Origin of the sequence: Roseburia sp. 1XD42-34 (assembly GCF_009917385.1) — a bacterium.
In the GTDB taxonomy this organism is placed as follows: Bacteria; Bacillota; Bacilli; order Bacillales; family Amphibacillaceae; genus Virgibacillus.
This window is the reverse complement of record NZ_QWLJ01000010.1, coordinates 1-115,343: the sequence shown is the minus strand read 5'-3', so window position 1 is coordinate 115,343 and position 115,343 is coordinate 1. Positions and strand designations below refer to the sequence as shown.

95 protein-coding genes, 5 pseudogenes, 2 riboswitches and 1 other annotated feature (1 of these 103 running past the window's edge) are annotated in these 115,343 nt (G+C 37.1%); of the genes and pseudogenes, 17 read left to right on the top strand and 83 right to left on the bottom strand.

Annotated elements, in window-relative coordinates:
- The 3 genes in view from prpB to mmgD are tightly spaced (at most 22 nt apart) and all read right to left on the bottom strand, a layout consistent with a single transcriptional unit that may run on beyond the window.
- Positions 1 to 498, bottom strand: the 5' portion of a protein-coding gene (prpB, locus tag D1839_RS07945; RefSeq protein ID WP_120379370.1) for a methylisocitrate lyase. 405 nt of this gene lie to the left of the window's left edge; 498 of the gene's 903 nt are visible here — the first part of the coding sequence; its start codon is at positions 496 to 498; its stop codon lies off the left edge, out of view.
- An 18-nt stretch (positions 499 to 516) separates the two neighbouring features.
- Complete coding sequence (locus D1839_RS07940) at positions 517 to 1,953, bottom strand: bifunctional 2-methylcitrate dehydratase/aconitate hydratase (RefSeq protein WP_120379369.1); 1,437 nt, start codon at positions 1,951 to 1,953, stop codon at positions 517 to 519.
- A 22-nt stretch (positions 1,954 to 1,975) separates the two neighbouring features.
- On the bottom strand, positions 1,976 to 3,082 hold the full coding sequence (mmgD, locus tag D1839_RS07935; protein WP_120379368.1) for a citrate synthase: 1,107 nt from the start codon (positions 3,080 to 3,082) through the stop codon (positions 1,976 to 1,978).
- Positions 3,083 to 3,230: 148 nt separating this feature from the next.
- Here mmgD and D1839_RS07930 point away from each other — a divergent pair, with 148 nt between their 5' ends.
- Positions 3,231 to 4,100: a LysR family transcriptional regulator gene (locus tag D1839_RS07930; RefSeq protein WP_120379367.1), complete on the top strand. Its 870-nt coding sequence runs from the start codon at positions 3,231 to 3,233 to the stop codon at positions 4,098 to 4,100.
- A 286-nt stretch (positions 4,101 to 4,386) separates the two neighbouring features.
- Here the strand turns inward: D1839_RS07930 and ant(9) are convergent, their stop codons facing one another.
- Positions 4,387 to 5,172, bottom strand: coding sequence for an aminoglycoside nucleotidyltransferase ANT(9) (gene ant(9), locus D1839_RS07925; RefSeq protein ID WP_120379366.1), 786 nt, complete (start codon positions 5,170 to 5,172; stop codon positions 4,387 to 4,389).
- Between the two features lie 491 nt (positions 5,173 to 5,663).
- Here ant(9) and D1839_RS07920 point away from each other — a divergent pair, with 491 nt between their 5' ends.
- The 3 genes from D1839_RS07920 (at position 5,664) to D1839_RS07910 (ending at position 9,769) form a co-directional block, all read left to right on the top strand.
- Positions 5,664 to 6,224, top strand: a complete 561-nt coding sequence (locus D1839_RS07920) for an O-acetyl-ADP-ribose deacetylase (protein WP_120379365.1) — start codon at positions 5,664 to 5,666, stop codon at positions 6,222 to 6,224.
- A gap of 436 nt (positions 6,225 to 6,660) precedes the next feature.
- The gene (locus tag D1839_RS07915; protein WP_120379364.1) at positions 6,661 to 7,884 is read left to right on the top strand and encodes an MFS transporter; all 1,224 of its coding nucleotides are present in this window, start codon (positions 6,661 to 6,663) and stop codon (positions 7,882 to 7,884) included.
- A 1,309-nt stretch (positions 7,885 to 9,193) separates the two neighbouring features.
- Positions 9,194 to 9,769, top strand: a complete 576-nt coding sequence (locus D1839_RS07910) for a CBO0543 family protein (protein ID WP_120379363.1) — start codon at positions 9,194 to 9,196, stop codon at positions 9,767 to 9,769.
- Between the two features lie 486 nt (positions 9,770 to 10,255).
- Here the strand turns inward: D1839_RS07910 and D1839_RS07905 are convergent, their stop codons facing one another.
- Complete coding sequence (locus D1839_RS07905) at positions 10,256 to 12,433, bottom strand: malate synthase G (RefSeq protein ID WP_120379362.1); 2,178 nt, start codon at positions 12,431 to 12,433, stop codon at positions 10,256 to 10,258.
- 149 nt (positions 12,434 to 12,582) lie between these two features.
- Here D1839_RS07905 and D1839_RS07900 point away from each other — a divergent pair, with 149 nt between their 5' ends.
- From D1839_RS07900 to D1839_RS07880, 4 genes are all read left to right on the top strand, one after another.
- On the top strand, positions 12,583 to 13,467 hold the full coding sequence (locus D1839_RS07900) for a LysR family transcriptional regulator (protein ID WP_120379361.1): 885 nt from the start codon (positions 12,583 to 12,585) through the stop codon (positions 13,465 to 13,467).
- A 281-nt stretch (positions 13,468 to 13,748) separates the two neighbouring features.
- Positions 13,749 to 13,967: a YuzF family protein gene (locus D1839_RS07895; protein ID WP_120379360.1), complete on the top strand. Its 219-nt coding sequence runs from the start codon at positions 13,749 to 13,751 to the stop codon at positions 13,965 to 13,967.
- Between the two features lie 14 nt (positions 13,968 to 13,981).
- Complete coding sequence (locus D1839_RS07890; RefSeq protein ID WP_120379359.1) at positions 13,982 to 14,878, top strand: manganese catalase family protein; 897 nt, start codon at positions 13,982 to 13,984, stop codon at positions 14,876 to 14,878.
- A gap of 443 nt (positions 14,879 to 15,321) precedes the next feature.
- Positions 15,322 to 15,498 (top strand): hypothetical protein, encoded by a 177-nt coding sequence (locus D1839_RS07880; protein ID WP_199690024.1) that lies wholly within the window; start codon positions 15,322 to 15,324, stop codon positions 15,496 to 15,498.
- Between the two features lie 366 nt (positions 15,499 to 15,864).
- Here D1839_RS07880 and D1839_RS07875 read toward each other — a convergent pair whose 3' ends face one another.
- The 9 genes from D1839_RS07875 to D1839_RS07840 form a co-directional block, all read right to left on the bottom strand.
- Positions 15,865 to 16,182, bottom strand: coding sequence for a MazG nucleotide pyrophosphohydrolase domain-containing protein (locus D1839_RS07875; RefSeq protein WP_120379358.1), 318 nt, complete (start codon positions 16,180 to 16,182; stop codon positions 15,865 to 15,867).
- 82 nt (positions 16,183 to 16,264) lie between these two features.
- Complete coding sequence (locus D1839_RS07870; protein ID WP_120379357.1) at positions 16,265 to 16,465, bottom strand: DUF4177 domain-containing protein; 201 nt, start codon at positions 16,463 to 16,465, stop codon at positions 16,265 to 16,267.
- 308 nt (positions 16,466 to 16,773) lie between these two features.
- Complete coding sequence (locus D1839_RS07865) at positions 16,774 to 17,133, bottom strand: DUF6176 family protein (RefSeq protein ID WP_286164752.1); 360 nt, start codon at positions 17,131 to 17,133, stop codon at positions 16,774 to 16,776.
- A 442-nt stretch (positions 17,134 to 17,575) separates the two neighbouring features.
- Positions 17,576 to 17,722 (bottom strand): VanZ family protein, encoded by a 147-nt coding sequence (locus D1839_RS21315; protein ID WP_199690023.1) that lies wholly within the window; start codon positions 17,720 to 17,722, stop codon positions 17,576 to 17,578.
- Positions 17,715 to 18,062: a VanZ family protein gene (locus tag D1839_RS07860; RefSeq protein WP_199690022.1), complete on the bottom strand. Its 348-nt coding sequence runs from the start codon at positions 18,060 to 18,062 to the stop codon at positions 17,715 to 17,717. Before D1839_RS07860 ends, D1839_RS21315 begins: the two co-directional genes overlap by 8 nt.
- A 19-nt stretch (positions 18,063 to 18,081) precedes the next feature.
- A complete protein-coding gene (locus D1839_RS07855; RefSeq protein ID WP_158589621.1) occupies positions 18,082 to 18,852 on the bottom strand; it encodes a VanZ family protein in 771 nt (256 codons plus the stop codon).
- A complete protein-coding gene (locus tag D1839_RS07850; RefSeq protein WP_120379355.1) occupies positions 18,813 to 19,175 on the bottom strand; it encodes a PadR family transcriptional regulator in 363 nt (120 codons plus the stop codon). Before D1839_RS07850 ends, D1839_RS07855 begins: the two co-directional genes overlap by 40 nt.
- Before the next feature lie 685 nt (positions 19,176 to 19,860).
- Entirely contained in the window at positions 19,861 to 21,117 is a 1,257-nt protein-coding gene (gene tyrS, locus D1839_RS07845; RefSeq protein WP_120379354.1) for a tyrosine--tRNA ligase, read from the bottom strand.
- A gap of 74 nt (positions 21,118 to 21,191) precedes the next feature.
- Positions 21,192 to 21,418, bottom strand: a binding site (T-box leader).
- A gap of 442 nt (positions 21,419 to 21,860) precedes the next feature.
- Positions 21,861 to 22,511: an SDR family oxidoreductase gene (locus D1839_RS07840; protein WP_199690021.1), complete on the bottom strand. Its 651-nt coding sequence runs from the start codon at positions 22,509 to 22,511 to the stop codon at positions 21,861 to 21,863.
- Positions 22,512 to 22,712: 201 nt separating this feature from the next.
- Between D1839_RS07840 and D1839_RS07835 the strand changes: the two genes are divergently transcribed.
- Complete coding sequence (locus D1839_RS07835) at positions 22,713 to 23,219, top strand: hypothetical protein (protein WP_120379352.1); 507 nt, start codon at positions 22,713 to 22,715, stop codon at positions 23,217 to 23,219.
- A gap of 578 nt (positions 23,220 to 23,797) precedes the next feature.
- Here the strand turns inward: D1839_RS07835 and D1839_RS07830 are convergent.
- The 3 genes from D1839_RS07830 to D1839_RS07820 form a co-directional block, all read right to left on the bottom strand.
- Entirely contained in the window at positions 23,798 to 24,031 is a 234-nt protein-coding gene (locus D1839_RS07830; RefSeq protein ID WP_120379351.1) for a helix-turn-helix domain-containing protein, read from the bottom strand.
- A gap of 9 nt (positions 24,032 to 24,040) precedes the next feature.
- Positions 24,041 to 24,547 carry a DUF2975 domain-containing protein gene (locus D1839_RS07825; RefSeq protein WP_286164751.1) on the bottom strand — a complete coding sequence of 169 codons (507 nt, stop codon included), beginning with the start codon at positions 24,545 to 24,547 and terminating at the stop codon, positions 24,041 to 24,043.
- A 700-nt stretch (positions 24,548 to 25,247) separates the two neighbouring features.
- Positions 25,248 to 26,222 (bottom strand): tRNA dihydrouridine synthase, encoded by a 975-nt coding sequence (locus D1839_RS07820; protein ID WP_120379350.1) that lies wholly within the window; start codon positions 26,220 to 26,222, stop codon positions 25,248 to 25,250.
- 741 nt (positions 26,223 to 26,963) lie between these two features.
- Here D1839_RS07820 and D1839_RS20335 point away from each other — a divergent pair.
- Positions 26,964 to 27,731 carry a DUF2599 domain-containing protein gene (locus D1839_RS20335; RefSeq protein WP_199690020.1) on the top strand — a complete coding sequence of 256 codons (768 nt, stop codon included), beginning with the start codon at positions 26,964 to 26,966 and terminating at the stop codon, positions 27,729 to 27,731.
- A 373-nt stretch (positions 27,732 to 28,104) separates the two neighbouring features.
- Here the strand turns inward: D1839_RS20335 and D1839_RS07810 are convergent.
- The 30 genes and pseudogenes from D1839_RS07810 to D1839_RS07670 all read right to left on the bottom strand — a co-directional run bounded on the left by D1839_RS07810 (position 28,105) and on the right by D1839_RS07670 (position 67,772).
- Positions 28,105 to 29,413: pseudogene (locus D1839_RS07810) on the bottom strand (FtsK/SpoIIIE domain-containing protein).
- Positions 29,414 to 29,495: 82 nt separating this feature from the next.
- Complete coding sequence (locus tag D1839_RS07805; protein WP_286164749.1) at positions 29,496 to 29,663, bottom strand: hypothetical protein; 168 nt, start codon at positions 29,661 to 29,663, stop codon at positions 29,496 to 29,498.
- Between the two features lie 230 nt (positions 29,664 to 29,893).
- Positions 29,894 to 31,276, bottom strand: coding sequence for a 23S rRNA (uracil(1939)-C(5))-methyltransferase RlmD (rlmD, locus tag D1839_RS07800; protein ID WP_120379349.1), 1,383 nt, complete (start codon positions 31,274 to 31,276; stop codon positions 29,894 to 29,896).
- Between the two features lie 660 nt (positions 31,277 to 31,936).
- Positions 31,937 to 32,839 carry a diacylglycerol kinase gene (locus D1839_RS07795; protein ID WP_120379348.1) on the bottom strand — a complete coding sequence of 301 codons (903 nt, stop codon included), beginning with the start codon at positions 32,837 to 32,839 and terminating at the stop codon, positions 31,937 to 31,939.
- A gap of 1,068 nt (positions 32,840 to 33,907) precedes the next feature.
- Positions 33,908 to 35,338, bottom strand: a complete 1,431-nt coding sequence (gatB, locus tag D1839_RS07790) for an Asp-tRNA(Asn)/Glu-tRNA(Gln) amidotransferase subunit GatB (RefSeq protein WP_120379347.1) — start codon at positions 35,336 to 35,338, stop codon at positions 33,908 to 33,910.
- Positions 35,338 to 36,804, bottom strand: coding sequence for an Asp-tRNA(Asn)/Glu-tRNA(Gln) amidotransferase subunit GatA (gene gatA, locus D1839_RS07785; protein WP_120379346.1), 1,467 nt, complete (start codon positions 36,802 to 36,804; stop codon positions 35,338 to 35,340). Before gatA ends, gatB begins: the two co-directional genes overlap by 1 nt.
- Positions 36,805 to 36,816: 12 nt before the next feature.
- Positions 36,817 to 37,107, bottom strand: coding sequence for an Asp-tRNA(Asn)/Glu-tRNA(Gln) amidotransferase subunit GatC (gene gatC, locus D1839_RS07780; RefSeq protein WP_120379345.1), 291 nt, complete (start codon positions 37,105 to 37,107; stop codon positions 36,817 to 36,819).
- Between the two features lie 819 nt (positions 37,108 to 37,926).
- On the bottom strand, positions 37,927 to 39,447 hold the full coding sequence (gene putP / locus D1839_RS07775) for a sodium/proline symporter PutP (RefSeq protein WP_120379344.1): 1,521 nt from the start codon (positions 39,445 to 39,447) through the stop codon (positions 37,927 to 37,929).
- A 772-nt stretch (positions 39,448 to 40,219) separates the two neighbouring features.
- Positions 40,220 to 40,351: a hypothetical protein gene (locus D1839_RS20785; protein ID WP_286164748.1), complete on the bottom strand. Its 132-nt coding sequence runs from the start codon at positions 40,349 to 40,351 to the stop codon at positions 40,220 to 40,222.
- A gap of 21 nt (positions 40,352 to 40,372) precedes the next feature.
- Positions 40,373 to 41,653, bottom strand: a complete 1,281-nt coding sequence (locus tag D1839_RS07770) for a helix-turn-helix domain-containing protein (protein ID WP_158589620.1) — start codon at positions 41,651 to 41,653, stop codon at positions 40,373 to 40,375.
- A gap of 895 nt (positions 41,654 to 42,548) precedes the next feature.
- Positions 42,549 to 43,658: a CamS family sex pheromone protein gene (locus tag D1839_RS07765; RefSeq protein WP_120379342.1), complete on the bottom strand. Its 1,110-nt coding sequence runs from the start codon at positions 43,656 to 43,658 to the stop codon at positions 42,549 to 42,551.
- Positions 43,655 to 45,673: an NAD-dependent DNA ligase LigA gene (gene ligA, locus D1839_RS07760; RefSeq protein WP_120379341.1), complete on the bottom strand. Its 2,019-nt coding sequence runs from the start codon at positions 45,671 to 45,673 to the stop codon at positions 43,655 to 43,657. Before ligA ends, D1839_RS07765 begins: the two co-directional genes overlap by 4 nt.
- A gap of 12 nt (positions 45,674 to 45,685) precedes the next feature.
- Complete coding sequence (pcrA, locus tag D1839_RS07755) at positions 45,686 to 47,905, bottom strand: DNA helicase PcrA (protein ID WP_120379340.1); 2,220 nt, start codon at positions 47,903 to 47,905, stop codon at positions 45,686 to 45,688.
- A 20-nt stretch (positions 47,906 to 47,925) separates the two neighbouring features.
- On the bottom strand, positions 47,926 to 48,612 hold the full coding sequence (locus D1839_RS07750; protein ID WP_120379339.1) for a heptaprenylglyceryl phosphate synthase: 687 nt from the start codon (positions 48,610 to 48,612) through the stop codon (positions 47,926 to 47,928).
- Positions 48,613 to 49,117: 505 nt separating this feature from the next.
- The gene (locus tag D1839_RS07745) at positions 49,118 to 49,411 is read right to left on the bottom strand and encodes a YerC/YecD family TrpR-related protein (protein ID WP_442970607.1); all 294 of its coding nucleotides are present in this window, start codon (positions 49,409 to 49,411) and stop codon (positions 49,118 to 49,120) included.
- Positions 49,412 to 49,435: 24 nt separating this feature from the next.
- Positions 49,436 to 50,473, bottom strand: a complete 1,038-nt coding sequence (locus D1839_RS07740) for a DUF3048 domain-containing protein (protein WP_120379337.1) — start codon at positions 50,471 to 50,473, stop codon at positions 49,436 to 49,438.
- A gap of 619 nt (positions 50,474 to 51,092) precedes the next feature.
- On the bottom strand, positions 51,093 to 52,841 hold the full coding sequence (locus tag D1839_RS07735) for an adenine deaminase C-terminal domain-containing protein (protein WP_120379336.1): 1,749 nt from the start codon (positions 52,839 to 52,841) through the stop codon (positions 51,093 to 51,095).
- 1,120 nt (positions 52,842 to 53,961) lie between these two features.
- Positions 53,962 to 55,203, bottom strand: a complete 1,242-nt coding sequence (gene purD / locus D1839_RS07730) for a phosphoribosylamine--glycine ligase (protein ID WP_120379335.1) — start codon at positions 55,201 to 55,203, stop codon at positions 53,962 to 53,964.
- A gap of 18 nt (positions 55,204 to 55,221) precedes the next feature.
- Complete coding sequence (gene purH, locus D1839_RS07725) at positions 55,222 to 56,754, bottom strand: bifunctional phosphoribosylaminoimidazolecarboxamide formyltransferase/IMP cyclohydrolase (protein WP_120379334.1); 1,533 nt, start codon at positions 56,752 to 56,754, stop codon at positions 55,222 to 55,224.
- Entirely contained in the window at positions 56,751 to 57,326 is a 576-nt protein-coding gene (gene purN / locus D1839_RS07720) for a phosphoribosylglycinamide formyltransferase (protein ID WP_120379333.1), read from the bottom strand. Before purN ends, purH begins: the two co-directional genes overlap by 4 nt.
- Positions 57,323 to 58,342, bottom strand: coding sequence for a phosphoribosylformylglycinamidine cyclo-ligase (gene purM / locus D1839_RS07715; protein WP_120379332.1), 1,020 nt, complete (start codon positions 58,340 to 58,342; stop codon positions 57,323 to 57,325). Before purM ends, purN begins: the two co-directional genes overlap by 4 nt.
- Before the next feature lie 161 nt (positions 58,343 to 58,503).
- Positions 58,504 to 59,928: an amidophosphoribosyltransferase gene (purF, locus tag D1839_RS07710; RefSeq protein WP_120379405.1), complete on the bottom strand. Its 1,425-nt coding sequence runs from the start codon at positions 59,926 to 59,928 to the stop codon at positions 58,504 to 58,506.
- Positions 59,904 to 62,132 (bottom strand): phosphoribosylformylglycinamidine synthase subunit PurL, encoded by a 2,229-nt coding sequence (gene purL, locus D1839_RS07705; protein WP_120379331.1) that lies wholly within the window; start codon positions 62,130 to 62,132, stop codon positions 59,904 to 59,906. The genes purF and purL overlap by 25 nt, the downstream gene beginning before the upstream one ends.
- Positions 62,116 to 62,799: a phosphoribosylformylglycinamidine synthase subunit PurQ gene (purQ, locus tag D1839_RS07700; protein ID WP_120379330.1), complete on the bottom strand. Its 684-nt coding sequence runs from the start codon at positions 62,797 to 62,799 to the stop codon at positions 62,116 to 62,118. The genes purL and purQ overlap by 17 nt, the downstream gene beginning before the upstream one ends.
- Positions 62,796 to 63,047 carry a phosphoribosylformylglycinamidine synthase subunit PurS gene (gene purS, locus D1839_RS07695; RefSeq protein WP_120379329.1) on the bottom strand — a complete coding sequence of 84 codons (252 nt, stop codon included), beginning with the start codon at positions 63,045 to 63,047 and terminating at the stop codon, positions 62,796 to 62,798. Before purS ends, purQ begins: the two co-directional genes overlap by 4 nt.
- Positions 63,044 to 63,757 (bottom strand): phosphoribosylaminoimidazolesuccinocarboxamide synthase, encoded by a 714-nt coding sequence (purC, locus tag D1839_RS07690; RefSeq protein WP_120379328.1) that lies wholly within the window; start codon positions 63,755 to 63,757, stop codon positions 63,044 to 63,046. Before purC ends, purS begins: the two co-directional genes overlap by 4 nt.
- A 10-nt stretch (positions 63,758 to 63,767) precedes the next feature.
- Positions 63,768 to 65,063 (bottom strand): adenylosuccinate lyase, encoded by a 1,296-nt coding sequence (purB, locus tag D1839_RS07685; protein ID WP_120379327.1) that lies wholly within the window; start codon positions 65,061 to 65,063, stop codon positions 63,768 to 63,770.
- Positions 65,063 to 66,190, bottom strand: coding sequence for a 5-(carboxyamino)imidazole ribonucleotide synthase (gene purK / locus D1839_RS07680; protein ID WP_120379326.1), 1,128 nt, complete (start codon positions 66,188 to 66,190; stop codon positions 65,063 to 65,065). The genes purB and purK overlap by 1 nt, the downstream gene beginning before the upstream one ends.
- The gene (purE, locus tag D1839_RS07675) at positions 66,177 to 66,662 is read right to left on the bottom strand and encodes a 5-(carboxyamino)imidazole ribonucleotide mutase (RefSeq protein ID WP_120379325.1); all 486 of its coding nucleotides are present in this window, start codon (positions 66,660 to 66,662) and stop codon (positions 66,177 to 66,179) included. Before purE ends, purK begins: the two co-directional genes overlap by 14 nt.
- Before the next feature lie 267 nt (positions 66,663 to 66,929).
- Positions 66,930 to 67,030, bottom strand: a riboswitch (purine riboswitch).
- Between the two features lie 133 nt (positions 67,031 to 67,163).
- Entirely contained in the window at positions 67,164 to 67,772 is a 609-nt protein-coding gene (locus D1839_RS07670) for a DUF2179 domain-containing protein (protein ID WP_120379324.1), read from the bottom strand.
- A gap of 679 nt (positions 67,773 to 68,451) precedes the next feature.
- On the opposite strand from D1839_RS07670, the gene D1839_RS07665 reads away from it, so the two are divergent.
- On the top strand, positions 68,452 to 68,886 hold the full coding sequence (locus tag D1839_RS07665) for an Hsp20/alpha crystallin family protein (RefSeq protein ID WP_120379323.1): 435 nt from the start codon (positions 68,452 to 68,454) through the stop codon (positions 68,884 to 68,886).
- Positions 68,887 to 69,320: 434 nt separating this feature from the next.
- Here the strand turns inward: D1839_RS07665 and D1839_RS07660 are convergent, their stop codons facing one another.
- Complete coding sequence (locus D1839_RS07660) at positions 69,321 to 69,992, bottom strand: MOSC domain-containing protein (RefSeq protein ID WP_120379322.1); 672 nt, start codon at positions 69,990 to 69,992, stop codon at positions 69,321 to 69,323.
- A gap of 277 nt (positions 69,993 to 70,269) precedes the next feature.
- Between D1839_RS07660 and msrA the strand changes: the two genes are divergently transcribed.
- Positions 70,270 to 70,794, top strand: a complete 525-nt coding sequence (msrA, locus tag D1839_RS07655) for a peptide-methionine (S)-S-oxide reductase MsrA (protein WP_120379321.1) — start codon at positions 70,270 to 70,272, stop codon at positions 70,792 to 70,794.
- 570 nt (positions 70,795 to 71,364) lie between these two features.
- Positions 71,365 to 72,540 (top strand): MFS transporter, encoded by a 1,176-nt coding sequence (locus D1839_RS07650; RefSeq protein WP_120379320.1) that lies wholly within the window; start codon positions 71,365 to 71,367, stop codon positions 72,538 to 72,540.
- 1,066 nt (positions 72,541 to 73,606) lie between these two features.
- Here D1839_RS07650 and D1839_RS07645 read toward each other — a convergent pair.
- The 4 genes from D1839_RS07645 to D1839_RS07630 form a co-directional block, all read right to left on the bottom strand.
- Positions 73,607 to 74,941, bottom strand: coding sequence for an NCS2 family permease (locus D1839_RS07645; protein WP_120379319.1), 1,335 nt, complete (start codon positions 74,939 to 74,941; stop codon positions 73,607 to 73,609).
- Positions 74,942 to 75,193: 252 nt separating this feature from the next.
- Positions 75,194 to 75,293, bottom strand: a riboswitch (purine riboswitch).
- A gap of 192 nt (positions 75,294 to 75,485) precedes the next feature.
- Positions 75,486 to 76,241: a class I SAM-dependent methyltransferase gene (locus tag D1839_RS07640; protein ID WP_120379318.1), complete on the bottom strand. Its 756-nt coding sequence runs from the start codon at positions 76,239 to 76,241 to the stop codon at positions 75,486 to 75,488.
- Between the two features lie 420 nt (positions 76,242 to 76,661).
- On the bottom strand, positions 76,662 to 77,822 hold the full coding sequence (locus tag D1839_RS07635) for a flagellin N-terminal helical domain-containing protein (RefSeq protein ID WP_120379317.1): 1,161 nt from the start codon (positions 77,820 to 77,822) through the stop codon (positions 76,662 to 76,664).
- A gap of 417 nt (positions 77,823 to 78,239) precedes the next feature.
- The gene (locus tag D1839_RS07630; RefSeq protein ID WP_120379316.1) at positions 78,240 to 78,479 is read right to left on the bottom strand and encodes a hypothetical protein; all 240 of its coding nucleotides are present in this window, start codon (positions 78,477 to 78,479) and stop codon (positions 78,240 to 78,242) included.
- A gap of 233 nt (positions 78,480 to 78,712) precedes the next feature.
- Here D1839_RS07630 and D1839_RS07625 point away from each other — a divergent pair, with 233 nt between their 5' ends.
- Complete coding sequence (locus D1839_RS07625; protein ID WP_120379315.1) at positions 78,713 to 79,606, top strand: DNA-3-methyladenine glycosylase family protein; 894 nt, start codon at positions 78,713 to 78,715, stop codon at positions 79,604 to 79,606.
- Positions 79,607 to 79,695: 89 nt separating this feature from the next.
- Here the strand turns inward: D1839_RS07625 and D1839_RS07620 are convergent, their stop codons facing one another.
- From D1839_RS07620 to D1839_RS07580, 9 genes are read right to left on the bottom strand one after another with little or no spacing between them, the layout of a single operon-like run.
- Positions 79,696 to 80,679, bottom strand: a complete 984-nt coding sequence (locus D1839_RS07620; RefSeq protein WP_120379314.1) for an amino acid kinase family protein — start codon at positions 80,677 to 80,679, stop codon at positions 79,696 to 79,698.
- Positions 80,676 to 82,280 (bottom strand): class I tRNA ligase family protein, encoded by a 1,605-nt coding sequence (locus D1839_RS07615; protein WP_120379313.1) that lies wholly within the window; start codon positions 82,278 to 82,280, stop codon positions 80,676 to 80,678. The genes D1839_RS07620 and D1839_RS07615 overlap by 4 nt, the downstream gene beginning before the upstream one ends.
- A gap of 12 nt (positions 82,281 to 82,292) precedes the next feature.
- Positions 82,293 to 83,108 (bottom strand): cupin domain-containing protein, encoded by an 816-nt coding sequence (locus tag D1839_RS07610; protein ID WP_120379312.1) that lies wholly within the window; start codon positions 83,106 to 83,108, stop codon positions 82,293 to 82,295.
- Entirely contained in the window at positions 83,108 to 84,190 is a 1,083-nt protein-coding gene (locus D1839_RS07605) for an ABC transporter substrate-binding protein (RefSeq protein WP_120379311.1), read from the bottom strand. Before D1839_RS07605 ends, D1839_RS07610 begins: the two co-directional genes overlap by 1 nt.
- A complete protein-coding gene (locus D1839_RS07600; protein ID WP_158589619.1) occupies positions 84,183 to 85,271 on the bottom strand; it encodes an SIS domain-containing protein in 1,089 nt (362 codons plus the stop codon). Before D1839_RS07600 ends, D1839_RS07605 begins: the two co-directional genes overlap by 8 nt.
- 22 nt (positions 85,272 to 85,293) lie before the next feature.
- Positions 85,294 to 86,454 (bottom strand): NAD(P)/FAD-dependent oxidoreductase, encoded by a 1,161-nt coding sequence (locus tag D1839_RS07595; RefSeq protein WP_120379309.1) that lies wholly within the window; start codon positions 86,452 to 86,454, stop codon positions 85,294 to 85,296.
- The gene (locus tag D1839_RS07590) at positions 86,444 to 87,730 is read right to left on the bottom strand and encodes an aminotransferase class III-fold pyridoxal phosphate-dependent enzyme (protein WP_120379308.1); all 1,287 of its coding nucleotides are present in this window, start codon (positions 87,728 to 87,730) and stop codon (positions 86,444 to 86,446) included. The genes D1839_RS07595 and D1839_RS07590 overlap by 11 nt, the downstream gene beginning before the upstream one ends.
- Positions 87,727 to 89,031, bottom strand: coding sequence for a SidA/IucD/PvdA family monooxygenase (locus D1839_RS07585; RefSeq protein ID WP_120379307.1), 1,305 nt, complete (start codon positions 89,029 to 89,031; stop codon positions 87,727 to 87,729). The genes D1839_RS07590 and D1839_RS07585 overlap by 4 nt, the downstream gene beginning before the upstream one ends.
- Complete coding sequence (locus D1839_RS07580; RefSeq protein ID WP_120379306.1) at positions 89,024 to 89,686, bottom strand: helix-turn-helix transcriptional regulator; 663 nt, start codon at positions 89,684 to 89,686, stop codon at positions 89,024 to 89,026. The genes D1839_RS07585 and D1839_RS07580 overlap by 8 nt, the downstream gene beginning before the upstream one ends.
- 417 nt (positions 89,687 to 90,103) lie before the next feature.
- On the opposite strand from D1839_RS07580, the pseudogene D1839_RS21310 reads away from it, so the two are divergent.
- Positions 90,104 to 90,304: pseudogene (locus D1839_RS21310) on the top strand (hypothetical protein); the annotation flags it as partial.
- A gap of 26 nt (positions 90,305 to 90,330) precedes the next feature.
- Here the strand turns inward: D1839_RS21310 and D1839_RS07570 are convergent.
- From D1839_RS07570 to D1839_RS07540, 7 genes are all read right to left on the bottom strand, one after another.
- Positions 90,331 to 91,488: an MFS transporter gene (locus D1839_RS07570; protein ID WP_120379305.1), complete on the bottom strand. Its 1,158-nt coding sequence runs from the start codon at positions 91,486 to 91,488 to the stop codon at positions 90,331 to 90,333.
- Positions 91,481 to 92,749, bottom strand: a complete 1,269-nt coding sequence (locus tag D1839_RS07565) for an ATP-grasp domain-containing protein (protein WP_120379304.1) — start codon at positions 92,747 to 92,749, stop codon at positions 91,481 to 91,483. Before D1839_RS07565 ends, D1839_RS07570 begins: the two co-directional genes overlap by 8 nt.
- A 27-nt stretch (positions 92,750 to 92,776) precedes the next feature.
- Positions 92,777 to 93,343 (bottom strand): bifunctional transcriptional activator/DNA repair enzyme AdaA, encoded by a 567-nt coding sequence (locus D1839_RS07560; RefSeq protein ID WP_120379303.1) that lies wholly within the window; start codon positions 93,341 to 93,343, stop codon positions 92,777 to 92,779.
- 868 nt (positions 93,344 to 94,211) lie between these two features.
- The gene (locus D1839_RS07555) at positions 94,212 to 94,904 is read right to left on the bottom strand and encodes an ABC transporter permease (protein WP_120379301.1); all 693 of its coding nucleotides are present in this window, start codon (positions 94,902 to 94,904) and stop codon (positions 94,212 to 94,214) included.
- A gap of 19 nt (positions 94,905 to 94,923) precedes the next feature.
- The gene (locus tag D1839_RS07550; protein ID WP_330585456.1) at positions 94,924 to 95,850 is read right to left on the bottom strand and encodes an ABC transporter ATP-binding protein; all 927 of its coding nucleotides are present in this window, start codon (positions 95,848 to 95,850) and stop codon (positions 94,924 to 94,926) included.
- A gap of 87 nt (positions 95,851 to 95,937) precedes the next feature.
- Positions 95,938 to 96,873: a sensor histidine kinase gene (locus D1839_RS07545; RefSeq protein ID WP_120379299.1), complete on the bottom strand. Its 936-nt coding sequence runs from the start codon at positions 96,871 to 96,873 to the stop codon at positions 95,938 to 95,940.
- Positions 96,874 to 97,572 (bottom strand): response regulator transcription factor, encoded by a 699-nt coding sequence (locus D1839_RS07540; RefSeq protein WP_120379298.1) that lies wholly within the window; start codon positions 97,570 to 97,572, stop codon positions 96,874 to 96,876.
- 883 nt (positions 97,573 to 98,455) lie between these two features.
- Between D1839_RS07540 and D1839_RS07535 the strand changes: the two genes are divergently transcribed.
- Positions 98,456 to 98,932: a GNAT family N-acetyltransferase gene (locus D1839_RS07535; RefSeq protein WP_120379296.1), complete on the top strand. Its 477-nt coding sequence runs from the start codon at positions 98,456 to 98,458 to the stop codon at positions 98,930 to 98,932.
- Positions 98,933 to 99,021: 89 nt separating this feature from the next.
- Here D1839_RS07535 and arsC read toward each other — a convergent pair whose 3' ends face one another.
- The 5 genes and pseudogenes from arsC to D1839_RS07510 form a co-directional block, all read right to left on the bottom strand.
- Complete coding sequence (gene arsC / locus D1839_RS07530; RefSeq protein WP_120379295.1) at positions 99,022 to 99,423, bottom strand: arsenate reductase (thioredoxin); 402 nt, start codon at positions 99,421 to 99,423, stop codon at positions 99,022 to 99,024.
- Between the two features lie 19 nt (positions 99,424 to 99,442).
- Positions 99,443 to 100,732 (bottom strand): arsenite efflux transporter membrane subunit ArsB, encoded by a 1,290-nt coding sequence (gene arsB, locus D1839_RS07525; RefSeq protein ID WP_120379294.1) that lies wholly within the window; start codon positions 100,730 to 100,732, stop codon positions 99,443 to 99,445.
- Positions 100,729 to 101,049, bottom strand: coding sequence for an ArsR/SmtB family transcription factor (locus D1839_RS07520; RefSeq protein WP_120379293.1), 321 nt, complete (start codon positions 101,047 to 101,049; stop codon positions 100,729 to 100,731). Before D1839_RS07520 ends, arsB begins: the two co-directional genes overlap by 4 nt.
- A gap of 754 nt (positions 101,050 to 101,803) precedes the next feature.
- Complete coding sequence (gene catA / locus D1839_RS07515) at positions 101,804 to 102,451, bottom strand: type A chloramphenicol O-acetyltransferase (protein WP_120379292.1); 648 nt, start codon at positions 102,449 to 102,451, stop codon at positions 101,804 to 101,806.
- Between the two features lie 360 nt (positions 102,452 to 102,811).
- A pseudogene (locus tag D1839_RS07510) lies at positions 102,812 to 103,078 on the bottom strand (putative glycolipid-binding domain-containing protein); the annotation flags it as partial.
- Positions 103,079 to 103,507: 429 nt separating this feature from the next.
- Between D1839_RS07510 and D1839_RS07505 the strand changes: the two are divergent.
- On the top strand, positions 103,508 to 103,666 hold the full coding sequence (locus D1839_RS07505) for a hypothetical protein (protein ID WP_199690018.1): 159 nt from the start codon (positions 103,508 to 103,510) through the stop codon (positions 103,664 to 103,666).
- 427 nt (positions 103,667 to 104,093) lie between these two features.
- On the opposite strand, the pseudogene D1839_RS20780 reads toward D1839_RS07505, so the two are convergent.
- The 10 genes and pseudogenes from D1839_RS20780 to D1839_RS07455 form a co-directional block, all read right to left on the bottom strand.
- A pseudogene (locus tag D1839_RS20780) lies at positions 104,094 to 104,726 on the bottom strand (CatA-like O-acetyltransferase).
- Between the two features lie 147 nt (positions 104,727 to 104,873).
- On the bottom strand, positions 104,874 to 105,014 hold the full coding sequence (locus D1839_RS20775; RefSeq protein ID WP_286168691.1) for an HAD family hydrolase: 141 nt from the start codon (positions 105,012 to 105,014) through the stop codon (positions 104,874 to 104,876).
- A gap of 56 nt (positions 105,015 to 105,070) precedes the next feature.
- A pseudogene (locus D1839_RS07495) lies at positions 105,071 to 105,690 on the bottom strand (HAD hydrolase family protein).
- Positions 105,691 to 105,828: 138 nt separating this feature from the next.
- Complete coding sequence (locus D1839_RS07490; RefSeq protein ID WP_120379290.1) at positions 105,829 to 107,268, bottom strand: glycoside hydrolase family 1 protein; 1,440 nt, start codon at positions 107,266 to 107,268, stop codon at positions 105,829 to 105,831.
- Positions 107,269 to 108,109: 841 nt separating this feature from the next.
- Positions 108,110 to 110,032: a beta-glucoside-specific PTS transporter subunit IIABC gene (locus D1839_RS07485; protein ID WP_120379289.1), complete on the bottom strand. Its 1,923-nt coding sequence runs from the start codon at positions 110,030 to 110,032 to the stop codon at positions 108,110 to 108,112.
- 425 nt (positions 110,033 to 110,457) lie between these two features.
- Positions 110,458 to 111,297, bottom strand: a complete 840-nt coding sequence (licT, locus tag D1839_RS07480; RefSeq protein ID WP_120379288.1) for a BglG family transcription antiterminator LicT — start codon at positions 111,295 to 111,297, stop codon at positions 110,458 to 110,460.
- A gap of 127 nt (positions 111,298 to 111,424) precedes the next feature.
- A complete protein-coding gene (locus tag D1839_RS07475; protein WP_120379287.1) occupies positions 111,425 to 112,747 on the bottom strand; it encodes a 6-phospho-beta-glucosidase in 1,323 nt (440 codons plus the stop codon).
- Between the two features lie 255 nt (positions 112,748 to 113,002).
- Entirely contained in the window at positions 113,003 to 113,173 is a 171-nt protein-coding gene (locus tag D1839_RS07470) for a hypothetical protein (protein WP_158589618.1), read from the bottom strand.
- Positions 113,174 to 113,891: 718 nt separating this feature from the next.
- Positions 113,892 to 114,488 carry an MFS transporter gene (locus D1839_RS07460; protein WP_147358274.1) on the bottom strand — a complete coding sequence of 199 codons (597 nt, stop codon included), beginning with the start codon at positions 114,486 to 114,488 and terminating at the stop codon, positions 113,892 to 113,894.
- 215 nt (positions 114,489 to 114,703) lie between these two features.
- Complete coding sequence (locus D1839_RS07455; protein WP_120379285.1) at positions 114,704 to 115,057, bottom strand: MFS transporter; 354 nt, start codon at positions 115,055 to 115,057, stop codon at positions 114,704 to 114,706.
- Between the last annotated feature and the right edge of the window lie 286 nt (positions 115,058 to 115,343).

The window sequence follows — 115,343 nt, the reverse complement described above, 5'->3', positions numbered from 1 at the left end:
CCGTGCATCTGTTCTTGCAACAATCACTAATGAAGGGGCTACTTTTTTAATTGCTTGCAGCTTTTGTTCCATTTCTTCTTTAGTGACGAGCTGCTTTCCATTTAAATGACCGCATTTTTTCGGTAATTGTTGATCTTCTATTTGGACGGCGGCTACGTTTGCTTCTAACATCTCTCGCGCAGTACGCGCCACGTTTAAGACGCCACCGAAGCCTGTATCTATATCTACTAAAACAGGTAGATTTGTAGCTCTGACAAGATCTCTTGCTCGTTCTGCTACTTCGGTTGATGTGACAATCCCTAAATCTGGTAAGCCCTTACTTGCTGTATATGCACCACCTGACAGATACAATGCAGAGAATCCCGTTTGTCGGGCTACGAGTGCTGCCATAGCATCATGAGCTCCTGGAATTTGCAAAATCTCGTCCGCTTGCATAAGCTCCTTAAAGCTTTTTGCCAATTCCTTTTGTGTTTTTGGTTCATCCACAATCCATGCCATCTTTTGGAGACCTCCTCGTTACTTTACAAATAGTTCCATCCATTCATGAACATCCATTTCTACTAGTTTATCATAATCATAGCTCACCGCTTCAATTTCCCGTAATTGCTTACTGGCGAACTGAGTAGCTAAATTCGTACCATATTTTTCTAATATCTTTGGAATCGCTTCTTTTCTACGGAAACGGTGTCCTAACGGATATTCACGTTCAATAGCTGCTGTTTTTGTGCCATCTTTGAAATGAACTTGTACGGCATTGGCAATCGAGCGTTTCTCCGGATCTAAATAATCTACTGTGTATGCTTTGTTCTCCGTTACAACCATTTTATCCCGTAGCATATCGACACGTGGATCTGCGGCTACATCATCCTCATAATCTTCTGCGACAATATTCCCTTTTAATAGACCAATTGCTGTTATATATTGCAAACAATGGTCACGGTCGGCAGGATTATACAATGGTCCTTGTTTGTCAATAATTCGAATAGCCGATTCATGTGTGGAAATCGTAATATAATCAATTTCATCTAAGCGATCCTTTACCTCAGGATGTAGTTCAATCGCCGCTTCTGCTGCTGTTTGGGCATGAAATTCAGCAGGATAAGATACTTTAAAGAGCACGTTTTCCATCACATAACTATTTAACGGCTGCTTTAACACAAGCTCTTGCTTGTTGAATAACACGTCTTGAAAGCCCCATCCTGGAGCACTTAAAGCCGTAGCATAACCCATTTCACCTTGAACTGCCATGAACGCTAATCGAACAGCTCGACTCGTTGCATCGCCAGCAGCCCATGATTTACGTGAGCCAGTATTTGGTGCGTGACGATACGTACGCAGACTTGAATTATCAATCCAAGCGTTGGATAATGCGTTGATAATCTCTTCCCTGTTACCACCAAGCATTTTCGTTACCACGGCGGTAGTAGCAATTTTAACATAAAGCACATGATCGAGCCCTACTCGATTCAGACTGTTCTCTAACGCTAGAACTCCTTGAATTTCATGAGCTTTGATAGCCATTTCCAACACATCTTTGACTTTTAGTGGGTCTTTCCCATTTGCCACGTTCTGGCGACTAATAAAATCAGCAACCGCTAAAATACCGCCAAGGTTATCAGAAGGATGCCCCCATTCCGCCGCAAGCCACGTATCATTATAATCGAGCCAACGTATTATCGTGCCGATACTAAAAGCCCCTTGCACAGGATCTAGCACGTGAGATGTACCAGGCACACGAACCCCATTTGGTACAATTGTTCCAGGGGCAATTGGTCCAAGATGCTTCGTACACTCTGGGTAATTAAGGGCAAGAATTCCACAGCCAATTGAATCGATTAATACATAATGGGCGGTCGAAAAAGCCTCTTCACTAGTGATCTCTTTATTCAATACATAATCAGCTATCTCTTCTAATAATACATCTGTTTTTCTTTCATCTTTAACTTGTACCATTACATTCGCTCCTTCTAGTTCCTTAATAGCTTTCTCCGATATAATGCACACGTGGACGGAAGATCCGATTATTGTTATGCTGTTCAATGACATGTGCAGCTAATCCAGCAGTACGTGCACTGAAGAAAATGGGTGTATACAGACCAATTGGGATTCCTAGCATCCAATAAACTGGGGCTGCATAGTAATCGAGATTTGGATATAACCCTTTTTCCTCGCGCATGACTTTTTCTCCTGCTTCGCACATTTCTAATAGTGTAAAATCGCCTTTTTTCTCACATAATTGCCGTAAAGCATCTTTCAAAACTAAAGCTCGCGGATCCATCTTTTTCATATAAACACGGTGTCCAAAACCCATAATCTTTTCTTTATTAGCAAGTTTTCTTTGGATAAGCTCTTCAAAAGCAGCAGCGGTTTTCACTTCATTTAACATATACATGACCGCCTCATTCGCTCCACCATGCAAATTTCCTTTTAAAGAGGCAACTCCACCCGTTAATGCGCCATAAAGATCGGAATTCGTCGAAGCGATTACTCTGGCAGTAAATGTTGAGTTTGGCATCTCATGCTCACTATAAAGAAGTAATGTGCGGTCAAAAATTTCCGCTTCAAAGTCGGTTGGCTTTTCTCCTGTTATCATATATAAAAAATTAGCACTGTAAGAAAGCGATTGATCCGGTTTCACAGCCTCCTTCCCATTAATGAGACGATAACTATTCACCGTAATAGCAGGCAACGTTCCTAGTAATGCATACGCTCTACTTTTATTCGCCTCCAATGAACGGTTATCCATGTCTTTATCGTATCCAGAAAGCGCTGACATTCCTGTGCGTAATCCATCCATTGGGTGTGTTCCTTTTGGTAGTAGAGATAAAATTTGCATGACTTGATCTGGGATGTTGTAATTGGAGGTTAGTTGTTTTTCAAGAGCCGTCTTTTCTGAGGCATTTGGTAATTTTCCATCTAATAAAAGGTGGACAACATCAATGTAATCGTTGCTTTTCGACAAATCGATTAATTCATGACCTCGAATAATGATTTTTTCTTGCTCTGTATCAAGAAAAGAGATTGCTGTCTCTGCTGCAATAACACCGTCCAAACCAGGGACAAACTGCTGCTTCGTACTCATAAACATCCTCCTTTGTTTATTCGATAATTTTCTTTATTTTCTCTATTCCCATTATAAAATTGAAATGAAGATTAGGAAAATATATAATTTTAATTAATAGGCATAAAATTTTTCAATATCTAAATAATCGAAAGAGTGGTGTTAATTTATGAGAACGGAAGATTGGGAAATGTTAGCAGAACTTTATCGTACGGAAAATATCACTCAAGCTGCACAACACCTATTCTTATCTCAGCCAACATTAACGTCAAGATTAAAAAAACTGGAAAGCCATTACGGAGTTCAGCTCATTATTCGCAAACGGCGCGGCATTACGTTTACTCCTGAAGGGGAACAGTTGGCACTTCATGCACAAAAAATGTTGTATGAACAAAGAAAAATTGAAGAACAACTGCATAATATGAAGGATCAAGTCTCTGGCACCATTCGGGTTGGCGTATCGAATTTTTTTGCTTTAAATAAAATGCCAAAACTGCTACGTTTATTTAAGCAAAGCTACCCCGATGTCGAATTTCAAGTCGTTACGGGGTGGAGTAGTGAAATGCACCGGCTCATTTTAAATCATGATGTACATATAGCCTTCATTAAAGGAGATTACATTTGGAACGAAGCCAAACATTTACTCTATGAAGAAGAAATTTGTGTTGCATCGCCATGGGATTTCACATGGGAGGAACTTCCTCGCTTACCTCGGATTGATTATCATACAGACGAAAAAATGAAAAGCATTGTGGATCATTGGTGGTACAGCAACTATAAACAAAATCCAAATATTAATATCCAAGTTAACCAAGTAGAGACATGCAAGGAAATGATCATTAACGGTCTCGGTTATGCGATTATTGCTAATCTAGTTGTTCGCCCATACACGGATTTAATTATCAAACCCCTTCCCCTGCCGTCCGGTGCTTTTGTTACCCGTAAAACATGGATGTATTACCACGAAGACACGTTGCAGCTAAATATTATAAAAGCTTTTGTTCAGTTTATCGAGACGTTAGATGTGAAAGCGTTATAATTGATGTTTTTACATTTTTATCCTGCAAAGGAATATTTTGTTCATTATAAATATTGGCATCCTGTGTCTCAACTTAATTAGATGGGATACATGAAGAAAAAGATAGATGAGCAAGCCGAGGTCCAGCTTCCATCTATCTATTTTGTATGCATTTAGATCATTCACGTTAATATCTAAATTCAGAAAGAGTTCCTGTCTGTTTAAATATGTTACTTTGCAACTTTTCTTTTTAATTCAAGTAAACAGGTTGTTTCATTGAATTGTTACCGTTTTTCTAAGCTTGTGATTAAATACTTACATAAGACGCTATAGAGTTCTTCATATAAATAATGAGTGCACGCACCTCTGATTCCAGCCCTTCCCAATTATCAGCATATTCCCCTAGATAGCCTTTTCTAGCTAAATCAAGTAAATACGCATATTCTTGAGGCAACCGAGGAATAGCCCAATCTGCAGCAACATCTTTTGGCGAAATTTCTCCATCAGCTACTGTCTGCCACATGCGAGCCATCGTTAAAATTACATTACGTTCGTCACCTTTCATCCCTTCTATTAAGTCTGGTAAGGAATCTTTAATTGCCTTTCTAATATCTGCTTTTGGAGCGGGATCAAGTATAGCTGAAGCATCAGGGCCATATAAAGAAACACTATTCTTTCTTGCTTTGGCTAAGACAATAGCTAAATCAGGGTTACAAGTTGGTTCTGGGATCTGACCTGCCTCAAACTCACTTCGAAGCCACTCTCCATACAAAAATTCATTTCTTGGCGGATATCTCCACGGTACCACATCACTATGGTTGATTACCGTGACTTCAAGCGGTCGGATACACTTTGTATTCCCTATCTTTCCAGAGATACGCATGAGTCTCTCTGTCAGTTTTCTTCGCATCTCTTTTGATAAACGGTGATTTACGACAACTAGGATATCTACATCACTATTCATACGTAAACCACCAATTACAGCAGAACCAAACAAATATACACCAATTACCGTTTGTTCCAGCACCTCCAGCGTAACTTTTAATGCTTGAACCGCTTCCTTTGGTATCTCTTCATTATTTTGCTTGCCCACTTGTTACACTCCCCCTTTTATTAGTATGAATGCCTTCATAAACCTTAATCGTTGCAAATCATACCGTTTTCAATCATTACTTTATGGGTATATACTAGTTGCTAAAATCTCGTCCCATAAATGGAATAGCTATGGCAAATTATACATAACGTTCTCCTGTATTTAAAGAACAAGATGATTTTCATTTGCTGAAATAGCTGCTATGACCGTATAAGTAACGGGTAGTCAGAAATTTAACAACTAATTGTAGAACGTTTTTATCCATAGCTACTTCCTTGAACAACCACTTGCTAAAACAGGTGGAGTTAGACATAAATGCCGTCGTCTAAAGTCGTTTTTTAGGCTAAAGTCCTAAGCAAAGATCCATAAGCTGAAGCAACCTCCAATTATTAATAAAGCTTTTCATTCATCGCCTTGGACACTAAAAATTAGACAATGGTAGTTGTTTTATTCAAAATATAAGGAGGCGCAAATAAAAGGAGGTAATTGATTTGCAAATTACAATAGGTGCAAATACATTAGAGCTGTTAATTGGAGATATTACTAAACAGGCGACAGATGCCATTGTTAATGCAGCTAATGGATCATTGATGGGCGGTGGAGGCGTAGATGGAGCCATTCATAAAGCAGCAGGACAAGAATTGTTACAAGCTTGCAAAAGACTTCGGAAAGAGCAGTTAAATGGGGAGCCTTTAGGAACTGGAGAAACTGTTATTACTCCTGGATTTCAATTACCTGCTAGTTATGTGATCCATACAGTAGGCCCTATTTGGAATGCACATAATCCAAACCAGGACGATCAGTTAGCAGATTGCTATCAAAATTCCTTCAAGCTTGCTAAAGAATATAAGCTAACTAGCATTTCATTCCCTTCTATTTCTACTGGTGTATATCGTTTTCCCATTGAGCAGGCAGCGAAGATAGCAATGAGAATAATCACCAATTACTTACAGACAGTAGATTTCGGTCAGGTGAAGATAGTGCTTTTTTCAAAAACTGATTTTTCCGTATATAAATCCGCCTTAAGAAATATCATTTGTTCTTCTGGTTAATTAAACCAACACCTGCTAAAGCAGGTGAAGTTAGACATACATGACGACTAAAGTTATTTTCAAGTCTAAGCAAAGATCCATAGGCTAAAGCCACCTCAAAGCTAGACTAAACTCACTCCTCTAGCTTGAATATTTGGACAGGTTACTTGACTAGACAAAAAAATAAGGCTAAAAGCGGACACCGTATAAAGCAGGTGGATTAGACCGCACATTTGTAAGTTAAAAACAAGGTAAACCAACATTCTCCAGCATCGTACACTCGAATGAATGCTACTTACTGCTTGCTTGTTACTATTTTTGCTTTCAACAAATTCATAATGGCGGGCTTTACTACTAGTTCCAACCCGCCATTTATTCTTATGCATAAGAAAAGTTACGATTGGCATGATAATAGGAATAAGCGGAAAGAAAGCAGAAAGAAATGGAGCGTTTAGTTATGACCAAGCAATCTGTTAAAACATGGAGTATTATTAGTCTTGCTTCAATACCACTTGTAATGACATTAGGAAATTCCATGCTGATTCCTGTACTACCTGTTTTTGAAAAACAAGTAGGAATCACTACCTTTCAATCGAGTATGATCATTACGAGCTATTCCCTTGCCGCCATTTTCCTCATTCCAGTGGCAGGTTATTTATCCGATCGCTACAGTAGAAAAATTGTCATTTTAACCAGCTTAGTATTAGCATTTATTGGTGGATTAATTGCAGGGTTCGCCTCATGGAAGCTGTCAGATCCATTTACTTGGATTATTATCGGTCGGGTACTACAAGGTATAGGCGCAGCAGGAGCTTTCCCCATTATTTTACCTTTAGTTGGAGATCTATTTAAAGGGGATGATGAAAAAGCGAGTGCTTGCCTTGGGATTGTTGAGACCTCCAACACCTTTGGAAAAGTGTTAAGTCCTATTTTAGGAGCGCTGTTTGCGTCTTTTTTATGGTATATCCCCTTTTTTTCCATATCTTTGTTTAGTCTTATTTCGATTGTGCTTATTTATCTATTTATTAAAGTTCCAAAACAAAAAGAAGAGGTGCAACCATTTCAGGAATTTCTTCAGAAAACGAAAAGCACTTTCAAAACAGAGGGTAAGTGGTTATATACCGTGTTTTTCATTGGAATTCATTTAATGCTAATTTTATTTGGGGTACTATTCTTTCTATCGGATATTTTTGAAAAACAACATCAGTTATATGGCGTGACCAAGGGTCTTGTATTAGCTATCCCATTATTTGGTCTGTGTCTTGCTTCTTTCATTACTGGCCGTAAAATAAAAGGTGATTTAGCAACGATGAAACGGGTGTTATTATTTAGTTTGCCTGTTACTGCAGCAAGTGTTGTATTTGTTGGCTTTTCAAGTGGCAATTTATACATTTTACTTATCATAACATCTATTTTGGGGATTGCAATTGGTTCTGCGTTACCTACACTTGATGCAATGATTACACAAGGAATTGATAAAGAAGAACGTGGAACTATTACTGCATTTTATAGCTCCTCGCGTTTTATTGGTGTTGCTCTAGGGCCGCCTGCTATATCAATGGCTATGCGCCAATATCTACATGTCAGTTATATTACGATGGGAATCATCGGATTGTTATTGTTTTTTTTAGTGTGGCATTTTATTCATGCAGATGAACATATAGCAGCAGAAAGCGGATAATGTATTACCATAAGGGGTAGGAAAAAGCTGTTTACTTTCTGGAATTCACACCTATATTATCATTCAAAGTTAAGCATTCCTATCATCTCTTGTATGTTTACCTTATGGACGGCAGGGGATCTAATACTTTTCATCTCTGACACTGCTAGAGCTTTATTCAAAGCTTGCTTTTTTACCTCTTCCGCTTCCCCCAAACCTGAAGGGAGCAAAACATGCCAAATAGAGGTTTGTCCATTAAAGGGAATAGTAGTTTTGCCTTCCAGATTACTTGCACGTCGTTAATCTTTTCATTTGTCATCACAATAGGCATAGAAAGCAAAATCAGGATATTACGCCATTGTCCAAGCAAACTCGCTTTCTGTTATACGGATGGTAAATCCATTTGCCCACTTATATGATGTTGTTTGATAGCAACCATTAAAGTATGTTTTACTTCAGCTTCCTTAAAGAAGCTTACCGTTATTAAATCTTATATAATACATCAGCATTTTCTGGAAGGATATTATTTTTCCCTCTAACTTGATTTATCTCAACCACGTGATCGTTCAATCGACCTATTTCTTCACGTAATTGCTTGTTTTCTTCTGAACAAAGGCGCAGGACGCCCGTTTAGCAACGCGCGAATGGAATGAATCATCTGAGATAAATAACCATGCTCCTGCAACAGGAGTATGTCCACATATGAACGGCAAGTCAGTTTTTAAACAACTTAACCACAAACCAATGATGACTATCGTAGGGCAATGGAGTGAAGTCGCCTAGTTGCTGGGTGCTTAAGCCGGACGTGGTTATTCCGTTAATTCCGTATCCCCAAAGTAACCATTTTTACGCTTTCTTATCTTTCCAAGAAAATCCACTTATTGATCTTGCGTTGTAAACCCGACAAATATAGAAGTAGGGTGAGTAGGATGGTTCATATCAAAAACCACAGCATTTCACAACTCCGTATGATAAAAATAATAACGTAATAAAATGAAAAAAGCTTCGCAAAAGGTATGAAACCATTGTAAAAAAACCATGACATGGGAATGCCATAGATATAACCTCAAATGATGCAGATGTGCTTATACTTTTTTAATTTATTCAATTCATCTTTTTCTTATACTGGATCAAGCTTTGAAATATGGTCTGTTACCAAATAAACCGATGATTTTCCACTTTCGACATATTTTCCTCCGCTAAATTAACATTTCCTCAATTTAGCATAATTACTGCAATGACTAATTCAATAAAATTTTATACATAATAAACCCCATTAAGAGCATAATAACTTCCATAAATAAATACGCTTTAAAAGGAGTATTCTGGAATGACAGTAAGAGAAGGTTTAGAGCAAACCGAAAGAGCCTCATTAATATTAATAGAAGTCAATCAAATGATTACAGATGCCTTGTTACATGCTTTTTTATTCACATGGCAGTGGTGGTTAGGAGTTATTTTATTCATCCTTCCTTGGACACTATGGATTCTATTTAGAAATAAAAATAGTACTGGACGTTTATTAGGTTGTGCCTTCCTAACCATTGCACTATCTTTACTGATCGACCTTATATCCTTATCTTACGGTTTATGGTCCTATCCGATGAAATTTTCACCCGTATCTCCTATTCTTTTTCTTCCTTATCACTTGGCACTAGCCCCTGTTGCTATTATGTTTGTCCTCCAAATTAAGCCTAAAGCAAATCCACTGTTAAAAGGAAGCATTTTTGCAGCGATTGCTGCGTTCGGCGGGATGAATGGTTTCAATGCCCTTGATTTTTATAATCCAAAAAATTGGTCAATCTTTTATGATTTTTTTATTTTCTTGTTCTTGTTTTTTAGTTCCTATTGGTTATTTCATATGCAAGGATACGAAAAAATTGTTACGGAGGAAAAAGTTCATTAATCTATAAAAGATATGTCACACTGTTGTGTGATAATATAATTCGAAAACCCTTCGTTTCTAGTCAGCGTTTCTCTTAGTGATGAACCGATGAGGTCTTATCGGAGGGTTTCTAAAGTCGCATCGTTGCTGGGCTCATGAGTCGGATGCGACTATTCGGTTATTTCGTTATCCACAAACACCTCATTTTATACTTTCCCATCTTTTAACAAAGGCTAAAAATTGTAACTTACATGAAAAAGTAAATCGCTTTTTCAGTTTACAATGGCTTTTTAAAACAGCTTTCCTTGTCTTGTTGCAACCCCTTTGTGATCAACATCTTGTCGCCCCGAGCCAATTGGGTATTTAGATACGCTGGTTAGATTTTCATTGTACACGCAGAGAAAGGAAAGGCTCCGCAAAAACCTTTCCTTTTTGCATGTAACATAAATAATAAGCTAGAGAGCCAACAAATGCAAAACAGCATTTACATAGTATGATGACTCATTTTCACCAAATTTTCTGACCTTCTTCCTTTGCTTCGAGACGACGTCGATGAAGAATGGGTTCTGTATAACCATTAGGTTGCTCTTTTCCTTTAAACACTAGGTTGCAAGCAGCTTGAAAAGCAATGGAAGCCTCAAAGTCTACAGCCATTGGTTGATAATTTACATCTCCTTCATTTTGCTTATCGACCATTCGCGCCATTCTTTTTAATGCATCCATCATTTGTTCTTCACTGCAAATACCATGGTAGAGCCAATTAGCTAACATTTGGCTAGAAATTCGTAATGTTGCCCTATCTTCCATTAAGCCAATATGATTTATGTCTGGAACTTTAGAACAACCTATTCCTTGATCCACCCAACGTACGACATAGCCGAGCAATGTTTGACAGCTATTATCCAATTCATTTTGGATTTCCTCTTTTGTCCAATTTGTTTCCTTAGCAAGAGGTACTTGTAGCATAGCTGCTTTATAGCTTTGTTTATCTTTTATGAGTTGTTGCTGCACTTCTTCCACATTTACTTCATGATAGTGTAAAGCGTGTAGTGTAGCTGCAGTTGGCGATGGAACCCAAGCTGTATTCCCTCCTGCTTGCAGATGACCGATTTTTTGCTTGAGCATATCCGCCATTAAATCAGGCATCGCCCACATCCCTTTACCTATTTGTGCTTTTCCTTGTAATCCTACTGTCAGACCTACTTGAACATTATTTTTTTCGTATGCTTCTAGCCAAGCGGACGTTTTCATGTCCCCTTTACGAATCATTGGCCCTGCTTCCATAGACGTATGAATTTCATCACCTGTTCGGTCAAGGAATCCGGTGTTTATAAATACAATTCGTTCTTTAACTTGATAAATACAGTTTTTTAAATTTAGCGAAGTTCTTCGTTCTTCATCCATAACCCCAATTTTAAGTGTATTTCGTTCTAAATCAAGCATATCTTCAATTTGGTTAAACAACTCATTTGCAAAGGCAACTTCTTTTGAACCATGCATTTTTGGCTTCACAATATAAATAGAACCTGTTTGGGAATTTCGATAGCGCCCATTTCCTAATAAATCGTGTCTAGCCATTAACGAAGTAAAGACTCCATCCATAATCCCCTCGGGAATTTCTTCACCTTGTTTAGTAAGGATCACATTGGTTGTCATTAAATGACCAACATTTCGTACAAACATAAGTACTCTACCAGGAAGCGTGAACGTTTCCTTTTGCGGACTTGTATAAGTGCGATCCGCATGCAAGGTTCGCTTTATTTCTTTCCCGTCTTTTTTAAAAGAAGTAGACAAATTCCCTTTGTTCAACCCTAGCCAATTACGATACACAAGGGTTTTATCATCTGCATCTACCGCAGCAACCGAATCTTCACAATCCATAATGGTTGTTGTGGCAGCTTCCAGTACAATATCTTTTATTCCAGCAGCATCTGTTTTTCCAATCGGATGAGAATGGTCGACTTGAATTTCTACATGTAAGCCGTTATGGACAAGTAAAATAGCACTTGGAGCTTCGGGATCTCCTTGGTAGCCTGCAAATTGAACCGCTTCCAGCAATTCTGTTGTTTCCCTATTCTTTAATTCTATACTCAATTTATCATCGGTCACAAAATAACGAACTGCGTCTTCATGGGAGCCCATTTGCAATGGAAAATGCTGATTAAGAAAGTTTTTCCCATAAGCAATTACTTGTAGACCGCGTATTGGATTATAACTCGTACCCTTTTCAGCCCCATCCTCTTCACTTATCACATCTGAACCGTAAAGCGCGTCATAAAGAGAGCCCCATCTAGCATTGGCAGCGTTCAGCGCGTAGCGAGCATTATCAATAGGAACAACAAGCTGTGGCCCTGCTTGCCTGGTTATTGTGTCATCTACATCTTTTGTAGAAATTGTAAAATCCTCTACTTCTGACTCTAAATAGCCAATCTCCTGTAAAAATGATGTATATGCTGAAGTATCATGCAAATCATGCGTTTTATACCACTCATTTATTTTTTGTTGCAACTTTTCCCGTTCCAACAATAGGGCTTTGTTTTTAGGCACTAAATCAGCAACAAGCTGATCTAAATCTCGCCAGAACTTTTCCTGATCCAACCCTGTATCCGGCAAAGCTTCTTTGTTTACAAAATCATACAGCTGCTCCGCAATCTGTAAGTTTCCTTTGGTTACATAACTTGTCAACGCCGTTCCCCTCTTTCTCTTGTTTATTTCATTGTAATTGCAAAAAACAAAAAATTGAAATATCTGTTTTGCATACATACTATTCCTTTTAGCTATCGTATTTAGTATAATAATGAAAAATGGGAATCTATTTAATGGGAGGATGGATAGTGGACGTTCGTCAGGTTGAATATTTTGTTGCTGTTGCTAATAAGCAAAACTTTACAAAAGCAGCCTCCATGCTGCATATATCACAGCCCTCTTTAAGTAAAGCGATTAAAAACTTAGAAACACAGCTTGGAGTAACTTTGTTTTATCGTGGGGGAAAACAAATTGAGTTGACTGATGCTGGGGAAGCATTTCTAAGTAATGCCAAACCATTTATGGAGGCATATGATAATTTAACTACTGAACTTTATGATGTTGTGCAATTAAAAAAAGGACAAATAAAAATTGGCATTCCCCCGATTATTGGTGCCACCTTTTTTTCTAAATTAATTAGCAAGTACAAAGCTGCACACTCTTCTTTTCATATTGAATTAAATGAAGTCGGGAGTAATTTAATTCAATATGGGGTTAAAGAAGGCGAACTCGATGTAGGATTAATTTGCAATCTTCCTGTTGAAAAACATCATTTTTCCACGATTCAGCTTTTAAAAGATCCTTTAATGGTTGTTGTTCAAGCTGGACATCCACTAGGCGCTAAAAAATTTGTTGAACTATCTGAGTTAAAGAATGAAAATTTCGTTTTATATCAGCAAGATTTTTCCTTGCATGATCGAATTGTCGAAGCTTGCAGACATTGCGGATTTGAACCAAACGCAGTATGTAAAAGTTCACAACGGGACTTTATGATTGAAATGGTCGAAGCAAAATTAGGTATTGCGTTATTACCAAGTAAAATCTGCCAACAACTCCTTCATCATGACGTTGCTACCGTTCCATTTAAAGACCCTACCATGCATCTTGAGTTGGCTCTCATATGGAAAAAAAATAAATATTTACCATATGCCGTGCGGGAATTTATAGCTATGGCGAAAGAATTTACTAGTTAAAAACCCAAAACAAGAGGCGGGAGAAAACTGTTTCTTGTTTTGGGTCTATTGTCATTATTAATGGAAATAGCGAAAAATGATTGGTTCAGAATCACTGACATATTATTCCTACTATTTACTCTCTTTACAATAAGATCATCCTAATCGTGAAATGATTCCCCTTTATTCTCGAGCTTGGTTAAAAACGAACGACCTAGCTGATTTTCTGCTTGTCCCAAGAATAACCTACCTTATAATGTCATAGCTTAGTTGTAGTGATGCTTTTTAAGGAGGAGAAAAAAATGAATGCACAGACGCCAGCATTTACGAGTGCTTTTGATCCCTATGTTTACCAAACATTACAATCGATCGTCGGATCAATGCTTAGTGTACAAACCACCCAAGGAACTGTTACAGGAAGTCTAAAAACCGTTATGCCAGATCATATTGTAATGGAATCAGGTGGTTCTTCGTTCTACATTCGTACGCAACAAATTGTTTGGGTCATTCCTAAAAGCTAAAAAGGAGGCTTACCATGTTTAAGCGTGAAAACCGCATGTTAATTGAATTACCTATACCCGAACACGGAGATCCCAATGCAGCAGCGGCAGTTCAAGAGTTATTAGGTGGGAAATTCGGGGAAATGTCGACATTGAATAACTATATGTTTCAATCCTTTAATTTCCGACAAAAGGATAAGCTCAAACCATTTTACGACCTCGTTGCCAGTATAACAGCTGAAGAATTCGGGCACGTGGAACTTGTTTCAAACACCATAAATCTACTCTCAAGAGGAAACACCTTTTATACAGGAGACCCAGATGTGACTCCATTACGAACAGGGAAAGATAGTCGAAATACTTATCAATTCATCGCTACGGCACAAACAGCACTTGCAGGTGATTCCATGGGTCGCGCTTGGACAGGAGATAATGTCTTCAGCAGTGGCAACCTCGTGCTTGATTTATTGCATAATTTCTTTCTTGAAATTGGGGCTCGTACACATAAAATGCGTGTATATGAAATGACGGAGCATGAAACAGCAAGAGAAATGATTGGATATTTACTAGTCCGCGGTGGTACTCATATTTTGGCCTATGCCAAAGCTCTAGAAATCGCTACAGGTGTTGAAGTGAAAAAACTGATTCCAGTCCCTGATCTCTCTAATACCAAATTTGATCATGCACGAAAATTTGAGGAGCAAGGCTTAGCAAATGTATTATACACATGGAACGACGTCGGAGATTATGTAGACATTCGGCAAATTTGGAAAGGAGAAAATCCAGAAAATGGGGGAAAACTGATCGTGAAGGAAGGAGCACCAAAGGGAGCACCAATTCCAAATCTAGATGATCTTCCAGAAGAATTTGCACCGGGAATTGATCGGAATGATTATCAAAAAATCGCTAAACGACTGTTGGAAAATATGTAGACTTAAAAAGGCAATTATATAACAACCCTACTAATCCGCGAGCGTGAAATTTTTCTCACCGATTAACATGATTCCAATTAGCTACATGTTAGCAAATAAAGCCTTTCATCCAGCTGCTATATGTGGCACAACATGAAAAATGATGATTTCATGTATACTAAGTAAATGAATACTTCGTACCAGTTTGGGATAATTGGCAATCAGAATTTGGGTATTTAATTTGCTCTGTAATTAGGAACTTCTATATCGCTTTTTCATTTCCTTATCTCATTCTTGGAAGCTGGCGATAAAGGCTACGCTTGTAGTTCAGGTATGGCAGCCATCCAATTGGAGCTGTCCCTTTTCCAGGCTGGTGATGAATTGATCGTTTCTGAAGAATATATACGGAGGGACGTATCGTTTGCTGCAACACTATGCAAATGCGTATCAGTTCCATATAATCTATGATTCTTTTACCAATTATAGCAGAGTATTACGTACTTAGTGAAGATAGCTACCAAATAGAGTTACTTGCCAATTTAGATAAGCTACCAGCAACAGGTGCAGTCATTTGTAATATTGCTCCAAAAGCAAAAAACGCTTCCGGATTTTCGGTTCGTTCGTTTGCTATTTTACCTTAATTTGTAAAGATGAAAGTGTTCATAATGGATGATTTTTGTGTATGCAAACCACGCTTACAAACATGGTCAAAGATCGCAGCCATATTTAAGAGATTATGAGCTTTGGTTATTTTTAAAAAGTTTAATACAACAGCAGCCCCTCATCTTCTTACCTGAGGTTAGAGGGTGAGGGGCTTTCATACATTTTGGACAATACTTTTCTAAACTCGTGATTCTAAAAAGAAAAGCTTTGAATGGAGGTTTTTAGAATGGGAGCTTCCCATAGCGTATGTGATGAAACGATTCGGGAAAATAAAAGCTTTAAGCGGGAGCTGACAAAAAGAAAAAGCGGTTCAGGCATTAAAGCATTAACTGCCTTTCCAATATTTATTCTGAATAGCGCTCTGCCAGCTTGCTTTTATGTAATTGAAACACTTCTTTCAAAGAAATGTCGTATTTATTGGCAATGACAATGACATTGCCTAGTACATCTCCAAGTTCTTCGGTTAACGCTTGTTTATTTTCTTCAAAAGTACTTTCCGCTTCATCTGGTCGGTTTCTCCCTATTTCAAGAGCTCTTATTGCTCTAGCTACTTCACCTGTTTCTTCAGCTAAAAAGCCTATCCGAATGAAAATATCTAAATCCGACCATCCTCTGGTTTTATAATACTGCTTTACCCACTGCTGAAATTCAGTTACATCCATTTTTACCCACCTTCTTGTCTAGCTACAAGTTTTAATGACCTTCAAAATCTATTTTGATAAACTAGCTCCAAGGGAAAACAGGCTAATCTACTTTTCGTTTAAACACAATTTGATTGAAGTTCACACTAATCCTACCACTAGAGCCCTCTCCAACTTGAGGAATAATATTTACTAATTCCCAGCCTTGCTTACCATACTCATTTAATTTGTCCTCGAGTTCTTCTCGATCGGCAGAGGTAATCCCTAATGTCCAAGTTTCTACTGCATATTCCCATGTTTGCATAAACAACACTCCTTTTATTTGCGTTCGCGTTCAAGCGTCGATATCAAAGAAAGTTATCTCCTTTTGTCTATGACACCTAAATGCATTATCGTCAGCCTAAATATGTAATTCCTTTACATAGTAGATTGAATATAAAAAACATCAAGTGGTTATTTAAAATTTGTAGTCTCATGCCAAATATAAAAGGTTCAGTTACAAATATTGGTTTTCACGCGTCACCATTATTGCTATGAACCAAACCCTTAGTTACGTTTATCCATCAAGTCCATTCTCTCTACCAAGCAAGTCCGATTTACTTTCAGCTTATTTTACTTGTTAAAAGCTTCCATGGCTTGTCTCAGCTTTTCAGGTATCATCACAACTTCTGTACTAAGATCTATGGGCCTAAAATTAGGATCTATGCATTCATGCCAATATTGCAAGTGTTTTTTGTCTATCCAGTTTTCGGATTCTTCTACATCTTGTCCGCCTTGTCCCTGTACAGAGTACCAATATAGATACTCATTTCCATTAAGCGTTTCTCTAAAAATGGTTTCAACGTACATTTTTTCATCTGCTAATGTAATTAGGACATCCTTCATATGCTCATTTAGAAATGATAACCATTCATCTACAACCTTGGATTTTCCTTCTTTCACTTTAAATCTTGTTAGTTCTACTTGTATCACTTGCAAACCTCCATCTTTCTAATATGATCTATTTCTATATTAGCTACTGAATTGATCGTAGCATAAACTACTAATTTAGAAAACAGCAAGTTTTACATCTAATAATTTCGGTTAAGTTTGCTCATGGTTCACAACATATAGACTAACTAATTGCTGGACAATTGCAATTTTAATCAACAAGCAGGTAAATGGAATTTTATCTCTTTTACGTTTCACGTCCGTATATTAATTTATGTGTACATATGTTAAAAATATTTAGGTTCTTTAATCTACCGATATGTTCCTTTTCAAGTTTGGATTCTAACAGCACTTGAAGTCATGCGCTAAAATTATACTTACTTTATATTTTTATACTTCGATAAGGATTGTACGATAACCAGTTTTTCTATGCTGCAAATTAGCTTTTCAAAGGCAAAATTCTTTAAATAGAATTATTGCTTGGCTAAACTGCTCTGTTCTTGGCTTGCCTATATAGTATCTTAAATAGTTTAATAGGCAAATAACCAAGCACTCCTCCAAGTGTATTCAACAGCATATCATCTACGTCAAAGCTTCCAAATTTAAAAATGAATTGCAGCAGTTCAAACATTAAACTTAAGCATAGCGTTGCAAGCATGACTTTGGTTATCTTTTTGAAATCTTTTCGATATCAATGGAAGGAGTAAACCATACGGAACAAATCCAATCACATTACCTACTATATTTTGAACACGTATAGTAAAATTAATATTTTCTGCTAAAAACAAATAATAGAAGATCGTTTTAAACGGGATAAAATTATGCTCATTCCAAAAAGGTCTTTCATAACTAAATGTAAAATGACTGATAATTTCAGAAAGAGGGAGATACTTAAACAAGATAAGCTTAGAAAGAACGAGTAAATAAAAGCACATCCCTGCAATTAAGCCTGCTTTTATTATTTTTCTCATATTTTTTCTCACTTTCTCTTTATAAATTTTCTGTTGTGGAGGGGATAGATGATATTTCATTTTTAATACGCTGTAAAAATACGAAACACCAAAAACCTATACTGCTGCCAATGGTGTTTAAAATAATATCATCTATATCAAACTGCCCAACTTGTACAATCAGCTGTAAGAGTTCAATGGATAAGCTAGCTATCGCTACAAACACCAGCATTTTCGAGAATACTCTATACTTTTTAAATAATAGCGGCAGAAATAATCCTAAAGGCAAAAACAGCAGCACATTCCCGATCGTATTATGAAGAATAACGGATAAATTATAGGAGTCAGACTCCAGCATATAATGCAGCGTTGTCTTAAAAGGGATAAAATTGGCATTTAGATGAATATATGCGAAATCAAATATCCCCTTGTAATTTTTTGGAACAGCCACATAATGATTCAAAAAAACACCCTGCTTAGAAGTGAACGCTAAATTAATAATTCTCTCCAAGAGCAACTTAAACAATATAATAAAGGCATACAAACCAAAGAGAACGCTTGTCATTATTTTCAAGACTTTATATAAGGGGGATAAAGACGTTTGTAAGCCAGTTGCTATGTGATCTTGCTCACCAAAACTTTCTAATGCTTTATTCACAGCCGCTTCGTTTGTAAACCCTGCTTCTTTATATTCTTGTATCAACAAATTTAGATGATCTTCTACTTCATCGATGATGTCTTTTTTTTCTTCTTTACCACAATGTAACTGACTTACAAGCTTATGAATGTAAGCTTCGACTTTTGGCTCCAACTCCATTCCTCCGAACATACTTTAATTAAATGGCTGATTTGATTCCATTCTTGTAATTTTTTATCTAACTCGCTCTGCCCTTCCTGCGTCATTTGATAATATTTCCGTCTGCCTCCATTTTCAGAGTTTCCCCAGTAGGATTGAAGCCAGCCTTTCTTTTCTAATCGCTTTAAAGCAGGATACAACGTTCCCTCACTCATGCTATAAAGTTCATTACTGTTTTTCTTTAACGCCTTGACCATCTCGTAACCATACATATCACGATGACGTAAGAGCGATAAAAGTAAAATATCAATGCTCCCTTTCATGATCTCTTTATCCATACTCACACCCCTTTTCATATAATATTCAAATACAATGTAACACATAGTACATCGCTTTACAAGGTAATAGGGAATATTATTTGCACAGTTTTGTTTTTTAATTCAAATAACAGTAGTTAGTGGAGAAAAACGGATGGACAGAAAACACTAGACTATACTGACGGCTATATTTCACCTCCAACTACACAAGCCGACAGTTCACATATTTATTTAGATTTTAGTGAAAAAGTGAACAAAAGAAAGTCACAGACAGGGATATAGAAGAGAAATGAATACGACATAGCTTTAAAAAAACAAGTGAGGATTCCAAACACGGATAAAAACATGAAGTCGCCTAGTTGCTGGACGATGGACTCGGACGTGGTTAGTCGGTTATTTCGTTATCCAGAAGCACCTCATTTTATCGTTCCCTATACAGATTATATAGAAACATCCTCCCTAGAATCTTATTAGATTTAGGGAAGATGTTTGCTCTTCAACTATTTATAAAGTAATACTTTAATACGTACAAATTCCCTTTAACTCCTACTTAGCGTTCCGTATAGCTAGGGGATGGACTAAATTTAAACAATCAAGCATTTCGGTGATGTTATTTCCCATTTAAAGTGTTTGTATTCATTTTTCACTTTTGAAAAGGTTTATAGCACCTTCCATGTGAAATGAACTTTCATCCACGCATGTTGAATTAACTTAATTTCACTAAGCTGTAATTTTTCTTCCCTTTACGAATAATAATAAATCTTCCATCAAATGAGTTGTCCGCTGTTACATCCATATTAACATCATTTACTCGTTCGCCATTCATGGAAATAGCCCCGTTGTTAATATCTTCTCTTGCCTGACGTTTAGATGGCTCAATACCTAAATCAACTAACCATTCCACGATATTTTTGGTTTCCTTTTTAGCTTGAAAAGTAGGCATCTCTTTAAAGCCTTGTTCAATTTCATCTGCTGTTAGTGATTTAATATCCCCGCTAAATAGTGCTTTCGTAATTTTTAACGCTTGATTCAAAGCATTCTCGCCATGAACAAATTTAGTCATTTCTTTTGCCAGCACTTTTTGTGCTTCACGTTTGTGAGGTTCTGTTTTTACTTTAACTTCTAATTGATCAATCTCATCTTTAGTTAAAAACGTAAAGAATTTTAAATATTTTATAACATCTTTATCATCTGTATTAACCCAAAACTGGTAAAATTCATATGGCGTCGTTTGTTCTGCATCTAACCAAATTGCCCCACCTGCAGTTTTACCAAATTTTGTACCATCTGCTTTTAATAATAGTGGAATGGTTAATCCAAATGCTTTCGCTTGCTGCCCTTCTTTTTTACGTATTAAGTCTAATCCACTTGTAATATTTCCCCACTGATCGCTACCACCAATTTGTAATTGTACATTTTCTTCTCTAAATAAATGAAGAAAATCAATAGATTGTAAAATTTGGTAAGAGAACTCAGTGAATGATATACCACTATCCAATCGACTTGCTACAATATCTTTTGCCAACATACTATTAACACTAAAATTTTTACCGTAGTCACGTAAGAAGTCTAAAATACTTAAGTTATGTGTCCATTCGTAGTTATTAACTATTTTAACTTCGCTATTGTCAGCAAAGAATAACTTCTTCATTTGCGCTGTTAACTTATCGACATTATTCTGTACTTGCTCTAATGTTTGTAATTGACGTTCCGTTTGCCGTCCACTTGGGTCACCGATTGTACCCGTTGCTCCTCCAATTAAAATAATTGGCTGATGACCATGTAATTGAAAACGTTTCATCATGATAAACGGAATTAAGTGACCAATATGCATACTGTCACCAGTAGGGTCAACACCGCAGTACAAGGAAATCTTTTTCTCTTCGATTAATTCGCGTAATCCTTCAGCATCTGTTTGTTGGTTTATGGCTCCTCGCCATTCTAACTCATCGATAAGATTCATGCTTTCCGACTCCTTTTATTGTAGTTCCTATATAAGCTTGGAAAAAATAAAAAACGCCCTATGTCTAATATAGACATAGGGACGATTCTAACCGTGTTACCACCCAAATTGTATTAATAGCAAGTTATTTTATATCTATTAATACCTCTCTCAGCAATCATATCGTTTGCTAATCCGCTTAGCATTACCTAAGATACTCCAGAGTGTAATTCACAAGTTTGTTTGTACTAGGTCGCATCAACCCCTAGCTTTCTAAATGAACAGTGACAACCTCGCTACTAGGCTCCTTCAACGTATTTCTAATATAATGTTAAGGATATTATAGTGAATAAAAATTTACTTGTCAACCAGTTTTAATTTTGCATCAACCTATTTTCCTTTAGGTTAAATAATTCATCCCCACAAATGTAAGTGTTATCATTCGAAGGAATACACTACCAATAAGTTAGATGAAAAAAACATCTGACATTTTCAAAGAAAATGTTGATCGCCGGAAGTGTGATATACAAAAGTTTTTTCTTTTTAAAGGTTATTTTCAAAAACCCCTCCTAATTGAAAGTTCACTTTATATGACCTTAATGTATCTGTCCAACTAGGTGTAACCTATTCAATTAGGCCTCTTTGTATCTCCTTGATCTTTCGAAACAAGGTTATTACGGCATCAAGTTTTAGGATAAAAGCATGGAATATAATAAAGTGACCCTTAATCAGTAGGTACGATCCTTTACTGATTGAGAGTTCACTTATAACTTGTATAATGCTTGTTTAATTTCTGATTTACCTGCAACGATTTGAAATTCTTTCCCAATGGTTGTATCGTTTTCTAAGCAACCATAAATAACACCAGCTACGTCTTCGCGTGGAATTTCTCCTCGTTCCACTTTCGTTGCAGCATTCACTTTTCCAGTTCCTGGTTGGTTCGTTAATAATCCTGGATGAACGATCGTGTAGTCTAAATCAGTGCTTCTTAGCCACTCATCTGCATAATGTTTTGCGACTACATATGGGGCAAAAGAAGAAGAGGCTGCTTGGATGGCTTCCCTGCTTGTGTCAAAAGAGCTCACCATCACAAAACGTTTCACACCAGCGGCTTTCGTTGCTTCAATTGTTTTTACCGCACCATCTAAGTCCACCATTAATGTCTTGTCTTTGCCTGTCTTCGGACCTGATCCTGCTGTAAACACAACAGCATCCACACCTTCAGCCGAATTTGTAATCTCTTCTATCTCGTCTTCCAAATCAACGACAACCGTCTCTGCACCTAAATCTTTAAAATATGGTGCTTGCTCTTGTTTACGAATCATCGCTCTTGCCATATGCTTTCCGCTATCTTGAATTTGTTTCACGAGATGTTTTCCAACTTGTCCATTTGCTCCTACAACAAGAATTTTCAATGCAATCACCCTTTCTTTCTTATTGTTCGTGCTTAATTCCATCGTAAATACATTTTGTATATATGTCCACCAATCTGATTAGTGGCATAATCCCTTGAAATCAGCAAAAGATTGCAACTCATATTATAGTATAGTTAGATGGAATTAATGACGGCTCCAAAATACCGGTAAAATCTGCAATTCAGGAAAAAGAGGGATATGATGAAGAAAGGCATTCTATTTTTGGTTATTGTTTCATTCATTGTATTGTTATTTAGCACTAATCTAGTGAAAGAAGCAGAACCTGAGCTTAGTGAAGATGAACGCTTAAGTAAAGTGATGGATAATGCTTGGGATAATTATGATATGTTCGCATCGGTTGTAGACGACGAAAACTCTGAAGTTTTCTTTGATATAGATCAGATAGATCAACATAAATTTATAGCGAACATGGAAAACAAGCTGAAGGAGTATGATCTCTCAGATAAATATTCCATTAGTATAAAGCGAAGTAATGCGAAAGAGTTAGAGTTACAACAATTTAAAGAGGACATGAAGTCCTATGTTTCTGACTATATACAAGAAAATGGCTATGAAGGTGTTGAATTTGAAGCCAACTATGAGGGCAAAAAACCTCGCTTCACATTCTATGTAGCGGAAGATGCCAATGTCTCCAAAGAAGAGTTAGAAAAAGAAATACACTCATTGCTGCAATTCAAGGGCAAATAAGTAGTAGTGAACAAAGGCGCAAAGCGCCCGTTTAGCAACATAGCGCCTGGAGCAAAGCAACTAAAGTTTTAGGAGTCATGCCACTAAAAACAGGGGTGTGCCCACGCCTGAGCGGCAAGCCCGTTTTTAGTCGGCCCTCCTCTTTGTAACGAACCGATGATGACTTATTGTAGGGCGTCGCCTAGTTGCTGGGCGCTTAAGCCGGACGTGGTTATTCCGTTATATCGGTATCCCAATGCAACAATTTTTATACTTTCTTATCTCCTTAAAAAGGTAGTCAATTGTTGATATACCCCTCCTAGGTGGACAGATTAAAAAATAAAATCTGTTGTACGTAAAGCAAGAGTTTTCTGTGTCCAACACGTTTAATTCTAGTCACTAAACGATGAAGTGTTAATATCTTAAAAAAGTCAATTATTCAATTGAAGAGTTATGCTAATGTATGACATCAAAAATGATTAAAACGGCCACATCCCTGTAGCCGCTTATAATCTTCCCCTGTCTACTGGGATGAGGGCCAGTTCATGCAATAGTCTAGCTTCCTCACATTTTATTACTTTCATTCGATTATTCTTACTTCATTTAGACTCTCCGTTTTCCCTATCTCCCTCAGCTTTATATTCTAAAATATCACCTGGTTGACAGTCCAAAGCTTTACATATTGCTTCCAACGTAGAAAAACGAATTGCTTTTGCCTTACCATTTTTTAAAATAGACAGATTAGCCATAGTAATACCTACTTTTTCAGACAGCTCCGTCACACTCATTTTCCTTTTTGCTAACATGACATCAATGTGCACTATAATCGCCATGGACTCACCTCAGACGGTCAACTCATTTTCTAATCTCATGATTAGTGCATTTTTAAAAAGCGACTGTAGAACAGCACTAAACAACATAATAACTATAGAAGAAAAGAGAATAACCAGCCCCATAATCGCTATACTAGGATGTAAAGCATTTTGCGTTAAAAGAAAAATCATTCCCATAATATACAATATACTAATCATACTTGCACAGTACTTGATACGAACTAATGTATATACTGCTAAATAAGAAAACGCCTTACCGTTCTCAATAAGATGTAACATCCTTAACCCCTGATATAACGCATAAAAAAATGGACCTGTGGTCAAATATAAACCTAATAATACTGGATATCTTAAATAAGCAAACTCCGGATACATTTCTGCTAAACTCTTTGCCAATGAGGGCAATGCAAATATACATAAGCTTAATACGACAATGCCAATGGCAAAGATAGCTGCCTTCAGAACCGTTACGGATCCCCGTTTCATAACAGCACCTCGCTTTTCATCATTAACCATAGTATACCTTTTCTTTTATTGATTATCAATAAATATTTTCCTCTTTTAAATATGCATTTTTCGCAGTATATCTAATCAACTATTTAGTGAGGAAAATAATGGTACACAAGCCCTTCCTTAAACAATAAAATGAATGGATTACATTTCCAAATGAACTTCCGTTGGATATGTAGAAGTCAAGAAAGAACAAAAGCGCAAAGCGCCCGTTTAGCAACGTAGCGACTGGAGCGAAGCAACTAAAGTTTTAGGAATCATGGTGAGGCACGAACCAATGATGACTTATCGTAAGGCGATGGAGTGAAGTCGCCTAGTTGCTGGGCGCTGGAGCCGGACGTGACTATTCCGTTATATCGGTATTCCAATGCCAAAATTTTTATACTTTCTTATCTCCTGAAAAAAGAAAAGTATTAGCTTTCTGTCATTTCAGCTTAGAAGAAGTAATATTTCATTTATTACTCGGCAAAGAACAGGGGGGTACCACTAGATCCACACTTTTGCATTTATTAATTATTATTAAAAAAGGTACAAAAGCCTCATCCCCCCTTCTAAAATGGGGATGAGGCTTTTGTTTTCCTGCAACGGAGCCGATTGTAGTATACCTTGCTCATACTTTATTTATAAGTAACTCATGTTTAGGGGCGATGCACAACATTAGTTTAACGCCCACTTGATATGCTTCCTTCTCGTGCTCATCGCTCCATCAACACGAACCACCATTACTATACTCAAAGTTATCCAGCAATATGCGTACTTCGTCTGTTGATTCTGTGCTCATCAATTGATTTCTTAGTTCACTCGCTCCTCGAAAATCACGGACATATATCTTAAAAAAGCGACGAAGTGGTCTGAATGGACGTGGTTCTATTTTTGAATGCTTATCATGAAGGTCTAAATGCAATCGTAAGAGATCAAGCAATTCCTTACTACTATGATCTTTTGGCTCCTTTTCAAAGGCAAATGGATTTTTAAAAATACCACGCCCAATCATAATCCCATCCACACCATATTGATGAGCAAGTTCCATACCCGTTTGCCTGTCCGGAATATCCCCATTAATCGTCAAAAGCGTATCTGGTGCTACCTGGTCACGAAGAGTCTTAATTTCTGGGATCAGTTCCCAATGGGCATCTACTTTACTCATTTCTTTTTTTGTACGCAAATGAATGGAAAGATTTACGATGTCTTGTTTCAATAAGTGAGTCAACCAGTCATGCCATTCATCTACATGAGTATAACCAAGCCTTGTCTTCACACTTACAGGCAATCCCCCTGCTTTTGCAGCTTGTATTAGATCTGCTGCAACTTCAGGGCGTCGGATAAGCCCACATCCCTTTCCATTTGCTGCAACATTATGGACAGGACAGCCCATATTGATATCCAGTCCCTTAAACCCCTGTTTCGCCATACCAATACTCATTTGTCGAAAGTATTCTGGTTTATCTCCCCATATGTGAGCTACAATTGGTTGTTCATCTTCGGTAAAAGTCAAACGTCCACGTACACTCAACTTCCCCTCTGGGTGACAATAGCTCTCCGAATTTGTAAACTCTGTAAAAAACACATCTGGTCTTCCTGCTTCACTAACTACATGGCGAAAAACAACATCCGTCACATCTTCCATTGGCGCCAGCACAAAAAACGGCTTTGGTAAATCACGCCAAAAATTATCTATCATATATAAACTCAAATCCTTTCATCATGGGACCACGAATCAAAATCTTGTTCCAAAATATGAACAAAGGCGCAGAGCGCCCGTTTAGCAACGTAGCGACTGGAACGAAGCAACTAAAGCTTTAGGAATCATGCTCCTGCAACAGGAGTATGCCGACGCCTGAGCGGCAAGCCCGTTTTTAGTCGGCCTACCTTTTAACCTCGAACCGATGATGACTTATCGTAGGGCAATGGAGTGAAGTCGCCTAGTTGCTGGGCGCTTAAGCCAGACGTAGCTATTCCGTTATATCCGTATCCCAAAGCCAAAATTGTTATACTTTCTTATCTATTAAAAAAATCACTTCTTTTACACTTATACCATGCTTTATCGCTTTTTATCAAACTATAGTAAACCTTGATCATTATACACTTTAATAATAACAAACAAAAGTGAAAAGAAGATCGATTATAAGAAGTGATCTGAGGCATGAGAGACAAATTCCACAAGTTTACTACATATATTGTTAACAATTAAGGTCCATAATAACTCTAACCATTGACTCTCTGAATAAAAATCTCATAGTCTTTTTAAAGTTAAGTTTTATGGGACAAGACCACATGCAATTATTGCTAGAGTTTGCGTACCTATATATCCTTTCATACCAGTAAACATTAGCACAAGAGAATATATATAAATCAGAAAAATATTTATTATTTTAAAATTGTGTTAGTATATAATTATTGTTATAATTTGAGGAGGATAAGAATGACAAAAAATAATAGTTTATTAATCTGCATTTTATCAGTCTTAATTTTAACCACTTTATTTTTACCAAGTAGTCCCACCCAAGCTCAAAATATTAATGTTTTAAATTATTTTAAAGAACCAATTTCAGAAAATTTAACTACAACTGCTAGAAATATACAAAGTAATGAGATCAAAGAAACAATTACTCTTATAAATAATACTCAAGGTAACAATAAAAAATTATCTTTTATAATTCCCTTCACCCCTACGAATGGAGAATACATTATAATTAATAAGGATAATGAGGGAAATCAAGTAAACTCAGCTAATGTATACAATGCTAATGGAGACTCTATTGGAATTATCTCGTTTGAAAATAAAAAAAATATGGATTTATCTATAGTGAATGGACATTTAAAAATACAGGTTAGTTCTCAAGAGAAAATGATAGATATAAATTATTTAATAGCTTCGTATACCTATGAAGATTATTTTAATTCAAGTAATTGGATTGTTAGGGACAATATAACTTCCTTAAGTATCCATCCTAAACCATTACTATGGGATTCAGGAATTTTAGAATGGTCATCCATACGTAATGATAGTTGGGCTAAACTTCTCAATAAACATATTAATGATAGCGAGTTTAGTAATCAAAATGGAATGAAAGATCAATATTATTGTCATTACGATTTTGCGAAGGGAAACAAAATCCCGTGGAATATAGAACCAAGTAGACCAGATGTCGGATATATAGAAACTGTTATCAAAGCATGCAATCCCTAATATACAATAATGGTAAAACATAAGTGTCAGTTCAGGAGTTTGCGTCCGGCTTCCTTCAGCCACTACCTCACGATAGCCACCTTGCCTTTCGCTAACAGTTCCTACTGCCAAGCCTGTAGTGGACTTTCGCCACCAAGTTTCCGCCCATGCAGGGCGCACAACTAAAAAAAGATGTCAACTAAAGATTAAAAGCTGACATCTTCTTCATATGCTCCAAACCGTTGTGCCATCAGGTGTTATTGGTCTTTGGAACAGTTTCTTATTGTTTTTCTACCCCCCTGTTAGAAATGGGGGGTTAAGGCGTGGCTGTCGCCACGCAGGCTTAGCCCAGCACGTCGGCTTTCGCTTCGCACGCCGCCGCACTGGGCAGCCTTTATCGAGCTAGTTTAGCAATTTCATTTAAAAAGTCATGTTCTTTCGGGACAAGTGGTGTATAAAATTCTGAAATGACATTATCTCCTTTATCAACATACCCTCGTCCTTTGATCTGTTTTAAGAAAAATTCTTTTTGTACGTCCGATCCGAACATTATGCCATACCCATGTTCACTCATACGACCTAAAGCAACCCGAAAATTAAACTGATCTCGAATGCCGTCTCCAAGGTATTTTGCGTCTGGTCGTTGACAGGCAAGAATAAGAAAGAAGCCTGCTTGTCGTCCTAGCATAACAATCTGTTTTAGTTTGGTTAACACTGCTGTATTTTCCTTGGAAACAAGCATTTCCATAAATGCCACGTACTCGTCAAAAACTAAAAAATGAGGAGATAAGCCTAAATAAGCATAGTTTTCTCCTGTTTTATAGTTAGGCATTTGTTTCATTTCTTCACTACGAGCCATCATATCTTCTTTTTTATAATACACATCAGGCATAAATGTGGCTAAATCCGCTAAATCGGCATTTTTTTGGATCTAGGATATACAATTTTGCATCTGTTTTTAATAGCGCTTCAATCAGTGTGAGAATAAAGTACGTCTTTCCGCCGCCAGTTCCGCCAGCGATCAACATATGTGGGAGGCTATCATATTCCCAATACATCGAATCCATGAGCTTTAAGCTACCATTTTGTGCAACCACTTCATCAATGGAAATACGACTATTAATTGTGTCATAGAGCAAGATATATTTCACAAAGGAATCATGTAACTCTTTCGATACCAATTCACAGTACAAACCACTTTCCAGTTTATTTTCGAGGTTTAGTAACTGTTCTTGATATTTTCCCAATGTGATTTCTGTTTGAATATGAAGCAATCCTTTTTCCAGCCGATAATACATTTTAGGAAAATGACTAATTTTATCTTTTGCTTTTCCATTTGGTATGTCTTCAAAGAAGCTACTTGATTGTACTTGTTTCATTTCATACCAACCGTTTTCTATAATCATTTTGGCGAGTTTTTGACGGTGAATAACTTGCCTGATACGATCATACCGATAGCGATAATAAACAAAAGTATAACAAGCTACCATCACTAAACTAATCACCAATGAAATCAACCCATATCTACTGATAAAGTGTGCTTGAAATAAATCAAGCTGCCACGTTGTAGAATGTAAAAATGACAGATGAAAAGGGATAAAAGAAGCGAGCCATACACCAACGAGTCCAAAGAATACAAATTGAAAAACGAGGGACACATCACTCGCTCGAATTCGTTTCCCTCGTTTTCTAAAGACTTTCACTATTTTTCCTTACTAGGGGTAGACTTTGGAATGTTACTAGTTTATATTGTCGCTTTTCCCTTTAAGACCAGATCATCTGCCTTTATATACCAATCAACATCTGGAGCATGTTAGGGAAATGGTGTTTTGTAATAGATACAGGTGCTTTCTCTATCTCACTTGCCCATGTCGGACTAATTCCGTAACGAGAACCAGATAGAGGAAATACCCCGATTCCATCAAATAAACTTCCCAATGTTAGTCCAGTCATATTTCACCTCTACTCTTCATTTTAGGCATAAAAAAAAGACGCTCATTTTAATTGAACGTCTAAATTTTATAGTATCTATTAAGTTAAAGTTTATAATTCTGTTGTGTTCCCACACACCAGTTCAATTCCTACTGAAACCCCAATATGGTTTTTCATCACTTTTTTACGCCCATTTTCACCATTTGGTACAAAGTGTGCATGCTTGTAAAACGTTGTGAAACTAAGAATTTCTACATAATTTTCCGTTGTATCAACGCTATAGCCTCCACATGATTCGTCTGCGGAAACATGTCAACTGGTTGCACTTCCTTCGTTTCATAGCCGCCTTCATCTAATATTTTTAAGTCTCGAGCTAGTGTAGACGGGTTGCAGGAAACATACACAATTCGTTTCGGTTCCATCTCGATCATTGCTTGCAGAAAGTCTCCGTCACATCCTTTTCGTGGCGGATCAACAATAATTACGTCAGGATGCAACCCCTGTGCCTTCCACCATGGCATAACTTTCTCAGCTTCACCTACAACGAATTCAACATTGGTAATTCCGTTCAGTTTGGCATTTCTTTTTGCATCGCTAATTGCTTCTGGAACAACCTCTATGCCGTAAACCTTTTTCGCCTGCTGCGCTAAAAATAGTGAAATCGTACCAATGCCACAATATGCATCAATAACTACATCCGATGAATGAAGCTTTGCATATTCCAAAGCTTTTTCATATAGCACTTTTGTTTGTGGTGGATTGACTTGATAAAACGACTTAGCAGAAATAGCAAACCGAATGTCGCCAATCGTATCGTAAATATAGTCATCTCCCCAAATAACTTTCGTCTTTTTACCTAAAATGACATTCGTTTTTTCCTTATTCACATTGTGAACAATCGATTTAATATGAGGATAGGTTTCCGTCAATGCTTGAATCAGCTTATCCTGTTCTGGAAGTTTATCCGTTCGAGTTACGAGAACAACCATCGTATCCTGTGTTTCACTACCGGTACGTACCATGATATGGCGCAACGCCCCGCGATGATGGGATTCATCATAAGCAGTGATTCCTAATTGGTTGGCAATCCGCCGAACTGCTTCTACCATACGATCATTAACTTCATCCTGAATGATACATGTATCCATATCTTCAATGATCCGATGACTGCGCTTTTGGTAAAAACCAGTAATCAACTTGCCATTCTTTTCACCAACCGGGATTTGCACTTTATTACGATAACGCCATGGATCCGTCATACCAATTGTAGGATGAACTGGAACATGGCTCATATGGGCAATTTTTCGCATCACGTTTTTTACTTGGTTTCGCTTCATATCCAGCTGCAGTTCATAACTCATATGCTGTAATTGGCATCCCCCACATTTATAATACACATCACAAGGTGGTGCTACTCGATCTGGACTTGCTTGCTTTACTTCCATAAGCTTCCCAAAGCCAAAATTTTTATTTACTTTTATAACTTTAACGAGAGCTTGTTCGCCTGGCAATCCATACGGTACAAATAGAGGGTAGCCATTTACTTTAGCAACTCCATTCCCTTCGTGGGTCAAATCTTCAAATGTGAGCATCAAGATCTCATTCTTTTTTACTGGTACTGCTTTTTTTGCCATGATTCTCTTCCTTTATACGCTAGTTTGTGTTCCTATCTTATCATAGAAATGAATGGTTACATAATGAATTCATGCACTTGGAAATATGTAACCATGTTATGTTATCTTAATTTACCTATTCAGCTTATCCGCGTTCCCAACGAACAACAAACTAAGCGTGGCAATGGGTCCTATAAACAAAGGCAATTAAAAACCAATTGAAAGCTTTCTATTCTTCCCTTGCACTAACCCAGCATTAATTAACGCTAATGTTCCCCATCCGACATAAAATTCTCCATTCAAAAACAATACCTCCTATCAAAAACTTCTTCTATTATTCATAAGCTTAGCAGACTTTTCACCTTTTGGAAGTGAGTTTTAAAAACCGATAGTAAGGACTCGTTAACGTTTTATTTATGGATAAAACAGTAAAATCGCTGAAGTTCACTTGATATCGACGGAGTTCACCATTTTTTCGCCGAAGTTCGCAATTAACAAGCTTTACAAATATGCATAAAAACAAGATAATCCTTCCATTACCAGCAGTCAGTTTCAGTCGACTCGCTCAGCAAAACAGCGCAAAAAGCCTTTTTAACATGCAAAAAGACTGCCTTAATGATGTGCACCACAAAAGTTAGATGTATCATCTAAGTTTTGGGTGCAGTTCATACATGCAGTCCGTTAATTCTTTTCGATAAATTCAGCTGGAACGAAGAATTCAATATGCTGCTGTAAATTTGCAAATTCTCCTGGGAGCAGTCCACCGTATTCACCGTCAATATTTAATTGCATTTTCTCATCTGGCGTCACTTTAACATGCTTCGCCTTATCATAGATGACGTGTCGATCCTCTAAATGTGCTCCGCGTAGTGCTAATGTCGCAATTCGGATAAATTCTGCCAAATTTGTTTTGCGCAAGATGATTAAATCAAAGTAACCGTCCTGCATATCCGCTTCCGGAGCGAGTTTTTCAAAACCTCCAACTGAATTCGTATTGGAGATGAGAAAAAGCATAATATCTTCATCAATGACATTGCCATCATATTCAATTTTTGCTCTTGTCGGCTTTAAAGAAGGGAGCATCTCAATCCCCTTCATATAATAAGCTAACTGTCCTAGCATCGTCTTTAGCTTGCTTGGCACTTCGTATGTCAGTTCAGTGAGTTTACCTCCACCAGCAATGTTCATGAAATAGTGATCATTCACTTTTCCAATATCTAAACACATCGATTTTCCTTCCGTAATTACATCAACCGCTTTTTGAATATCACGTGGAATATGTAAGGCTCTGGCAAAATCGTTCGTCGTCCCTACTGGTATAATACCAAGCTTTGGACGACTCTCCTGCTCAGCTATCCCATTAATAACTTCATTAATTGTTCCATCTCCACCAGCAGCAATAACAAGGTCATGACCCCTTTCAACAGCCAATTTTGCAGCTTGGATCGCGTCTCCCTCACAAGTTGTTGCGTGAGCAGATGTTTCATAACCAGCTACTTCAAGCTTTTCTAATACAGCTGGCAATTCTTTTTTAAAAGCTTCTCTACCAGACGTAGGATTATAAATAATACGCGCTTTATTCATTGCTTTCCCTCCGCATTGCACCAAGTATGCAGGACCATAATTTTTAAAAATTGCAAACATATAATGATATTTAAAAAGTATGTAACTAAATAGACCTAACCTAATTCATATGCTTATTCACAGCAACCTAAAACAGGATGTATCTGCAGTCTACTCTTTATCATAGCGCTTTTCTATAATTTTGAAAAGAGGACACAAGCAAGATTGTATGAAGCATCACTTACATATGTCAACATTAACCGAATGAAGTTTGTGTACAGCTGCTTCTGATAAAGTGAATCTCATTATTGGGGTATTCATCCCCTACGGATTGTTAGTACCATAATGATATAACCTAAAGCAGCTTACGGAATAGGGCATTTAGGCGCTGTCATCTTTCACTTAGACTTGTTGGTTAGTACAGATTATCCAACTCCTGAAGCGAGAGCCTTCCAGCACCTTATATACGGAATAACATGACCAACGGAAAGTAGCTAAATTCTCGTTAAAACTTTGTCGTTTCCCATGTTTAAAACTCACTACAGATTTCTATTATCAGTCGCCTAATATGCCTATAGTAACTCAGTGAATCGGTACCGAACAAAGGCGCAAGCGCCCGTTTAGCAACGTAGCAAGTGGAACAAATCAACTAAAGTTTTAGGAATCATGCCACTAAAACCAGGGGTATGCCGACGCCTGAGCGGCAAGCCCGTATTTAGTCGGCCTTCCTCTTAACCACGAACCAATGATGACTTATCGGAAGGCGATTTCGTGAAGTCGCCTAGTTGCTGGGCGCTTAAGCCGGACGTGACTATTCCGTTATATCGGTATCCCAAAGCCAAAATTTTATACTTTCTTTCTTATCTCCTTAAATAAGGGAAAAATCCCTGCCCACAATGAAACCCTTGCGTTAGTTAACTGCATTAACCCGAGCTTCGAAAGTTTTTTCTGTCAAACCCTCTCGAAACAGACATCCACACGCCGCTATCATTCCATAGACTGCTAATTTGTTATCGCGCTTCACAAAAAGAGACCATCATATCACAGTCTGGACTACCTGAAAGCGATCATAATAGTCCAGATAATTTATTATCGTTTGTTTATTTCTTCTAATAAAATTTTGTTAACCATTGGTGGGTTTGCTTGACCTTTAGTAGCCTTCATCACTTGACCGACTAAGAAACCAACTGCTTTATTTTTACCATTTTTATAGTCAATAATCGATTGTTCGTTTTCATCAAGCACTTTAGAAATAATTTCTTTCAACTGACCTTCATCAGAAATTTGTACAAGACCCTTTTCTTTCACAATCTTTTCCGGATCGCCACCATTTTCCACTAACTCTGCGAACACCTTTTTAGCAATCTTTGAAGAAATCGTGCCATTATCAATCAGTTTTATCATTTTTGCCAACGCTTCTGGCGTAATCGCTAATTCATCCAACTCTTTTAAATGCTTATTCATGTAGGCAGATATTTCACCCATAAGCCAGTTAGAAACTTGCTTCATATCCACACCGTGTGAGATTGCCTCTTCAAAGAAATCAGCCATTTGTTTAGAATTGGTAATCACGGTTGCATCGTATTCCGGTAACTCAAGCTCTTCTATATATCGTTTTTTGCGGGCATCAGGAAGCTCTGGAATTTCTTTACGAATGCGCTCCTTCCAAGCTTCATCAATATACAATGGAACTAGATCCGGCTCAGGGAAATAACGGTAATCATCGGAACCTTCCTTCACACGCATAAGGATCGTTTCCTTTGTTTTTTCATCGTAACGCCGTGTCTCTTGCAGGATTTTTCCTCCTGCAAGCAATTCTTTCTCTTGACGCTTTTCTTCAAATTCTAATCCTTTTTGCACAAAGCTAAAAGAGTTCAAATTCTTTAGTTCTGTTTTTGTTCCGAATTCTTCTTGCCCAATTGGACGTAAAGAAATATTAGCATCGCAACGTAAAGACCCTTCCTGCATTTTCACGTCGGACACGCCAGTATATTGAATAATGTTTTTGAGTTTTTCTAGATACGCGTAAGCTTCTTCTGGTGAACGCATATCTGGTTCGGAAACAATTTCAATTAATGGTGTGCCTTGACGATTAAAATCAACTAACGAATAACCATCGTCACCATGCGTTAGTTTACCCGCATCTTCTTCCAAATGAAGTCGAGTAATGCCAATCCGTTTTTTCTTTCCATGTACTTCAATCTCAATCCAGCCATTCTCACCAATAGGTTGATCAAATTGTGAGATTTGATAAGCCTTTGGATTATCCGGATAGAAGTAATTTTTGCGATCAAATTTCGTATGAGTCGCAATATCACAATTTAAAGCCATTGCTGCTTTCATAGCAAAATTAACCGCTTCTTCATTCAATACAGGCAAAACACCTGGGTATCCCAAATCGATTGGGTTCACGTTTGTGTTTGGAGCTGTCCCAAACTCATTAGTACTAGGACTAAAAATTTTCGACTTTGTTTTTAATTCAACGTGTACTTCTAAGCCAATGATTGTTTCAAAATTCATTACTTGGCACCTCCTAGCTGAGGGCGCTGTTTATGGTGATCCGTCGCTTGCTCATACGCATGTGCTGCGCGGTATACAGTAGCCTCATCAAAATGCTTCCCAATAATTTGCAGACCGATTGGCAGTCCTGCCCCAGAAAACCCACATGGAACGGAAATACCTGGTACGCCAGCTAAATTTACCGGGATGGTTAAAATATCATTTGCATACATCGTTAGTGGGTCGTCCACTTTTTCCCCGACTTTAAATGCTGGAGTTGGCGTAGTTGGTCCGATTACCACATCATAATCTTGGAAAATCTGATCAAAATCCTGTTTAATTAATGTACGCACTTTTTGTGCTTTTTTATAGTACGCATCGTAGTATCCAGAGCTAAGGGCAAACGTCCCTAACATAATCCGACGTTTCACTTCTTCGCCAAATCCTTCGCTGCGTGACTTTTTGAACATGTCAATCATATTTTCTGCATTCTCAGAGCGAACTCCATAACGAACCCCGTCAAAGCGAGCAAGGTTGGCTGAAGCTTCCGATGAAGATAGCAGGTAGTATGTTGCAACAGCATATTTAGAGTGGGGCAGGGAAACCTCTTCCCACGTAGCTCCTAAAGATTCATATACCTTTAATGCTTGCATAACTGTCTCTTTAACCTCTGGAGTTACACCTTCACTAAGGTATTCCTTTGGTACAGCAATTTTTAATCCCTTCACATCATTCGTTAAAGCTTTTGTGTACGTAGGGACTTCTACATCTGCACTCGTTGAATCCATCACATCATGTCCAGAAATCACTTCCAGTACACGTGCATTATCTTCTACCGTACGGGTAATTGGACCAATTTGATCCAAAGAGGACGCAAAGGCTACTAAACCAAACCGAGATACCCGTCCGTATGTAGGCTTTAATCCTACAACGCCGCAAAATGCTGCTGGCTGACGAATAGAGCCACCTGTATCTGACCCTAATGCAAATAGCACTTCACCTGCTGCTACAGCAGCTGCTGAGCCACCACTAGACCCACCAGGAACATAATCGGTATTCCAAGGGTTACGAGTTGGTTCATAGCTTGAGTTTTCATTGGATGATCCCATTGCAAATTCATCCATATTCAATTTACCAATGGTGACAGCTTTTTGTTGATTTAATTTATTTACAACCGTTGCGTTATATAAAGGGTCATGAAAATTATCCAGAAATTGGCTAGCACATGTAGTACGTAGCGATTTCGTTACAATATTATCCTTTATCCCGCTAGGAATGCCAAATAAAGCTGCTGTTTTATCTGATTCCTTATCCAGTTCTTTTGCTTTTGTTCTTGCTTTTTCTTCATCTAATGTAAGAAATGCATGAACTTGGTCATCCACTTCATGGATACGCCCATAGGAAGTATTTACTAGCTCTTCTACGGTAATTTCACCATTATGTAATTTCTCTTCTAATTGCTTGATGGTGTAATCAAATAACGACATTCTTTTCCCTCCCTACTCCAAAATTGATGGTACACGAAAATGGCCACCTTTGTGATCTGGAGCATTTTTCAGTGCTTCTTCTTGTGTAATCCATTGCTTCGGTTTATCTTTACGCATCACATTTTTTATATCAAGCACATGCGTTGTCGGTTCTACATTCGTTGTATCCAATTCATTTAACTGCTCTGCATAAGCTATGATCGAACTTAAATGCTCAGTAAACATTTCTGCTTCCTCTTCTGTTACATGCAAACGAGCTAAATGAGCAACATGCTTTACTTGATCTTTTGAAATTTTTTCCACTTCTTTCCCTCCAAACTACATACTTTTATATGGTACACACCAGAAGTGCATTCATAACGTGAATTATTCATGAGTAGTACTTTCCTTCATCCTTTACTGATGGTGTATAGGATGAACCCTTCAATCAGTGAAGTATTTTTTCCCGCTATTGTTAGTACCGTAACAGTATGACCTAAAGGGCGTTTACAAAACAGGATATTTAGGTCTGTTATCCACTTAGACTTGCTCAGGGTACACTCTCTAACTCATGAGGCGATATCCTTACAGCAACATATATACAGGGTAACCGCAGCGGCATTTAACTTACAGTTGGTTCCTCCCTTATCTTTCCTCGTAACTTGAAAGAGGGGGCGTTACTGTTAGTTACATTCGGGCTAGACAATTGATTTATCTTTGGTTATAGAATTTGTTTTCATTTTAAAGGTCCTGTCACCTCTTAAAGCAAAATAAACGTTGGTAACACTATTGATAATAGCAGAATGTCCTATGACTAAGCAACTAAAGTAGAGAAGTAAACCGAATTCATGCACCGTTTCCTCGTCCATCCTGAAAAAACGTGTCAATGAAAATGATAAGAAGGGCATTCTCATTCTTTACATATATTTCGGAACATTCCTTCTCTTTCTTGTAAAGTGCCAGGAATATAGTTTTGATTAACTAATCAGCCCTTACAAATACTGTTTGGTAGTCATTTATTTACAATTTTTACTAAACCAAGTTATAAAAGCACCTCTAAAAGACAGATTTTTCACTCTTCTCCTCAAAGTGCGGTAACTTCGAGTTTCTAGATCAAAAGCGTTTTGACACAACCTTTTTGGATTACACTTGCAATTTTTTCACTGTTTCATCATAATCAGCAATTAGCTCTTCATTAGGCTTACCAAGTAAACTAACGATAATCGTTGTGCATAAATTAAAGAAAAAACCAGGAACAATTTCATATAAATCAAAAATCCCTCCGGATAAAATCGGCCCCCAAATAATAACTGCCACTGCACCAACTACAATACCTGCAAGTGCGCCATTACGTGTAACCCGCCTCCAAAATAAAGCTAACAAAATAATGGGACCAAATGCTGCACCAAATCCAGCCCATGCATAGCCAACTAAATCCAACACGGAACTGTCTGGATTTAGGGCAATTAGAAGTGCAATCAAGGCAATAATGACAGTTGCCAGCCTGCCTACCCATACCAGTTCCTTATCCGTTGCTGTTTTACGAAATATAGCTCGATATAAATCCTCTGCTACTGCTGAGGAAGATACAAGTAATTGCGAGTCAATCGTGCTCATAATTGCTGATAAAATGGCAGCTAATAATACCCCTGCTACAACAGGGTGAAAGAGAATTTGTGAAAAGGCAATAAAAATTTTCTCTGAATCAGCCAATACTTGTAACCCATTCTCATTTACAACTTGAATGCCAAATTCAGAAAGGATAGAAACCTCTTGAGTACTAATAAATGCTAGACCAACAAACCCCGTAAAAATCGCACCATACAATCCTAAAACCATCCATGCGGTTCCAATAAACCTTGCTTTTGGTACATCTTTGTGTGAACGTAAAGCCATAAAACGTACCAAGATATGTGGCTGACCAAAATAGCCTAATCCCCATGCAAGTGAAGAAATAATTGCCATCACCCCAACGCCCTCAACCATATTCAAGTGGGTAGGGTTAATTTCCCCAACTGCTTGCACAGCAGCATCCCATCCGCCCATTTGCGTTAATGCCACAACTGGTACTACAAGTAATGCAAGAAACATCAGTAAACCCTGGACAAAATCTGTCCAAGCTACAGCTAAAAAGCCTCCTAACAGCGTATAAGAAATAACAATAATACCACCAATCCAAAGGGCGGCTTCATAGGAAAGCCCAAATGAAGCTTCAAAAAGCTTTGCTCCGGCTACCATACCAGATGATGTATAGAAAGTGAAGAATAATAAGATAACTAATGCTGCAATCACACGTAAAATATGTGATGTGTCCTTAAACCGATTTGCCAAAAAGTCCGGAATGGTAATCGAGTTATTACTTACTTCCGTATATACACGCAATCTTTTGGCAACAAATTGCCAATTTAAATAGGCGCCAATTGCAAGTCCAATTCCCATCCACGCTTCCGACAGACCTGAAGCATAAATAGCACCAGGCAATCCTAATAATAGCCAACCGCTCATATCTGAAGCTCCAGCACTAAGCGCAGCTACTCCCGGCCCTAAGCCTCTCCCGCCTAAAACATAATCCGATAAATTATTCGTTCGATAATACATAATCATACCAATCGTCAGCATTCCTACTAAGTAAACGATAAAGGTGACCAGTGTAGGTGTAGTCATCGTTTATTCCCTCCTCTCTGTAAATAAAGTAATGCATGATAAAATAAGTACAATAGGCATTGGGACAAATAACCAAAACCACGTTGCCCCTTGGATGGTGTATTCCATATAACTTTCCCCTCCCTAGATACAATTCAGTTTAAGCAATATTATTTCTTAATAGAATATTACAACAATAACGCATTTTATTGAAAGCGTAAACACTTTTAAACTACTTGTAATCATGTGAACTACTAATGAGGCAGGAACAAAGGCGCAGAGCGTCCGTTTAGCAACATAGCAACTGGAACGAAGCAACTAAAGGTTTAGGAATCAAGGTGAGGCACGAACCAATGAGGACTTATCGTAGGGCGCTTCGTGAAGTCGTCTAGTTACTGGGTGTTGAAGCCAGACGGGGCTTTTCCGGTTATCCTGTTTTACACAAGCTCCAAACTTTTTTACTTTCTTATCAGCGAATCACTTTGACATAGCAGTGATTGTAATGCAAATAAACGGAACAATTATAAATGGATTGTTCGGCTTATGGTATATCGTATTTGCTTATGTCCCAGCCTCTTCATCCGAAGTGCCTGTAAATATAAAGAAAATGAGAGGGATGTGTAGCAAATTCACTTCAAGGCGTCAGTCAAAAGGAGGCTGTAGAGGGCTACAGAAATGGATACTTTAAAACAAAAAAAGTCCCAGAACGGGTTCCACGCCACTCTGGGAAAAATTCTATCATAAATAGGGTAAAAAAGTTAAAACAGATTGAAAAGAATGAAATGAATTAAAACTATTTAGTTGGGTTCAGAGAAGTTGTTTCTGGATGACCTCTTCCAGCACTATCTGAAAACTGCTGCTCCGTAAAGAAAAATCCCCCAATAAGAAATGCACCACATAGTACGGATAGTATCACTTTTTTCACTTTATCCCTCCTCATTTTAACCTACATGTTCACAAACTCCTCGTAGCTTCTGCTTGCTAACTTATAATATTGAACAGATTCCTTATACTTTCCCCATTGTTCTAAATGATTTGCCAACATTTTAGCATAGAATGCTAATTCACCATACTCGCCGGCGTGCTTAAGGTAAGGTATAAAGTCATCTGTTAATAACGCTTTAAATTTATCAAACTCTTCATTTAACAAATAAGTATGTACCTGAATGCTATACTTGCAAAATTGGTAGTAGAATTTGTGTACGTTATTTGCATCTTGTCTAAGCAATTCTTTTGCTTTTTCCAGATACTTACTTACACTTTCGTAATCTCCAATAACATAAAATTCTTGAATTAAGTAGGTTATTGCTTCAACTTTTAATTTGTATTCCGGTTCTTTATTTTCTTCAAAAGCTAACAAATAATTCTTAATTGCTTCATTTGGATTACCCATTTGTGAATACAAATACCCTAGATTTTGATATGCTAAGGTAACGACATCTGCATTATCACTCAGTACCCCTAAATGTTTGGCTAATTGAAAATTTTTAATCGCTTTATCGTACATTTTAAATCTTTGGTAAGAGATCCCAAATAGAATATGGCATTGACCACAGCGTACAAAATTATACTCACGTTGAAATACTTCCATTGCTTCCTTCGTATAATCAAGACATTCTAGTTGCTCCCATAATTGGCTATGCGTGATAGCTAATGCATATTTGAAATCGGCAATCTCCGTCTCTTTCAAACTAGCAGTTGGTATTTTTTCTTGCGCCAACTGAAATAATTCCATTGCTTTAACGTGCTCATCCATATAAGAATAATAATTCCCCTGGAACTTGTGCCAATAATATTCTTGTTTTACATTAAATGAATCGACCAGTTCCCGTAATTCGTTTATTTTTGCCAATGCTTGATCCAGTTCACTTAAAATAACATAGTAACGTATTTGATGTATTTCAAACATGATAAAGTTTTCATTAATGCTATGTTCCATAAGTGATTGTAATTCTTCATACCTAGCTTTCATTTCTTGTTTATCACAATAACTAAAAAGCATCTCATACCACTGTTGGCATTTTTCCTCAATATGCGCATTCGTTCCCTCTGCAAAGTCAATCCCTAATCGATTACAAAGCAATTGAATGATTTCTGGGCTGGCCTTCGTCTTTTTATTTTCGATTTTGGATAAATAAGACAAGGAAACGATTCCTTCCGACAATTCCCCTTGTGTCATTTGCCGCTTTGTTCGTTGCAATTTGATAAACGGTCCTATATCTATCAAATTCCGCCACCCACCATCCTTAATAATTAGGTTTCCTTTGTATAGTGTCATTATAACATAAATTCAGATAATTCATATTGGGAAAATAATGGCGTATTAATATATTTTGCAATGAAAAGGGGCGCAAAAAACTTTCCTACTTTCTTCATTAAGGAAAATCACTGAATAAAGTGGATGAAAATGCAAAAATACCGTATTTCGAAGCATTACTTTTTGAATAAACATTAAAATATTATCGGTCAATAGTTTAATTTCAAACTAAACTTATTAGGAAATAAGACATAACTAATAAATTAATTCAATACCTTATTTTCTTATTTTCCCTACCTTTTCAAATCCTTTTAGTTATGAACAAAGGCGCAAGCGCCCGTTTAGTAACGTAGCGACTGGAACGAATCAACTGAGATAAAGGAATCACGGTGAGGTACGAACCGATGATGACTTATCAGAGGCGGTTTGTGAAGTCGCCTAGTTGCTGGGCGTTTGCGCCGGACGTGGCTAAATAACTTCGTGAGTTTATCCACAACTGGAAAATTTGATAATTTCCCAGACAAGAACAAAGGCGCAAGCGCCCGTTTAGCAACGGAGCGACTGGAACGAATCAACTAGAAATTAGGAATCATGCCATTAAAACTGGAGTATGCTGACGTTTGGGCGGCAAGCCAGTTTTTAGTCGGTCTTCTCTTTGTGACAAGCGATGATGATATATCGTAGGGAACATTTCTAAAGTCGCGTCGCCGCTACGAACCGGACACGGCTATTCGGTTATTTCGTTATCCACAAGCACCTCATTTTATACTCCTACTCCCTTTACATACTTTCTTATGTTTAAAAAAAGCCTGCATAAAAACAATATTTTCTACACAGGCTACTCTCAAATTCTTTTAATCAAACATTATAAAATATGCACCGTCGGCTTTTTCGAACCAGGTTTTCGATAAATAAGGCTTTCCAGTTTATCACTGGACGTTATTTTTACTTCTATGGCATAGTGATCCGGGAACATTTCCTGGATTAGACCATATGCATACTGGGAAAAACCGACCACTTCCCCTTTTCCATAAAACTCAATCGGAATTTCAATTGACATTTTTTGGAGCTCACCATTTACGTAAAAGCCTTCGCCAATGACACCGACATAGTTCGGGAAATAACTGGCGATTTCTTTACCAAAATTGGTAACTAGTTCGTGATCTTCGAAATGTTTTTCTTTTCCTTCCTCTGATGGGAATAATACATATTTTTCTCCTATTGATTCCCATTCACCAACAGAAGAACTATCTGCTGGGATATTTGTTTTGGCCACAAAGTTTCCAGGAACCGGGGAAGCTTCGTCCTCTTCCCGATAAATCGCCATCATCACTGGCACATTTTCCAAACCTTCCATTTCACGCAAATTTTCTAGAATTTTAGCGGCGATTTTATTTGCTTGTTTCATCATCTCAGATTGGCTAATATCCCTTTCGTATGTCGTCCCGCCTGTCTCCGTTTGGAATTGGTATGTAGATTTCATTGCAATCCCAATAGAAACTCCTCCTAGGGTTACCGCGTTTTCCTTATTTTTCACTAGATAGTTCTGCTCTAAAACATGGGAAAGATAGCGTGGGTTTTTTTCGTGATATTCCTTAGATGCCTTTTCTTTCTTTTTTGGGTTTAACGCATCAATCCAGTTTATAACTGTTTCTTCATCAATATATTGTCCCTCTTGAAACAAATATTTTTCGGGATCGTATACTTCTTTTGAATGTCTACGTAAGCCCTCCTCCATTTCGTCGATATCAAGTCGGTTAGCTACTTGGCCAACGATGACACCTCTCGCTTTACCAGGCTTAAAAGGAAGGATCATTTTATAATTTTCAGCAGAAAGCTGATAGCTAGGGACAATTGCCTGTTCTTCTTTTGAATTAGACTCTTTTTTCTGCACAACTTCTTCATCATTCAGATTAGGGGCGCAACTCGTGAGTAGTAACAGCGCCCCAATAAACCAAATACTTGTCTTTTTCACGATTCCACTCCCTCATTTTCGATGGCTTGCTGAAATTGGGATTCATTCCATACGTCAATCCCTAGTTTTTCTGCTTTTTCCAGCTTCGATCCTGCATCTTCACCAGCAATTACTAAATCCGTTTTTTTACTTACACTTCCCGTGACATTTCCACCTAAGCTTTCAATTAACTCCTTTGCTTCTGTACGTGTATAGATATCCATTTTCCCTGTCAGGACAACAGTTTTTCCATGAAACGGACTTGTTTTTGCCGCCTCTGAAGGTCTAGCACCTAAATAAGTCATGTTAACGCCAAGGGCTCGTAACTCATCTAAAAGTTCGATGACTTGCTGCTCTTGGAAATATTGCACAATGGAATCGGCCATTTTCTCACCAATCTCATTAATTGCTAGCAAATCGTCATACGTTGCTTGCTGCAGCTTTTCCATTGTTCCAAATTCCATTGCCAACGTCTTAGCTGCTTTTGCGCCAACAAAACGAATACCAAGACCGAATAATAGACGTTCCAATGAATTAGCTTTCGAAGCTTCAATCGCTGCTAATAAGTTCGTTACAGACTTTTCCCCCATACGTTCAAGCTCCAAGAGCTCTGCTTTCTCCAAACGATAAATATCAGCAATTGTTTTTACAAGTTCGGCTTGGAATAATTGGGCAATCACTTTTTCGCCAAGACCATCAATATTCATAGCATTCCTAGATACGAAATGAATAAGCCCTTCTTTTAATTGTGCAGGACAATTTGGATTAATACAACGTAAGGCGACCTCTTCTTCCAGGCGGACAAGCTCAGCGCCACACGCAGGGCAGTCCTTTGGCATATGGAATTCCTTTTCCTCACCCGTACGTTCTTCCACCATCACTCGTACAACTTTCGGAATAATATCTCCTGCTTTTTTAATCACGACCGTATCTCCAATCCGTATATCTTGTTCGCGGATTAAATCTTCATTATGAAGGGAAGCACGTTGGACAGTTGTCCCCGCAACTTTTACTGGGTTTAAAATAGCTGTTGGTGTGATTACACCAGTTCTTCCAACACTTAATTCAATATCTATTAATTTTGTGACTGCTTCCTCAGCCGGAAATTTATAAGCTATCGCCCAGCGGGGACTTTTCGCTGTATAACCTAACTCTTCCTGTTGCAGGAGGTCGTCTACTTTAATGACGATCCCATCGATTTCGTAGTGGAGATGAGGTCGTTCTTTTGTCCAATATTCTACATATTCCATGACTTCTTCCACGGAGTAGCATTTCCTCCATTCCGGATTTGTCTTTAAACCTATTTCTTTTAAACGCTCTAATCGTTCACTATGCTTCGTTAAATTACTATTGGACCACTCTCCAACACCATACAAAAAGATATCGAGATTACGTTTTGCAGCAATTTTCGGGTCAAGCTGACGTAAGGAACCTGCAGCCGCATTTCTCGGATTGGCGAAAGGTTCTTCACCATTCGCCTTTCGTTCTTCGTTTAAAGCTAAAAAGGATTTGTGAGGCATAAACGCTTCTCCACGTATCTCCAGCGTTTCTTTTTCTCTAATCGTTAAAGGTATGCTGCGTATAGTTCGTAAATTACTTGTGATGTCCTCACCAATCGTTCCATCACCACGCGTTGCTCCACGAACAAATTTGCCATCTTCATAGGTTAATGAAACGGCTAACCCATCTATTTTCAATTCACAGACGAAGCTAATAGGCTCTTCTGTTCCTTGACTCGCTCTCCTAACAAAATCGCGAATATCTTGTTCATTAAAGGCATTTGCTAAACTGAGCATAGGAATACGGTGCTCCACCTTTTGGAATCCTTCCAGTGGTTCCCCACCAACTCGCTGTGTAGGGGAATCTGGGTCTTTAAATTCAGGGTATGCTTCCTCCAGCTTACGGAGCTCTTGCATCTTTTGATCATAAATAGCATCTTCTACAGTTGGTTTATCGAGCACATGATATTCATAGTTGTATTGATTTAAAGTTTCCGTTAATTGTTTTATTTTTATCTGTGCTTGTTGTTTATCCACCCAAGCACCTCCCTACTCTTTCGTAATTGGTGCAAATTTTGCCAGCACGCGCTTAATACCAATAGGTGCAGGGAATGCAATATCTAACTCCATTGCTTCACCTTCGCCATTCACTCTTACAACCGTTCCTGTGCCCCATTTTTTATGATTGGCTTTGTCACCAGGAGACCATGTTTCGTTTTCAGCACCTGACGTTTTTGGCATTTGCTGCGCTTTGCGCTTCATTGGAGCCGTCCTGCTTGGATTTGACTCTCTGCTTCCACCAAACATAGAAGCGTTAGCAACCTCGATTCCTGCCATTAACTCTTCCGGAATTTCATTAATAAATCGGCTAATCGGATTCATATTTGTACGGCCAAATAAAGTCCGCATTCGTGCATGTGTAAGGTATAACTCTTTTTCCGCACGGGTAATACCAACATATGCTAATCTGCGTTCTTCTTCCATTTCTTCTTCATCAAACATCGAACGACTATGTGGAAAAACATTCTCTTCCATACCAATTAAAAATACAACTGGAAATTCCAAGCCTTTCGCTGCATGCAGCGTCATTAACGTGATTTTATCTTCTGCCTCCGTTTCAGCTTCATCGACTTGATCGATATCTGCAATTAACGCTAAATCAGTCAAAAAGGCGACGAGCGATTTATCTTCACTTACTGCTTCAAAATCCTTGGTAACCGTCATGAATTCTTCTAAGTTTTCCAGTCTGCTTTGCGCTTCAATCGATCGTTCATTTTTTAACATTGTCTCATATCCAGTTCGTTCTAAAACAGCTTCTACCATATCTGTTGCAGTTAAAAACTCCTGTTGCTGAGCAAAAGATTCCATGATACTAGCAAATTCAATAAGAGCATGAGCCGCTTTTTTAGACACACCAGTAAAGTCGACTTCCTTCACCGCTTGGTTGAATGAAATGTCATGGATAGAAGCGTATTCTCGCAACCGTTCGATCGACGTTTTTCCAATCCCACGTTTTGGGACATTGACCACTCGTTCGAAGCTCAAATCATCGTCTGGATTAGCAATTAAACGAAGATAAGCAATAATATCTTTTATTTCTTTTCGCTCATAGAATTTCGTTCCGCCGACCATTTGGTATGGCATGTTTGATTTGACTAACGTATCCTCAATCGCACGTGATTGCGCATTCGTTCGATACAGTATCGCCACATCGCTTGCAGAATATCCCTCTTCTCGGGTTAATTGCTGAATTTTTTGCGTGACGAATAAAGCTTCTTCTTGCTCGGTTGCACCTTGAAAATAATGGATCTGCTTTCCGTCATCGTTTTCTGTCCAAAGCTTCTTTGGCTTTCTGCCTGTATTATTTGCAATGACGTGGTTTGCAGCAGCTAAAATCGACTTCGTTGATCGGTAATTTTGTTCTAATAAAATGGTTCTTGACGCCGGGTAGTCTTTTTCAAACGTAAGGATATTAGCGATATCCGCACCACGCCAGCGATAAATTGATTGATCTGAATCCCCGACCACACACAAATTCTGGTACCGGCTTGCTAACATTTTAACGAGAGAATACTGTGCGTGGTTGGTATCTTGATACTCATCCACATGGATATACTGAAAACGGCGCTGATAATATTCCAGTACTTCTGGCACACGTTTAAATAAATGGATCGTTTGCATAATTAAATCATCAAAATCAAGCGACTGATTTTTTACAATCATCTTTTGGTACGCATCATAAACTTGTCCTACTTGGCGTTCAAAAAAATTACTAACTTGCTTATTATATTCTTCTGGAGTAATAAGTTCATTTTTTGCCGCACTGATCTGACCAAGCATCGCTCTTGGCTCAAACTTTTTCGGATCGATATTCAAATTTTTAAGTACCTGTTTAATAACCGACAGTTGGTCACTGCTATCGAGAATGGTAAAATTACGGTTGTAACCAATTCGGTCTATGTCTCTACGTAAAATTCGTACACACATGGAGTGAAAGGTCGATACCCACATGTATTCACTCTCAGAACCAACCAATCTCCTTACACGTTCTTTCATTTCTCGAGCTGCTTTGTTCGTAAACGTAATCGCCAGCACATTGCGTGCTGCAACATCCTTTTCCGCTAACAAATAGGCAATTCGATGTGTTAAAACCCGTGTTTTCCCACTTCCAGCACCTGCCATTATGAGCAGTGGACCGTCTGTATGGATAACAGCTTTTCGTTGTTGCTGGTTTAATCCTTTTAATAGCGTTTCCTTGGTTCGACTCATATTATCTACCGCCTAACTAATTACTCTTTAACCGCGCGAACGGTTTGTAAAGCTTGCTTAATGTCTGTATAAATATTATTGCCAACGATGATCACATCTGCATGCTGCTTCATTTCTTTGGCTTGCGCAACAGTTTCTATTCCTCCACCGTAAAAGAGTGTGGAGTGCTGTAATTGAGCTTTTACCTTCTTCACTAGATCTGGATCGCCATATTTCCCACTATACTCCATATAAAAAATAGGTAAGCGGAATACTTTATCTGTCATATATGCGTAAGCAATGACATCCTCATCATCTGGTAAATAACTATTCGTATACGTAAATGCTTTTGCTTCCTCGTTTAAAATACAATATCCTTCAAATAACACCTCGCTAAGCTCCATCATATCGATATATTCCTTAATCGCCTGATGCTGTATATCCATCATCCATTTCTTTTCTTTTGAATTAAGCACCATTGGAATATAATAATAATCAAATCCAGGAGTGATAGCTTCCATCGATGATATTTCCAAAATACAAGGCACAGTATATCGGCGAATACGAGAAAGTAAATCCAGTACACCATCCAACGTAATGTTGTCTGTTCCCCCAACAATGATCGCGTCGGTACCCGACTCGCATATTTTTTCTAAATCCTCATCCGTCATTTCTTTCGCCGGATCAAGCTTAAATATGTGTTTCCATTGCTTTAATAATGTATTCACGATAAAAATCCTCCATTGTGTTTATCCGTTAGTTCATTATACCAAAAATCCCGCATACAATTTAGGAAAAGGGGTGTTTTTATTATGATGGAAATTTTGGAAAGGGTAAAGTGAAACTTCTATTGATTGAAGTTCTTCCACGCACACGGATCGCACGTATCTACGAGTAGACTAAACAAATTTTCAGCATCAGGCAGCTAACTTGCTGTAGCATCTTACAATTTTCTTCAACTAGACTAGAAAAAAGCACGAATCATCACCAGTTATCTGCTGTATTAATGGTGAACTTCGGTGACTTATTTGTGAACTCCGGCTATTTACCTGTGAGCGTCGGTTAATTTACAGACAGTATATTCTAGAATGCCCCATGTACTCCGACTGATTTCCTTTATTCTAGTGGCTTCTTCGAAAAAGTAAACCGCAGACTGCCCTTATCAATTCGCATTACAATGCAATTCAATAAAAAACGCCACCAAACAGGCGACGAGTTTTATAAAGGCTTTATCTATTTATCTTCTTTCTTTATTCGCTCTAAGACGAGCTGATAACCATCACTACCATAATTAATACATCTTCTAACTCGTGAAATAGTAGCGGTCGAAGCGTTTGTCTCTTCTTCTATAGCACTGTATGTAGCACCTTGTGTTAACATTTTAGCTACTTGAAATCGCTGAGATAACGATTGAATTTCTGACATTGTCGCTATATCATCAAAAAAACGATAACATTCTTCTCTATCTTTTAATGATAAAATAGCATCAAATAATTCATCCAATTGCTTTCCTCGTAATTTATCAATTTGCACATCTCGCCCTCCTCCCCATTATCCACTAGATATCGTTACAATCTCTTGTAATCCAGGTTGTTTTGGAATTACATTAATCCATGTTTTTCCTGGAATAAATGGAATCTCCTTGCCATTTTTTACGGGGATAATTCTTCCTGCCTGTCTTTCCCATTTCACTTCTTGCAATACACCTTTTTGTAATAAATAAGCCTTACCACCAGAATCTAAGTCGATTGCGCGACGTCCTGATTCATCAATCACTTCATGGTGTGCCTCCATAATTAATACATTGCTCACTTCAATCGGATCTTCCGTTTCCATTTCGATCGTTTGTTGCTGACCATTACTACGAGTATAGCGCCCACTATCCTGTCTAAATGTATATTGTACCACTTCACTAGGGTTGTTTGAATAACCAACCTTCACCACTGGAGCAAGAGGACCTGTAACTTCTGACCCGGCTTCTGCAAATGGCAAGGCTTCATAGGTGGCAGTCACATCATATCCTTTTTCCTCTGCTTCATCATACAGAGCATCTATTTGTAAATAAGAATTGTGAGGCGGCTTACGAAAAGACTCACGTTTAAATAAGATACCATCATTATCATAAAGTGAACCATTCAAGTGGTCAATTCCTTTATCCTGAATCGTCTGGTCAATAAAGTCAGCGGCGCCATGGTAAACATAAATCGCATTATATGCATGCGCTAAATCAAAATAATATTCCCGAGCACTGCGGACAGGACCGATTACAGGAGGAAGCTCACTTTGATAAAGAGCTAAAAACCGTGTAATATCACCTTCTGCTAACAGCTCAAAAACGATATCTGCCTGTGATAGGCCCGCTTGTGGTCTTGCTTTAGCATGATTATTAACCATTACTGCAACCATACGGTTATTTGTCCGTCCATCAGCAGGCAAACCAGTAAATGCATAAGTACTATCCTGATCTTTAGGGGCTTCGTTCTTATTCTCCAGTTCGGAATGTTTGTCTTGGTTATTATTTACTTCATCTTTACATCCTGCCATAAAAACAAGAATTACGGTGAATAACACAAATAGAGCTTTCTTCACTATACCACTCCTTTAAATTACGCCATTCATGGCATGCTCAAAAACAGGAACAAAGGCGCAGGACGCCCGTTTAGCAACGTAGCGACTGGAACGAAGCAACTAAAGTTTTAGGAATCACGGTGAGGTAACGAACCGATGATGACTTATCGTAGGGCGATTTCGGGAAGTCGCCTAGTTGCTGGGCGCTTGCGCCGGACGTGGCTAAATAACTTCGTAAGTTTATCCTCAGCTGGAAAATTTTATAATTCCCTAGGCAGGAACAAAGGCGCAGGACGCCCGTTTAGCAACGTAGCGACTGGAACGAAGCAACTAAAGTTTTAGGAATCACGGTGAGGTAACGAACCGATGATGACTTATCATAGGGCGATTTCGTGAAGTCGCCTAGTTGCTGGGCGCTTGCGCCGGACGTGGCTATTCGGTTATTGCGTTATCCCCAAGCACCTCATTTTATACTTCTGATCTTGCCAAAAAAACTCTGGTCAGCGCTGCTTTAAGCTAACGAATTGCAGTGCTAACCGAAGATTTATGGTCTCTAGATTTATTTGAACATCTTTTATTTGAGTAATTTCGATACATCTTTTGACAGATTCATTAGAAAATATTTCCTCTCTCCTATAAGCTAACACATTGTTGCAGGAAATAATAACTCCTTTTTCTTCACATCCATTAATCCCTGCGGTGTAATACGAATATAGGGCAAATGGGTAGAGGACAGGAAAAAAATTGTATAAACAGGATCGGAAAAAGGATATCCGAAAGATTGAAGCATCTGCTTTAATTCTTTCTCTTTTTCAATTAGTTCGTCCATCTTTCCGGCAAACATCATGCCACCAAGTGCAAGCGGAATTTCTAATAACACTTTTCCTTGATGGGCGATAACAATCCCTCCGCCTAATTCCTTTAACCTTTTACCAGCTAGTAAGATATCACTTTTTCTCTTTCCAATAAATATAAAATCCCCGGAAACAGAATAGGAGCTAGCAATGGCACCCAACTGATTCGTAAAACCCCTTAACGTCGTATTCACACGCCATTTTCCGTTTCGATCAAGCAAAAGTAAAAAAGCGTCGGTCGTTTCTGCTGGCAGTTCTTCTACCGTAATGTCCACTTCAATAGGATATGGGGTCATAATGACATCGGTTGCCATTTCCAAGCCAATTGGAACGGAAAATTGTAATTCCTTATTACTTAGTTCCCAATCTAAATCCAGCGCCTTAATCTGGTAATCTTGCCACTGGATATGAGGTTTGATTTTTTGCTGCTCTCCGCCTTTCGCGATCCATTGTCCCTTTGCCAAGACACTTTCCGGGTGCGGGATGTGCTTTTCAGATAAGATATTTATATGGGCAAATCGCCCTGGAGCAATGCTACCAAGCTGTTCTTCCATCCGCAAATGCTTAGCTGCGTAATAACTTCCCATTAAATATGCTTCTTCCACTGGTATTCCTTTTTCTATCGCAATTTCTATACACTGATTGATGAGACCAGCTTCGTAAAAGGAAGGTGTCGCACCATCTGTCGTAAATGACACATTTTCAAATGTCCTCAAGCCAGCTGCCAGTATCTCTTCGATAAGCTTTGGCAAATCAGGGCGTATCGATGAATACCGCAATCCAACATGGTAGCCCAGCCTAAGACGTCGCATAACTTCCTCTCCAGAAATGGATTCATGATCTGCATTAACCCCAAGCAGCTTCATTTTTGTCAATGTCCGTTCAGAAGCACCAGGGAAGTGCCCTTCCACAGGTTTACGCTGATTTTTCGTTTCTTGAATCCAATATAATAAAATATCATCGCCCGCTAATAAATCCGGCCACGAGGTAAGTTCCCCACCTTGGAGGACCGCAGGATGTTTAATCCATGCTAAAACATCCTCTGTTTGAAATAAGTCAAGTTCTTTCTCTCCCTGCAACTCTGTTTGCGGATCAAAGCGCGCCCACCAATACATAGATACAGTATGCTTACTAAATTCCTCTAATATAGAAAACGCTTTCTTTTTATCCAACATAAATAACCACAATAAGTTATCATTAATCAATGTTGTTGTACCTGTCTTAGCTGCATGTAAAGCTAGTTGTTCTGGATTATACAATTGAAAAGGGTGAGCGTGTGGTTCTATGTATCCTGGAACCATATATTTTCCTTTACAATCTACAACCTCTGTATTGCGCAAGTTAGCTGGCATTTGATTTCCAACATAAACAATTCGATCTTCGTAAATCCAAATAGTAGCTTTTAACCATTGTTTGGTATACGTGTTAAGGTATGTTGCATTCTTAAGCACGATTGTCGGAGCCACTTCTCCATCAATGACTCGGACATGCTGTCGCATCTCTCGATTTCTCCAATAAAATCCGTTTCGTAACATTAGCATCTCTCCAATATATTTCATTTCAGCCAACATTTATATTTAGGTATTATTGCGGAAGTGTTGCCATTCATAGAGGACCAACAGCAAACGCAATACCCGTTAATTTTTCATAGATCATACTTAAGTTGCTTACATGCTTTTTTGTGTTTCAGATATACTGTACGGAATAGGTTCTTCCATTTTACGAATTTTTTCATACGCTTCCTTGTACATTAACATGTATTATTAAAAGGCACAAGTGAAAAGGAAAAAAATCCCATAAAATAATGGTGTTATTTCATTCTACCATATTTTTGCCCATTATATTGTTTCAATTATGTAAACGTTCATTATTATTTGTTTTAATAAACTACATGTTTGGATTTATTGGAGAAAGATACAAGGAAATGAGACGTTGTCTTGTTTACTAGTGAGTCTCATATTTAAATTTACAAAATTAGAACAATTATCCAACACCATCCTTACTCCCACTAAAATATCTCTCCTTCGATATTTTGGCAATCTGCATTCTGAAGTTCAGAAAGTAGTCTTCCTAAAATTTTGCTGACCGTCACTCTATTCTATCAAGTTGAACACCGATACATGTTTTGGAAAGTAGACTTTATTTCCTTGGATACGTTTATGCTTGAATACCACCACTAGCGTCTTTCGAAAAGGTAATCACTATCATTTGGATCGCTCGAAATCATTCTCCTGCACGGCAACATACGCCAACCCTACTTCAGGCGCTTAAAGTACTGAATAGGACATTAAAGGACCAATGGGTCTGTACTGGGAGGGAACTATATAATAGCGTCGCAACAGAAGCTGAAGAAGAAAAGTTTTTTTAAATAGGAGTGTGATCTTAACTTTGTTTCACTTCTTTGGATAAAGCTGAGGGAACTCGACAGAATAGTACCACTTTTTAAAGTGAAACTTCATTCAGTAGGAGTTTCCATCCATCTCCTACTGAATGTTAGTACCTAAAAAAGGGTACGAACCTAAAGGCCCTTCAACGGACATTTAAGTGCCGTTTTCTCCCACTTAGGCTTTTTTTATCAACTTATGCTTTTGAAGCGGGAGTCTTACGGAACCTTACATGCGGGAGAAAAAACAAAGTATATTTATTATAAAGCCCCTACTTCGCAATATCGGTACGATAAAAGAAATCCTTCCGATTATCGAATACATGGAGTGGTTCATAAGCAGCGGAAGCAGCTTTATCTAACGTTGCTGCCACGGCGGTTGACACTAAAACACGCCCTCCAGTTGTAACTATGCGGTTGCTTAGCTGTTTTGTTCCCGCATGTACGATCATTGCTTTTGTATCTGGTAGAACAGGTAGTTCCAGACCTTTTTCATATTCACCTGGATAGCCACTAGCAGCTATAACTACGCCTACACAAGCACTTTGCTCCCACTCCAGCTTAGGATCCGATCCGTCCATAACATCTAAAACGACTTGCACAAGATCATTCTTTAATAACGGCAAGACAACTTGTGTTTCCGGGTCACCAAATCGTGTATTAAATTCAATTACTTTCTGGCCGTTTTCCGTTTTCATGAGTCCCGCATAAAGAATCCCAGTAAACGGTCTTCCCTCTTTTATAAGTCCATTCACCGTTTTTTGCAAAATATGCTCACAGGCGTAGTCCAGATCTTTTTGGGTTACATCTGGAACTGGTGCAAACGCCCCCATCCCGCCAGTATTTGGCCCTTGGTCATGGTCAAATGCTCGTTTATGGTCACGAGCAGGCACCATTGGATATACTTGGTCGTGGTGAACAAAGGCCATTAACGAGAATTCTTTTCCTTGTAAAAATTCTTCCATTACAATCGTTGCGCCTGCTTCTGCAAATGCTTTTTCGACGAGCATTTCCTCCACAGCTGCAAAGGCTTCTTGCTTCGTTGTAGCTACGATAACCCCTTTTCCAGCAGCAAGTCCATCTGCTTTAATGACGATAGGTACACCTTGAAATTCTATATAAGCTTTTGCTTCCTCCACATTTGTAAATGTTCGGTAAGCCGCAGTAGGTATGTCGTACTTGTCCATAAACTGTTTAGCGAATTGCTTACTTCCCTCCAACAGAGCCGCTTCTTTAGTAGGAGCAAAGATGCGTAACCCTTCTGCTAGAAAAGCATTAGCAATGCCTGCATTTAATGGATTTTCCGGACCAACAATAGTTAAGTCAATCGCCTTTTCTTTGGCAAGAGCAATTAGCCCTTGTGTGTTCATTTCATCAATCGGGACACAAGTTGCTAGCTTTTTCATCCCGCCATTTCCTGGGGCAGCATAAAGATTAGTTGCCAGATTACTTTTTGTTAATTTCATCATGATACTATGTTCTCTACCACCGCGCCCAACGACTAAAATATTCATGAAACGTCCCCCCTCGAATTAATGTTTGAAATGTCGTACTCCTGTATAAACCATTGCTATTCCATATTGATTACAGACATCAATCGAATCTTGGTCGCGCTTTGAACCTCCTGGCTGAATAATGGCTGTTATGCCTGCCTGAGCAGCGGCTTCCACCGTATCCGGCATTGGGAAAAACGCATCAGATGCCATAACGGCCCCTTGGGTGTGCTCTGCAGCTTGGTCAATAGCTATGTTTGCAGCGCCAATCCGATTCATTTGCCCAGCACCAATACCTACAGTCCGATTTCCCTTTGCCAGTACAATCGCGTTTGACTTTACATGTTTAACCGCCTTCCAAGCGAACAGTAATTGCTGATACTCCTCTTCGGATGGTTCCCGTTCCGTAACAACCGTAACATCTGAAGCAGTTACTTTTTCCTGGTCTTTCGTTTGAATTAACATCCCGCCGGAAACAGAAGTATATTTGTTTTCTATTACTTTATCAGCTTGTACATCTAGTTGGATAAGGCGAATGTTCTTCTTTTCCGTTAATAACTGAAGTGCTTCTGCAGTAAACTCTGGTGCAATGACAATTTCTAAAAAGATCTTACTTAATAGCGCCGCTGTTTTTTTATCCACTGCTTGATTGCAAGCAACAATTCCACCAAATATCGAAACAGGATCTGCCTCATATGCAAGCGCAAATGCTTTTGAGATGGAACTTGCTGTACCAATGCCACATGGATTCATGTGCTTAACAGCAACGGCAGTTGGCTCGTTATATTCTGCTAAAATCTCTAAAGCTGCATTAGCGTCTTGAATATTATTGTAAGAAAGCTCTTTACCGTGTAATTGTTCGCTCGTAGCAAGACCAGCTTGCTTTGTAATCGGTTGTTTGTAAAAAGCCGCTGCCTGATGTGGATTTTCCCCATAACGAAGCGTCTGTACTTTTTCATATGTAATCGTATAGTAATCTGGAAATGCTTCCCCCATTTCTTTTGTAAAATATGCTGCAATAAGCGCATCATACGCTGCTGTATGTTGAAACACCTTTGCGGCGAATTGTTTCCGCTTTTCCATCGTCACTGCTCCATGTTGAATTTCTTGTAATACACACTCATAATCTACTGGATCAACAATAACGGTTACCGCCTGATAGTTTTTGGCAGCAGCTCGCAGCATGGAAGGACCACCAATGTCAATATTTTCAATAATTTCTTCGTGTGAAACAGTTTCCTTTGTCACGGTTTCCTTAAATGGATAAAGATTGACAACTACGAGATCAATTGGCGTAATATCATTGCCTTGCAGTTGCTGTAAATGTTCGCTGTTGTCTCGTTTTGCGAGTAATCCGCCATGAATCATGGGATGCAATGTTTTAACCCGACCATCTAAAATTTCTGGAAAAGTAGTAATATCTTCAACGGCAAGCGCAGGAATACCTGCTTCCTGTAATGTGTTTAGCGTTCCACCGGTTGAGATAATCTCATAGCCTGCTTCGACTAGTTTTTCAGCAAACGAAGTGATTCCTTGCTTATCATATACACTAATTAATGCACGTTTTTTCATAAATATCCCTCATTTTGAATTAATTGTTTAATCACACTTGGATATAGCTGGTGCTCTACTTTTTGAATTCGTTTCGTTAATACATCTATCGTGTCTGATGGGTAAATATCTACTACTTGTTGAGCGATGATTGGTCCTGTATCAATTCCTTCATCAATAAAGTGAACAGTTACTCCTGTTTTTTTTGTCTTTGCGTTAAAAGCCTGTCGAATCGCGTCTTTTCCAGGAAAAGCAGGCAATAAAGAAGGGTGAATATTAACAATCTTCCCTCGATATGCATGTAGCAAGCACGGACCAATGATGCGCATATATCCCGCAAGGAAAATCCACGCTATACCAGATTGTTGTAATACGGTCAGTATTTCTTTTTCATATGCTTCTTTCAGTGCATAACGTTTTGGTTCAAACGTATATACAGGAATTCGGTTTTGCTTTGCTTTTTCAATCACTGCTGCACCAGGTCTGTCGCATACTAATAAGACGATCTCGCATGCCAGACCCCCCTCTTCTAGCATCGCTTGAAAATTACTGCCTGTTCCTGAAGCAAACACAGCTGCTTTTACTCGACTCATAAACGTATGTGCACTCCTTCTTGTTCAACCACCGAACCGATAATGGAAACATTTTCCCCTTCTGTTGTTAATCGCTCCATTATTTGACTTACATGTTGTTTACAAACGACGAAAGCCATTCCAATGCCCATATTGAACACACCGAACATTTCTTTCATTGAAATATTTCCTTGTTGCTGTAAAAACGGAAAGATTTCTGGCACTTCCCATGTCTGTGTATGGATTTCTACTCCTAATTTCTCAGGTAACATACGAGGCAAATTTTCATAAAAACTTCCACCTGTAATGTGAGCAGCCCCTTTTATATATCCCGTTTCTATTAGGCTTTGCATCGGTTTGGCATAGATTCGCGTAGGAGTAAGGAGCGCTTCTCCTAGCGTTTGACTTAAGCCGTATGATTGATCCAACGAAAGATCAGCAGTTATCTGCCGCACTAGTGAATAACCATTGGAATGAATGCCACTTGACGGCAAACCAATCACAACATCTCCTGCTCGAATACTTTCTCCAGTGATAAGCTCCTTCTTCTCGGCAATTCCTACCGTAAAACCAGCTAAATCATATTCTCCAGCCTGATACATCCCAGGCATTTCTGCTGTTTCACCGCCAATCAAAGCCACATCTGCCTGAACGCACCCTTCAGCAACTCCTGTTACAATTTGTTCGATTTGAGTAGGATTGTTTTTGCCACAAGCAATATAATCTAAGAAAAAAAGCGGCTTTGCACCTTGTGCAACAATATCATTAATGCACATAGCTACTAAATCAATCCCCACTGTATGATGTCGGTTCATAGCAAACGCAAGCTTCAACTTCGTTCCTACTCCATCTGTACCCGAAACTAATACAGGTTCCTTATAAGAGAACCCCGAGAGATCAAACAAACCTGCAAAGGCACCAATCCCTCCAAGCACTTCCTTTTTATTCGTCCGCTGAATATGCTTTTTCATCCGTTCCACAGCCTCGTAGCCTTTTTCTACATCTACGCCAGCTTGTTTATATAAGTCAGCTGCCATTGTCACTTCTCCTTTTCCAATAGTAAAACAGCTCATAAAGTAAAACTTTCTGCGGGAGGAGTTATCCTCCATCTTTTACTGAATAGTTCGTACTACAAAAGACCCGTTGCTGTTCTCTGTTACTTCGATTTGTGTGTTTTTACTTCCAAATAGCAAAAATCCTACCGTACCTCGCTTGCAGGATAAAAGGGCTTTTCTTCGGACCCTTCTTCAACCGGCAAAGGGTACTTGCCAGTCATACAAGCTGTACAAACGCCTTGATGGATCGTCTTATCGATTAAAATGGCTTTTTCCATTCCTGCCTCTGACAAGTACGCAAGACTATCTGCCCCAATGAGGTTGCTTATTTCATCTAGTTTGTAATTGGCTGCGATTAACTCTTTTCTTGTTGACATATCGATTCCATAATAGCAAGGATATTGAATAGCCGGAGAAGCGATGCGGACATGTACCTCTTTGGCGCCCGCCCTTTTAAGCATCTGCACAATCCGCTTACTCGTTGTGCCGCGAACGATCGAATCATCAATCATAACAACGCGTTTTCCTTCAATGATGCTTCGTACTGGCGATAACTTCATCTTCACTCCCTGCTCCCGTAATTCTTGGGAAGGTTGGATAAACGTTCTCCCAACATAGCGGTTCTTAACAATTCCCATTTCGTAGGGAAGTCCACTCTCTTCTGCGTAGCCGATAGCCGCAGATGTACTGGAATCAGGAACGCCAACAACAATATCTGCGTTAGAAGGAGCTTCTTTTGCAAGCTCCCTCCCCATATTTTTCCGAGACGTGTGGACATTAACATGATTGACATCGCTGTCAGGACGTGATAGATAAACATACTCCATGACGCACATTTTCCGTTGTTCTCGCATCGCAAATCTTGTCGAGGTAAGACCATGATAATCAATCATAATAAGTTCCCCAGGTAATACCTCTCGCTCAAAGACTGCGCCAATCTGTCCAAAGGCACAAGTCTCAGAGGCAACGACATATGCATCCCCCAGCCTGCCAATGGATAAAGGTCTTATACCGTGTGGATCGAGGGCAACAAACATGCGATTTTCCGTTAAAATTAAATATGCATAGGCACCTGTCACTTGGTTTAAGGCTTCTGCAATGGACTTTTCTGAGACATCATTTCCGTTACGCTTCATTAAATGTGCCAATACTTCTGTGTCCGATGATGTTTGTAATATACTTCCTTCTTCTTCTAATTCTGAGCGCAAAGCATACGCATTAACTAAGTTGCCATTGTGCGCGAGTGCCATACTCCCTTTTTGGGAATGAAACAATAATGGCTGTACATTTTCTAACGACTTTGCACCTTGTGTCGAGTAGCGCACATGCCCGATAGCTACATCACCTCGCAATGTGGAAAAGTTCGCATGCTTAAAAACGTCATTCACTAATCCTAAACCTTTATGAGCTTTTAGCTGACTGCCATCACTAACAACAATACCAGCACCCTCTTGCCCACGATGCTGCATGGAATGCAATCCATAATACGTCAGTTCCGCCGCTTTTTCATGACCCCATATGCCAAATACACCGCACTCTTCATTTATGCCTCTGTCTTCAGCATACATGGAATGGCCCCTTTCCATTGTGCTTGTAATAAAGATACAGATTCAAAAACCAGTTTCTCTCCATTAATAGAAATTTGAAGCATTTCATCACTTGTAACTTTTCCAATCTCTATCGCATCTTCCACCACATTCTCAAAGCTTTCTTTCTGCTCCTCCTGAACAGTTACGATAAAACGAGACTGTGTTTCGCTAAACAACATGGTTGTTGGATCTCCATTTAACTCAACGGTTGCACCGAGTTTTTGATTGGAAAATAAACTTTCTGCTAAAGCAACAGCTAACCCACCTTCAGCAACGTCGTGCGCAGATGTAACCGTTCCTTCTTGAATAGCAGCTAATAGCTGATCCTGTCGCTTTTTCTCTACTTGTAAATCAATATAGGGTGCTTTTCCTTCATATTTCCCATAGAGCAACAGCTGCAATTCGCTGCCTCCAAAAGCACAGTCTGTTTCTCCAATCACATAAATCGCATCACCAGCATGCTGGAAAAAGCTTGGCGTTATATGCGCTAATGATGCATGTAAACCAACCATTCCCACAACTGGCGTTGGAAATACTGCTTTTCCTCCTGATTGGTTATATAGCGATACGTTTCCACTAACCACTGGTGTGGCTAATTCGTCACAGGCTGCTGCCATTCCTTCCACACTTTTTTCCATCTGCCAGAATACTTCCGGATTTGTAGGATTTCCAAAATTTAACCCATCTGTTAAACCTAATGGCTTCGCACCTGAACAAACGATGTTGCGCGCAGCTTCAGCTACAGCAATTTTTCCTCCAGTCTCCGGATCTAAATAAATATAACGGGAATTACAGTCCGTTGTCATAGCTAATGCCTTATCTGTCCCTTTTATACGCACTACCGCTGCATCTGATCCTGGGGCAACGACAGTATTAGTTTGTACCATGGAATCATATTGTTTATAGACCCATTCTTTAGAAGCAATCGTTGGCTGTTGTAATAATTGCTTCAGCGTTTGCGCATGGTCACTAACAGTTGGTACGGTAGCTTCCATTTGTTGAAATGTTTGAAAATACGTCGGCTCTTTTGCCGGCAAATGGTAGACTGGCGCTTCTTCCGCTAAAGCATCTACTGGAATATCAGCCATCAACTTGGCATGTTGAAAAATCCGAAATGCCTTTTCTTTAATGACTTTTCCAACTGCTACAGCTTGCAAGCCATACTTTTGGAATACTTCGATAATTTCTTGTTCACGCCCTTTTTTAACTACGAGTAACATCCGTTCTTGAGATTCAGACAGCATTAGTTCATACGCCGACATGTTTTGTTCTCGTTGCGGAACATAGTCTAAATCCATTTCTAGCCCGGTGCCGGCTTTACTTGCCATTTCGCTGGCTGAGGAAGTTAACCCAGCTGCTCCCATATCCTGCATGCCAACAACCGCATCTGACTGAATAACCTCTAAGCATGCTTCAATTAACAGTTTTTCCATAAATGGGTCACCAACTTGCACCGCTGGACGATCTTTTAGCGAGTCCTCTGCTAAATCATCCGAAGCAAAGGTGGCTCCATGAATGCCGTCACGTCCTGTTGGAGCTCCTGCATAAATAACCGTATTACCTATCCCAGTTGCAACTCCTTTTTGGATGTCCTCATGATCGATGAGACCGACACACATCGCATTCACTAATGGATTTTCCTGATAACAATCATCAAATTGCACTTCCCCTCCGACCGTTGGAACGCCCACACAGTTTCCATAACCAGCTATCCCGTCAACCACACCTGTAAATAAATATTTCGTCCGTTCACTCGTCAGTGGACCAAAGCGCAATGAATTTAACAGTGCTATGGGACGTGCCCCCATCGAAAAAACATCACGAATAATTCCGCCAACCCCTGTAGCAGCACCTTGGTATGGCTCAACAGCAGAAGGATGATTATGGCTTTCTACTTTAAAAACAACTGCCTGCTGATCGCCAATATCAATAATACCTGCCCCTTCTCCAGGACCTTGCAGTACATGTGGTGCTTTGGTGGGGAATTTTTTTAATAGTGGCTTGGAAGATTTATAGCTGCAATGCTCGGACCACATGACCGAAAATATCCCTGTTTCCGTATAATTCGGTCTGCGCTGTAAAATCGTTTTCACCATTTGATATTCTTCATCATTTAACCCCATATCGCGATAAAGCGCATCATTTTCAATTTCTTCCGGACTTATTTCATGCGTTTGCAACATACGTTTCCCTCCAATTATGAATTAATGACTGAAATAATCGTAAGCCATCCGCACTACCTAACAATTGTTCTACAGCTCGTTCAGGATGTGGCATCATTCCAAGTACATTCCCTTGCTTATTCACAATCCCAGCAATATTTGCAACTGAACCATTGGGATTATTCTGATAGGTGAAGACAATTTGCTGGTTTTCCGTTAACTCTTGCAACGTAATTTCATCACAGTAATAGTTCCCCTCCCCATGGGCAATTGGTAATTGTATCGTTTCACCCTTGGTATAAGCAGTTGTAAATATCGTTTGACTGTTCTCCACTGTTAATGTTTCTTGATGGCACATAAAGGATAGCTTTTTATTACGCAATAACGCACCTGGCAACAAGCCTGATTCGGTTAAAATTTGAAATCCATTACATACACCTAGTACAGGCTTTCCTTGTGCTGCATGTTGCTTCACTTGCTGCATCACCTTCGATGTAGCTGCAATCGCCCCTGTGCGTAAATAATCGCCATATGAAAATCCACCTGGCAATAGAATGGCATCATAGTTTTCCAGATTCGCATGTTCATACCATAATAGGTCAGCATCTGCTTTTAAAATGTTTTTCACCGCTTCATACATATCTTTATCACAGTTAGAACCCGGAAAGGTAACCACGGCAAATTTCACGAGCGAACATCCTCCTCTATTGTAAATTGATAGTTTTCAATTACAGGATTAGCCAAGAGTTTATCGCACATTTCCGTTATGCGAGTTTCTAATTGTGGACCTTCCTCCATTTGTAATTCAATCATTTTTCCAACTCGCGCCTCTTCTACCTCTGTATAGCCTAAAGCATGCAAAGAACGTTGAATTGCTTTCCCTTGTGGATCAAGCACACCTGCTTTGAGCGTAATATGCACCATTACTTTTTTCATTTCTGCTCCTCCAGTCGATTTAAAATTTCTTGGTAAACAGTCAACAAATCACCAGTACCGTGACGAAAGACGTCTTTATCGAGTTTTTCAAATGTTTCGACATCCCAAAGTCTGCAAGTATCTGGCGAAATTTCATCAGCGAGCACAATCGATCCACATGCTAATCGGCCGAATTCTAGTTTAAAATCAACTAATAGAATACGTATAGCTTGAAAAATGGTCTGTAAATGTCTGTTAATCTCTAACGCCTTGGTTTTAATTGCTTCTAAATCCGTTCGTGTAACATTTGTTAAAAATAATGCATGTTCATCATTAATGAATGGGTCTCCAAGGGCATCATCTTTGTAAAACAGCTCTACTATCGGTGGTTCAAAGCACGTTTTTTCTTCAATTCCGAGGCGTTTCGTAATGCTGCCAGCGGCAACATTACGAACAACGACCTCCAAGGGAATTATTTCTGTTTGCTGAACAAGCTGTTCAGTATCGTTTAAACGCTGTATAAAGTGTGTGTCTACCCCTTTACCCTGCAGAATGGAAAAAATATGTGAAGCTATTTCGTTATTTAAACGACCTTTACCTGGAAAAACCGATTTCTTTTCCCCATTAAAGGCGGTAGCATCATTTTTATAAGAAAGGATGAGCTTCCCTGCTCCCCCGTTTACTTTAAACACTTGCTTCGCCTTTCCTTCATAAAGTAAGGCACCCTTCATTTTATTCACCTCATACTAATCCGATTTTTTCAAAAATCTGATCGACATTTTTTAAATGGTACGTATAATCAAAACAATCCTCAATTTCTGCATTAGATAAATGGGATGTAATCATTTCATCTTCTTCGATAAGCTGTTTAAAATGGGTTCCTGTTTCCCATGCTTGCATTGCTTTTGGCTGTACGGTGTCGTACGCTGCTTCACGACTCATTCCTTTATCGATTAAAGCGAGCAGCACACGTTGTGAGAAAATAACTCCATGTGTTTTATCAATATTTCGCTTCATATTTTCTGGAAAGACCGTTAAATTCTTTACAATGTTACTAAAACGGTTCAGCATATAATCAAGTGCGGTGGTCGCATCAGGCAAAATAATTCTTTCCGCAGAGGAATGGGATATATCCCGTTCATGCCATAAGACGACATTTTCATACGCTGTTGTTACATAACCACGCAGCACTCTTGCCATACCAGTCATATTTTCTGAACCGATTGGATTCCGTTTATGTGGCATAGCAGAAGAACCTTTTTGTCCTTTGGCGAAACGTTCCTCTACTTCACGCGTCTCCGTTTTTTGTAAGCCACGAATTTCTGTGGCAAATTTTTCAATCGACGTTGCGATTAAAGCTAGTGTAGCGATATAAGCTGCATGACGATCACGCTGTAGGGTTTGTGTGGATACAGGAGCTGGTGTCAATCCTAATTTACCGCACACGTATTGCTCTACATATGGATCAATATTGGCATACGTACCAACAGCGCCAGATAGCTTTCCAAACTCAATGGATGTTGCGGCTGCTTCAAATCGTTCCAGATTCCGTTTCATTTCCTCGTACCAAAGTGCCAACTTTAATCCAAAGGTAGTCGGCTCTGCATGGACACCATGCGTTCTTCCCATCATGACGGTATGTTTATGCTCCATCGCCTTGTCTTGCAAAATCTTCATAAACCGATGTAAATCTTGACGAATGATATTATTTGCTTGTTTGATTAAATAGGAAAGTGCAGTATCTACAACGTCTGTAGAAGTTAACCCATAATGCACCCATTTCTTTTCTTCGCCCAGCGTTTCTGAAACCGCCCTTGTAAAAGCAACGACATCATGATGCGTTTCTTTTTCAATTTCATAAATGCGATCCATATGAAATGAGGCGTTGGCACGTAGTTGTTGTACATCCTCTTTGGGAATAACACCCAATTTTCCCCAAGCTTCACAAACTAAAATTTCAACTTCAAGCCAAGCTTTAAATTTATTTTCTTCCGTCCAAATAGCTCCCATTTCTTCTCTTGTATAACGTCCAATCATTATTTTGCCTCCCAAAATGTCTTCATTTGTTGTTGCACGTTCTCTATTGTATCGCCAATAAAGGTAATATGCCCCATTTTTCTGTTTGGTTTCGTTGCTTTTTTTCCATATAAATGAACAAAGCCTGTGGGGGTTTTCGGTAAAAGCTGAACGACTCCTTCCAGATCTTTTCCTAATATATTGACCATTATCGCTGACTGTAGAAGACTAACCTCAAGCAACGGTAACTGACAAATCGCTCGGATATGTTGCATAAATTGGGAAACCGTACATGCTTCGATCGTATAATGACCTGAATTATGTGGGCGTGGTGCCATTTCATTCATATAAATGGAATCTGCCTGTACAAATAACTCCACAGCAAATGTACCGACAATGTTCATATGATGCGCCAGCTTTTCTACTGCTTTCATCGCACGACTCTCCACTATTTTTGGAATAGTAGCAGGTACCGATGTCTGATATAAAATATGTTTTCGATGCTCATTTTCCGCAAGCGGAAAAAAGGTGATCTCACCAGTCTGAGAACGCGTAAAAATGACGGATACCTCTTTATCAAAAGGTACCCACTGCTCTATAATAGAATGGCGGTGCTCTTCTGCAAACGCACAAGCTGCAGCAAACTGCGACGTATCCTCTATTTTTAGTTGACCTTTCCCATCATATCCCCCACTGCACGTCTTTATTACAGCAGGAAGTGAGAAATGACGTAATACCTGTTCACATTCTTCTGCACTTCGAACAATCGCAAAGGGTGCTACGGGTAAACCGAGCTCTTGCATGACTGTTTTCTCTTTTTCGCGATTTTGTGTTACTTCTAATGCGTAAGCACCTTGTGGGAGCTTGCCTTGCTGTTCTAAAAAGGCCGCTGCTTGTAAATCCACATTTTCAAACTCGTACGTAATGACATCTGATATTTCAGCTAACTTTTTTATAGCTTCCATATCGTTGTATGCACCAACGATCGAATGGTCCGCAACTTGCGCTGTCGGGCAATCGACAGTTGGATCGAGAACTGCAATCCGGTAACCCATATATTTAGCTGCGATCGCCATCATCCGACCAAGCTGTCCACCGCCAATAATTCCAATTGTATTAGGAGGTAAGATACCATTATTTCTTTGCAAGTTCGTCCCTCATTTCTGCAACGTCTGCTTTCATCTTATTTCGATAATCGTCCAGCTTCCTTGCCACTTTTTTATCAAATGCACCTACAATTTGCCCTGCCAGAATTGCAGCGTTCTTTGCTCCTGCTTTGCCAATGGCAACGGTAGCAGTTGGTACACCACCAGGCATTTGCACGATCGATAATAGTGAATCCAGCCCTTGTAAGGACTTGCTCTCCACAGGAACACCGATTACCGGAAGATTAGTTTGTGATGCTACCATCCCTGGCAAATGAGCTGCCCCCCCAGCACCAGCAACGATTACTTTGATTCCACGTTCTCTAGCAGACTTCGCGTATGTAAACATATCGTCTGGTGTACGGTGTGCTGACATAATTTCTTTTTCATATGGCAGTTGCAATTGTTCCAATACATCGCAAGTATGCTTCATCGTATCCCAATCAGAAATACTGCCCATGATTACCCCAATCATTGTTTTGACCACCTTATTATTTTTATTTTCCTAGCATGCGAAAACAAGTTGCGAATGACTACAGATACGCTTGCCTCTGTTTAGAAAAACTTGGCTTACCGGCAAATCTTTATGGTGGAAGCTGTAGTTTTTCTTATACTATAAACCAAAAAAATTTTATACTTTCCTATAGTGCAAGATTAAAAACAGGTCTATCCTGCTACCCTCATATCGATGAGAGAAGAGAATAGACCTGTTTCTATGTACAACGAAACAGACGTGCCTACCACACGATCCTACTTCCCTCATAGTCCAGTCATTTACGGTGCTGGGTAGAAACTTCTGAGCCATATTCTCAGTTTTATATGAGGAGCCGATGTTTTATTGTCGATTCAAGAATAACAAGTTATTGCATAACTGTCAATAAAAGAACGAACATTTTTTTCATTAACGAAAAACAATGTTCGGTTTTTAATGATTAATTCGATTAATACTGCACTATATGTTTGAAAAATATACTTTTTATTTCTGTCCTTCTTGTTCACTCGTTTTGACCTGTTGTTGCTTCTGTTCTTCTGCTTTTTTCTTCGGGTTCATTAACCGACCTTTTCGTACTTGTTTAACCCAAAATCCTCCATAGATTTGCTTCGGTTCATAAGCAATAATAAAAGCTTTCGGGTCGATTTGTTTAATCGTTTCGTAAAGTCTAAGCTCATACTTACGTGGGGTTAAAATTTGCATGGAAAGCCTATCGCCCTCCATCCCATATGCATACCAGCTTGTCACTCCATATCCTTTATCACGTAATTGCTTCGTAAAGGAGATATCTGGATTAGAAGAGATCACATTCACCGTAATATATCCCAGCGCCAACTTCTCTTCAATCATCGAACCACAAATGACACCTATTCCAAAACCAATGGCATAAGCAATTAAATTCTGAATTTCATTAAGGTTATCTAATACAAGCCCAAGTCCTAGTACATAAATTACAATTTCAAACATGCTAACGAAAGCAGCTATATAACGCCGTCCCTTTAGTGTTAAAATCATCCGTACAGTTGATAGTGAAACGTAGACGATATTAATTACTAAAATGATGGTTACCATCACAATTGCATTACTTACCAAGATCAAGCCCTCCTTCATTTAAGAGGATGTTCAAAAGTCCGAGGTGAAAAACAAAGGCGCAAGCGCCCGTTTAGCAACGTAGCGGCTGGAGCGAAGCAACTAAAGTTTTAGGAATCACGGTGAGATAACGAACCGATGATGACTTATCGGAAGGCGCTTTCGTGAAGTCGCCTAGTTGCTGGGCGCTTAGGCCGGACGTGGCTATTCCATTATATCGTTACCCTAAAGCCAAAATTTTTATACTTTCTAATCTCTTTACAACATACTGCCCTTCTTCCTTCTTTCTATGCTTTCATTTCAGGCTGTTACGTCCAACATCTTTAGAGCAGTCCTAACCGGACATTCACTGTAAACTCGAACTTATTCATTCCTTTTTTCAATTTGCTTTCTAAGCATACCCCATTTTCCATACATATGAAATAATTTTTTGTTCATGATTGTTTTACAAAATTTTATTATTTGCTTGCGTACCTTCACCATGCACAATGGAATACATTGCAACATAGGCTATATTAGAAAACTTCCTGTATCATTTTTTCCATTCATTGTATGAACCACAATGGACATTTTACTTGCAGCTGATCGTTCCTTTCATCCTTTTTCAGCTTTATGATGGGAAGACATGGCTTAACTGTCAGCTACATACCAAATGCTTAGTAAAAGAAAACGAGGTGATAGTATGGACCCATTTCAGCAAATGGCAGATTGGAAAAAGAATATGGATCATTTCTTCGGTGACAGCTTTTGGAATGAATTTGAAGGTCTTATTAAACCTACAATACCACAAATTAACATCTATCAAACAGATCATGAATTGTTTTGTATCGTAAATATTCCTGGTTTACATGACTTAGAGAAGCTCGATATATATGTAGACTACGCTACCTTAGAATTAAGAGGTTCGATTGATATCGACCATTCCCATGGAACAGTAGTGAAAGAAGAAATCCTTTATGGCGTATTCGAAAGAAAAATAACCCTGCCATATCCTGTTCGTGCTGATAAAATAAAAGCGACTTATAAACATGGACTTGTCTATATTCAATTACATCGCCTTATTTCAGAAACGAGCAGAAAAAATCGCATCCATGTCCATGTTTTAGAAGATAAATAATAAAGACGGAGGTTAGAAACTTTTATTAATCCAAGTAAAATACAGATTATCTAGATAGGAGGAATAGCGTAAATAACACGCTCCAGAAATATACTTCGCTTTTCACATGCAGCTCGTAAGCACCTTCTTGCGCCAGCGAATTACAAGGTCTCTCGTTTTTTTGCAGCGTCTACGTATATTTCCGAAGCTATATTAGTACGTTATTCGTCTGTCAAGTTCATATTCGACTTATGTCCCAGCACTCTGAATGGTTATATATGGATCCTGTGAGAGATAATTATAAATGCCGCATAAGCCCCCATCCTTTTAGCCTCGGATAGGGGTTCTGTTTACATGCATACGTGCCATTACTGGTCCATTCTCTATCGTTCTATTTTTTAACGCTTAAAGCTGTAAATTACGTCTTCTCGTATGTCCAAAAATCGAGATGACTTTTACTTTGGTCCGAATAGCCGACTTTTCGTTCGTAACGGTATTCCCCGTAAGCGTTTTTTTAACAAGTTTTTCCATGTTTTCCCTAGTACATCACATTGCAATAAATCATCTGCTAAGCGTAAGTCTTCCCTAAATCGGTGCATAACCTCATTACATGCAGCTAATGACCACTGTGGATATGGTCTGTCAAGTAATTCCATATCTTGCTCTGCTTGTATATCACCCTCTTGAAGCACACGGAAATACCACCCCGTACGTCCACTTTGTTGCATTTGTAAGGCAAAATCCTCCATTTGTAAATGCTTTGCCAGCCTCCACGATGGTAAATAAGGTTGGCTCACCTGAATGACAGCCTTCCCTACTTGATACGTATCTCCTAGAAACACGGAGTATTCGTCCATTTCCAAAACAGAGACGTTTTCACCGATATCTCCGATTTGAATCGTGTCTAATTGGTACACATCAGCCCAATCGTAATAGTGCTTCCATGGATACGCAAACAACGCTTTATCAGCATCGTCTATAAGAGATAGCCCTTGTTTCGTTAAATAAATCGATCCTTGAACTTCTTCATTTACGAAGTACTTGAAATCCCCATCCTCTCTTTTTGCTGTATTTTGATCGTATAATTCCTTCATCTTAAACAATTTATGAATATATGGTTCTACCATTCTGTCACCCACTTGTAAAATATGATATAGTATCTTTATTCTAATAAAAATAATGCAGCTTGCAAACAAACACGGATAAAGTGAATCTTCATCAGTGAGGGTTTTCATTCATCGTTTACTAATTTACCGTAAGGGTATGGCCTAAAGGTCACGGAATGAATCGGGCGTTTAGGTGTTGTTATCTGCTACTTAGACTTGGCGCCTTACAGATTTGTTCCACTCCTGCTGTTGGAGTCTGACAGCACCTTATATACAAGAGAAAAAGCGAGGGATACGTATGACTGAAATACAGCGAGCAACCTTTGCCGGCGGGTGCTTTTGGTGTATGGTAAAACCATTTGACCGATGGGAAGGAGTAAAGCATGTGATTTCTGGTTACACAGGAGGTCACTTGGAAAACCCAACATATGAAGAAGTAAAACGAGGCAACACGGGACACTATGAAGCAGTAGAAATAGCCTATGATCCTAGTGTTATCTCATACCAAACCATTCTTCATATCTATTGGCAGCAAATCGATCCGACCGATGACGGCGGACAATTCCATGATCGTGGGGATGCATACCGAACTGCTATTTTTTTTCATAACGAAGACCAAAAATTCTTAGCAGAAGCATCGAAGCGGCAGCTAGAACAAAGCGGAAAGTTCTCGAAAATCGTTACAAAAATATTGCCAGCTGCAACTTTTTATCCAGCAGAAGAATATCATCAAGATTTCTATCAAAAAAATAAAGCGGCTTACCAAACAGACCGAGCTAAGTCAGGAAGAGATGCATTTATCCAGCGATTATGGCATACGTAGGTAACCTATTCTTCTTAAACATTGGATCATCGATTGTTAGATTATATGTGAGCCTGCTGCCATATACTTCCCAAACAATGGAAGAAGTTTACTAAAAGCAGATGGATGTATCATGGTGTACAGGCGATCTTCCATGAACGAACCATACAATCGGGAGTCATTTTCTTTTTAAACCGTTTCTTTAACTATTAAAATGGTGTAATTTCAAACGCTATCGTTACTCGTTATTCCATCCTCCATCTATCATTCATACACTTGATCTGTATTTACCGTAAAACTTCCTTTTGTTTTTTTGCACTATAGAAAGTATAAGATTTTTTGGTTTATAGTATAAGAAAAACAAAAGTCTTTCGCCATAAGGCTTGGGGAGAAGCCAAGTTTTTCTAAGAAGTTTCAGTTTGTGTAAAATTCCATTCGTTTTCCTGCATGTAAGGTGCTATTATCTTCCATTTAGACTTGTTGCCATACAGATTAACTCGCTTCTGAATCGGAGGTCTTCCAGCACCTTATAGACGGGATAAAAATAATGTCACATAAAGTTTCACTTCAATCAAGACAGGAGAGAGAGATTTGTCTAAACATGCATCGTTAACACCACTAAAAATGTTATTATTTGCATTTCATGCTACCAATACCATTATCCTTAGCTACTTACCTTTATATTTAAAGTATAAAGGATTAGATGGTACCGAAATCGGCTATGTGCTTGCAGTTGGACCTATGGCTTCCATCATTGCTCAACCGTTTTGGGGATACATGAGTGATAAATATAAAACAGTCAAGCGCGTCATTCAAGTATGCCTCATCGGTTTATTAGTTATGAGTGTAGTCTTTTTTCAAATGGACACACTGCTGCCAATTCTTACCGTCGGCGCTATATTTTATTTTTTCGTCACACCTATTGGTGCATTAGGAGATAGCCTCGCACAACGAAGATCTCATGATCTTGGCGTTTCATTTGGAACCATTCGTTTATGGGGATCCATTGGCTTTGCCGTTTCCTCGCTAGTAATCGGCGAAATCCTGACAAGAGCGGGGATTCAATATATGATTATTCCTTACTTGTTTTTCGGAGTACTAGCATTTATCGTCAGCTTCAAGCTCATAGATGTAAAAGTAGCTTCAGACCCTGTGAAACTAAAGGATGTCAGCTTACTCATAAAAAGTAAACCTTTTCTTATATTTTTATTTTTTATTATGTTTTTAAGCGTGACACACCGTGCCAATGATAGCTTTATTGGCTTATATATTGAACAATTAGGAGGAAGTGAGGGCTTAGTCGGTGTCGCTTGGTTTGTCGGCGTACTTACGGAAGCGATCGTTTTTGCTACTGCAGGATATTGGTTTAGAAAGTATCATCCACTTGTGTTTGTCATTATTGCTGGTATTTTATATAGCATCCGCTGGTTTATTTATGGCGCAGCAGACAGTCCTTGGCATATTATTAGCCTACAATTCATGCACGGATTAACATTTGGGACTTTCTATTTAGCTTCCTTTAACTATATATCCCGTCTCGTACCTAAATTATTGCAATCTACTGGCCATCTTGTATTTTTTGCAACGTTCTTTGGTGTTTCAGGAATTATAGGCTCCTTACTTGGCGGCGCAATGATCGATTCTTACGGTGGCGGTACATTATATGCTGCTATGGGCGGAATAGCTTTAGTCGGAACCGTTTTAATTACCATTTATCATTTGCTTCCTTATGGAAAAGAAGCTTATATACATGAAAAAAGTAAATAAGCTGCTCTTTATGTAGAGACCAACCACCGGGTACTGCACTCCGAAAGTTAGCGTTAAAAACCTAAATTTGTAGGGTCTGCATACTCAACTGTAGAGTTTGGTCTTTTCTATTTTTCTCACACTTCTTAAGTGATTTTATGCGAAGCTAACCGTCCAAAACTATGAGCAAAGCAAACATGCAGAGGCGAAAAGCTATTTTTCCAGCTACAAACAGCGTCTGATAAAGTATTACTTCTCCTGACACAATTAGAAAAATAAATATAAAGGTGAGGGGATCGTCTTTTCCCCACTAAGATTGGTACGAGGCCTCTGCTAAAGTTAACCTTTACAATAATACGTTTCCAACAGATACAGTATATATAAATATTAAACGAACCCTTACTGCATATGGGGGGATTTGATTATCTGTTTTTCTTATTTTATCTCGTATATAAGGTGTTGTAAGACTCCCACTTCAGGAGTTGGAATCTGTACAGCAACAAGTGAAAATGCGAGATAACAGCACCTAAATGTCCGATTTGTTCACCTAACCATCAGTAAAAGATGAAAGAAAACCCTCAATGATGGAAAATTTACTTTATAGATTTTTAATGGTTATGATTGGTACAGTTAGGATGATTATTTTACAATCAAGCAGTTGACTTACAGGTGGAATGTTTCTCCCTCCTTCGCAAGGTGGAAAGGTAAATTTCACCATCAATTACATGCAGATAAGCAGTTACATAGTTTACTTCGTCTAGTCAGAACCAAAGCGCGGGGCGCCCGTTTAGCGACGAAATCGAATGGAACGAATCAACGAAAGATAAAGGAATCATGCCACTAAAAACGAGGGTATGCCGACGCCTGGCGACAAGCCCGATTTTATTCGCTCTGCCTCTTAGAGGCGAACCGATGAGGACTTATCGTAGGGCACGTTTCTAAAGTCGGCTAGTTGCTGGGCTCATGCGCCGGACATGGCTTCGGTTATTTCGCTATCTCCAAGCGCCTAAATTTATACTTTCTTATCTTTAAACAAAGACCTTTCCCGAGAAGCTCCTGGAAAAGGTCATTTTATTCGTCCAAATTTTTAGCTTAAAAAGACAAAATACAAAATGAAAATAACAAATAAGAAATACATCACCGGGTGAATTTCTTTGTCTCGCCCTTTTAGCACCATCGTAATGGGATAGAAAATAAATCCAATCGCAATTCCTGTTGCAATGCTGTATGTTAATGGCATAGCAATGACAATTAGAAATGCTGGAACAGCTATTTCGAATTGATCCCATTCAATATTTTTTAAAGCTGAAGACATTAATACACCAACAATGATTAATGCTGGGGCAGTTACTTCCGGTGTGACAACACTCAATAAAGGGGAAAAGAATAATGCAAGTAAGAAAAACATCGCTGTAACAACAGCTGTAAAACCAGTACGCCCACCAGCTCCAACCCCAGCAGTTGATTCCACATAAGCCGTTGTCGTTGATGTACCTAGTGTAGCACCTGCAACGGTAGCTGCAGAATCAGCAAACAATGCTTTTCCAGCACGTGGCAGCTTATTATCCTTCATTAGCCCTGCTTGATTAGCAACGGCTACTAATGTACCTGCCGTATCAAAGAAATCAACAAATAAAAAGGTCAAAATGACGACCAGCATTTGTAGTGTAAAAATATCCCCAAAGTTTACAAACGCCTGTCCAAATGTAGGTGCCAAGCTAGGAACACTGCTTACAACTCCGTCTAAGCCAGATGGCGGTGTGATTAATCCGGTCACCATACCAGCAATAGCTGTAATAATCATTCCGTAAAAAATGCCACCACGAATTCCAATCGTCATTAAAATAATCGATACCACTAAGCCAAAAATAGCCAAAAGCACTGTCGGCGATGTAAGATCCCCTAATCCAAGTAATGTTGCTTCATTTGCAACAATAATACCAGAGTTTTGGAAACCAATGAAGGCAATGAAAAAGCCAATCCCTGCACCTACCGCCATTTTTAAATTGGCCGGAATCGCATTAATAATTTTTTCACGCAGCCCGGTTAGTGTTAGAACAACAAAGATAAGTCCAGAAGCTAGTACACCACTAAGCGCTGTTTCCCAAGGTATGCCATATCCTAATACTACCGTATAAGCAAAGAATGCATTTAACCCCATTCCCGGAGCTAATGCAATCGGATATTTTGCGATGAGTCCCATAAATAGAGAACCGACTGCTGCAGCAATTGCTGTAGCTGCAAATACAGCGTCCTGATCCATACGCGTAACGCCACTAGGAAGGTCCTCAATACCTACTAGCGCTAATGTAGACGGATTAACAAATAAAATATAAGCCATTGCTAAAAAGGTCGTTAACCCCGCCATAAACTCGGTCCGATAATTTGTCCCAAGTTCGTCAAAACGAAAATACTTTTTCATGATGTTTCTCCTCTCAATTTGCAAGCTTTTATCGCCATCCATCTAGATGGGCTGACAATTGTTTTTTCAAAGCGATACTTTTTTTAGCACATAGTTGGATACAGTTTTCACAAGGTTTCTTTTGTGCTATGAGCTACTTTTTGGTGAATTTCAGCGAAAAAAGACGCAAGAACGAAAAAAGCTCTCAGGTCTGCACCCAAGAGCTTGTTGATTCATAAGGATATCCCAAAAAAACCAATCATTTGATCATCCTGCAATCAGTATCTCTTGCGTAGTCAGACTATTTACGGCAGTCTGGTAGAAACTTTGAGCCTTATCCCCAAATTATACGCGTGTATTTAATTAACACAGGATAATCATACGATTTCCCAACATAAATGTCAACTAAACACGAACATTATTAAATTAATTTAGTTTTTTGTTCGAAAATAACTTTAAAGATTACAGAACAACCCATTTTTTATTCAAAAAAGCATATGCTTTTTTCCTCCTGCAAAGGTTTGGATCTCCAATTGTGTTTATAATTACTAACTATCTAACTCTTTTACGGTCGAATCGCTTCAAACGTAATAATATCATCTGCTTTAGTAGGATATTGATTATACTTATAATCGGAAGAAACAATGATGTTCTTAAAACCGATTTTTTCTAAAGTTAAACGAAATTCTTCAACTCCATACCATTTTAGCGGAAATATCTCGAGCTCTGAATCTATCAGTTTACCTTCGCTCCATTTTTCGTATTTGTTATGAAAAATAGAGAACTGTTGAATTGGTTCCACTTTTACTAACGTTTCTTCCAACGTAATCATGTCACCTTCTGAATTATGCATGGTTCGTTTTGATACATATCCTTCTTTAAACGTATCTGGTAGAAAAATGTCTACAATCAATTTCCCACCAGTCTCTAGGTGATCAAAAAAGCATTGGAGTGCAGCTACAGACTCTTCCCGCTTATGCAAGAGTAAAAAGGAACCAGTTGGCACAATAATAGCTGCGTATTTTTGAGTCAACGAGAAATTTGCCATGTTCCATTTATATATATTCGGTTTAAAACCTGCTTGGTCACTATTTTTCTTACATAAATCTAGCATATCATCTGAAAGATCAAATCCATCTACATCCAATCCTTGTTCTAATAATGGAATCAAGACGCGCCCATTCCCAACAGCCGGTTCTAAAATTTTCCCTTTTTCGTTCTTTAACCGATCGTAGTAATACTCTACATCACCATAAGATTTACCGATATACTTATCGAGATTATAGACCTCTGCAGACAGCTTTCCATAAAAACTAGCCATTTCTTCACTCCTTTTCCATATTTAAGATTATGTTAACATTTTTGCGGCAGCTATTCTAAGATGGATAGCAGGTTTTTTAGATGGGGACGCTAATAGATTGTAGTTTTAAGTCACGCATCGAAGAAAAGAAGGGGAGGATATGAAAAATGTTGTATTTACGTACTTTTTCAATAAAACTTTTCGATGTAAGCATTATTTGATTATATCTTATTAGCCTGCATCATCTTCTCCATTATAATGACAATAAAGTTAAATGTACATCAAAATCAGAAAATGTTAAAAAGCCTGTATTCCTACTACTTTTTACCTTGGAACATAAATTTATTTATAAAGGAACGTTTGTTTTGCTTGCCCTAAATAGATAAAGCCCACTCATAACGAGCAGGCTTCGATCTATACCATATATTCTTCAATTACTTATTAACGAAGTAATTGAAGTACTCCTTGTGGTTGTTGGTTAGCTTGCGCAAGCATCGATTGAGCTGCTTGAGTAAGGATGTTGTTTTTCGTAAATGCCATCATTTCTTTAGCCATATCAACATCGCGAATACGAGATTCAGCAGCTGTTAAGTTTTCTGCAGAAGTACCAAGGTTGTTAATCGTGTGTTGCAAACGGTTTTGTACCGCACCGATTTTAGAACGCTCTGCAGATACTCTATCAATAGCACTTTGAATAGTAGTAATTGCAGCATCAGCACTCTTTTGGTCCGAAATCTTAATTCCTGTAGTTATAGTATCACCTTCAGCTAGTTTTTCTCCTGCTATAGCAAGTTTACCAGTAGCATCATCGTAATAACCAGCTTCTATGGTTACTTTTCCACCATCGTTTAATGGATTTTCAGCTTCTAAAACTAAGTCAGAACCATTATAGTAACCAGCAGGGGTCGCAGGCTGTGAGCCGTCTCCAGCTGGGTCAGGATCAGCCGGTTGCCATGTTGCAGTAGTAGTTCCATCTGAAATTTCATGATCTGGATTAGCTGGGTCCGTCTTATCTGTGGAAGCAGTATATGTAGCAGCTTCCTTATAAGTATAACCAGCAATGGCTCCATCTGCTTCAGCAGTATGTGTTGTAGCTACCTTTAGTTCATTTCCACTCATATTACTAATGGAAACTTTTAAATTTTGGCCTTCATTTGCTCCAACATGGAATGTTGCATCTTTTAACGTTCCATCAAGTAATTTTTTCGTGTTAAATTCTGTGTCTTCAGAAATATCATTTAATGCATTCGCTAATTGATCGACTTCTTTTTGTAGCTCAGCACGGTCTTGATCCGTATTTGTGTCGTTAGAAGATTGGTTTGCCAATTCACGCATACGTTGAAGGATTGCGTGCGTTTCATTCATCGCACCTTCAGCTGTTTGGATTAAAGAAATACCGTCTTGGGCGTTCTTTTGAGCCATTTCCAACCCGCGGATTTGACCACGCATTTTTTCAGAGATTGCTAGACCTGCTGCGTCATCTCCTGCTTTGTTAATTTTCAGACCTGAAGAAAGCTTCTCCAGTGAGCTTTGCACAGCGTTGTTGTTGTTAGAAAGTTGACGATGTGTGTTTAACGCTGCAATGTTGTGATTAATAATCATACCTTTTCTACCTCCATGTGTTTGTTTTTACTAGCAAGACCCATCCTTGTGAAATGCTAGTTTTTATTTATAATAATCTCCTGATAATAGGAGTTATTATCGAAATGAATTTATTCGGGCATCATGTTAAAACCTTCTGGAATTGTGCTTTTAGTGTTAGGTTTGTTCTTTTGTTCCAGAGATTTTTTGTACTTCCATTTTGCCTTGAATCCTCGCTCATCCATAAGGATAATTCTTGTCCAACGCTTCTTCTAAAGTTAGATAAACTATCTTTTTTGGTGATGCATTATTTATATCGGTATGTATTTTCTATTGTTTATAGTTAAATGTAAGATTTTTTGTAGAAATTTAAATTTCTACCTAAGATATCTTGGTAATGAACCATTGTATTGCCACCATAATAAAATGAATCTTCCATTAGTTGGGGTATTGATTCACCTCCAACTGCTTATTTGTAGCCCACGTGTGAACTATAGGTCTCCAACTGCTTTCGGTAGCTATGCACTCACTTTGTTTTCGCCTTACAGGATGGACATGTTTGCTTTTTAATCTTGTATAAAGCTCTACCAATAATTTCGTGGATTCTTCTTTTACCTCCCATACTTCTGCTCGTTTAACTTTTATCCCCAATAAATCTATGAGAAGATGATATTGCACTCTTCCCCTCTCCTTTAGCTTTTGTCTCTGCAACTCAAGATGATCAAAAGAGGGGGAATGAGTGCATTTTTTTACATCTTTCTGCATATTGGCGCAATAAGGAGTACCACCACATTTAGTATAGAGCCTTTTATTTTTACAAGTAAATAAGAATATGAAAGCAAGATAACAACATTATGGTACGTGTATTTGTGCTAACTTTATAATTAATATGTTCAAAAGGAGTTTTCATAATGTTAATAAAAAAGAGCATATCTTACCCCAAGGATTTTTCTTTTAATATGAACCTGGACTATTTAAAAAGTACAGAAGATGGATTATTTCATACTGATCATAAAAGTGTAAAACGATTTATTGTCATAGATGAAAATCCATTTTTTTTAAAGGTTTATGAATATTCTAATGAACTAATTATTCACATTGAGGACTTTAATCAAAAGTTCAACGAAATAACGGAAAATAAGATTATATTGTACGTTAGAGACTGGCTTGATTTAGATACAAATCTAACCACTTTCTACGACATTGCTAAAAATGACAAGTACCTTCAGCTCCCATTATCAAAATTTTATGGTTTAAGAAATATAGGAATACCTGACATTTTCGAGGCCTTTGTATGGGCTATTTTAGGTCAGCAGATAAATTTAACTTTTGCCTCTACGTTAAAAGATAGATTTATTAAAAAATATGGCAAAAAAATTAATTATGATAATGAGGATTATTGGTTGTTTCCTACCGCAAGCGTAATAGCTTCTGAAAGCATTGATGAATTATTTAAATTAGGAATGTCAAGAAGAAAATGTGAATACATTAAAGAAATTGCATGTGCTATTGATAACCAAAAAGTATCAAAAGAGAAATTATTGCAACTATCTAATATTGATGAAGCTGTTAATACTCTAACTGAAATAAAAGGAATTGGTCCATGGACCGCAAACTATGTCTTATTAAGGTGTGTAAGATATCTTGATGCCTTTCCTATAAACGATGTGGGTCTACATAATGCTATAAAATTAGTTGGTGGTTTAGATAAAAAACCATCAATTAATGAAATTAAAAAAATTGCCTCATCTTGGAAAGGATATGAATCGTATGCGACCTTTTTCTTGTGGAGGCTCATATACTGATAAAACTATATTGGAATTGTTTTATAACATATTAATTAATAAACAACTCCATACCAATAGGCATGAGTTGTTTATTAATTTTTTATAAATCATTCCATAAAATTTTCATGAAACACTTTTATCCAATTGTTGACGTTATGTTTTGGTAATATTAACTCGATTTTATCATGCAAAAAAGAAAATGATTGAATATTCAGGTCGTCGTATAAAATATAACTATGAATATCTCGATTCTTATTTAATCTATCGCCTATAATCGTTATTTTTCCTTTTTTGTCATCCATCGAATTTGTTGTAAGGCAAATGATACTACCTCGCGTTTGATCATAATTTGAATTTTCAGTAATAGTAGTTTCTTGTGTATTATATAAAGATTTAATTTTAATCACTATATTATTTTCTTTAGCCCATCTAATTGCTTCTGGGTGAATTACTTTACCACCACTAGTAGCAATCTTTAAGGCTTGATCATAATTTAGGTATTTTAATGTTTTAGCAGATTTTGTTATTTTAGGGTCTGTAGTCATGATTCCAGGTACATCTGTATAAATATCCAACTGGCAAGCATCGAAAGTTTGGGATATGGCTGCTCCAGTTACATCGCTTCCTCCCCTACTAAGTAGGGTTGTTTCACCATAGCTATTTTCCCCTTGGAATCCAGCCACTATTGGAATGTCACCTTCATTAATTAGGTTATCTATATTTTTTTTATCTATAGATATTATCCTTGCATTTAAATAATCATTAGATGTTTTTATTCCAGCTCTTGCCCCTGTCAAAGCAGATGCCTTTATACCTAAGGAATTTAAGTGTGAACTCAATACAATACTCGAAATAATTTCACCGCAAGAAGTAATTTGCGCTGTTTCTCTTGGGGATAATACATTATGTTTAATGTGTCTTAATAGTGTATCAGTTGCATAAGGATCCCCCAATCTTCCTATTGCAGATACAACTATAATTAAATTAAACCCATTATCTCTTTCCTTACTAATAGTCTTAACAATATTTTTGCGGTCTGAAATTGTTCGCAAAGAATTCCCACCAAATTTGAGAACTTTTATCTTTTTCATGATTTTCTCCTAGATATGACGGAGAAAAAAAATTGCTTTTCATTTCCAACTTCGGTAAATGTATCGATATTATATAGGTTTTCCCATTTTAAATCGGAATCTTTTGCCCCTAAGTTTCTATATAATTTTCTCGAGAAATTCGGCATTATGGGGAAAGAGAAGATAGCCAGAGAACTTAGTATATAACTAAAGTTAGCTACATGTCGTTTATACATATGAATATCTTTATCTTTCAAAGGTATAACTATCCTATCCAAATAGTCTTTTATAGAATCCATATAATCTTCTAATTCATGAGCGGCTTTTCGTAAACTAAATTGTTGTAAATCATAATATCTTTCTAAATTATTTTTTGTTCTCTGTATCAGGCTGGTAGCTTGGTAGTGTATCGAATCAGTTTTTGGTATTGTTCCCTTAAAATCTTGATTAACTATATCAACATATCTATTTACTGCTTCTTCCCATTTACTAGTCATTTTCTTGTTAGCTTCAAAAAAATCGTCTAAAGAGAAATTAGTTTGCATATGTTCAGGATTGGTTAAAGACAAATAAAACCTTAGGTTATCTGATGGAATATCTTGTAAGATTTTACTACCCCAAAGAGCATGTCCTTTGCTAGTAGAAAATTTTTTTTCATCAAGCAAATAAAAATAATTAGTAATAATATGTTCAGGTAATAACTCATCTCTATCTATAGCAAATGCACTAGCGATATGCAATACAGCATTAAAGAAACTGTTATCAAAGCCGAGAAATTGTATTAAGGTGCTGTTAGTTGTATAATTATCAGAATATATATTATCTGATTCCATACTTTCTAAAGTCCCTGGATACATTTCAAACCACACATTGATTACTTGTCCCTTGAACTCTTCAATAGGAACTGGAATTCCCCAACTTGAAGGATAGGTTACTGGATAGTCTGGAATATCTTTTGAAACGATATAATTACAGTATTCCATCAATTGAGCTCTCCAAGTAGTTCTAGATGAATAAAATTTTTTTAACTTATCTTTATACTCGTTGATCGGAAAAAAAAGTCCCGTATATTGAGTTGTTTTAGGCGTTGTTCCACAAATAGTACAAGTTGGGTGTTCTAATTCAATTGGATCATTTATTTGGCCACAAGCTTCACATAAGTTACCAGATGATTCATTTTTACAATAGGGACACAATCCTTTAACAAATGATTCATACAAATATAAATTACAATCCTGACAGTATAAAATATCCTTAGTTTTCTTTTTTAATTTCCCACTATTATATAGTTCTAAAAAGAAGGTTAAAACATAATTTGTATGTTTGTTATTACCTAGTGGTGTTTTATATAAATCCACTTCAATATTAGCCGCCTTTAATGTAGACATTATAGTAGTGTTATTGTTTTCAACCATTGCAACTGGATCTATCTTTTTATTATTAGCAGTCGTAGATACATAACTTTGGTTATCGTCGCCATAAGTAATATAAGAAACGTCGTTACCTTGTAGTTTTTTGAAACGTGAATAAACATCTGCTCCTAGATAAGGGCCTGCTAAATGACCGATATGAAGGTCACCATTAGGTGTAGGTGGTGTTGCTGTAACAAACATTTTATTCATTTTTCACCCTCCTTATTGTTTCCAATTTTTATTTTCCAATTGATACTGTTCAACTCCAACAGCTCCCCACCAAACTGCCAAAAACTTTAGTTCCTTATCCCCTGTATTATGAAGTGAATGGACAGAGAAGGGCTCGAAGTAAATAACATCTTCTGGGTATACTTTTTGTGTTTCTCCATCAACATTTATAACACCTTCTCCTTCAAGGATGATAAAAGTTTCTTCCTCATCATGATTGTGGGGTTGTGTTGTTTCTCCAGGTTGTACTATTATAAATCCCGAACCAAATGGTGATTTACGGCTTTTATCCCAAGGATATATTCTTCTCAGTAACGAACCATACTCATGCTTGTAACTATCAGGATTATACCGTTGGATATTCACCCCTTGCTTCTTTGTTCTTTTAAGCGCCCTCTCCAAATAACGATCTACAATTTCTTTTGGATAGTGCTGATTTAAGGCAGTTTTAACACTTTCGTAGTAAGTCAAAGAAGGCTCTCTTAATTCTTCAACAATTGTAGGTTCCATAATATAAGCTTTTACTTTTTTATCTGAAATAAGTATTTCTTTTTCCTTTAATTCATAACCATAATCATTATCCGTAAGGAAATTAACTTGATTTTCATTGATTTCAAATGCAATTCCTAATACTTCTCCACCGTCCTTATGAATTACAGTTGATGTTCCTCCATGGAAGTCTGGGTGGAACCCTGAAAATGTATAGATATGATCTTTTAAAACTGCTTTAGAATATTTTTTCCAATTACCTAAATCTTTCTTTGCAGTATCTAAATTACAAGTTAATCCGAATGAAAATAAAACTGGCATTATAAATCACTCCTATTCACATTTAAGAATCCTCTATTTTTTATTCTGTAAATATCCCACTCAAAATCTAAAACATCTCCATTTGGTGAAAAAGAAATTTCCTTGTTTCCTATTAAAACGCCACTTTTCAACCTGTTTACGAGCGTTTTACAACCCATTTTTTTCAATATTTTGATATTTTTTAGTAGAATCTTTGCTGCAAGATAACTTGTAACCGAATAAGCAGCAGGATTCATACAGACTAATTCGCTATATTTTTTAGAGAATTCCTCATAGTTAATGTTATATAGTTCTTTCTTTGTCGAAACCGTATAAAGTTGTTTGCTATCATTTATAAGAATGGGGAAGTCAGCAACAAAAATATCATCACCAAATATAACCGCACCCCTAAAGTTAGATTTTTTTATTTGCTCCGTTAATAACACTGCTCCTTCATAAGTGCCTGCAAATAATATGGTATCTTCATTATCAATATCTGCTATCACATTTTCACTAATTATTAAGGGTTTTTTCTCATGAAGACCTTTTTCTTTTATTGATCTCTTAAGTAACATGGATAACTGTTCACCATAATTATTTTGCTGATAAACGATTTGTAATTGATTATTATAGACCAATTTTTTCGCTAACTTGACCATTTCAGAAGCCATATTCTCATCTCTACCACAGACTCTAAGGATATTATCGTACCCTTGTTCAGTTAATAGAGGGTGTGTAGTGCCGGGAGCAAGAAAGGGAATGCCTATATCTGAATATATACTAGCTGCTACAAGTGATTGATTTGCGCTCAAATGGCCAATTATAGCCTCAGCACCTCTATTTACTAACAGGTTTGCTGCCCTTCTTGTAGAACCTTGTTCGAATGAGCTCTCTTCCCATAATAATTCAATGTTATAAGCTCCCTTTTCTTCGTTTAAATATTCTTGAACTGCAAGCCCTACCCCTGCATACAATTCTCTTGTATGCCCACCTAAATTAGCGCTAATACCAATTCTAAAAACTTCTTTATCGGCATTTTGAGATTTTATCCTATCAATTACCCCATGAGGGTTAACAGTTTTTGCTACAAGTTTTTTATTCATAGGCTTCACGCGCTTCTTTATAGGCTAACTGATCTCTACGGATGTAATCTGGATTTAGTTTTTTGTTTATTGAGATATAATAACTAATCAGTTGCATTGGTAAAGTGTACAGTAATGGAACTAAGAGTTCATGACAATGTGGCATATGAAACACATAATTAGAATTATTTACACTGCTTTTTTCGGTTGTAAAAAGTACTGATGTACTACCAATAATCCTACTTGCCTTAAATAGATCAGATATTCTACTGTCTATATTAATATTGCTAGTGGTTACTACTATTGTAGTATCTTTATCACACATTACTAATGGTCCATGGAATATTTGTTCTATATCCATACTAATTGTAGGAGTATAGTGAACTTCCCCAAACTTCAATGCTGCTTCATGAGCTACACCGATGGTGCTTTCATTGCCACAAATAACATAAAATTTACTTTTTAGACTTTCTGCTATTTTTTTAATTTCTTTTCTACGGTTAATAATATTTTCGAAAAGAGAAGGTAACTGAATAGCTATAGAATTAATTCTATCGTCTATAGCAACACCACCCATTCTTTTTGATAATATACCCATAATTAGTAACATAAGGAAAACACTTAGTGTATAGGTGATTGTATGTGCAAGAGACTTATCTTTTTGATACCCATACGTAAAGACAAAATCGGATATATTTGCACATCTACTATCAGTATTACCAGTAACCAATATGGTTTTGCAGTTGTTCTGATTCGCCATTTCTATACAATCAAACGTAGCTTTTGTGTCACCAGAATGAGAGAAAGCAATTACTACATCCTTATTGTTTAGGGAAATGTCCGGAGACATTAATTCTCGAGCTGGTATTGCTCTAAACTTATTTTCTTTTTTAAAAATAATTTGACTGATACTAAAACTGGACATAGCTGCGTTATAAGAAGTTCCACATCCAACAAGAAAAATTCTATTACTATCTTTTAAGGCACTAAAAATTTTATCGTGATTTTGAATTTTAAAGGATAGGAAGAGTTTCTTTAAATATTCTGGTTGTAACACAATTTCATCATACATATAATACGGATGACTAGTTCTCCACTCCATAACAATTCTCCTTTCTTGATAATTACATATATTTATACATGTTACTTGTTTGAAAATAGGTGTTATTATAACCCTTAAATCGTTCCAGTCCGTAATACTTAAGTTCATTAGTTTTTTTATTTTCAGTTATTTCTTCAGCTATAAATTCTCCAACTGCAGGAGCAATTTTGTAGCCTCCTCCACTAAAACCTATTGATAGATACAACCCTTCTATTTCCGATTGTCCAATAATAGGATATTGATCAGGGGTATAGCTATCAAATCCAATACGCCCACCTAAAAGTTTTGCTTTACTAAGAACTGGAAACCTTTTAGAAGCCCTAAATAGAGCTTCTTCAGCCTCGTTATAATGGATTTTTTTGCTTAAATGGTCAATATTCGTATTACAATCAGAAGACTTTATTCCTATTAGAATTCTTCCGTCGGGAAATGGTCTCATGTACGTATCAGAAGTATCATCGATATAAGAATGAGAAAGAACATTATAATTGTGTGTATGTGCAAATACAACACCTAATCGTTTGGTATATAAGGGTATGTTAAATTCTAGTTGTTTCGTAAGCTTTTTGCTCCAAAAATTTGAAGCGATTATTACTTGTTTAGAATAGATGTTTGCAAAATTCGTCTTCACACCAACTACTTTATCTTTCTTCATTAATAACTTTTCGACTTCTGTTCCTTCCATTAAATGAAGTCCTTGCTTTAATGCCTCATTCAAGAAAGTGATACTCGATTTTGCTGGGTCACCATATCCCCCAAGTGGTTCGTAAGATATAGCACCTATATTCTCCACGTTAATAAATTTTTCCCTTAAACTATATTCTTGTGGAGAATAAATTACTGTTGGTAGCTTTAATTTGTTCATATACTGTACATTGTTGTTTAGATTTTCAACGTATTCGGGACTAACAATTAATGAAAAACCGATTGGATTATAACCAAAATCCATTTTACTGTTTTTCATAAGCTCCCTATATATTTGTAAACTTCTAAAAGACAAATATTGATTTGCTTTATTCGTATGATGTACTCTTATTAACCCACCAGAAATACTAGTTGCACCATCACCTGGCGGTTTCCCTTTTTCACATAATAAGACATTAATCCCTTTAGTTTTAGTAAGATAAAAAGCAATACTTGCTCCTACTATTCCTCCCCCAACAACTATTACATCATAGTTCATTTTTTCTACCTAAACTATTCTTCAAAGCCGAACCGAAAATAGTTAAAGCTTTATCAATGTCGCTTTTCTTTACTGTCAGTGGGGGTATCCATCTAATCACTTGATTGTATGGCCCACACATCAATAATATTAATCCTTGTGCTAGACTTTCTTTTCTGACTTCTTCAGCTATTAAAGACCCAGGACTGCCATTTTCATTAACAAATTCACAACCAACCATTAGACCTTTTCCGCGTACATCAACTATTTCGGGATATTCATTTTTAAATTTTTCTAATCCAGACAATAGATAACTACCCATCTGCTTAGAATTATTTATAAGATCTTCTTCTTCTAATACTTTGATCGTTTCAATAGCAGCAGCCATAGATAGCGGATTAGGTCCGTATGTGCCACCATGCGAACCAGGAATCCATTTATCCATAAGCTTTTTATTTGCGACTATCCCACTTAGAGGTAATCCAGAAGCTATTCCTTTTGCAATAACAAGTATGTCTGGTACAACATCAAAATGTTTAAATGCAAAATATTCCCCAGTTCTTCCAAATCCAGTTTGTATTTCATCAAAAATTAAGAGTATATCATGCTTATTACATAGTTCTCTTACCCCCTTCATAAATTCTTTGGAAGGTGGTACATACCCTCCTTCTCCTAATACTGGTTCAATGATCATAGCTGCTGTTTCACTTGGGGAAGATTGAGAGTTTAGCAAATGTTCCAGTTCATCTAAACATTGTTTTGTCCTCTTTTCTGTATCTTCTTCTTGATATTGTTTGAAATAAGGATAAGGGCTAACGAATACACCCGGCATAAGAGGTTGATAACCCGATCGATATACTGATTTGGCAGTGGTTAATGATAGAGCTCCGATAGAACGACCATGATAACCTCCCTGAAAACAAATAATATTAGGCTTTCCAGTCGCATGACGTACTAATTTGATAGCACTTTCTACTGCCTCACTTCCACTATTAGAAAAAAAGAAGCAATTCAATTCTTCTGGTAAAATCTTTTGAATCGAGTACGATAGTTGATCCAACATTGAGTTATATAGGATTGTTGTTTGTCCATGTAATAACTTTTCGGATTGTTCTTTGATTGCATTAACTATTCTAGGGTGACAATGACCAGTATTAGTAACCCCAATTCCTGATGTAAAATCAATAAATTCCCTACCTAAACGGTCATATAAATGGACACCTTTCCCATAGTCTACAGCGACGTTAGTAAACAGTGGCCATACTTGTGAGACTTTATCCGAGTAATGTACTTTCAAAATAAATCACCTTCTTTTATCAAAGTGTTTTTATTTATTGAATCAAGTATTCTTTGTGCTTTTGTAGCCATCATAGTAAAAGAAGCCGCATCTCCAATTCCATGGGTCCTTTCTGTTAACCCATTAAGGTAAATATTTGCTCTAACATTAGATTTAGTATTTACTTTATAATCCTTGGAAACTTGAATGCTATTATCTTTGTTATAATTAAGGTGCTCTTTCATTGGTTGAAGAATTTCAGGATACTCCTCCTCAAAAAAACCAGTGCACAGAATAATGTAATCTGTATGAATGTAACTTTCTTCCTTGTTATATATGTCTTTGATATTTAATAAGTAATTACCTTTATGTCCCGATAAATCGATGATTTCTTTACAACGATGTAATTCTATCTGTTCTTCACCTCTAATCTTATCCTCATACATTTTCCAATATAAGGACTCGCTGACATCATCGTCGACTGCTGAATAGTTTGTATGCTTGATTTGCTCGAAGAGTTTATCTCGATCCTTTTGTGTTAAGGAGTAAAAATAATTTGTAAAGTCAGGGAAAAAAACTTCATTTGTGAAATGACCTAGTTCATATAGTCGAAAACCTGTATGTCTAATAACCGAATTAATTTTTGAATTTGGGAACTTATTTGCTAGATAAAGAATTATTTCTACAGAATTCTGGCCAGAACCAATTACCGTAAATGTAAGATTATTATCACTACTAATATTCTGTATTGAACTTTTAAACTTACTTGCATGGAAAACCTTGTCGCCTTGTTTATTTTTAAACAAGCTAGGTATAAAGGGTTTTCTACCGGAATTCAAGATAAGACTTTTAGTTTGGTAAATATTTTTCTTATTATTTAAATTATTTATGGTGTGTACCTTAAGGCCTTCTACATAATTCTCTACAACTATTGGTTCAACCAGCTTAACTTCTTCGTTAAATTGAGCTTTATTATCGATTTTCATACACACCCATTGGACATAATCAGACCATTCAGTACGACTTGGGCGACCTAACAAACCAAAAGTGAACAATCTTTCTTTTTCAAATAGGTAATTTGAAAATGTATATTGACTCCTTGGATTTCGAGGCGTTGCAAAATCTCTTAAAAAGTGATGCTGAATATCTGTACCAGGTAATAACATCTCAGGTAGCCATGCAGAGTCACTGTTTTTTTCTAAAAAGACTCTTTTGTAAACCTCCTCCCCACTATTTTCCTCTGCATCTCTAATTGCAGTTTCTAAAGCAATTCCAGCTGGGCCAAATCCTACACCAATAAGATCATAATAATTTCTATACATTATTTTCCTCCTTATTTATTGAATAATAACGCTTTCTAAATTTGGAAGGGGCTACTCCTACCCTCTTTTTAAATATTTGGGAAAAGTAAGACAAATTAGTATAACCAATTGCCATACATACATCTGTAACTAAATGTCCATTTGCAAGCATTTGTTTAGCTTTTGATATTCTAAGCTGTATTATATAGTCATTAAATCCAATCCCCATGGCTCCTTTAAAGAACCTAGAAAAATATGAAGTATTTAAGTATACATAGTTTGATACACTCTTTAAGTTGAGGTCAGAATTTTGTAGATTATTGTCAATGTAAAGTAATGCTTCAATTATTTTCTCATTACTTATGTGGGTTAATTCATTGAAGTCTATTTGTGTATTGATAATGTTGATAATTAACTCAAAGACATCTGCTTTAGGTACTTGACTTATTCTAATAATTGAAATATGTGCTCTATCAAATCCTTTCTGATTAATATTTTCCCCTTTCGATAGATTGTCGGATTCTAATATAATTAACATGTTATATTTTTCTAGATCTTTTCTTTCAAGTAATTTTAAATCACTCATTAAAACGACCTTTAGCTTTCTTAATAGAAATTTTTCTCTTTCATCAAATATATCCTTTGTATCATAAAGCAAGGTGTATTTTTCATTCAAATTTCATCCCCCTTTAAAAACATACACCAAAAGATATGTTGGAATAACTACCCATGTCTTAATAGTAAGGAAGTCAGAATTTTAATGCTTTGGTTTTTTTTGGCATTTTTGTTGTTTATTCTACATATTCTGAAAACCACGCAGAATTTTCTGTTGTTTCCAATTAATGTGGTTAAATAAATGAGGGGATGGATTATGAATGGTAACAATTATAGATTAAAATTATATCGTCATTTTAAATACTCAATGCTCATATAATTAGTCAATATAGTCATATGGGATACCTTCTCATCAATTAAAATTAACAGCTAATAATAAACAAAACGATCACATTGCATTTAAACTTTTAAAAGAAAAAAACATAGATTTTGTAGTCTTAGCAAGGGTACATGTAAATATTATCGCCTTGGATCAACAGCGCATTATGTCACTGAAAAATTAGCTGACGGACCTATATTAACACAAAAATCGATTCATATACCTGAAGGATTAACCCTGAATGAGTACCAAAAACATGGAAAAGGTATTGAATCAGAGACTCTGCTAGACGCAATAAAATACCACATCGATGACCGGGTTTTTGTATATGAAAATAAAACCATTATAATAAAACAATAAAAAAATGACCTAATATGGTCATTTTTTTATTTCGCTAAATTTGATTCCTGATATTGATTCTGCTCTTTTCTTTTCTGCTCAAACATTAAGCCTAGTGTCAGAAACATACACATAATTGTTGATAGAATAAAAGGTGCTGTCCAAGTATGTCTTATAGAAATCATGACAGTTGCTAATACAATCCCTAATATCGGTAATGACAGAGCGTTAGCCCTCGATACTAATTTTGCTACATCTTGAGGGGTATAATTTCTTGCCAATACATACCTTATCATGATTCTTAACCCACCGAAACCGAATCCTAGTAATAGAATACCAATGGCGTTACCAACTATTGAATATCCACTGAACCACCATGTAGTAAATCCAGCTAAAATAGATGTAACTGATAGTACCGTTCTTATTCGTAGGTCATTCACTTTTAGTGTCGAGAAAACAATACCGATTAGTGCCATACCAATACTAATACATGCATCTAATATTCCAACATTTAACATATTACCGTGATTAATAGTCACATATACTGGTAACATAAAGTTAATGCTTCCTAGGGTTGGCCATACCAGAACTAATGAAAAAAATAAATATAAGTTTATTTTTTTAGTATCACCCTCCATATTAGTAACCTCATTCCCATTGTTTGGTACCTTTTGGAAATATGACATAACTGAGACGGAGAAGAATGTTAAAGCCATCAAGTAAAAAAATAATTCATAAGATAAATTATCAATTATAAGTGGCGCAGCTAATGGACCAGACATCAAGGCGACTTGATTAACGGTCATGGATATCGAACTATATTTAGAAACGGCTTTTTCTGAATAATTTTTTGACAAATCAACAAACCATGTCTCCCAAGTTGTTTCCATCATAAAAAAGAAAATCCATATTAGAAAATTGATCATAATTAGTAGAGTATTTGATGTGTAAAAACTACTCAATAAAATACAACTAATTACTACACCAATTAATGATACCGATGTTAGAAACGGCCCTTGATATCTATTAAACAATTGTCTAAATAATACCGGAACAAATATTGCTGGAATAAATGAAAAAAGAACAGCTATAGCTAATGATATAAAGTTGCTATCGTCCCCGATAGCTAAATTCCAGTTAATTGCTAAAATTATTGCGCCACAAAAGAATCTATATATACCGGATAACCAAATATATTTAATCATGATATTTTACAACTTCCTTGACCGTAAATATTTCTGATGATAAATATTCTGATATAAGTATAGGTTGAGTTGGTTTGTAGTCAAAAGTTTGGTCCCAAAATAATTCGATAACACCTTCTCTGTCTTTCCAGCATTTGCCTTCTTCTGAAAAATTACCAATTTGTGCATGGATCCATAACGACTCTACTTCTTCAGGAAGGTTAATAGGTTGCTTAATATTACTAATAACTCCTGGTTCTGCTTTTAAGAAAGCTATTGCTGCTGTCCCATTTGGTTCTAGAGATGTTGAAAAAAATTCAAAAGGGTTTATATTTAAATAAGATGCGGCATGTAATTTGTAAGGATTAATATCAAACACTCTTTCTATTAAGTCCATTATTCCATCCCCAGCTGGTCTAGCCCCTACTTCAATAATCCATGGTTTATTATTTTGTATTTTTAATTCTACGTGTGCTAACCCCATTGTAATTCCTAATGAATCGCAAGCTTTACAAGCAATTTCTTTTAAATTTTCATCCTCTGTCCTATGGCTTGGTACTAAGTGTCCTATTTCGGCAAATCTGGGCTCGGGTGTTAGATATTTTTCAGTGACGGCTAATACTTTATATTCCCCGTCATAACAAACAACTTCTATTGAAATCTCTTCTTCACTTTTAATGTATTTCTCAAATATAAAACTACTACCATCTATCCCAAAGTCATTTGCGTATTTACTTACTACTTTCTTCGACTTCTTTAAACACTCCATTGCTTCTGAGATATGGTTAGCAAGATATACACCACCACTCCCCCCAAAATCAAAAGGCTTAATTATTGCTGGATAACCTACCTCTTCAGATGCTAGGAGTAATTCTTTTTCGTTATTTATTAATCTAAACGGGGCTGTCGGAAGACCGTTTTCTAAAAATGCATTTTTCATTATATCTTTATTTCTAGATAATTCTATTACTTTTTCAGGCATGCTAGTAAGACCTAATTTTTTGTTTAGCTTATGTGCTACTTTAAGCGTCCAATCGTTTAAAGGTATTATTGCTTTAGGTGACCATCCTTTTAATTCTTGTCTTTCAATCGCTTCTAATAAGCTTATTTCATCTTGTGGATTAGCTTCCAAGTTATAATCAAAATATCTATTTTTTTTGTATTTTGCTTCTACTGAAGCGGTCCAAATTGGATATGGAGTTAATTCCCTTATGCCTGCTAAAGCTCTTTCTCTCAAATATTGATCAGCACCTAAAAGTAAAACATAATTTTTATATCCCATTGATTGTTCGCTCCTTTTTCTGTGATATTAGGTTTTGAATTTTTTCCGGTAATTATTTGGAGTTAAATTGTAATGTTTCTTAAAAACTGTACTGAAATAAGAGTTATTTGGAAACCCTACGGAAGAAGATATAAATTGTATTGATTGATCAGTTTCTTGTAATTTTTTTGCAGCATTATTTACCCTAATTCGTTGGAGATAATTCAAAGGGCTTTCTCCTTTTATTTTATTAAAAGTTCTTTGTAGATGAAAAGGACTTGAATGGAAAGTATCCGCCAATATATTTAAAGAAATATTTTCATGATAATTTTTTTCTATCCACTCACATATCAATTCAATCCATTGTTCATTCGGTAATAAAATATTATCTGGTTTGCACCTTTTACATGGCCTGAATCCAATTTGTAAAGCAGCTTGTGCATTTTCGAATATAAATACATTGTCTTTATTAGGGACCCTAGATTTACATGAAGGTCTACAGAAAATCTTTGTTGTTTTAACCCCGTAGTAAAATTGATTATCGAAGCTACTATCGTTATTTGAAATTGCAGTCCAATATTCGGGAGGGATATTTTGGATTGGGTAGTTATCCATAGCTTTTTCTACACCTCCTTAGTCATATTATAAGATAATTCTAAAACTATTTTATATTTTGTTGATGAGAAAGCAAGATTTCAAAAGAATTTTTGTCCTTAGTATAGTGCAATTCGCCACTTCTAACACATTCAACTGTTATTAATATTTAAATTTTTGCCGATACAAGATATAAATTAGGCTATTTTTATACATATCAAAATCAGCAAAAAATGAGAAAAAGGATGATTAGGAGTAGAAAATGTCCTCTCTATTGACCTAAATATACAGCATGCTCCCGCACCAACCTTTATAGAAAAATATCAATCTTGGACAGGATAGCATAGGATGAAGAACTTGCTCCGCGTGGAAAATCGATTTAAACTCTGTTTTTAGCGGCTTCACCACAGCTACTTGTTTAAAAGCTTTAGAATAATGATTTCCTTGTACTTGAATTCTTTGAGACCGTATCTCTCCTATTTCTCAGCTCAATCATTTACATCCGCAATTCTGTATCTTGAACATAATTCTTTTAGGGTATAATCTTCATTCTTATATGCCTTTAACACTTCATACTTAAACTGGCTAGAGTAAAATTTGTATGGATTGGACATAAAAAATTCCCCTTAAGGTGATAACAGGTTTTTATTTTTTAATCCTGTCTACCTTAAGGGGAGCATATCATACACAGCAAGGCTTTTTTAGTTAGCATCCTTAATGTATCACTAACGCTATTTGCTTTTTAGCGTTCCATACGGGTGACGACAGCTTCTTTAGCAAATCGACGTTTCTACTACCCTTTTTCATATAGATGAATATTTTACCAATCTCTAGTATATAGCTGACTACTAATAAAATAAACGAGAGTTTATACGGTTCACCCGTCTCCTCAAATGATATCTATTTTTTCCATTCTTCTAATTACCATAAAGGCAACGCAAATTCCAACAACGGCTAATAACAACGGAAGATAAACATTCGATGCTACAGAAAAAACTGGATTATGAGAGCTAATGATAGCAACAATCACAATCGACGAAATAATTGTCGCTGGGACAGAAAATTTTTTCATACCGAAATATAAACTAATAAAACTTGTTCCTGCAGTCGCAAAAGCAAATGTAATAACCGAAATTATTTGTGGAACTACTTTATCCACAGGAAGAGTACCTGGAATGATGTCAAAGAAAAAATTCAATGCGATAAAGGCACCAAGTAAAAACAGGTTAGAAATCATAACCGTTATAAAGGTTAAGCAACCAACAATCATTAATTTTGCCCCCATCAATTTTTTTCGACTGATTGGATACGTAAACAATACAGTAACGGTTTTATTTTTAAACTCTTCAATTACTAGCTTTACAATTAAGACCGCAGCAAAAATAATAAATGTTGCCCTTACAAGTGCACCTAGAATAATAAAAGCTTCGTCGTAGTTGATGAAAACACTATTTCCTTCCCACTTTTCAACATATCCAATGATAAAAAGAAAAGAAAGGATCAAGATATTTGCAATGATTGCTCCTTTTACATACCAACCTATTTTTACTTTTTTCAATTCTAATTTTATTAATGCAGACATATATCACACCTCTTTTATTCTACTTTACTTGATTGGATTCTTCTGTATCTATTAACTTCATAAAATATTCTTCTAAGGACGTTATCTTTTTATTTATGGACTCGATATCAATATCGTTTAATATCATAGCTTTCGAAATCTCTGATTGTGTTACACTCTGTTCAAAAATACGAATGATTTTCTGGTCAATTATTTTAAAGTTATCCAATTGGAGTCTATTTTCAAGAATAAAACATGCTTTTGTAGGATTCGACGTTACCAACTCAATATATGCTGTATTTTTTTCTCTTATCTCTTCCATCGAAACTTCTTCAACCAATTTTCCTTTATTAATAACTCCGATCGTATCAGCTATTTGTTCCATTTCAGCTAATATATGGCTAGAAATGAACATCGTAATGTTATATTCCTTACAGAGTAATTGGAACAAGTTTCTAATTTCGCGAATCCCCACAGGATCAAGACCATTTATTGGTTCATCAAGAATTAATAGCTCGGGTCTTGCAATAAGGGATCTGGCAATGCCTAAACGTTGCTTCATCCCTAATGAAAAGTCCTCTACAGGTTTATTTTCAATATTAGTTAAGTGAACCATTTCTAATACTTCATTTATTGCTTTCTTATTATGGTACCCCATGTAATTACAATGAAGTTCTAAGTTTTCCTTAGCTGTAAATCTTTCATAAAAAATTGGATATTCGATCATACTTCCGATTCGACCTAACATATTGTATGAGGTAGGGGTTAAAGGTTGGCCAAAAATTTCAATTGCACCATTAGTAGGTTTTATTAAATTGGTTAGCATTTTCATAATGGTAGTTTTTCCCGATCCATTCGGACCGAGGAATCCATATATTTCGCCTTTTTTTACGTTTAAATTTACGTTTGATACGATTTCTTTCCCTTGCAAGAACTTTGTTACGTTATGTGTCTTTATGATATACACGATGTTCCCATCCTTTTCTTAAAGTTATATATATCGTACCAAGTGGATGTTGCTTTTCCCTTTCTTAATTCTTACTTATTTCTTAAGTTAATAGATCATTCGGGGTAACGTAACCGTAAATGTCGTTTTCTGATATGGATGGCTCTGAAGCTGTATCGTTCCATTCATTTGTTCTAACAATCTTTTCGTAATCGTTAATCCAAGACCGCTTCCGTGAAGAGCTTTATTTCTTGATTCCTCTAAAGTAAACATTCTTTCAAACACAAGATCTTGCTTTTGTTCATCAATCCCTTTTCCTCTATCCCAAACATCAATACAAACATATTTTTCGTTAAGAGATAAGGTCAAACCAAGTATATTTCCATCACTTCCATATCGGATGGCATTTGATAAAAGATTATGCAAGACTCTGTCCAATGCTTCTTTGTTTCCTAGTACATAAATGGCGTTATCGGGTAATTGGAAATCGATCGTTAATCCTTTCGTTTGGACTATATCGTAGAACGAGAGTAAGTTATCTTTGCAAATCTCATTCATATTTACTTTCGTAAGTGCCAATTCCTTATCGCCTGATTCAAGTCTCGCCAGATCAAAAAAAGCGTTCATAAGCTCAATAATTTCTTCTGTTTTACGATGAACTTGAAATAGGAGTCTTTCTTGCTCCTTATGGTCCATCGTTCCGCCCTTCTGAATGATTTCAATATATCCTAATACGACTGTTAACGGCGTTTTTAAATCGTGTGAGACATTTGTTAACATTTTCTTCATAGAACGTCTTGACTGAGTATATTTTGCGATTTTTTGTTGATGGGCATCCAGCAATTTATTTATTTTAATTAATAATACTTGCAGCTTTTTATCTTCCGTTACTAATAATAATTGCCCTACTGAACCTTGTTCTAAAACTTGCTCAAGCTTATTACTCAAGTATTCTAGGTTGTTATCTCTATTTTTTCTTTGAAGATACTGTATGAAGTTGCAAGTCATTAAAATGAAAATAAGACTCATTAAAATAAATATCATTTAGAATTCACCTAGCCTATAGCCAATTCCCCATAATGTTTCAATATATTTCGGCTTCGCTGGGTCATCTTCTATTTTTTCTCTTAATCTACTCATATGAACGTTAATTACATTCTCATCTTTATAATATTCCTCTTTCCAAATCGAACGGTAAATCTGTTCTTTTGTAAATACTTTTGTAGGATGCTGAATAAGCAACTTTAATATTTCCCATTCTTTGTTGGTTAATTTGATAGTAATGCCATTTTTAGTAAGCTGAAAATTATCTATGTCGATCCTCAATTCATGGATTTGAATAATTTCTTGCTTTCGCTTTTCTTCCTGTTTGGAATACTCCGTAGCTCTTCTGATGGACGCCTTCACCCTTGCAAGTAATTCAATTACGGAAAATGGTTTTACGAGATAATCGTCTGCGCCAAAACCTAGACTGAGTGCTTTATCTACATCACTGTCTTTAGCTGAAATAATTAAAACAGGAACGAGGCTTTGATTTCTCATCCTTTGCAAACATTCCATACCGCTCCGTTTTGGTAACATTAAGTCTAATAAGACCAGATCAAATGTTTGTTGCGCAAATAAATCCATCGCATCTTTTCCATCTGAGGCATGGATGACAAAAAATCCTTCTTTTACTAAAAAGTTTGTAACCATCTCTGAAATGGATGGATCATCTTCTACTAACAATATTTTTTCTTGCATCTGTTACATCTCCCATTTCTGTAATGTATTTTTAAAATACAATGTGTTTGAGAACTTAAATAGAAAAATAGCCGTTGGATTGATAAGTAAAAAAATATATTGCTTTTTTAAAGATACCATAAATAAAAGCAACGCTCCCCCTAATTTTACTTGCTTCGGGCTACGGAAATGATGCAAAGAGTAAACCGCCACATCTGGAATTTTTGATGTGTATCCTAAGTGACCGAAAAATCTACTACCAGGGGTGTTTTGTCCAACTACGATAGAGCATTTAAATTGGCAGTTATAAAAAGCGAATTTAGCTGGTAAAGGTGAATACAAATTAGTTGCCTATAAGTTTGAATATGCCATCCAAAAAGACTGTAAAAACATGGGATGAAGCTTACAAGAGTTTGGTGTTTGGTTTGGAACGAAGAAAATTCACTAAAACATATTCTGTTCAATTTAAATGGAATGCTTTAAACTATAATTTAAGAACAGGTGAGTCCTATCTAGATATTGCTTTGAATTTGGCATACATGAACCATCTAATATATCGCTAATTAGATCCAATCATGGCATAATCAAGGCATTCACGTGCTCCCTTAGGCCAAAGGACGTCAACAATATTTCATAAACCTAAAAAACATCAATAAAAGATTAAAAGCTGACGAGGAGAACAAAACTTGAACAAGAGGTCGAACTACTCCGTGGGGAGAATGCTTATCTAAAAAAGCGCCTAATTCAAGGGGGAAATATCCGAGTGGCGGCGAAAAAGCATAATCACGAATTACCCAAGCTTCCGAAGAGAGTTTGCAGTTATCCTTGAAGCAAACAAACCAGTCAATGATCAGCTTAATAAATTTAGTCTTACATTTTCAATTTTGTATAAGGAGGAAATCATATGGCTCATAAAGTAATAAAATTCGAAGGTTCAGATGTAATACTTGTAGTAGATAAATTAGATGAAACAGTAAAAGAAAAATGCGTTGATATATATATCGATACTTTTTCCCAAGAACCATGGAATGATATATTTTCATCTAGGCAAATAGTGGTTGACTTTTTTGATAATCACTTGGATAACAACTATTTTCTTGGTTATGTGGCAAAAATAAAGGAAGAAGTAGTCGGCTTATGTATCGGGATGAAAAAGCCATGGATAAAAGGGATGGAGTATTATATAGATGAGTTTTGTATCTCACATTCTTTCCAAAATAAGGGAATTGGAACTGTGTTTATAAAAACTATAGAAGATGAGATTAAAAAGCAAGGGCTTAATGGAATACTATTAAACACAGAAAGACAAGTTCCAGCTTTTCAATTTTACGTAAATAATGGGTTTAATCCTTTAAATGAACTAGCTATTTTAGCAAAATAACCTATAGAAAAATCTTTTTAAAAGTGTAAACTAAACTACAACGTAAAAGTTAACGCTCTCTTACCTGTATTATTTAGTTTACACTTCCTTTACTTTCCTGTGGTTTTAAACTCTTGGATTCTTTTTCCTATTTCATCTCTTACCCTTTGGAATTCCGACCATTCTTTGCCGGCAGGGTCGTCAAATCCCCAATGTTCTTTGGTTACATTAGAAGGTAATATCGGACAATTAATATCAGCGTCACTACATAACGTTACAACTAGAGATGATTTCTTTATGATCTCTGGATTTATAACCTCAGAAGTTTGACTAGAAATATCCATATTCATTTCTTTCATAGCCGCAATAGCATTGGGATTAACGCCATGCGCCTCTATACCCGCAGAATAGACGTCCCATTCTTCCCCTAAAATTTTTTTAGCCCATCCTTCCGCCATTTGACTTCTGCAAGAGTTGCCAGTACAAATAAAATAAATAACTTTGTTCGCCATATAAAAACACCTCATTCCTTTAAAATATTAATAATGTTAAATACAATCCTATCAGTGTAAGGAATAATACAGGAATAGTAATCACGATACCTGTTTTAAAATAAGTCCCCCAAGAAATTTTCATCCCTTTTTGCGATAAGACATGTAGCCATAAAAGCGTAGCAAGAGAACCAATAGGTGTAATCTTTGGACCCAAGTCAGAGCCGATAACATTGGCATATATTAAACCTTCTTTTAATAAACCAGTAACATTTGTCTGATCAATAGCGATAGCGTCAATTAAAACTGTTGGCATGTTGTTCATAATGGAGGATAAGAAAGCCGAAATAAATCCCATCCCCATCATACCTGTAAATAGTCCATTATCACTCAATGAAGTTAGCATACTTGCTAAAACTTTTGTAATACCTACATTTTTCAGCCCAAATACAACGATATACATACCGATGGAGAAAATGACAATATTCCAAGGTGCACCTAATAGGACGTTACGAATATTTACCGCTTTTGATTTTCTAGCTAATAGTAAAAACACAATAGCAATAATACCTGCAATGATGGACACAGGAATAGCTAAAAATTCACTTGCTAAATAACCAACAAATAATATTCCCAAAACAAACCATGAATATTTAAAGAGCTTTGTATCTTTTATTGCTTCTACTGGAGCTTGCAGTTCTTTATCATCGAAATGCTTCGGTATAGATTTTCTAAAGTATAACCATAAAACTAAAATGCTTGCTACAAGTGAAAATAGGTTAGGTATAACCATCCGGCTAAAATATTCTAAAAATCCAATAGTAAAATAATCTGCTGATACAATATTAACCAAATTACTAACAATAAGAGGAAGGGACGTCGTATCTGCAATAAAACCACTTGCAATCACAAATGGAAAGATTATTCTTTCTTCAAAATTTAAGTTTCTAACCATGGCTAGAACGATAGGTGTTAGAATCAATGCCGCACCATCATTAGCAAAAAATGCTGCAACAATAGCACCTAATAAAGAAATATAAACAAACATTTTTACGCCGTTTCCTTTTGAAGCTAAAACCATGTGTCTTGCTGACCATTCAAAAAATCCAATTTCATCTAAAATCAATGAAATCATAATTATAGCAACAAAGGTGAGGGTTGCATTCCATACAATACTTGTCACGTCTATTACATCAGAAAACGAAACAACACCTGCCACGATAGCAAGAATAGCGCCTAGTATAGCTGTTACGCCAATATCTAATCCTTTAGGCTGCCAAATTACAAATGTTAACGTTAATAAAAATATCAGAATGGCTAATACTGTCACGATTCACACTCACCTTTTTGTATATTTTCACATATACACGGTGTATGGTTAGAACCTAATAAAGAAAGTTGCCTTGTAACATCAGTGATAATATCATGATTAAGTCTATACATTGTCTTTGTACCATCCCTGCGAGAAATAACAAGTTGATTTTCCACTAAGGATTTCATATGATGGCTTAAAGTTGGCTGTGAGAATTGAAAATGCTCTAATAGATCACATGCACATAATTCTCCACAAGATAATATGTCTATTATTTCTAATCGACTAGGATCAGCTAAAGTCTTTAATATGCTAGATAACTCTTTATACGCCATAAAATCCTCCTGTTTAAAAATTTTCATGTACATAGATTACCATCTATATAGATATATGTCTATATTTATATTTGTTTACGAACTTGATAATGAATTTGGAGTGCGTCATTAATTTTGTTCAATGCTGCTTTAATGGTTTGTCATTAAGATTTAAACCAAGTGGAAATCGTTGGTCTGATTGGAAGAACGGAGCTGGTAAAAGTATCCTGTTGAAGATATAACGCAAGCCATTCACACCTAAGATGAACCAGCTGCAGACAAGCATCAGGAGAATGAACGAGGAACCAAAGCTATTCAGTCATAAGACGAGATTGTCCCATCCATTTTAATTTTAGGAAATTTACAAAAATATTTTCCAACTCATGAATACGAGAGACTCTTATGGAACTTGCAATTATTCACTGTGTTGAATAAAATAGATAGCATCCATTATGTATAAGTAAAAAGTTAGGAAGTGTTGATGAATTCCCTGAAGTAAAATTCATTTTAGAAAACAGCAACGAATATCAAAATTACAAGAGATAGACGAAGCGAAATTTTCCAAACATTTTACTAGCATTAGTAAAAAGTCATAAAAATAACGAGTAATACAGATTAGCCATGTATTACTCGATTATTACTTGTTCCGCCATCGTTCCCTTTTATAGAAGCTAGACCCTCGTCACTACTAGTACATTTATTCACAAATTTTGTTTTCTATAAAGTGAGAAGCGGATTCAACAGTTCTTCTTATAATACTCTCTCCAAGGAACAACTAAATCCAATTCGCGCTCTCATTAGCAAGTTTTTGTAAATCATTCATAAAAACACTTGCATGATAACCATCACAAACAGCATGATGAATTTGTAATGAAATAGGTAGGAATAATCCATCATTCACTGGTGTATATTTCCCTCCAGTTATTATTGGTAAGAGAAAATCTCCACCATTGTTAATATTTAAATTAAATGCTGTAAAAGAACTCCAAGGAATCATAGATATCGGGATAGTATTATCTGGTACAGGTGTTTTTGGAAACAATTTACCTGTACCATTGTATTTTTCTACATCCTTTTCATATTGATAATGAAACTCAGGAAAATGAACTATATTTGGTGACCAGATGCTAGAAAATGTGTGCGTCTTCTTATCAAAAATTGTATAAGAAGGAAAAATCTCTGTCCAATAACCTAACTTACCTTCTGCGTTAAAACTAGTTCTAAACTCTTTGTGGGAATTAGCTATTTTTGTAACCATGAAAATAAACGCAGGATATAACTTATAATTCTTTTTCTTTAAGTTCTCCATAAGAATAGTAATATTAATTTCATTCGTCAGGCTAAATGTTGTTTGTTGTCGTAAAAAGTGTTCAAAATATTCTTTTCGATTCCATTTGTCACGATTAATAATATTGAATTTCAAATGCAACGCCTCCAATTAAAATATCTTCTTTATGTTTTTTTAGAATTATCCCCGTACACTTTCTTTATGACTTGTGATCTTATATTGTTTCAGCATAGCAAAAGTAATATCTTAAAGGAGACCTATTTTCATTGCTTTTTTATGACAGCCATCCTTTTATATAGGCTTTATACTAAATGTTGGGGTTTTCACACAATTTGCGCATAAAAATATATACGCAAACATCCAATTCTTTTATACTTGAATTGCCTAGAAATAAGCTTACGTCAAAATGATTTTCTTGACTTTTTTATAAAAAGTTTATGCATGCTAGTGCCCTAGTTGGTTGTTTTCCCAATTAACTCTATTTATAGGTAAGAGTTAGAAAAGGATAGCAGAAATATCTATATCAATAGCTCCTTTTAGTTTATTAATCGACTCTCCATCTGTATTGAACCAGTTTCCTTCCCCATCGGACATTGGAAAATTATCTACCACTATACTCAACCTCTTTGTAACCCAATTGGCATCTGTTTCAATGGTATAGTTCTCATTATGGGCTATAGATTGCTCTCTTCCTAAATAAATAACCGTTCCTTGAGCAATGATGGCATTCCCAGCTTTGGACATTAGTTTAAGATACTCACATCCAAACTGTTCTTCATTTTTTCATACGACTGTTAAATCCACATTATACTCCTCCAGTTACTTTTTGATAAATTACCGTTGGGTTGGTTTTTAATGCAAGTGGTGTTAAGTATTTTCTATTGAACTTATTTAATAGAATTATAGTCGTGAAATAGTAAAATGTAAAAGCTAAATGATATGAAAAACAATATATCCCATGTGATAAAACTACCATGTGAAAGATTATATTTATTCAACAAGCGGGTCATTTCATTTAATAAGCTTTTCTTAGAAATCAAAACAATTTCAGTTAATATATAGGTCTTGATGAATCTGTGTATCAGAAAACGAATAAAAATCAAGCCTTGCAAAAGAACGTTTGTTCCCTTATATTTGTAACTAGAGAGTTTATAAATGAATTAAATTCGTTTGAAAGTAGGTAGGTATACAGTGAAGATTGACACACCCAAAATCCCTGAAGATCTCATGGCAAGAAGATTTACAGATATTTTTTACGAAGAAGATCCAGAGTTTGAAATGTGTATGGTTAACGATTCAGAATTTGCCGATGAAGCCCTTGAGCGAGTGCGATTATATAAAACGGAGTGAGTAAATGCAGTGCAAGAGGGAAACCCGATCGTTCGGGTTAAGGCTGATACCGGTAATAAAGGCTTTCAGTCGCAGAGCAAACTACCAGTTCACACTGGCGGTTTTGATTTTGTGTGCCAGGCAGATACATATTCTTTAGGGTTGAATTTCCGAGCCAAGAATGCAGTAGTGGTTACCTAAGACAAGGGTGGATGGGGTGACCAAGATTCTGAAGGAAATTGGCGGTGCAAACAACATGAATGTTATAACATAAGTCACAATGGATAATTATGTCTATACTTGGGTTGAAGCCCGTATTTCCAAACAAATTCTTCATATGTTTCTTTCCTCTTTCCTTGCTTCACATCAACGATATTATTAAATTCCTAAATAAGTTTATTTGCGCAATTGTTTTCCTTTATAGAAGCCTCCTTTTTCCTTCTAAAAGTTAACAATTCATTTCACGTTGCTGTGTTTCAAAAAATAACATCACATGATAGCCATCTACTGTTGCATGATGAACCTTAATATTCATTGGCATTAGTAACTTTGAGTCAACTTATTCGTACTTTCCACGGGTAATCATTGGTGTTAAATTATTTTTGTTAGCTGCTGCTTGAGATGAAAAATGTTCAAAATGCATCCAAGGGATGGATGAAATATTTATCACGTTGGATGGAACACCTCCCATTGCTGCGATATCTGTTGTGTTTGCATAGTCTTTTATAAGCTATTTGTACTCAATGTCAACGGATTTATAATTTGTTAATCCTTCCAACCATAAACTATAAAATAATTCTGTTTCTTGATTAAAGTTCGTAAACGTTGGTACTAATTCTTGCCGTTCTACTAACTGCTTATCTATGTGGGCATATCTCAAATTCGGAATCTCGTTAACTGATTTAGTCAAATTAAAAATGGAATAAGCATAAAAACTTATAGATTCGTCTTTGCATTTTTTAACTGCTAGAGTAACATCAATTTTTGCTGTCATTTCAAACGTTGTGTCTGTCGACATAAAATACTCATAATAGTTTCTTCTTGGAAAACTGTCTAAATCAATGACTTGATAAGTTGTCATCTACTTCAACCTCTTCTTCACTAATGCATCTATCAATGTAGTAGTTTAAAATCCAGAGTCATACAAACACCGAAAAACCCCATCTTCATCCAGATGGGGTTTTACTTACGAAGATATCACAAAATTCACGAGTGGCGAGCCCAATTTTTATATTAACCCGTACTTTACAAAACTATTAAATATACCACCTTCATCAGGAGTATCAGTAATATCATCAGCCGCTAACTTCAGAGCTTCTTTAGCATTTCCCATAGCAATCCCACGGTGAACATATTGAATCATTTCCAAATCATTCATCCCATCACCATAAGCAAATGAGTTCTTTCTATTTATTTTCAAATGTTCTATACTTTTACAATAGCTGTCGCTTTATGGATACCTGGAACGGATAATTCTCCACTATTTTCCCCGAAGATAGGTACGGTGCTAGAAATAATATTGAATTTTGTTCCAAACTCTTCACTTAACTTTTCAATAGGTATGTCTGATCCTAAAAAAGAGATCTTGTTAATGTCGGCTCTTATCAAACTTTCACCTTCAATCAGCGCATCATGGAATGGAAGGATTCCTTTTTCAACTTCCTCCTTCGCCTCGGGATTTTCCTCGATTACTTTATCAATGATGGAGCGTATATGTTTTTTGCAGTATTCACTAGCAAATAACCCTCCGTGGGACTCTAAATAAAAATCAATACCTTGCTGACTAAAATAATCGACCAGATGCTGGACATCTTCAGGTCCACAGTTTCATGTAAAATGACTTCTTGCCCAACTTCAATATATGCTCCAGCTGCGTCAATAATGCCATCGAATCCTATGTCCAGTATATCCTCATATAGTTCTGCTTTCGACCGTCCTGTACTGATAAAAATAAGATGACCGTTCTCTCTCGCTTTTTGCACCGCAGAATTTGCTGATTCAGGGACCACCCCATTATCATTGACGAGTGTCCTATCAATATCCATAAAAATAATTTTTTTCAACCTATCCAACTCCTGTACTACATTTATCTTACATCAATGACGAATAAAAAACCTTCAACTATTCAGTGTCCTTGACAATTGAAAGTAACAAGATAAATTTTTTTCGGGTTCCCCGAGAGATTAAAGCATTTCTCCATTCGTAGCGATTACGTCTTTATACCAAAAGTATGATTTTTTCTTTTTACGTTCTAATGTACCATTACCTTCATCATCTAGGTCTACATAGATAAAGCCATAACGCTTGGACATTTCTCCTGTTGATGCACTGACAAGGTCGATACATCCCCAAGAAGTATAGCCCATCACTTCTACGCCATCTTCAATAGCCTCTCCGACCGCATTAATATGTTCTCTTAAGTATTCGATCCGGTAATCATCCTGGATGCTGCCGTCCTCTTCTACTTTATCATAAGCACCTAAACCATTTTCCACTACAAATAACGGTACTTCATACCGATCATAAAGTTCATTAAGTGTAACACGAAGACCTGTTGGGTCAATTTCCCATCCCCAGTCACTTGCTTTAAGGAATGGATTTTTAACACCACCAACCATGTTACCTTGACCGATTTCATCTGTTGTTTTTTCTTTTCTTTCTGTACGAGACATATAATAACTTAAAGAAATAAAGTCAACAGCACCTTCTTTAATCAATTCTAAGTCGCCATCTTCCATTTCGATATTAATGTCATGTACCTTGAAATAGCGATTAATGAAAGTAGGATATTTCCCACGAACTTGAACATCTGTACAGAAATTATTAAATAAACGACTTTCTTCATGTGCATACATAACGTTTTCAGGATTGGAATCATAGGAATAGACTGGAGCATAAATAATCATACAGCCTACTTGAGATCCCGGGATAATTCGATGTGCTGCTTTAACAGCAAGTGCACTTGCAACAAATTGATGATGCAGGGCTTGAAATGTTGGTTGGTACTTATCTTCTTCTTTTTGAATCGCAAATCCAAGTCCCATGATTGGCATCATAAATCCACTATTTATTTCGTTAAATGTCAACCAATATTTCACCTTATCTTTATAGCGGTTTAATACCGTTTCAACATATCTTTCGAAAAATGTAATCACCTTACGATTTCTCCAGCCGCCATAATTTTTCACTAAGTTTAATGGCATTTCATAGTGCGATAAAGTAACAACAGGTTCAATATCATACTTCGCTAATTCATCAAAGACACGATCATAGAATGCCAGTCCTTCTTCGTTTGGCTTCAGTTCATCTCCATTAGGAAAAATTCTAGACCATGCAATGGATAAGCGATAGGTTCTGAATCCCATTTCGGCGAATAGAGCGATATCTTCTTTATACCGGTGATAAAAATCAATCCCTAAATGGTTCGGGTAGTAATGTTTATCTTTGTCAATCTCCCAGTCAAACCCAGGTTTACTTAATACTTTAATCCTTTCTTTACCACCTGGTAAGACATCGGCAATATTCAACCCTTTATTACCTTCACCAAAACCACCTTCTAACTGGTTCGCAGCCGTTGCTCCGCCCCATAAAAATCCTTCTGGAAATCTCGTGTTATTTGTCATGTAATGACCTCCTTCATTTTGTAATGCCATCCAAGCAGTGTTTTTATAAGTAAACGCTTGGTTAACATCTTTCATTCAAGTATTAAATCAACTTTTTTTCGTAACTTACTCTACAAATCATTCTGTTTTTACATCGCCTATGATACCATCATAATCATTATCTTTCGGCAAGAGATTTACGATGTCAGCGTTATATGCGGAAGCGGCGTATTCATCACCGAATAACACACCCTAATTCGCCCACTTACACTTGGATTCCGCATCGTTCAGCCCTGCATGTAACACATTACGCAGGTTATCATTTATTAAATATGCTTTTTGATCGTTTGTTAAACCAGGAAATCCCATTCATTTGAACTAAATAACATCAAACCTGCAATCTGAACTACGGATAATACTTCTGCTAGTCCAGTTGCACGAGTATCTGTATCCTTATGTTAATCTTCAAGAGTATCCAATTTGCCATTATTATTTAAAATCTATGAAGTAATAAGTCTCCCACCTACTCCGTCAGTCAACATATGAATACCGTTGCATAATGATAAATTAACCCTTACCCCCGTCAGAATTCTCCACTAACCCAAATGGCTTTTCCCCATCAGAGACATATTGATAGTCATGGTCTTAGCATCTTCAGCTTCTTGACTCTCTTCACTTTCTGATAACCTTGACTTCTCCGCCTCTTTAGTAGCAGAATCAACTATCTGTACAGCACTTAATAATAACAACAATACAAGCAATGAAATAGTTACTAGTTTTACTTTTTTATCATTTTTAATTTCCTACGTTTTTCTAACAAGGTTAGTGCTTTTAAACTTGCATTTCCACCGAAGGCTTTATTTTATTTATCTAAAAATATAATTGGCTTCCCAACCTGAATCGTTCCCTCTTCTGCAATTTCAATGGACGTATATTGATCAAAGTTTGTAATAACAACGGGAGTAAAAATATCATAGCCAGCTTTTTCAATGGACTCTATATCAAACTCAATGAGCAATTGTCCTTTTTCTATTTTGTCTCCCTGAGCAACATATGCGTTAAAGAACTGTCCTTCTAATTGAACCGTATCCATACCAATATGAACTAATAATTCTGCACCCTGCTCTGTTACAATACCAATCGCATGGTGTGTATCAAATAAAGCAGAAACCATACCAGCTACAGGTGAAATCAACTTTCCTGCTGAAGGTTTGATTGCGACACCTTTCCCTAACGCACCTGATGCAAAAACGGAATCGGAAATGTCAGCTAACTTGAACACTTCACCATTTAACGGACTTTTTATTACTTCACTTGTTACATTTTGTTTCGTGTTATCTTCTGCTTGAGGAGCTGGTTGAGTTGGTTCTTCATTTTCTTTATTTGCACCACTAAAGAAGTACGTCAGTACAAAAGCTAACACTGTACCAACGACAGCTGCAATAAGAGCACCAATGAATGCAGTATTCATGCCTTCTTCTGGATGGATAAAGCTAGGTAACTGGAATATTCCAAGTCCACCCATCGTATAGCCAATCGTACCAAACAGTCCTAATAATGCACCGCCAATTCCTGATGCGATTAGTGTGAAGATAAATGGTTTTTTAAGGGGTAAGGCTATCCCGTACATACCAGGCTCTGTTACCCCAAAGATGGCTGATATGATAGCTGGGGGGGTTAGTGTTTTCAACTTTTGTTTTTTCGTTCTAATCCAGATTGCTGTAAGAGCACCAGCTAGTGCAAAGGAATGGACAAACATTAATGCTAAGATCGGATCCCATCCTTGACTAGCAAAGTTGTTGAGCCCAATTGGGACAAGTCCCCAGTGCAGTCCAAACATAACAAATACCAACCAGAATGCGCCTACAACTGCTCCGGCAACCACAGGACTTAGCTCATATAACCAAATGGTTCCTGCTCTGAGCAACTGACTTGCCCATGTAGCAATTGGACCAATGACAATAAAGGTTAATGGAATAATGATAAGAACGGTCAGCATTGGAACGACAAATGTTTTTACAACGTCTGGTACTATTTTCGCAAAAAAATTTTCAAGCTTTGCTGCGAAAAATGTAGATAGAATAATTGGAATAACCGACATCGCATACGTCATTAAAATAATTGGAATACCAAAGAATTCAATATGAACGGGTGATTCAAATAGGTTACCTGCAAATAAGGTGTATAAAGGCTCTCCCGCTTGAGCGCTCGGATCAAGTGCTGGATAAACTAGTGCACCCGCTATCAACATTCCTAAGAAAGGTGTTCCGCCAAATTTCTTCATGGCTGTATATCCTAGGAATATTGGCAAGAAGTGGAACAATGCATCTCCAATTGCATTTAGAACTTGGTAGGTTCCGCTTGCTTCACTAAGCCAATCCATCGCAATAAATAACGCATTAAATCCTTTGATCATACCTGAAGCTACTAATACAGCTAAGATTGGCTGGAAAATTCCAGAAATCATATCGATAAATCGGTCCAATAAGCTACCTTTATTACTATTATTATCCAGGTCATCTGCCGGTCTATTCGATTCGAAACCACCTTCAGATACAACTGCTTTATATACATCAGGCACGTGGTTCCCTATAACAACTTGGTACTGCCCGCCACTTTGTCTAACCGTAACAACGCCATCCATGTTTTCCAGCACTTCCGTATTCGCTTTTTCTTCATCTTTTAGTTTAAAGCGTAAGCGAGTAATACAATGCACAACACTGTTCACGTTTTCTTTACCGCCGACATTTTCGATTATGGCTTTCGCTAACTTCTCATATTTCATTTTCAACCCTCCAATTTTAATCTTTTTTTAGAACAAAGGCGTAAGCGCCCGTTTAGCAACGTAGTGATAGGAATCATGCTCCTGCAACAGGAGTATGCCGACGTCGGGTGGCAAGCCCGTTTTTAGTCGGCCTTCCTCTTAACCACGAACCGATGATGACCTACCGTAAGGCGATTGGGGTGAAGTCGCCTAGTTGCTGGGCGATGGAACCAGACGTGACTATTCAGTTATTTCATTATCCATAAGCACCTAGGTTTATACTTTCTTATTCTTTAAAATAAAAACCCTAATGCTTTTACAAACATGATTTCATACTAAGTTTGTTCGCACTTTCACAACCAAGAATGTTACTACTCTAGTACAAGAACACCTTTTAACAAAACATTCGGGAATTACTTGTTTCTTCATTAAAGTCTTTAACCTACTTAAATTCGATTGGTTAACCGATGAATATGCAAAGTTAAATATAATATTTCATCATGTGAAATGGACCAGTTATAATCCTTCTTAATATACGAAGCAATGCGTTCTGCGCATCGATATGCTTTATCATATTTCACTTTAATCTGCTCGTATAAAAACTCATCATACGTGTCATCCAATTTTTCTTTGCGAATAAAACGCATGGCAAAAAAGCGCAAGTGTGTCAGAAATCGCTCATAATTGACTGAGTCTTCATCTAAGTCCATTTGAAAGTAATATTTAACGATATTTAATATGTCATTGACCATTTCCGTTACTTGAACAGTCTTTGACATATTCTCACCAGAAAGCTGACTATTAACAAAATGCAATGCGATGGAAGCCGCTTCGTCTTCTGGCAATTCTATATTTAATTCTTGGTTAATAATGTCCAGCGCTTCTAGAGCTATTTTGTATTCGTGTTTGTAATACTTGCTAATTTCCCATAACAATGCATTTTTCAAATCGTATCCCAGTTTATGGCGTTCCACCGCAAAGTTCAAATGATCAATTAAAGCGACATATAAATAATCATCTAATTGGTAGGATAGTCTAGACTTGGCCAGTTCAATAATTTGATGGGCTAATTCCAAATAAATCTCTGGTATCTCTTTTAATAGTTCAGCAATCTTATTAGATATACCTTTATGCTCCAATATAAAGATCTTTTCTACCTTTTTTGGATCGATGGAATCGCCTTCTTTTTTCTGAAAAGCCAAGCCTAAACCCATAACGACAACTTCTTGATGCTGCTCATTATAAGTCAATGCTACATTATTGTTTAATATTTTTTTGATTTTCATATTACTCACACCTGAATCATATTTTAGGAAATCTGATATACAATCAGTGTATGAGGCGGACAAAGTACTAAAACCAGCTCTTCGCCCAACTCCTTTTGACTATTCCATTACTATTTCTAATCTGTCATTAATTATTCTGAAACTGTGGTAGATATTCTTGATGAGCTTCAAGCATTTCATCAAGAATTACTTTCGCTATGGTTTCAGATGGAATGAGTGGATTAATGGTCATTGCTAGAAGTGCTGTTCGATAATTGCCGGTTACAGCAGCCTCTGCTGTCACTCTTTCAAATGATTTAATTTGTTGTACAAGACCTCTTGTTGCTACAGGTAAATCGCCAATAGCGATTGGTTTTGGACCATCTTTTGTAATAACAGAATTGATTTCAACCGCTGAGTCATCTGGAATGCTTGCAATTGCTCCATTATTAATAGTATTAACAGGCTGAATATCTCTGCGATCATTATAGATAGAATCGATTAGACTACAGGCCGCATCACTATAGTAAGCACCACCTCTTTCCTCTAATTGTGGAGGCTTGATCGTTAAGTCTTCATCTTTATATAACTCAAATAAATCTTTTTCTAGTTTTTGAACAACTTCAGCTCGAGTTCCTTCTTCCGCCGCTGCTTTACTTTCTTCTTCAAACATCTCACTAGTCTTGTAGTAGTAACGGTGATAAGGACAAGGAATCGCTTGGAGTGCTTTCAGGAAGTCTGGTTCCCATTTCAAGTCGACAATATTTCTCATCGTTCCACTTGACACATCACCTGAAGCAATCTTTTCAATATATTGGTCGGTATAAACTTCCCCATCTAGATAGACATTTAATCCATAAATCATATGGTTCAATCCTGCAAAATCAATTTGAATCCGCTGAGGATCAACACTTAATTGATCTGCAATCCCCATTTTCATTCCGACCGGGACGTTACATAGACCAATGATTTTCTTCCAATCACTATGGCGAAGAACTGCTTCTGTCACCATTCCTGCTGGGTTGGTGAAGTTAATCAACCATGCATCAGGGCATAATTCTTTCATGTCTTTAACAATATCTAAAATAACTGGAATTGTCCTCAAACCTTTAAAAAGTCCACCCGGCCCATTTGTTTCCTGACCAATGACGCCATATTTTAAAGGAATACGTTCATCTTTTGCACGTGCTTCCAGTAAACCGACACGTAACTGCGTTGTTACAAAGTCTGCATCCTTCAATGCTTCCCGGCGATCTAATGTAAGGTGTACATCAATTGGCAAACCAGCTTCTTTAATCATACGCTTAGCTAATCCACCAACGATTTCCATTTTTTCTTGTCCTTCTGGAATATCAACTAGCCAAAGCTCACGGACTGGTAAACTATCATATCTTTTTATAAATCCTTCGACTAATTCTGGAGTATAGCTTGACCCCCCACCTATTGTGACAATTTTAACGTCTTTACTCATTAAAATGACCTCCTATTACTAAAACCTCTCATTCTTCCTTTGAAAATCGATCCCTCATATATGGAATAGCGGTGGGCAATAAAAAAACCCGAACTGTTTAAAAACGCACGTATAGCGTTTTCAAATCAATTCAGGTTATGCCCAATTAAGGTTACATTCCTCAAATTTTAAGGTTAACTTATTTAATTATAGCTTTAAATTATCACATTTTTTGAATGATGTCAACTGTCAACATTTACATTGAAAAGGGTTGAGTCAAGTACTTTTTGAGCTTTTTTCTACATTTTGCATTTCAACTTCAGAAGAAAGATATGCCTTAACAACGTCTGAATTTCTACGTGTATACCAAATATCTCCATCCATTTTTTGTGAATTAGCTTTTACTTGCTCAATAACAAATTCATTCTTTTGAAAGTTATTTTCCAAATTCTTAACTTCTTGTTGGAGAACATCTAATTCATCTTTAATTTACATATTTGTAAATATCTTTAACACACGTTTACAAAAAGCATTAAATGCACAGCGAACTTGCCATTCGGCACGATCTGGTTCTAACATGCATTTCCTCTCCCTTCGCAACCGCAAAGGTGGGTGATGATTTTCCCTTTCATAACCTTCAACAAGACTTTTTATGAAATGCGAAGGATAGAAGTGACTTTCGTAAAAAAATTTGCAAGATGCAAAAAAAGTCCAACTAAACATAAGTGAGTTGAGCATGAAAATCTGATATATTTTATTAACTATTGTGTACTGAAAAATTACAGCCATAATAAATCCATAACACTTCAAGACATTTCTTGATATGTCGAATGGTATCCAATCAAGATAAAAATAAATATACACAGCGATATCCTCCTTTATACCGCCGTGGCCTTAAAAAAGAGCGATCTTAATACACCTTCCGAAATCTTGTTTTAAAAAAGAGAAAATGGCGGTTTTGAATTTTGTTGTTTCCAAAACCGCTGTCTATATCTAAGTTTGTATATAGTTTTTACTTCCAACAAACAACGGTTTTTAGGTTGTATTAGTGAGTAAAGAAATATGCTATAAGCTCAAAAAAATCAGCTCCAATATCATTACTTCTTTGATGTTGGATTTAAAATTAGTTTAATTTCCAAATATTATTAATAGAACATTCAATTATTTAAACCTGCTGTTTTTTCACAAAAAATTGTTGTACAACAACAAACAATATAAGTGTAATACCGACAAGGATACCACTTATTAAGCCTACATAGTCTACCGAACTTATACTGATTACACCTCCCCCCACAAATGCACCTAATCCAATCCCCATATAAAGAGCTGAAGCACTGAATGATAAAACCATTTGAGTCTGTTTAGGATTCAAAGATATCAGAAATGAATTAAGAGCAGGGTTCATACCAAAACCAGGGATTCCCCACAATATTGCCACAATCGAAACCATTACAATTGCAAATGTAGATGGATTTAGCAGTGATAAAAGTGAGAATGCTGCTAATAATACTGCAAAGCTTCCAAGAGACAGCATTAATGTTTGCGGTTCACCAATCTTATCTGTAAAATAACCTCCAACTAAATTTCCGAAAAGTGCACCTATGCCAAATAACATAAGAAGGACACTTATATTCTCTATATTTGTAATACCTGTAATGATAGGAGCTATATAGGTATAAGTCATGAAGCCACCAGTAGTACCAATAATATTTACACATAATGTTAATAAAATTATTTTATTGAAGCCTTTTAATCTTTCCATAATACTTAGGTTCAGCTTCTCTTTCAAATTTAGGTAAAAATAGTAAGACTCCTATTACAGTGATAAAAGAAACCACAGAAACAAAAATAAAGGAGTAACGCCAAGTTCATGACATTTCCGATCCACGTCCCGATAGGAGCCCTCAAACCAATCCCATCGTTATACCTGCTAATATAAATGACAATGCTTTTCCTCTCATTTTGCCAGATACTAAACTAGTAGATGTAGTCATTGCTAATGGTGTAAATATAGTAGCTGCCGGAGCGGCTAAAACTCTTGTGAAAAAGAGCCATTTCAAAAGAAGTCACTATTGCAGAAAGTGCGTTTGCAATTGCGAATACCAACATAGATACAACTAAAAGTGTTTTTAATGGCAAATTCATAGTAAGCGTGCCAAAAATGGGGGCTCCTATAGCATAAGCAATAGCAAATGCAGTCACCAACTGGCCCGCCACGGCAATTGTAACATTCATCTCATCAGAGATATGAGGTAATAAACCGGCAATAACAAAATCATCTGTACCAATAATGAAAGTACCTATGACTAAAATAAAAATTCGGTAATTCATTTTATATCACTACCTTTACGCCGATTTTCTACATTGGGTCCAAAAATCAATTAAGTTTTCTAACTCATTTTCAACTTCCTTTAGATTACTTATTTGCTCACGAGTTTTCTCTAGTTTTTCTCTGTAAAGTGAAAGTGCAGTAGAGGCACAGTCAGAAAAGTTATTATCTAATGGATGAAACGAGCCACAGGTTATTACAGGAAAAATCTGGTTCTCTGTCAAATGTGGTGGTGGAAAATAACCGCCACCATCTCGTTTGATTAGAGTAATTTCTTAACCTCTTGTT

Coding starts and splice junctions, on each gene's coding strand:
- D1839_RS07615 (WP_120379313.1), bottom strand. CDS start 82,280: ATGAATAAAATGTTTGTTACAGCAACACCACCTACACCTAATGGTGAC.
- purF (WP_120379405.1), bottom strand. CDS start 59,928: ATGTATGCTGAAGACAGAGGCATAAATGAAGAGTGCGGTGTATTTGGC.
- D1839_RS07940 (WP_120379369.1), bottom strand. CDS start 1,953: ATGGTACAAGTTAAAGATGAAAGAAAAACAGATGTATTATTAGAAGAG.
- D1839_RS07850 (WP_120379355.1), bottom strand. CDS start 19,175: ATGGATAAAGAGATCATGAAAGGGAGCATTGATATTTTACTTTTATCG.
- D1839_RS07600 (WP_158589619.1), bottom strand. CDS start 85,271: ATGGAGTGGAGAACTAGTCATCCGTATTATATGTATGATGAAATTGTG.
- D1839_RS07930 (WP_120379367.1), top strand. CDS start 3,231: ATGAGAACGGAAGATTGGGAAATGTTAGCAGAACTTTATCGTACGGAA.
- pcrA (WP_120379340.1), bottom strand. CDS start 47,905: ATGAGTCGAACCAAGGAAACGCTATTAAAAGGATTAAACCAGCAACAA.
- D1839_RS07555 (WP_120379301.1), bottom strand. CDS start 94,904: ATGTCTGCATTAATAAAATTAGAATTGAAAAAAGTAAAAATAGGTTGG.
- purC (WP_120379328.1), bottom strand. CDS start 63,757: ATGAAGGGTGCCTTACTTTATGAAGGAAAGGCGAAGCAAGTGTTTAAA.
- purB (WP_120379327.1), bottom strand. CDS start 65,063: ATGATTGGACGTTATACAAGAGAAGAAATGGGAGCTATTTGGACGGAA.
- D1839_RS21315 (WP_199690023.1), bottom strand. CDS start 17,722: ATGTTTGAACTGCTGCAATTCATTTTTAAATTTGGAAGCTTTGACGTA.
- D1839_RS07820 (WP_120379350.1), bottom strand. CDS start 26,222: ATGATAGATAATTTTTGGCGTGATTTACCAAAGCCGTTTTTTGTGCTG.
- D1839_RS07475 (WP_120379287.1), bottom strand. CDS start 112,747: ATGAGTAAAGACGTTAAAATTGTCACAATAGGTGGGGGGTCAAGCTAT.
- D1839_RS07460 (WP_147358274.1), bottom strand. CDS start 114,488: ATGGAAAGATTAAAAGGCTTCAATAAAATAATTTTATTAACATTATGT.
- D1839_RS07735 (WP_120379336.1), bottom strand. CDS start 52,841: ATGTTACGAAACGGATTTTATTGGAGAAATCGAGAGATGCGACAGCAT.
- D1839_RS07880 (WP_199690024.1), top strand. CDS start 15,322: ATGATTCTTTTACCAATTATAGCAGAGTATTACGTACTTAGTGAAGAT.
- D1839_RS07570 (WP_120379305.1), bottom strand. CDS start 91,488: ATGATTAAATATATTTGGTTATCCGGTATATATAGATTCTTTTGTGGC.
- D1839_RS07610 (WP_120379312.1), bottom strand. CDS start 83,108: ATGCCAGTTTTATTTTCATTCGGATTAACTTGTAATTTAGATACTGCA.
- D1839_RS07665 (WP_120379323.1), top strand. CDS start 68,452: ATGGACCCATTTCAGCAAATGGCAGATTGGAAAAAGAATATGGATCAT.
- msrA (WP_120379321.1), top strand. CDS start 70,270: ATGACTGAAATACAGCGAGCAACCTTTGCCGGCGGGTGCTTTTGGTGT.
- purL (WP_120379331.1), bottom strand. CDS start 62,132: ATGTTGCAAACGCATGAAATAAGTCCGGAAGAAATTGAAAATGATGCG.
- D1839_RS07645 (WP_120379319.1), bottom strand. CDS start 74,941: ATGAAAAAGTATTTTCGTTTTGACGAACTTGGGACAAATTATCGGACC.
- D1839_RS07565 (WP_120379304.1), bottom strand. CDS start 92,749: ATGGGATATAAAAATTATGTTTTACTTTTAGGTGCTGATCAATATTTG.
- D1839_RS07805 (WP_286164749.1), bottom strand. CDS start 29,663: ATGACTGGACTAACATTGGGAAGTTTATTTGATGGAATCGGGGTATTT.
- purD (WP_120379335.1), bottom strand. CDS start 55,203: ATGAATATTTTAGTCGTTGGGCGCGGTGGTAGAGAACATAGTATCATG.
- purS (WP_120379329.1), bottom strand. CDS start 63,047: ATGAAAAAAGTAATGGTGCATATTACGCTCAAAGCAGGTGTGCTTGAT.
- D1839_RS07895 (WP_120379360.1), top strand. CDS start 13,749: ATGAATGCACAGACGCCAGCATTTACGAGTGCTTTTGATCCCTATGTT.
- D1839_RS07640 (WP_120379318.1), bottom strand. CDS start 76,241: ATGGCTAGTTTTTATGGAAAGCTGTCTGCAGAGGTCTATAATCTCGAT.
- D1839_RS07860 (WP_199690022.1), bottom strand. CDS start 18,062: ATGAGAAAAATAATAAAAGCAGGCTTAATTGCAGGGATGTGCTTTTAT.
- purE (WP_120379325.1), bottom strand. CDS start 66,662: ATGATTGGGGTAATCATGGGCAGTATTTCTGATTGGGATACGATGAAG.
- gatA (WP_120379346.1), bottom strand. CDS start 36,804: ATGTCGTTATTTGATTACACCATCAAGCAATTAGAAGAGAAATTACAT.
- D1839_RS07795 (WP_120379348.1), bottom strand. CDS start 32,839: ATGAATAAAGCGCGTATTATTTATAATCCTACGTCTGGTAGAGAAGCT.
- D1839_RS07585 (WP_120379307.1), bottom strand. CDS start 89,031: ATGTATAGAAATTATTATGATCTTATTGGTGTAGGATTTGGCCCAGCT.
- D1839_RS07635 (WP_120379317.1), bottom strand. CDS start 77,822: ATGATTATTAATCACAACATTGCAGCGTTAAACACACATCGTCAACTT.
- D1839_RS07595 (WP_120379309.1), bottom strand. CDS start 86,454: ATGAACTATGATGTAATAGTTGTTGGGGGAGGAATAGTAGGAGCAAGT.
- licT (WP_120379288.1), bottom strand. CDS start 111,297: ATGAAAATCAAAAAAATATTAAACAATAATGTAGCATTGACTTATAAT.
- D1839_RS07545 (WP_120379299.1), bottom strand. CDS start 96,873: ATGATATTTATTTTAATGAGTCTTATTTTCATTTTAATGACTTGCAAC.
- D1839_RS07520 (WP_120379293.1), bottom strand. CDS start 101,049: ATGGCGTATAAAGAGTTATCTAGCATATTAAAGACTTTAGCTGATCCT.
- tyrS (WP_120379354.1), bottom strand. CDS start 21,117: ATGAATCTTATCGATGAGTTAGAATGGCGAGGAGCCATAAACCAACAA.
- D1839_RS07455 (WP_120379285.1), bottom strand. CDS start 115,057: ATGAATTACCGAATTTTTATTTTAGTCATAGGTACTTTCATTATTGGT.
- D1839_RS07825 (WP_286164751.1), bottom strand. CDS start 24,547: ATGGTTAATGATGAAAAGCGAGGTGCTGTTATGAAACGGGGATCCGTA.
- D1839_RS07485 (WP_120379289.1), bottom strand. CDS start 110,032: ATGAAATATGAGAAGTTAGCGAAAGCCATAATCGAAAATGTCGGCGGT.
- D1839_RS07605 (WP_120379311.1), bottom strand. CDS start 84,190: ATGAATAAAAAACTTGTAGCAAAAACTGTTAACCCTCATGGGGTAATT.
- D1839_RS07870 (WP_120379357.1), bottom strand. CDS start 16,465: ATGCAAACATGGGAATATGCAGTAGAAACTTGGACATTAGGGATTACC.
- D1839_RS07830 (WP_120379351.1), bottom strand. CDS start 24,031: ATGGCGATTATAGTGCACATTGATGTCATGTTAGCAAAAAGGAAAATG.
- putP (WP_120379344.1), bottom strand. CDS start 39,447: ATGACTACACCTACACTGGTCACCTTTATCGTTTACTTAGTAGGAATG.
- rlmD (WP_120379349.1), bottom strand. CDS start 31,276: ATGGCAAAAAAAGCAGTACCAGTAAAAAAGAATGAGATCTTGATGCTC.
- D1839_RS07490 (WP_120379290.1), bottom strand. CDS start 107,268: ATGACAAATAACACGAGATTTCCAGAAGGATTTTTATGGGGCGGAGCA.
- D1839_RS07915 (WP_120379364.1), top strand. CDS start 6,661: ATGACCAAGCAATCTGTTAAAACATGGAGTATTATTAGTCTTGCTTCA.
- D1839_RS20335 (WP_199690020.1), top strand. CDS start 26,964: ATGACAAAAAATAATAGTTTATTAATCTGCATTTTATCAGTCTTAATT.
- purN (WP_120379333.1), bottom strand. CDS start 57,326: ATGAGTCGAGTAAAAGCAGCTGTGTTTGCTTCAGGAACAGGCAGTAAT.
- D1839_RS07560 (WP_120379303.1), bottom strand. CDS start 93,343: ATGGATAACTACCCAATCCAAAATATCCCTCCCGAATATTGGACTGCA.
- gatB (WP_120379347.1), bottom strand. CDS start 35,338: ATGAATTTTGAAACAATCATTGGCTTAGAAGTACACGTTGAATTAAAA.
- D1839_RS07890 (WP_120379359.1), top strand. CDS start 13,982: ATGTTTAAGCGTGAAAACCGCATGTTAATTGAATTACCTATACCCGAA.
- D1839_RS07620 (WP_120379314.1), bottom strand. CDS start 80,679: ATGAAAAAGATAAAAGTTCTCAAATTTGGTGGGAATTCTTTGCGAACA.
- D1839_RS07910 (WP_120379363.1), top strand. CDS start 9,194: ATGACAGTAAGAGAAGGTTTAGAGCAAACCGAAAGAGCCTCATTAATA.
- mmgD (WP_120379368.1), bottom strand. CDS start 3,082: ATGAGTACGAAGCAGCAGTTTGTCCCTGGTTTGGACGGTGTTATTGCA.
- D1839_RS07535 (WP_120379296.1), top strand. CDS start 98,456: ATGGCTCATAAAGTAATAAAATTCGAAGGTTCAGATGTAATACTTGTA.
- arsC (WP_120379295.1), bottom strand. CDS start 99,423: ATGGCGAACAAAGTTATTTATTTTATTTGTACTGGCAACTCTTGCAGA.
- D1839_RS07540 (WP_120379298.1), bottom strand. CDS start 97,572: ATGCAAGAAAAAATATTGTTAGTAGAAGATGATCCATCCATTTCAGAG.
- D1839_RS07660 (WP_120379322.1), bottom strand. CDS start 69,992: ATGGTAGAACCATATATTCATAAATTGTTTAAGATGAAGGAATTATAC.
- D1839_RS07835 (WP_120379352.1), top strand. CDS start 22,713: ATGAAGAAAGGCATTCTATTTTTGGTTATTGTTTCATTCATTGTATTG.
- D1839_RS07875 (WP_120379358.1), bottom strand. CDS start 16,182: ATGGATGTAACTGAATTTCAGCAGTGGGTAAAGCAGTATTATAAAACC.
- purM (WP_120379332.1), bottom strand. CDS start 58,342: ATGGCAGCTGACTTATATAAACAAGCTGGCGTAGATGTAGAAAAAGGC.
- D1839_RS07625 (WP_120379315.1), top strand. CDS start 78,713: ATGTTAATAAAAAAGAGCATATCTTACCCCAAGGATTTTTCTTTTAAT.
- purH (WP_120379334.1), bottom strand. CDS start 56,754: ATGAAAAAACGTGCATTAATTAGTGTATATGATAAGCAAGGAATCACT.